This is a genomic window from Bradyrhizobium sp. CCBAU 53340 (assembly GCF_015291645.1).
Taxonomy (GTDB): Bacteria; Pseudomonadota; Alphaproteobacteria; order Rhizobiales; family Xanthobacteraceae; genus Bradyrhizobium.
On sequence record NZ_CP030055.1, the window covers coordinates 3,970,209 to 4,081,941 of the forward strand.

Below are 111,733 nucleotides of genomic sequence, written 5' to 3' on the forward strand. Positions count from 1 at the left end.
TGATGACGTCGCTCATGATGTCTCCGGTCAGCTTTTCAGCGCATCCGTCAGCATCTTGCGGATCGACCAGGCTTCGCCGTCGGAGGAGCCCTTGATGTCGTCGATCTTCCAGCTGTCGGCCTCGCGCACGAAGTCGTAACGCACGACCTGGTCTGCGGGTTTGCGGTCGTTGCGGTGGCCGGTGATGGTCACCGCGAGCGTCGCCTTGTCGGCCTCAGTCTTCTCGGCGTCAATCTTGAACGACTTCACGTCGGGTTCCTGCGAATTGGTGACAGGATCGAAATCGATCGGCCCGACGTCGCCCTTCGGCGTATGCGCATCCGCCTTGGCCCACAACGTGACCAGCGCCTTGGAGAGATATTTGGTCTTTGCCGCCTTGTTCTCGGTGACGAAGGCCGCGCCGCCGTCGCCTTTGCCTTTGGCGGCACGGGTGTAGATCGCGGTCAGGATGGCTGCGGGATCGGCCGGCGCTGGAGCCTGGGCGAGGGTGGGGCGGATTCCGGCAAGAAGGGAGATTGCGACGAAGCTGCGACGGGTGAGCATGGATCGTCCATGAGATGATGGTACCATAGGCCGGATAGCCGATCGGCGTGGTATCTAGTAGACCGCTCGAGACGCCGTTCGGTTCAATCCGCCGCCTTGGCAAGCCGCGAATCTTCCGGCTGTGGTTTGGGGCGCAGGCAGCCTTGGCAGATGACCAGCGATCGGTTGACCTTGGCGTCCTGGTCTGCGTCGATTTCGTCGGACTCGGGCCGGGCAGCGATGTGCGTTGCCCGCGATGGCTCGGCGGCACGCCGCTGATTGGGATCCTCGCCGCCGGCGCCATCCCAGGCGTATCGCGCGGGCCTGAAGGCGGGATCGGAGGCAAGACGGGCTTGCGGCGCGACGGCACATCCGGCAAGCGCGAGCGACAGCAGGAGGAAGGCGGACGCTTTGACCATGATGCGGCACTCTGTACGCGAGAACTGACGAACGTTGCGCCGATCATGTTTAAAAATCCCTGAACGATTGCGGTCGCGCCGGCGACCAAAGCGCATGCGCTATCTGATCCTCCTGTTCGCTCTGCTCGTCGTCGCCGCACATGCAGATGAGGCGAAGCCGTTTGATCCCGCCGGCTATCCGCTCGCCGTGCAGAAGGCGCTGCGCTATGCCAATGAGGAATGCGACAGCCAGGGCGGCGGTGCTGTGACGTTCGTACCCGACACGGTGCGCAAGGTCGATCTGACCGGAGACGGTCGCGACGACTACATCGTCGATTTCCGCGATACCAAGTGTGGCGAGCGCGAGGGCACCTATTGCGGAACCGGCGGTTGCGTGCTGGACATCCTGGTGACGCGGCCCGACGGCAGCGTTCGCACGGTGTTCGACGGCTATGTCCGCAGCTACAGCATCGTGGCGCCGTCGATGAAGCGTGGGGCGGCGCGCGTCATCCGGTTCGACTTGCATGGCAGCTATTGCGGCGGCTTCGGCGCGCAGGCCTGCGTCAAGGAAAGGGCGATTACGGCGACGCCTTTCACGTTCAAGCAGCCGTAGGGCAGGTGTGCGGACGGCGGTCTTGCTACGCTGTGGCCGATGGCGATAAATGGGTTGCAATGAGCGGGTGGCTTGCGTGCCGCCTGCCGCCGAAGAGGAAGCCCGATGCAGCCGCTCCGCATGTCCCGCCGCGTCATGAATCTCGCTTACATGCTGACCCAGAATGCGCGGCGGCATGGATCGCGGCGTGGTTTCGTCTGGGGCGACAAGTCCTGGACCTGGCGCCAGATCGATGCGCAGGCCTCGGCGCTCGCGGCAGCGCTCGCCGCGCGCGGGATCGCCAAGGGTGACCGCATCCTCGTCCATTCCAAGAATGGCGACGAGATGTTCCTTTCGATGTTCGCGGCGTTCCGGCTCGGGGCGGTCTGGGTGCCCACCAATTTCCGCCTGATGCCCGATGAGGTCGCCTATCTCGCCCAGGCCTCGGGCGCGAAGGCGTTCCTGTGCCACGTCGATTTCCCTGAACATGCGGCGGCCGCGAAGGGCGGCGTGCTGGAATTCACTTGGAGCATCGACGGCAAGTCCTCCTTCGGCGAGCGCTCGGTGGCCGAAGCCATTGCTTCGCATGCAGGCCAGGCGGTCGAGAACGTTGCGGTCGAGCATGACGATCCCTGCTGGTTCTTCTTCACCTCGGGCACCACGGGCCGCTCCAAGGCCGCGGTGCTGACCCACGGCCAGATGGGGTTTGTGGTCACCAACCATCTGGCCGATCTCACCCCCGGCGTGACGGAAGCGGACGCCTCGCTGGTGGTGGCGCCGCTGTCCCACGGCGCAGGCGTGCATCAGCTGGTGCAGACCGCGCGCGGCGTCTGCACCGTGCTGCTGCCGACCGAGAAATTCGATATCGACGAGGCATTCCGTCTGATCGAGACGCATCGCGTCGGCAATCTCTTCACAGTGCCGACGATCCTCAAGATGATGGTCGAGCATCCCGCCGTCGACAAATACGATCATTCCTCGCTGCGCCACGTCATCTATGCCGGCGCGCCGATGTATCGCGAGGACCAGAAGGCCGCGCTGAGGAAACTCGGCAAGGTCATCGTGCAGTATTTTGGCTTGGGCGAGGTTACCGGCAACATCACCGTGCTGCCGGCGGCATTGCATGATCCCGAGGACGGACCGCACGCCAAGATCGGCACCTGCGGCTTCGAGCGCACGGGCATGCAGGTCTCGATCCAGGACGACGAGGGCCGCGAGCTTGGGGCGAACCAGAGCGGCGAAATCTGTGTGATCGGACCGGCCGTGCTCGCGGGCTACTATGACAACCCCGATGCCAATGCGAAGGCGTTTCGCAACGGCTGGTTCCGCACCGGCGATCTCGGCCACATGGACGAGGAGGGGTTCGTCTACATCACGGGACGTGCCTCCGACATGTACATCTCCGGCGGCTCCAACATCTATCCGCGCGAGATCGAGGAGAAGATCCTGACCCATCCCACGATCGGCGAGGTCGCCGTACTCGGCGTGCCCGATGCGACCTGGGGCGAGGTCGGTGTGGCCGTCTGCGTCGCGCGCGAGGGTGAGAAGCCGGTGAGTGAAGCCGAGATGGCGGCATTCCTGTCGCCGAAGGTGCCGCGCTACAAGATGCCGAAGCGGTTCTTCTTCTGGGAGGCGCTGCCCAAATCCGGCTATGGCAAGGTGCCGAAGCGCATGGTGCGCGACGAGCTCGAGGCACGCGGCCTGCTCGATCTCGACAAGACCAAGACAAGCTGAGCGCGGGTCATGCGCAGCATCAGGCAGCCGGGCGCGCCCGTCACCGAGCGCATCCAATGGGTGGAGGCGAGGGGACGCGCTTGTGCGTTCACGCTTGAAGCGGGTCTGCCGCTGCTCGAAGCCGCGCGCCGCGGCTTTGCCGCGGAAGGTTTTGCCGGCGGCGTGCTGACTTTCGGCCAAGGCGCGCTCGGGCCGTTCGGCTATGTGATGCCGGCGCTGTCGAAGACCGGCGAGAATGCGGCGTTCTACAGCGACACCTATCGGCCCGCCGGCGTGACGCACACCAAGCTCGGCAGCATGACGTTGGGCATGCGGGATGGTGCGCCGTTCTTTCACTGCCACGGGCTGTGGACCGAAGCCGACGGCAAGACGAGCGGGGGCCACATGCTGCCGGATGAAACTGTCGTCGCCGAGCCGTTCGAGGTTCAGGCCTTCGGCATCGATGGCGCGATGTTCACGGCGGAGGCCGATCCCGAGACCAACTTCAAGCTGTTCGGGCCGGTCGCCGCGGCGAGCACCGGAGCGCGCGCGACTTGCCGCGCCTTCGCGCTGCGGCTGCGCCCCAACCAGGACTTTGCTGGCTGTCTCGAAGCCTTCTGCAAGGTGCACGGCATTGCGCGCGCAAGAATCCACGGCGGGGTCGGCTCGACCATCGGCGCGCGCTTCACCCATGGCGGCCTGACCGAGCCGTTCGCCACCGAGCTTGCAATCACCGCCGGGATGATCGCGCCTGATCCGTCCGGTGCGCTGGCAGCCGCGCTCGACGTCGCCCTGATCGACTACACCGGCGGTATCGCCGAGGGCCGCCTGGTTCGCGGCGACAATCCCGTGCTGATGACCATGGAGCTGGTGCTGGAGGTTTTGGACTAGAGCACGGCCGCGGCTTGCGTCGCCTCTTCATCCACGCTCCATGTCGTCCCGGCCAACGTTCACCAGGGATTGGCACGCATCTTGGCCATGGCGAGGTATGTCGAGTCACTGAAGCCCGATGTCCCCGAACTCGATCCCTGGAAGAGGTCGAGCACCGGCGAGTAGGTCTGACTGGCGTTCTTCACGTCATACATGGCCGAGAAGCGGCTGAGCAGTTTCGAAACTTTCGCGGGGTCGCTGAGATCCTTAAGATTGAGATATTTCTCCACGATCTTGGCTTGCTGGTCGATCTGCATCGAAGCCATCTGGTCAGGCAGATCGAACGTGGTTCGAAACACTTCCGAAAGAGCCTTGTCGGCAAGAATGTCGTAAGCCGACGTGATGTGTCCGGCCATGCGCTGGAAATACAGGGCCAGACGCACGCCGGCATTAGTATCGCCCTGCTGCTGCTCCAGGCTTTGCTGGAGATAGTCCTTCTGCGTTGCCAGGAACTGATCGCGCTTTTGCGGTCCCATCATCGGAAGACGCGCGACGTTGCCCTTGCTGTCGAAATTGAACGACGCCGCGATCTCGGCAAAGCGGGGATCGCTCTGCGTGTTTGCGAAACTCTTGGGATCGTTCAGATCGGAGGCGAAGATCTTCTTGAGATCGGCGGTGCTCACTTTCGCAGGGTCCAGGCCCCTGGCGACAAGAACGAAGTCAATCAGCTTCCTGTTCGCGAGCAAATCGGAAGCGCTCTTGATGCCGCCGATCGCCTGTTGATAGTCCGAGGCGTCCTTCTGGGCTTGAGCCTTGATTTTCGCTTGGTCGTGCGGGCTTGCAAACTTCAGCTTGCCAACGACGTAATTCCTGGCGATGTCGAGAATCTCGGCCGGCCCCTGCGCCGCCAGGGGCATCGCCAGATTGCCCTTGGCGTCAAAGTTGAACGCGCGCGCGAGCTTGACGTATCGATCGTCCTTGAGCGTATAGACGTAACTTTTGGGATCGTTGAGGTCGCTCTCGAGAACGGCCTTCACGGTGGATTGAGAAACTTGCGTGGGATCGAGGCCGACGGCTGCAAGCGCAAAATTGTAGGCGGTTGGATTGGACATCAGCGCCTGGAGCGTCGTCACGTTGGGGATGGTTTTTCTGAACTGTCCAATGACCAGGGCTTCCTGCAACGGGCTTGCCGCCGCATAGACGGCTGACTTGCTGTCGTCGAAATTCTTGTTCGTGTTTGCGAGGCTTGCAGCGGTCTGCGCCGGTGTCCCCGAGGGAAGCGACCCGTCGGCAGAAAATTCGAATGCGCCGGCCAGATCCATGAACCGGCTGGTCGTCGCGATGGCGTCATTGGTGCTGGATATGGTGCTCGTGGCCGACTGAAGGCGATATTTTTCGACCAATATCTGGACCTTCAACTGATCGACATCAGCGCCAGGCTGCGACAGCTGTGCCGTGTCGTCGGAGATATTCGCACTGGCGTCGGTTGCATCCGATTTGGCCTGGCTAAGCTGGGCGTTGAGGCCATCCAGCTTTGAAGCGAAGGTGACGTTGACATAGCTGTTCGGATCGGATGGATCGCTGGACAAGACCTGCTTGATCGTGTCGCGGGACCATTTGCCTTGATCGATCCCGAATGCCGAAGCGACATAGTTGCGAAGACGATCGTCGTTGAGAAGCTGGTCGGCACTGCTCACGTTGCCGATCTTGGCATTGTAGTATTTCGTGTCGGCGGCGATTGCGTCGACATTGCTCTTCATGGCTGCCGTGTACAGCCCGATCATGTCGTCAGTCTGGTTGTCCGATTGCGCAACCTTGGCTTCACCGCCACCGAAGGAAAAGGCCGCGGCAAAGTCCCGGTAGCGCTTGTCGATCAGCGTATTGGCAAAGCTCTTGGGATCCGAGAGGTTGCTCTGCAGCACCTTTTTCATGAAAGCCTTGGCGTAGGCCATGTCTTCCAGGCCATAAGCTTTCGTGACGTAGTGATACAGCCGGTAATCATTCATCAAATCGTCGGCGGTGTGCACCTTGCCGATATTGGCTTTGTAGTAGGCGGCTTCGCGCGATACGTCCGATTGCTGCGCCACCCGTGTCAGGGATTGTGCGAGATTGCGCGCGACGTAGCTGTAGGTGAAATAGGTGGACACCATGGGGAATTCCTGACGGCTTGGCCGGACTTCGTCGGTGGACTCCTGGACGTCCGTCAATCATTGCCGGGTCGCAAGGCAGAAGACTGGCCTCATGCCAGCAGACAGAAGCATTGTTTCAATTCATTACTGCGATTCTGAGCAACAACCTGAGGTATTTCTTGCGTCGAAGCGCCGCATCGCAAGCCCCGCGCAATAGACAGCCTCGCGCAAGCTTCGTCGCATAGTCATTTGAATTCGGGTATTTGAAATCGCGGACGCACTTTTGCGTCCTCGCGGCACATCGCGCCCGAGCTTTGCGGCAGTTGCCGCCCTCGAAAGTGCCGAGGGCGCAGGGAAGGCCGGGCGCTGGCTGGCACCCGCGGTCCACTGTGCGAAGGTTGCGCTACAAGAGGCTGCACAGCGGCATACAGGGCAGCCCAGACATCCCGGCCGTTCCCTGCGCAGTGGGTTGACGGCTTATGTCGCGATCTCCCCGGGGAGCGATGCACTATTGCCCCCGTCGCCTTGCAGATGGCCGACGCGCGGACCCGGTCGGACCACACGCGTCACCGCAAGACTTGGCGCACAGACTCCGGGCGCCAGGACCACGCGATTTTGCCGTACGCAGGCCGCACCGGTCGTTTGCGCGGGGTGTTCGCTCACGGTGTGACCCGCCCTGCAACCACCTTCGCGCCAATGCGGTCCGCGTCCACCACGTCCCATCCCGCGTGTCGTGACGATCGCGATAGCGCCCCTCGGCCGGGCTGGGATGTCGGGAATATGATGTATTTCCGAATTCGCGTAAAGCGAAATATTTGGGGCGGAAGCATTGCCCATGGTATGGCGTGTTTTGCCCGTCGAGGCTGGGCAAGAATTGGTCGTTGGCGCCCTCAGGCCGGAGCGAACCGGCCGATTGCTAGCCGTGGCTGTATATTGGCCCAGAAGGCCCCTAGAGCAACCTGGATGCCCTTCAGCAGGGCTGCGAGGGTGGATCGGCAAGGAGCGAGCGTCTTTGCCAGCGCAGCCAGAAACGCGTCGAACCCAAGGATGTTGAGCACGCGTGTGAAGTTGTAGCAGAGCGCCATCAGGCTCCACTCGCCGCGGACCTTGTCGAAACCGCGGACCAGGAAATGACGGTAGCCGGCACGGCATTTGAGCGTGCCAAACGGATGCTCGACAATCCCCGAACGACGGCGCATCAGCTCGCCTGCGCCCTGCATCCGCGCGCGGTGACGTTCAAGAACGTCTTCATGCTCCCAGCGACCGATCGTCCGGTTGGTCGCGTTCGACGCGAGGCAACAGACCTTGAGTGGGCAGGTCTTGCAGGTCGCTCCGCGCGCCGCGTAGCGGATCTCGATGCGGCCACTGGTGTTCTTCTGCCTGCTCTTCATCGGATGTAGCTGATGGCCGGCGGGACAACGGTAGGTGTCGGATGCGCCATCATAGTTGAAGTCCTTGAGGGCGAAGCGGCCTTGCTTCTCGAGCCGGGCGTTGCCCTCCGGCACCGGAACATAGGCCGTGATGCCATCGTCCTCACAGGCCTTCAGTTCGCGACTGCTGTAATAGCCCTCATCTGCCAGCGCCTGCAGGGCCTTGACCTCAAGGGACTCCTTTGCCGCTACGGCCAGTGCATGTAGCTGGCCGACATCGCTGCTGTCGTTCACCACCTCGCTGGCGACAATGAGCTTGTGCTTGTCGTCGACTGCGGTCTGCACATTGTAGCCTGCAACCCCTTGGCCGCTCTTGACCAGAAGCCGGGCATCCGGATCTGTCAGGGACAGCTGCGTCTGGTCATTCTCTTCCAACCGAACAAGATCGGCTTGGGCGCGCGAGCGCTTTGTCATCAGCGCCGCAACCTTCTCGCCGATGTCGCCACCATCTCCGTCGCCGCCATCAGCCCCATCCTTGCCCGGCTTCTTGGCTTCCGCGGCATCATTGTCCTCAAGAGACTTGCCGTAAGCCTCGATCTCCTGGTCCAGCTTTGCGATCTGATCGGCAAGCCTCTTGCGCGTAAAGATGCTGGCCTTGCTGGCGTTGCCATGGAAGAACGAGCCGTCAATCGCAACAACGCTGCCGCCGACAAGACCGAGCTCGCGCATCAGCAGCACGAAGCTGCGGTTGGCCGCCTTCAGAGCCGCCCAGTTCTCTTTGCGGAAGTTGCCGATCGTCCGATAACCCGGCTTCAGATTCTTCAGAAGCCAGATTAGTTCCAGATTGCGGCAGGCCTCCCGCTCTAACCGACGCGACGACCTGATTTGGTTGATGTAGCCGTAAAGGTAGAGCTTCAGCAGATCGGCCGGATCGTACGGCGGCTGGCCGGCCCCTTCAGCCTTGCGGCCCGCATGGCGAAAGCCGAGTTTGGCAAGGTCGAGGACATGAACGAAGCTCTCGATCGCCCGGACCGGATTGTCCGGCCCGACATAGTCCTCAATCCGAGCGGGAAGCAGACTGGGTTGCTCCCGGCTCTCTCCGGTCTTGAATGTGCGATTCGCCATAAGACGAATCCTACATCAACTCCTGAGATCCAACGTTCTTGCTCAGCCTCGACGGGCAACGCAAGGGCTTGTAGGTCGCGAGCTGCGCGGCGGCCACGCCACGGCCACGAAGCGGTCTCCCCAGTAGCCGACCATGTAACCCACGTTACGGTCTTACGATCGCTAATGCCGGGCCGCTTCTGCCTCCTGCTCCAAATTCAGGATATGGGCCCGCAGCGCGTCGAACCGCGTTTCCGTGGCATCGCTGAACAGCGGGTCCTTATGGGGAGACAAGGCGTCGGCGATTTCGGTCCAATCCCGAGGTTGCAAGGCATTTGCTGCGGCGGGGAAGAAATCGCGGTCCTCCATGGCGATGTGGCGCCGTTCATGCTCCAGGAAATCGCGGACGATCTTGTCCACGTCCTGGCGCAGCACCTCGCGGCCGGCAAGGACGCCGTCCACCGCCTGCGCCACCCGATGTAACCGCTCGGCGCCTTTCTTGTGGTCCTGTGCGAGGTCGCCGACTTTTGCGGCGGCCTTGGGATCGCGAAGCCTGAGCTTGGCGAAGACGCGGTCTTCCTGGGGATGGTGGTACATCGCCGTATAGACTTCGAAATAGGCGATGATGGCGCGGATCACCTCGTAGTCGGGTCGGTCGGCGCGATCGAAGACCTCAAGTTCGTGTTCGAGCACAGTGAGCAATCGCTCGATGTTGCGGTGCTCCCGGTTAAGCAGCTCCATGATCATGGTCGTGATCCATATGATGGGCCGTTGGAAAGATTGGGGCAAAGAACGGGCGCAGCATTGCGCTGGATCAAACCTGGAAGAAATGATGCCAGCCGATCTTCCCTTCGCGCGGCAACCCGCGACGCTGGGTTTGTGCTGCGTCGCGTCAGCGATTGCTGGCGCACAGGGCAGGGACAATGTCCCCAATTCGATCAAAGACAACATCGGGTGATTGCGCCCGCAGCGCCGCCGGTGCTGCGTAGCCCCAGCACACCGCACCGCAGGCAATCCCCACCGCACGCGCCGCCTCGATATCGCGAACCTCGTCGCCGATGGAGATGACGTTTTCCGGGCTGACGCCGGCGCGGCGGATCACGCGGCGGAATTTCGCGGGCTTGCCGAACACCGAAGCCGCGCAGTCGAAATACCGGAATAGCGCGGCCGATGCGCCGAGCTTTTGCCGCGCGTTGGCCTCGCTGTCCGACGTCACCAGTGCGAGCTGCACCCCGTTCTCAGTCAGGGTTCGCAGCATCGCGTCAGTGCCCGCAAACAGCGAAATCTCCGCTGCCGCTTCTCCTTTCAGCCGCCGTGCATGTCGCGCGATCGCCGGCAGCTTCCAGACGGGCACCTCGAGCTGCGTGAGGATCTCGCGCGTCGAGGCGTGCCGCAGCCCTTCGATATCCTCATCCCGCACGCGCCGAAAGTCGAAGCGGTCGGCGACGTCGTTGATGGTGCGCAGGAACCAGGGGAAGCTGTCGACGAGGGTGCCGTCGAGGTCGAAGATGGCGAGGGAGTAGGGCATGAGGAGGGACACTGCGGGCGACACGCTGACAGATGCTATATTGTGTTCGAAGAGGTGGCAGATGTCGGAGCTACTGGCAAGAATTACGGTTAACCCGCAACCTATGCCTGGACGCCCGCGCATTCGCGATCTGCGCATAACTAGCCATACCTGATTGGTGCTCAGCTTCCCGATCGCAGGTTGCGGACGTGGACATTGATGTCGAGATCGATGTCCTTGATGCAGGTCTGTGTCGTCCGATGCGAGCCGCCCTCGTGCCAGCGACCATCGCGCGCCCGGGCGCCACGGACGTTGGCGAGCTTCAGGCATCGCCATTGCGGCAGCGGTCCGCTACTCTCGCCGCCAAATTGCCAGGCCAGCACGGCTTCCTCACCGCCCTTGTCAGTGCCGATGATATGTGGGCAAAGCTCGCGATGTCGGCCCTCATAGACACAGGTCACATGCTGCTGGGCGAGGATGGCGTTGCGGAAGAGTTGGTAGGTTCGGCTGGGCATCGCTACCTCCAGATCGCCTCATCTGGCATTGTCGCACGCTTGAGTGTAGAGGTGCGCGACCGGAAGGAAAACCATGCCGATCAATGACACCCAGCTCAGCAAATTTCTGAGCCTAGTCCTGCGCCACCAGCCGGAAGCGATCGGGTTGGTGCTGGATTCGCAGGGATGGGCCGGTACCGACGACCTGATCGCCAAGGCAAATGCCGCTGGCACAGAGTTTGGTCGCGACGATCTGCTGCGTGTCGTCGCAGAGAGCGACAAGAAGCGTTTCTCACTGTCCGCCGATGCACATCGCATTCGCGCTGCGCAAGGCCATTCCGTCTCGGTTGAACTTGGCCTGGCGGCGCAGGAGCCGCCGTCGGTCCTGTATCACGGAACGGCAACCCGGTTCGTCGAAGCCATCCTGTCCGAGGGCCTGAAGCCGCAGGCGCGCCAGCAGGTGCATCTGTCCTCCGACGAGGCCACGGCGGAGCGTGTCGGTCAGCGCCACGGCAAGCCGCATATCTTCAAGGTTGATGCCGACGGCATGCATGCCAAGGGATTCAAGTTCTTTCGCGCGGACAATGGCGTGTGGCTGACCGACCATGTGCCGCCGGAGTTTCTGGCGTAGCTGACGTCAGGATTTCCAGATGGTCTCCTCGGTCCAGCCGAGTTCGGCGAACTCGGCGGCCCGAAGCGGGGCTTCTCCCTCGGCAAAGAACTCATCGAGCTGAGGCGGCGCGACCGAGGTTTCGGAGAGCATGGCGTGCGCTTGCCCACGATGATGGATCTGGTGCTGGAACAGATGCATCAGCAGGCGGTCGCGGCGTTCGGTCTGGACGGATGTGTCGCGGTTGATCCTGATAACGCCGGCCAGAAGCTCTGGTGTCAGCGCATCGCAGATGGCAAGCAGGCGCTTGTCCATGGCGGCCTGGGCTGCCTTCAGTTCGGCAAGCGAGGAGTACGGCACCTCGTTTGCCCAGGCCCGTGGTCCGAGCCAGCCACCCTCGAGTGCGTCGATGTAGAAATGATCGATGACGTAGACGTGGTTCAGCGTGCGCCGAATGCTCGGGAAGAAGCCGGTTCGCGGGGCTTCGAACTCGGCCTGGCTAAGGTCGGCACAGGCGGTGAGCAGGCGATGGTTCGCCCACGCATTGTTGTAGGCGAACGACCGATAGGTCTGCACGAGTCCTGAGGACACAACTATTCTCCGTGGACCGATCTGTCGGCGGACTACGGCCGCAATCTACTCCGCCGCCTCGCTCGTGCTCCTTCGCTTCGGCTTCCGCGCCTTCTTCAGCACCGGCTCCAAAAACTTGCCCGTGTAGCTCCGCTGCGCTTTCACGATGTCCTCGGGCGGGCCCCAGGCGACAATTTCGCCGCCGCCGTCGCCGCCTTCGGGGCCGAGGTCGATGACCCAGTCGGCGGTCTTGATGACTTCGAGATTGTGCTCGATGACGACGACCGTGTTGCCCTGAGCGACCAGCTCGTGCAGCACCTCCAGCAGTTTCTTGACGTCGTGGAAGTGCAGGCCGGTGGTCGGCTCGTCCAGGATGTAGAGCGTACGGCCGGTGGCGCGTTTTGACAGCTCCTTTGCCAACTTGACGCGCTGGGCTTCGCCGCCCGACAGCGTCGTCGCCTGCTGGCCGACATGGATATAGTCGAGGCCGACGCGGTGCAGGGTCTGGAACGTCTCGCGTACGCGCGGCACCGCCTTGAAGAATTCGGCGGCTTCCTCGACGGTCATGTCGAGCACGTCGGCGATGCTCTTGCCCTTGAACAGGACCTCCAGCGTCTCGCGGTTGTAGCGCTTGCCCTTGCAGACGTCGCAGGTGACGTAGACGTCGGGCAGGAAGTGCATCTCGATCTTGATGACGCCGTCGCCCTGGCACGCCTCGCAGCGACCGCCCTTGACGTTGAAGGAGAAGCGGCCCGGCTCGTAGCCGCGCGCCTTGGCTTCGGGGAGCCCTGCGAACCACTCGCGGATCGGCGTGAAGGCGCCGGTGTAGGTCGCGGGGTTCGAGCGCGGGGTGCGGCCGATCGGCGACTGGTCGATGTCGATGATCTTGTCGATATGCTCCAGGCCCTCGATGCGATCGTGCGGGGCGGCGCCTTCGCTGGCGCCGTTGAGCTTGCGTGCGATCGCCTTGTAGAGCGTATCGATCAGCAGCGTCGATTTGCCGCCGCCGGAGACGCCGGTGACGGCGGTGAACAGGCCGAGCGGGATCTCGGCGGTGACGTTCTTGAGGTTATTGCCGCGCGCGTTCACCACCTTGATGGTGCGGCGATGGTTCGGCGGACGCCGCTCCGGCACCTCGACCTCGAGTTCGCCGGTGAGGTACTTGCCGGTGAGCGATTTCGGGTTGCGCATGATCTGTTCGGGCGAGCCTTCGGCGACGATGTTGCCGCCATGCATGCCGGCGCCGGGGCCGATGTCGAGCACGTAGTCGGCGAGACGAATGGCGTCCTCGTCATGCTCGACCACGACCACGGTGTTGCCGAGGTCGCGCAGCCGCTTCAGCGTGTCGAGCAGCCGCGCATTGTCGCGCTGATGCAGGCCGATCGAGGGCTCGTCCAGCACGTAGAGCACGCCTGTCAGGCCGGAGCCGATCTGCGAAGCCAGGCGGATGCGCTGGCTCTCGCCGCCGGACAGCGTGCCGGAGGAGCGGGACAAAGTGAGGTAGTTGAGGCCGACGTCGAGCAGGAAAGTGAGGCGCTCGCGGATCTCTTTCAGAATGCGCCCGGCAATCTCGTTCTGCTGCGCGTTCAGCGCACCAGGGACGGTCTCGAACCAGGCGCCGGCACCCTTCACCGACAGCTCGGAGATCTCACCGATGTGCTTGCCACCGACCTTGACGCAGAGCGCCTCGGGCTTCAGCCGGAAGCCGTTGCAGGCGCCGCAGGGCACGTCGTGGAAGTACTTTGCGAGCTCCTCGCGCGCCCACTCGCTCTCGGTCTCGCGGTAGCGGCGGTTGATGTTGGTGATGACGCCTTCGAACGGCTTCTTGGTGTCGTAGGAGCGGACGCCGTCCTCATAGGAGAACTTGATCTCGTCCTCGCCGGAGCCGTGGAGGATCGCGTCTCTCGTCTTCTTCGGCAGATCCTTCCACTTGGTGGTCAGCGTGAACTTATAGTGCTTGCCGAGCGCCGTCAGCGTCTGCGTGTAATAGGGCGACGACGATTTGGCCCAGGGCGCGATCGCGCCCTTGCCGATGGCGAGCTCCTTGTCGGGGATGACGAGGTCCTCGTCGACATGCTGCTCGACGCCGAGGCCGCCGCAGGCCGGGCAGGCGCCATAGGGGTTGTTGAACGAGAACAGCCGCGGCTCGATCTCGGGGATCGTGAAGCCGGAGACGGGGCAGGCGAACTTTTCCGAGAACAGGATGCGCTCGGGCCCGCTCTTGTCATGGATCTTTGCGGTCTTCTTTTTCTCCTCGACCGGTGCTGCCGCCGGCGCGTCGGCGAATTCGACCACCGCGAGGCCCTCGGCGAGTTTCAGAGCGGTCTCAAAGCTTTCGGCGAGGCGCTGGCCGATGTCGGCGCGCACCACGATGCGGTCGACGACGACGTCGATGTCGTGCGGGAATTTCTTGTCGAGCGCCGGCGCTTCTGCGAGCTCATAGAAGCTGCCGTCGATCTTGACGCGCTGAAAGCCCTTCTTGAGCCATTCGGCGAGCTCCTTGCGGTACTCGCCTTTGCGGCCGCGCACGACCGGCGCCAGCAGATAGAGGCGGGTGCCCTCGGGCAGCGCCAGCACGCGGTCGACCATCTGCGAGACGGTCTGGCTCTCGATCGGCAAGCCCGTGGCCGGCGAATAGGGCACGCCGACGCGCGCCCAGAGCAGGCGCATGTAATCGTAGATCTCGGTGACCGTGCCGACGGTCGAGCGCGGGTTCTTCGAGGTCGTCTTCTGCTCGATCGAGATCGCCGGCGACAGGCCGTCGATCTGGTCGACGTCGGGCTTCTGCATCATCTCGAGGAACTGACGGGCATAGGCCGACAGCGATTCGACGTAGCGGCGCTGGCCTTCGGCGTAGATGGTGTCGAAGGCGAGCGAGGATTTGCCGGAACCGGAGAGGCCGGTGAACACCACCAGCTTGTCGCGGGGAATCTCGACGTCGATGTTCTTGAGGTTGTGCTCGCGCGCGCCACGGATCGTAATTGCGCGCAGGCTCGAGCCCGCGTTCTGCTGTTGGCGCTTCGCCTTGATCACTTCATCCATCCGAGTTGCCCTCAAGGAGTCCCAAAAGCGACGCGATCGCGCCAACGTACAGGCGCGCTTCGCCCGGAACCGGGATCGGCGCCGATGGGGTTGTGAGGCGAACGTAGGAAGAACGGAGACGGATTTCCAGTGGGACTTGCGAATCGTCAACGGATTGTTGGTGCGCTGGCGGGACTTGGCAGCAGCCAGTCACCGCGCGAAAACAAAAAGGCCGGCGCGAGGCCGGCCTTTCGTAACGCGATGGCGTTGGAGCCGAAGCTCAGTACTTATCTCAGTACTTGGCGACAACCGGGCCGTTGAAGTGATAGTTCACGCCGAGCTGCACGGTGTGGAGGTTGAGCGTGCCGGTCGGCAGGGTGCCGAAGTAGGTCTCGCCGCCAAGGCTGCGATAGAGGTATTCACCCTTGATCGACCACTGCGGAGCGATGAAGGCTTCGACGCCGGCGCCGACGGTCCAGCCGGAGTGGAACTTGCTGTCGGAGACGCTCACGCCGAGCGCGGAGAGGGTGATCTTGTTGTCGATCCAGGCGTAACCACCGGTGCCGTAGAACAGGACGTTGTTGACGGCGTAGCCGATGCGGCCGCGGACCGTGCCCAGCGCGTCGGTCTTGGAGGCGGCGGTGATGCCAGTGGTCGCGTCCGTCGCCGAGGCGCTGACGTCAGCCCAAGAGCCGTCGGCCTCGATGCCGAACACGACATTGCCGGTCTGCCAGTTGTAGCCGGCGGTGCCGCCGACGAAGCCGCCCTGCATCCGCGGGCTGCTCGAATCTTCCCAGGCGCCGCCGCCGACGAGACCGAGGTAGAAGCCGGTCCAGTTGTAGACCGAGGCCATGGCGACCGGAGCCTTGGTGTAGGGGCGCGCCGCCAGGTCGGCAGCCGAAGCGGCGCCGGTCAGAGCGATCAAAGCGGCCGAAGCCAACAAAATCTCTTTCATTTTCAACCTAATCCCAGTCCCAGTTTCTGTTTTGCCTTCCGTGCGTCGGAAGGACATCGGACGCTTTGGTCCAACTGATGTCGTCCTTACACCACTAAAGCTGTAAGTTGTGTCTCCCAAAAGTCACAACAGACGTAAAATGTAATAGTTGCTGACCTTTAGTTCCCTCAGGGAACCCGCAGCAAAAAGGCCGGCACGAGGCCGGCCTTCGATTCGTCAATGATTTCAGTGGAGTCAGTACTTCGCGATAACAGGGCCGCCCCAGCGATAGTTGAGACGGACGAGGCCCATATCGACATTCTGGCTGATCCGGTCGGTCTGGAATGGAGCGCCGGCCGGTGAGTTGAGGGTGAGGGTCCGAGTCCCCAGGAAGATGTGGTCGTACTCGACGCCAACCGACCAGTTCGGCGCGAAGCCGAATTCAAGGCCGGCTCCAACCGTGCCGCCCCAGCGGTTGTCGCTGGCCGAGGCGAGCAGGGTGCCGGCGCCAGCGAAGCCAGGCGCGGTGTAGATGTTGTACTTGTCGGCGACCACCGCGGCGCCGCCTTTCACGTAAAACAAGACGTTGTTCCAGGCATAGCCGACCTGGCCTGTGATCAGCCCGAAGGCATCGATCTTCGAGCGGTTACGCTGAGCGGGGAAGAGAACGCTGACGTTGTCGCCGGAGAAGTCGGCCCAGTTGCCCTGGCCTTCGAGCCCGAACACCCAATTGGCCGATTGCCAGCGATAACCGATCTGGCCACCGACCGTGCCGCCGGTGGCGTTGTGGCAGCCCTCGCCACCCACGAACGCGCCGCCGCCAAGGACGACGTTGTCCCAGCACTTGTGACTGGATCCGCCGCCGCCGTTGATGCCGATGTAGAAACCACTCCAGTCGTAGATGGTGGCAATCATCGGCGCCGGCGCCTTGGTGTAGGGACGTGCCGCAAGGTCTGCTGCACTGGCGGGTGCAGACAGCGCGACGATTCCGATTGTAGCGAACAGAATTTTCTTCATTGCAGTCTCCCCAGTGTTGTCCGCCCTGGAGTCCCCGAGCGGTCAATCAGGCGCGACGCCCAAATGGTCTAATTCCAAGGCAACCGTAGCCCAATCGGGAGGCAGAGTCCGTCTCTGGAATGCAACAGTCGCGGGCAATCGTCCTGCGCTTAACCTAATGAATGTTAAGCATTTTCTGGTCCCGCCGAGTTCCAATTCATCGCACCGTGCACAGCGGAATTGGGTACCGCCCCGCCCGCGAAAGGTCGGTCAATTCCGCTATGGAACAAATCTGGAACAAACGTCCGGTCGATGCTATATGTGGGGATAACCAAGGGCGTCGCGGCCCGATCGGGTCTTGTAAGCGTATAGGGTCGATCCGACAGGCAGCGCGGGCGCGCCTTTTCGAAATTCAGTGGCATTTGGAGTGGAGAGCGGCGATGGCGGGAAGCGTCAACAAGGTCATTCTGGTCGGAAATCTCGGCAAGGATCCGGAAATCCGCCGCACCCAGGACGGGCGGCCGATCGCGAATCTGAGCATCGCGACCTCCGAGACCTGGCGCGACAAGAACAGTGGCGAGCGCAAGGAAAAGACCGAGTGGCACCGCGTCGTGATCTTCAACGAGGGGCTGTGCAAGGTCGCCGAGCAGTATCTGAAGAAGGGCGCCAAGGTTTACATCGAGGGCGCGCTCCAGACCCGCAAATGGACCGATCAGAGTGGCGTGGAGAAGTACTCCACCGAGGTCGTGCTCCAGGGCTTCAACTCGACGCTGACGATGCTCGACGGCCGCGGCGGTGGCGGAGGAGGCGGCAGCTTCGGGGATGAGCCGGGAGGCGATTTCGGCTCGTCCGGCCCCGTCAGCAGCGCACCGCGCCGCCCCGTGGCCGCCGGCGGCGGTGGCCGCAACAACGACATGGACGACGACATCCCGTTCTGAGAGCGGATCGCACGTGGCGAATGCGCTGCCCGGATTGGGGCGGCGCTTCCCGCGTCATGTCAGCAAATCTGACTAATAGGTGGGGCGGGCTCGGAAATTCCGGGCCCGTTTCATGTTTCGGTTGAACTCGGCCGGCACTCGGCGAGCCGGCTGGTGGGGGCCGCGCACGATTGGGAGCCGATTTCCGGCGGCCGAATCCGGGGCCGTCCAAGGCGCTGCGCACAACGCCTTAAGTCGTTGGAAAAACAATCGGAAAAAGCGCTTCCGCCGGCCTTGCAAGGGTGGTTATCGGGGCCTCGATGCGCTATATGATTCCCAGATAAAATTTCACCGGATTTCCCCTTGGCTGACGACGACAACAAGCCCGGCGACCAGCCGGCGCAACCCTCGGACATTCGCCCCGTTTCGATCTACGAGGAGATGAAGAAGTCCTATCTCGATTACGCCATGAGCGTGATCGTGTCGCGTGCGCTGCCCGATGCGCGCGACGGGTTGAAGCCGGTTCATCGCCGCATCCTCTTCTCGATGAACGAGGAAGGCTACACGCCCGACAAGAAGCATAAGAAATCCGCCGGTATCGTCGGCGACGTGATGGGCCAATACCATCCGCATGGCGACCAGGCGATCTATGACGCGCTGGTGCGCATGGCGCAGCCGTTCTCGATGCGCGAACTGCTGGTGGACGGGCAGGGCAATTTCGGCTCGGTCGACGGCGATCCGCCGGCGGCGATGCGCTACACCGAATCCCGCCTGACCAAGATCGCGCTCAAGCTGCTCGACGACATCGACAACGAGACGGTCGATTTCCAGGACAACTATGACGGCTCGACCAAGGAGCCGGTGGTTCTGCCGGCGCGGTTCCCGAACCTGCTGGTCAACGGCGCAGGCGGCATCGCGGTCGGCATGGCCACCAACATCCCGCCGCACAATCTCGGCGAGGTCATCGACGCCTGCCTGGCGCTGGTCGACAATCCGTCGCTGACCATCGACGAGCTCAACAACATCATTCCGGGTCCGGATTTCCCGACCGGCGGCATCATCCTGGGACGTCAGGGCATCCGCAGCGCCTACCATCTCGGCCGCGGTTCCATCGTGATGCGCGGCAAGGTCGAGTTCGAGACCATCCGGAAGGAGCGCGAGGCAATCGTCATCACCGAGATCCCGTATCAGGTGAACAAGGCGACGATGGTCGAGCGCATCGCCGAACTCTACAAGGAAAAGAAGATCGAGGGCATCTCGGATCTGCGCGATGAATCCGACCGCGACGGCTACCGTGTCGTCGTCGAGCTCAAGCGCGATGCTGTGCCCGACGTGGTGTTGAACCAGCTCTACAAATTCACACCGCTGCAGACGAGCTTCGGCGTCAACGCCGTCGCGCTCGACTCGGGCCGTCCGCAGACGATGAACCTGAAGGACATGCTGACGATTTTCGTCGGCTTCCGCGAGCAGGTCATCACCCGCCGTACCAAGTACAAGCTGCGCAAGGCGCGCGAGCGCGCGCATGAGCAGGTCGGCCTTGCGATTGCCGTCGCCAACATCGACGAGATCATCAAGGTGATCCGGACCTCGCCGACGCCGGCCGTGGCGCGCGACACCCTGATGACGCGCGACTGGCCGGCGCGCGACGTCGAGGACATCATCACGCTGATCGACGATCCCCGCCATCGTATCAACGAGGACGGCACCATCCGCCTGTCGCTGGATCAGGCGAAGGCCATCCTGGAGCTGCGTCTGGCGCGCCTCACGGCACTCGGCCGCGACGAGATCGGCGACGAGCTCTCCAAGCTTGCGGGCGAGATCGGAGAGTATCTCGAGATCCTGCACTCGCGCGCCCGCATCCTCGACATCATCAAGACCGAGCTCGCCGAGGTGAAGGCCGAGTTCGCGACCCCGCGCAAGACCGTGATCATGGAGCAGGAAGGCGAGGTCGAGGACGAGGACCTGATCCAGCGCGAGGACATGGTCGTCACGGTGTCGCACGCCGGCTATGTCAAGCGCGTGCCGCTGTCGGCCTATCGCGCCCAGCGCCGCGGCGGCAAGGGCCGCTCCGGCATGCAGACCCGCGACGAGGACTTTGTCAGCCGCCTGTTCGTGGCGTCCACGCACACGCCGGTGCTGTTCTTCTCCTCGCGCGGCCAGGTCTACAAGGAAAAAGTCTGGCGGCTGCCGATGGCAGCACCCAACGCGCGCGGCAAGGCGCTGATCAACATCCTGCCGCTGGAGCAGGGCGAGCGCATCACCACCATCATGCCGCTGCCCGAGGATGAATCGACCTGGGCCCAGCTCGACGTGATGTTCGCCACCACGGGCGGCAATGTCCGCCGCAACAAGCTGTCAGACTTCGTCGACGTCCGCCGCTCCGGCATCATTGCGATGAAGCTCGACGACGGTGAGGCGATCGTCGACGTGCAGATCTGCACCGAGCATGACGACGTGCTGCTGACCGGCGCTGGCGGCCAGTGCATCCGCTTCCCGGTCCCCGACGTCCGCGTGTTCACCGGGCGCACCTCGATGGGCGTGCGCGGCATCGCGCTGGGCGAAGGCGACAAGGTGATCTCGCTGGCGATCCTGCGCCATGTCGAAACCACGTCCGACGAGCGTTCGGCGTACCTGAAGATGCGCCGCGCCGTCGCCGGCGAGGCCACGGCCGAAGAGGCTCCGGCGGATGCCGAGGCCGAGGAGACCTCCGGCAGCTTCCAGCTCGCGCAGGAGCGCTACGCCGAGATGTCGGCGGCCGAGCAGGTCGTGCTCACCGTCTCCGTCAATGGCTATGGCAAGCGGACCTCGTCCTACGAGTACCGCACCACGGGCCGTGGCGGCAAAGGCATCGTCGCCATGAGCGTCAACAACCGCAACGGCAACCTCGTCGCGTCCTTCCCCGTGGAGGATGCCGATCAGATCATGCTGGTGACCGACAAGGGCCAGTTGATCCGCTGCCCGGTCGAAGGCATCCGCATCGCGGGTCGCTCGACGCAAGGTGTCATCGTGTTCGATACCGCCGAGGACGAGCACGTCGTTTCGGTCGAGCACATCACGGAAGAGGCCGAGAGCGGCAACGGCGCGAATGGAGAGGCGAGCGGGGAGTGATGCGTCGTCCCCGTCGCCCGCGCCCACTCCAATTGTCGTCCCGGACAAGCGAAGCGCAGATCCGGGACCCATAGCCACAAGGAGACGTTTGGCGAAGAGTCGGAGCTGCCGTCTTGCGCCGCAACTGCTCCCAGTGGTTATGGATCCCCGCGTCCGCGGGGATGACACCGAAGGTGCTGCGCGGTGATCGCGCTAAATCTCCAGCTCCGTGCCGAACTCCACCACCTGCTTGGTCGGCACGCCGAAGAATGCGGCCGACCGCTCGGCGTTGCGCTGGAGGAAGGCGAACAGGCCTTCGCGCCAGACCCACATGCCCGGAATGTCCTCGCGCGGGATGATGGTCTCGCGGCCGACATAGTAGGTGATATCGGAGAGGTCGATGCCGGGCAGCTTGCCCTGGCGACAGGCGAGCGCGAGTCCCTCATAGATCGTCGGGTTCTGCATGAAGCCGTAATGCAGGATCACGCGGGTGATGCCGGGAATGATCTCGATCACCTCGGAGCGGTCCTCGTCAGCGATGTGCGGGGATTCTTCGATCAGCACTGTGACGAGGAGGATTCGTTCGTGCAGCACGCGGTTGTGTTTGACGAATTGCGTCAGCGCGAGCGGCACACCTTTCGGCGCCGAGGCCAGGTATACGGCTGTCCCGGGCAGCCTAGCCTTACACTGGTTGACCGCAGTCTCGATCAGATCTTCCTCGGGCTGGCGCAGCCTTGCCCGCGCCGCCTCGACCAGCTTCACGCCGGCGCGCCAGGTCAGCATCAGGAAGGCGACGAGGCCGGCGAGCAGCAGCGGAAACCAGCCGCCCTCGAACAGCTTGATCGAGTTGGCCGCGAAGAAGATCAGGTCGATCACGAAGAAGAAGCCGTTCACGGCCACCACGAGCCAGGGCGAGAAGCCCCATTGGATCGCGACGAGGGCGGCGAGCAGCGTGGTGATCGCCATCAAGAGCGACACAGCGATGCCATAGGCACCGGCGAGCGCGTCCGAGGTGCCGAAGCTCAGCACGGCGCCGAGGGTCGCTGCGGCGAGCAGCCAGTTCACCAGCGGCACGTAGATCTGGCCGATCGCATCGCTCGTGGTGTGGCGGATCTGCATGCGCGGCAGGAAGCCGAGCTGGATCGATTGCTGGGTCAGCGAGAACACGCCGGAGATGATCGCCTGCGATGCGATCACGGTCGCCACCGCCGAGAACGCGACCAGCAAATAGTGCAGGGCGTCAGGGCAAAGCTGGAAGAACGGATTCTCGATCATCGAGGGATCGGTGATCAAAAGCGCGGCCTGGCCGAAATAGTTCAGCACCAGCGCCGGCAGGCAGATCGCGAACCAGGCGAGCCGGATCGGCAGGCGGCCGAAATGGCCCATATCGGCATACATGGCCTCGCCGCCGGTCACTGCGAGGAAGGCGGCGCCGAGGATGGCAAAGGAGACATGGAAATCCTGGTGGATCAGGAAATCGAAGGCATAGAGCGGGCTGAGTGCAGCCAGCACTGCCGGCGCCTTCACGATACCGTGGATGCCGAGCGCGGCGAGCACGACGAACCAGCCCAGCATCACCGGGCCGAAGATGCGGCCGATGAAGCCGGTACCCTGCTTCTGCATGATGAACAGGCCGACCAGGATGGCGATGGTGATGGGCACGACCACCGGGGAGAGTGAGGGGGCGTCGACCTTGAGGCCTTCGATGGCGGAGAGCACCGAAATCGCTGGCGTGATGGCGCCGTCGCCATAGAGCAGCGCAGCGCCGACGAGGCCGACGACGAGCAATTGCGCGCGCCAGGTCCCGGGCTGGGCGTGGCGCGCGTGCAGCAGCGCCAGCAGCGCGACGATGCCGCCTTCGCCGCGATTGTCCGCGCGCAGGATCAGCATCGCATATTTCAGCGAGATGATGAGCAGCAGTGCCCAGAGGATCAGCGAGGCAACCCCCAGGACAGCCTCCGGAGTCACGGTACCGCCGTGGGCGGCTGCCTTGGCGGCTTCCTTCAGGGCATAGAGGGGGCTGGTGCCGATATCGCCATAGACCACCCCGAGGGCGCCCATGGTCATTGCAAGCGGCAGCGGATCGGGATGATGATGGCCGGAGGCGACTGCGGGCGTACTGGACAAAGGCAACCCCTCAATGGGATCGCGCCCTTCGGGCCATTCCGAAGGGCGCGAGCATCAGACAGTCTGCGACGAGACGTCGCAAATATCCATGGGGTTGTGACCGACGTTTATGACGCCAGCCTGACAGACGGCCTACGGAGTGCGGTCCGCCGTGACGAGGCGAGCGACGCGGACATCGGTCTTGGTGCCGGCGCGGCGCAGGCAGGAGGCTTCGAAGTTCGGCCACGCCTGCTGCGAGCAGTCCCTGCCGATGGCCTTGATGTCGAGCCGGTCGCCCTTGGCGAGCGGTTGCGGCACGCTGGCTTCGACGGTGGGGGCAAAGCCGGGCAAGAGGGTGAGGGCTGCAGCAACACACGCAGCAAGAGCGATCGCTGAAAGAGCCTTGATCATTGACGGTCCCCTGTGATGCGGCCGCTACGCCCAGTTCGCGGCCCGTCATTCGTTGGCCGGATTAGTAACCATGGCCAGTTTCCGGACGTCTTCGCCAATGCCGGAAATGGTTTCGTTCGCGTCCCGTTTTGTTTCGTGGACGCCCCGAGGACGAAACAGACCGGCGATTTCCGACGTGGAATGACAGGAAAAACCGGCCGGGAACCGGTCCGGCTTGCCGGCCCGGGCCGGGCGGGGTAGGAGGGGACCATGCCGCGCATTGCCTTTTACCCAGGTTCCTTCGACCCCATCACCAACGGCCATCTGGACGTGGTCCGGCATGCCGTCCCCCTGTGCGACAGGCTTGTTGTCGCGATCGGGGTCCATCCCGGCAAGAAGCCGCTGTTCACGTCCGAGGAGCGGTTGAAAATGCTGCACGACGTCTGCGGGCCGGTGGCGGCCCAGGCCGGCTGTGCACTGGAGGCCACCACCTTCGATGACCTTTCCGTGACTGCCGCCCGCAAGCACGGCGCGACGATCATGATTCGCGGTTTGCGCGACGGCACCGACCTCGACTACGAAATGCAGCTGGCCGGCATGAACGAGGCCATGGCGCCGGAGGTGCACACGGTCTTCCTGCCGGCGTCTCCCATGGTCCGCCCGATCAGGGCCACACTGGTGCGCCAGATCGCTGGCATGGGCGGCGATGTCTCGACCTTCGTGCCGCCGCTTGTTGCATCCCTGCTCAAGGCCAAATTCGCCTGAAAGCGGCGCGCGTCTTCATCTCATCTGATCCGGAGTTTTCATGAACCGTCGTTTCGCAATTCTTGCCACGATGTTGGTCGCACTCATTGGCGCAGTGCCGGTAATGGCGCAGCAGCTGCCGGCCAATCTCGACAAGGCCAATGCGCTCGTCATCGACACCACCAAGGGCCGCATCGTCATCAAGCTCCGGACCGACCTGGCGCCGCAGCACGCCGAGCGCCTCAAGCAGCTTGCGCGCGAGGGCTTCTACAACAACGTGCCGTTCCACCGCGTGATGGACGGCTTCATGGCCCAGACCGGCGACGGCCAGAACGGCAACGGCACCGGCGGCTCGAAATATCCGAACCTGAAGCAGGAGTTCTCCAAGGTTCACTTCGCCCGCGGCATCGTCGGCATGGCCCGGCGCGGCGACAGCGTCGACACCGCCAACTCGCAGTTCTTCATCATGTTCGCCGACGGTGGCGGGCTCGACGGCCAGTACACCGTGGTCGGCGAGGTCGTGCAGGGCATGGACGTGGTCGACAAGCTGAAGAAGGCGCCGGCGGGTTCGCCGAGCGGCACCGTCACCGATCCCGACAAGATGGTGAAGGTGCAGGTCGCCTCCGACATCAAGTAGCCGGGACGATGGCGCGCCGCGGCGACAGGCTCCTGTTCGCTGCAGCAGCTCTGCTGCTCGGCATCACCAGCGCGGCCGCAGAGGACGCACAGGTCAATACCATCAAGGATGTCTTCCAGCACCTGCGGAGCTGCTGGAAGCCGCCGCCACCGGCCAAGGCTCGCCCACTCGACATCACTGTCGTGGTGAGCTTTAACCGGTCTGGAAACATTCTGGGCCATCCGAGGATTACCTATGAATCCGCGGAGGCTTCCGACAATGACCGGCTGCAATACCGGATCGCTGTGATGGAGGCGTTGCAACGCTGCACGCCGATGCCATTTACCGATGCAATGGCGGGCGCTGCCGCAGGACGTCCATTCGCGATTCAGTTCCGTAACCGCAAGACGTCGCCTGACAAGACTTCACCTCCAACACAAGAGAGACGAGCATGAGCGTCACCGAAAACACATTGATCCTCGAGACCACGCAAGGCCCCGTCACCATCGAGATGCGTCCCGACCTCGCGCCCGGCCACGTCGCGCGCATCAAGGAGCTGGTTCGCGAGGGCTTCTACGACGGCATCGTATTCCATCGCGTGATCGAGGGCTTCATGGCACAGACCGGTTGCCCGCACGGCACCGGCACCGGCGGCTCCGGCAAGAAGCTGAAGGCCGAATTCAACAAGGAGCCGCATGTGCGCGGCACCGCCTCGATGGCGCGCGCTGCGAACCCCGATTCCGGCGACAGCCAGTTCTTCATCTGCTTCGACGACGCCCGCTTCCTCGACAACCAGTACACGGTGTGGGGCAAGGTCACCGAGGGCATGGAGAACGTCGACAAGATCAAGCGCGGCGAGCCGGTGCAGAACCCGGACAAGATCGTCAAGGCGCGGATGGCGATCGACAAGGAGTGAGAGCTCGACCCTCATCCTGAGGTGTGCGGAACGCGCGTCTCGAAGGATGAAGGCCCCGCTGCTGCAGCTCGGCCTTCATGGTTCGAGACGGCGCTAACGCGCCTCCTCACCATGAGGTCTGGCTGTGGCGCCAAACACCGACATGCGCACCGATCTCTTCGATTTCGATCTGCCGCCGGAGCGCATCGCGTTGCGCCCGGCGAACCCGCGCGACTCCGCCAAGATGCTGGTCGTCGAGAGCGGCGCGCTGCGCGACCAGACCATCGCCGACCTGCCGCAATGGCTGAAGCCGGGCGACCAGCTCGTCGTCAACGACACCAAGGTGATCGCCGCGCAGCTCAAAGGCCGGCGCATCGGTCGCGAGACCGAGCCGAAGATTGAGGCGACGCTGATCAAGCGCCTCGACGGCTCGCGCTGGCAGGCACTGGTGAAGCCCGCGAAGAAGCTTGTCGCCGGCGACCGCATCCGCTTCGGCAATGAAGGCAAGGTCTGCCTGCTCGGTCATCTCGACGCCGAGGTCGAAGCCAAGGGCACTGAGGGCGAGGTGACGCTGTCCTTCTCGTTCCACGGGCCCGCGCTGGACCAGGCCATCGCCGATCTCGGCGGCCCGCCGCTGCCGCCTTATATCGCGTCAAAGCGCACGCCTGACGATCAGGATCTCGCCGACTACCAGACCATGTTCGCGGCCAATGAAGGCGCGGTCGCCGCGCCCACCGCGGGGTTGCATTTCACGCCGGCGCTGGAGCAGGCGCTGCACGCACGCGGCGTCGGCATCGTCAGGGTGACGTTGCATGTCGGGGCAGGGACGTTCCTGCCGGTCAAGGTAGAGGACACCGACGGTCACAAGATGCATGCCGAGTGGGGTTCGATCTCGGCCGAGACTGCGGAGCGGCTCAACGCCGCACGAAAGAACGGCGGCCGCATCACCGCCGTCGGCACCACGTCATTGCGATTGCTGGAGAGCGCGGCCAGCGAGGACGGCACCATCCAGCCATTCGCGGCCGAGACCTCGATCTTCATCACCCCCGGCTATCGCTTCCGCGCCGTCGATATCCTGATGACAAATTTCCACCTGCCGAAGTCGACATTGTTCATGCTGGTGTCGGCCTTCGCCGGCCTGGACACGATGAAGCAGGCCTATGCGCATGCGATCGCGAGCGGGTACCGGTTCTACTCGTATGGCGATGCGTGCTTGCTTTTCCGGGCAGTGCCGTAGGGTGGGCAAAGCGAAGCGTGCCCACGTCTTTCTTGAATGGACGAGGGAAGTGGTGGGCACGGCGCTTGCGCGCCTTTGCCCACCCTACGATACCTGTTCCTACCGCATCTTCTGTTACGCCATCACCCGCTGCGGCAATAGCTCCGCGATCTGCACCGCGTTCAGCGCCGCGCCCTTGAGCAACTGATCCGCCGCCACGAACATCGAGATCGAATGGCCGGAGGGATCGCTGAGGTCCTTGCGGATGCGGCCGACCAGGACGTCGTCTTGGCCCGAGGCGTCGATCGGCATCGGGAAGTAGTTCTTCACGCGGTCGTCGACGACCTTCACGCCGGGTGCCTGCGCCATGAGGCTGCGGACCTGGTCCTCGGTGATCGGCTTCTCGCATTCGAAGGTGATGGCCTCGCAATGGGCGCGCAGCACCGGCACGCGGACGCAGGTGACGCCGATCGCGATCTTCTCGTCCTCGAAGATCTTGCGGGTCTCCTTGATGACCTTGGTCTCTTCGTCGTTGTAGCCGGTCTCGGGGTCGACGGCCGTGTTGTGGTTGAAGAGGTTGAACGCATAGGGATGCGGCATCACCTTGGGCGTATAGACCTGCCCGTTGAGATTGGCGCGGGTGGACTCGACGAGCTCGTCCATCGCCGCGGCGCCGGCGCCGGAAGCTGCCTGGTAGGTCGAGATGATCACGCGCTTGATGCGGTTCTTCTGATGGATCGGCCAGAGCGGCACCAGCGCGGTGATCGCGGCGCAGTTCGGGTTGGCAATGATGCCCTTGTGGTCCCTGATGCGGTTGCCGTTCACCTCGGGGATGACAAGCGGCACGTTCGGATCCATGCGGAATGCGGAGGAATTGTCGACGACGACGGCGCCGGCCTTGACCGCTACCGGTGCGAACTTCTTGGAGATGCCGCTGCCGGCGGAGAACAGCGCGATGTCGACGCCGTCGAACGAGCGCTCGGTCAGCTCCTCGATGACGACGTTTTGTCCGCGGAACGATACCGTCTTGCCGGCGGAGCGGGCGCTGGCCAGCGCCTTGAGCTTGCCGACGCGAAAGCCGCGCTTGTCCATGGTGGCGATGAATTCGGCGCCCACCGCACCGGTGACGCCGACAATCGCGACGACGGGATCGTTACTCACTTTGTCCTCCATTGAGATCGATTTAGACAACAAAAAAGCCCCGGACCATCTTGGGCGGGGCTTCGGTAGAGCTTGATGCGTTTAGTCGACGACTATGCGCGCACGCCTCCCCGGGCCCCGAAGGCCGTGGTGGTTTTGGTCGTGCGTTTGGTGGTCGTGAACATGGCGGCGACTTATGCGGGAGAGTTTTGTGCCCGTCAATGGCTTTTCGGCGATATTGTGGTCTCGTTACTTGCCCCGGACGCCTGGCGGCTCGAGCAGGACCTCCTTGAGGTCGTCGCCGCTGATGACGACGATCGCGAAATTGAGCCGGCCGCTTTCGCGCACCAGCCCGCCGCTGATGGCCTTGCCCGCGGCCGCCTTCTCGGCGACGCGCACCGCGTCAGCCAAGCGATGCTTGATGGTGCCGAGCGCCGCGAGGTTGCTGCGATCCTCGTTGTCCAGCTCGGTCAGGGGCAGGGCGGCTTCGCCGCCGACGACCTCGCCGGTCGCCGCGTTGATGGTGTACCGCCAGATCCGGTCATTGTGCAGGGTCTTGACCCGGTACACCGGTACGCCCGAGCCGCCGTCGAAACTGATGTCTGCGGTGGTCGCGCCCGCATGGCGGGCTTCGGCAATCGCCATGGCCTGGCTGATCGAGATCGATGAAGAGCGGAAGCGCTCGATCTCGCGGCTGACGGCTTGGCGGTCCGCCGCGGCGTCCCCATCTGTCTCGTTGTGGAGGGCGGCGGGTGTAGAGCCTGCCGAGACGGTTGCCTGCGCCGGCGCTGCGATGAGCAGCCCCGAGAAGGCGATCGCCAGCAACCCGTACATCTGTCGTCTCGTCGCGCTCATGGTCGAAACCCTCGGCCGGCAAGCTGGAATCAGCAAGTCTGCCGGATGTTCGTAAAGAAATCGCGGCCGACCTTGGGCACCGGCCGGCCGCGGAGCGTCGTAACGGGCTGTACCCGTCGCGGCGATCTAAGCGGTCCGGTCCTCTTCTGGGGCTGGTGAAAAAAGTGGCCCGCACCGCTCTATAAACAAAACCATACCGTATCGTTTTATTTTGGTCAACGCAGCGGCCCTGAACAAATCGCGGGTCTCACGGAAATGTCAGCGGGAGGGGCGGCGCCGTTGCGCGGCTTTCGGTGCGCTCTGGATGCGGTCCGCAGGACCGATCGCGCCGGCCAGGAACAGCTTGATCGCCGCGCGCATCCGCTTCTCGGCGGCCTTCAGTTCCATCGGCGTTCCAAACGTCGCCATGCGGTGGGTGTGGCCGACGACGACGTCGAGGAACACCTCGGCTGCAATGGTGGTGTCATCGACGTCGAGCGCGCCTTGCGCCACCAGATGATCGAAGAAGCGCGCCGTGGTGGCGACGGCCTTCAGCCAGCCTTCTTCCTTGCCAAGCTTCGCAATGTCCGGAAAGTTGATCGCCTGCGACGTCATCATGCGGCTGAACGCCATGGCGTCGGGTCCGCAAGTGAAGTTGAGCATCTCGCGCCCGATCTCCACCAGCCGCTGCTCGACCGAAATGTCGGACGAGCTGCCGAGCTGCGTCTCGGCTGCGGCCGACAGCGGCGCCAGCCAGCGCGCGATCTCGCGCCTCAGCACCGCCGTGAACAGTCCGCGCTTGTCGCCATAACGAGAATAGACGGTCGGCTTGCTGACGCGAGCGGCCTCGGCCACCGCGTCGAGCGAGGTCGCGTCAAAACCGCGATCGAGGAACAGGCGGGTGGCGACCTCGATCAATCGCTGATCGCGCTCGATCGCCGCCGACTTCGTCGGCCGGCCGCCGCGCGATTTCGACACCTCGCGCCGAGGTGCTGCCGTTCTTGCCCTGGTCGCAGTCGATCCCATGCCCAATGATACGCCCAATGATTCCTGCACGATCGTGCCAGTGTTCATTGCTGTATAACGTGCAGCAGCCGGGGCGTCATCGCGAATCTGGCCGGATTAGCCGTATCGTCAACGGTCTCCAACCCACGCCGTTCCGCTGTGCGGGTTTCACGGCAACCGCGAGCTCCAGGCCTGGCCGCTGGCCGCTTTCTCGTATCCGTATTGATACAGCGCCCGCATATAGGCGGTGTCGAAGCCTTCGGAAGGCGGCGCCGGATAATCGCGCTCGATATAGGAAAGATGGAAGCCGAGATTGTTGCGCTTGGCGAAATCATAGGTCGAGAAGATGATCGAGCGCGTCTGCGACTGCGTGATCGACGACAGGCTGCGTGAGGCGACGTCGATCGTGCTGTTGGCGACGAGCTCGAAGTTGCGCTCGATCTTCTTGTTGACGAGGATGTAGATGTCCATCTTCGCGTTGCCCGGCAGGCGTCCCTGGAGCAGCAAGGCCTCAGGCAAGGTCAGCACCGGGGCCGTCACGCCGCCGTCGACATGCATCTCTTGAAACCTGCGGCCCTGGCCTTCGGCCTCGATCAGGATCGGCGGAAACACCAGCGGGATGCTGGCGGAGGCCGCCATCACGTCGCGAAACAGTTTGAGCGCCTCAGGCGTGCCGACCGCGGCGATCTTGCCCATGTCCCAGATCGCGGTGCGCTGGGTGTCGAGATCGGTGGTGACCACGAGGAGCCGACGGCCCCTGGCGTTCTCGCGCGCGACCTGCGCCAGGATCTCCGGCCCGACATAGCGTGCCACCAGCTCGCGCAGCCGTGTGTTGCCGAACAGGCCCGAGCCGAACAGCACGCGGATGATGCTGGGATCGTTCAAGAGGCTCTCGGCGATGCCGCTGGTGTAGAGCTCCTTCAAGGTGTCGTCATATTGAGATCCGAGGAAGGCAAACGGTGCGATCAGGCCGCCGGTGCTCACGCCTGATACGACGGAGAAGGTCGGGCGGTTGTGGGCCGCAGTCCAGCCGTTCAGGACGCCGACGCCATAGGCGCCATCGGCGCCGCCGCCCGAGAGCGCCAGATAGGTTCGGCTCCCGGTCGCCTTGTCCTGCTCGAAGCTGAACTTGGTGACGGGCTCGTCGGCATAGCGCCTGAGACCGTCGATATCGAGGACCCGCGAGCTGCTCGCGTCGGCCGCCGTATAGGGCGTGCGGGGGAGTGAGGTGCAGGCAGTGAGCGCCAGGCTGCACACCAGCGCCAGCGACCTGATCAGGCGGGCGCCTGTCCGCTTCGTCCATCCATCCGAGGACGTGGACATCTCAGTCGAGCATGTGGGGAGGGGCATCGGTCGGTGGCTGATGATCACGCATCTGCGGCCGCCGGCAATGTTGCCGCGGCGTCTCGTCCAGCCCCCACTATGAAACTATACTGTATCGTTTTGTTCATCAAGCCGCGGAGCCGATCACGTCCACGTCAACGATGTCCCGGTCTGGGGCACCGCGCGGGTTGATCGGGCTGCCGCGACACGCAATAAGCACCGCCATGAATCTTGCTGATACCGCTCTACCCAATCATTTCGAGCTGCTCGCCACCGATGGCGCCGCGCGCACGGGTCGCCTGACCACGCCCCACGGCGTGGTACGGACCCCTGCCTTCATGCCGGTCGGAACCGCCGGCGCCATGAAGGGCATGCACTGGCGCGAAGTGCGCGATGCCGGCGCCGATATCGTGCTCGGCAACACCTATCATCTGATGCTGCGTCCCGGTGCGGAGCGCATCCACGCGCTCGGCGGATTGCAGCGGTTCACAGGCTGGAACGGGCCGATGCTGACGGATTCCGGCGGCTTCCAGGTGATGTCGCTGGCTGATTTGCGCAAGGTCAGCGAGCAGGCTGTCACCTTCCGCTCCCATATCGACGGTGCCAAGGTCGAGTTGTCGCCAGAGCGCTCGATCGAGGTGCAGCGCTTCCTCGGCTCCGACATTGCGATGCAGATGGACGAGTGTGTGCGGCTGCCGGCGGGGCGCGACGACATCGACCGTGCGATGCGCCTGTCGCTGCGCTGGGCCGAGCGAAGCAAGCGCGCCTTCGAGAGCGCGCCTGAAGGCTACATGCTGTTTGGCATCGTGCAGGGTGGCGACGTGCCGGAGCTGCGCCACGCGAGCGCGCAAGGCCTCGTCGAGATCGGCTTCCACGGCTATGCGATCGGCGGCCTTGCCGTCGGCGAGCCGCAGGCCGTCATGCTGGCGATGATCGACGAGACCGCGCCGCGGCTACCGACCGACCGGCCGCGCTATCTGATGGGCGTCGGCACACCCGACGACATTCTCGAGGCGGTGAAGCGTGGCGTCGACATGTTCGATTGCGTGATGCCCACGCGCAATGGCCGCCACGGCGTCGCCTTCACGCGTTTCGGCCAGGTCAATCTGCGCAACGCGCGCCATGCCGACGATCCGCGTCCGCTCGATGAAGAGAGTTCATGGCCGTCGGCGCGCAATTGCGCACGTGCCTATCTGCACCATCTCGTCAAGGCAGGCGAAACGCTGGGGGCGATGCTGCTGTCCGAAATCAACATCGCTTACTACCAGTTCCTGATGCAGGGCATCAGGGACGCGATTGCAGGCGGAACGTTCGATGAGTTCTATCAGCGTACGCGCGAGGACTGGGCGAGGGGCGACATCGCCCCGCGCTAGATCGATCAAGGGTCAGTTGCACACGATCCGCTGCTTGACGGCGTGCTTGGTGACGAAGCCGTAGCCGCAATTGTCGCAGGTCCAGAGATAGCTGATCATGTGGTCCGAGACATAGGCGGAGGCTTCGGCGGCGACCATGGAGTCGGCGCAGACGGGACAGGTGGGCAACTCGCTGCAACGCGGATCACGCCTTGGTGCGACGGTCGACAACACTTCAGCAACTGCTGACATCGTGGTGACCTCCCTGCTTCGAGACCTAAGTCTAACATAAGCAGAATCAGTTGACGAGGTCGCAACACAAATGCGTTGCTTTTCTGATAATTGGAGCTCACGCGATTTTGCGATGCAGCGTATTTAACATGTGCCGCATTGTTGCTTGCGTGTCGTCACAAGCTGTCCGTAACTGCGCAAGCGCTGCGATAGAAGCGCAAACTATTGCCATAGGGAGTTCATCATGGACGCATCGTCCACCACTGGTGCAGCGCACCAACCCGGCCGCGGCCGCGTCTATGACTCGATCGTCGAGGCTTTTGGCGACACGCCGATCGTGCGCCTGCGGCGGCTGCCGGGCATGCACGGCGTCAGCGCGACCATTCTGGCAAAGCTTGAATATTTCAATCCGGCCGCGAGCGTGAAGGACCGCATCGGCGCGGCCATGATCATCGCCATGGAGAAGGCGGGCATCATCAAGCCCGACACCGTGCTGATCGAGCCGACCTCAGGCAATACCGGCATTGCGCTCGCCTTCGTCGCGGCGTCGCGCGGTTACCGGTTGAAGCTGGTGATGCCGGAGTCCATGTCGATCGAGCGGCGCAAGATGCTCGCTTTTCTCGGCGCCGAACTGGTGCTGACGCCCGCCGCGCAAGGCATGAAAGGCGCGATCGCCGCGGCCGAAGAGCTCCTGAAGACGACTCCGAACTCGGTGATGCCGCAGCAGTTCAAGAACCTCGCCAATCCGGAGGTCCATCGCCGCACCACCGCAGAGGAGATCTGGAACGATACATCAGGCAAGATCGACTACTTCGTCGCGGGCGTCGGCACCGGCGGCACCATCACCGGTGTCGGTCAGGTCCTGAAGCCGCGCAAGCCGTCGTTGCGCGTGGTGGCGGTCGAGCCCGAGGAGAGCCCGGTGCTGTCGGGCGGCCAGCACACGCCGCACAAGATCCAGGGTATTGGCGCGGGATTCGTGCCCGACATCCTCGACCGCTCCGTGATCGACGAGATCGTGAAGATCAACTCGACGACAGCAATCGAAACCTCGCGGGCGCTGGCGCGGCATGAGGGTATTCCGGGCGGCATCTCCTCCGGTGCCGCGATCGCCGCCGCGCTCGAGATCGGCAAGCGGCCGGAAGCTGCGGGAAAAACCATTTTGGCTATCGTGCCGTCATTCTCAGAGCGCTATCTTTCGACGGCATTGTTTGAAGGGATCTGAGAGATGGCGGATCAACCAAGGCGGCCGCGGACATTGGGCGACGCGCGCACCGAAGCCGAGGCGGCATTCAAGAAGGTGACGGCCAAGGTGGCCGCACCGCTGCCGAAGCAGAACGTGGCACCCGGCATTAAGGAGCAGGTCACGCTGCGCATCGATCAGGACGTTCTGGAGTTCTTCCAGGAGGGCGGCCCAGGCTGGCAGGACCGCATCAACGAGGCGCTGCGGAAGGCTGCGGGGAAGTAGGTGCTTTGGTCAGATCGACCACGAAAAAGCCCGGCGTGAGCCGGGCTTTTGTATTTGCGATCGAGAGCTTCGCGGCTCAGTGGCGGAACATTCCGCCCATCATGCCGCCGACCACGCCGCCCACGAAGGCCGCGCCGGCGGCGTCGCCACCGCTGTTGCGATGCTGAACTGGTGCGCTCTGCGCCGGGGCGGGACCGGCGCGCCGGGCCGGCTTCGGGCTGTCTTCGCTTGCGGTCGTCGTCGACGCCACGATCTCCGAGAGCAGGGCGTTGTGCTGGAGCCTGTTGAGGAAGCCCGTCGATGGATAGCCGCGGGCGGCCTGCCAGCGCTTCAGCACCGAGCGGGTCTCATCGTTGAACACACCCGTAACCTTGGTGTCGAAACCGAGGCCGTTGAGGCGGCGCTGCACGTCGCGACGCTGCCCTTTGTTCAGGCCGATCTGGTCTTCGGTAAGCTGACTGGCGTCGTCGGTGAAGGTCGCGGGATCGACGCCGGCATTGAGATTGCGGGTCGTGGTCGACGGTCCGTTCTGGATCGCCGCGAGCCGTGCCAGCGCCAGCGGCTTGAACTGGCCGTTGGGATAGGCGGAGAGATAGGCGTTGAGCTCCTCCGCCTTGTTGGATTCCTTCACCGAGCGCCAGAACTCGACTTCAGCCTCGGAGCCGCCGGCCGCTGCGGCCGGCACGGCGGTTGCTGTCGGTGCTGCGTTCGCGACCTGGGTCGTCGGCGCCTGGTTGAGATAGACGGCGCCGATCAGATTGGTGTGGCCCCAGGGCAGCTGGCCCTTGTGAGTCTCCTCATTGACCTGGGCACGTACAGCCGTCATCGCCTGCTGGATCTCGACGCCGGGCTTGGCAATATTGTCGATCAGCGCGCGGGTGAATGGGCTGTTGTTGCCCTCCTGGCCGTCGAGCGCGGTCTGGCCCGGGCCGGTGGCGAAGGCAATCAGCGTGCCTTCGCCGGATTTCATCTCGGCGAGACCACTGCCGACATTGACGCTGCGGGTCGCAGAGTTCGACTTGATCTTGGCGGCGAACGGATTGTCACGACAGGCGTCGAGGAACACCAGCTTGACCTTGGCATCGCCCATGGTCTGGTCGAGTGTCAGGTCGATATTGATGGCAGCCCCGAGCTTGACGTCCATCTCCGATTTGATGTCGGCATCGACGGGCAGGAGATAGTTGGTGCCGCCGACGGCGATACCGTGGCCGGCATAGTAGAACACCGCGATGTCGGAGCCCTGCGCCTTGCGGCCGAAATCGAGTAGCTTCTCGGTCATCTGGTCGCGGGTCAGGTTGGAGCCTTCGATCACCTCAAAACCAACATTGCGCAGCGTCGATGCCATCGCCTTGGCGTCGATCGGCGGGTTCGGCAATTGCGCGACATTCTTGTAGGCGCCGTTGCCGACGACAAAAGCAACGCGTCGGTCGGCCTTCGCGGCGCTGATCGACAGCGCCATGCACATCAGCGAAACGATGATGGTGAGAGTGCGCATCTGAAACCCCAGAATCGAATTGCAGGCAGCAACAAATTGGCGACGAAGCTACACGAAGTGCCCGACTTCACGCCACCAAAACGGCAGGACGTTTCGTTCAACCCGTTGCTGTGTGGCCGAATGTGCACGCTGGGAATGCCCGCTCCAACGTGATCCAAATCACGCTCGACCACTTTGTTGTGTCGCGCCAGACCGTGTCCGGGTTCACTGCGCGCGGGCGGGAACCGGCGCGACCGGCTTTAAATTCAGGAGATTGCCGAACAGGATCAAGGCCGCGCCCAGGACGGTCCAGCTATCGAGTCGCTCGGAATAGAGCAGCCAGCCGGCCGTCGCGGTGAGAGGAACCCGCAGGAAGTCCATGGGGACCACGATCGTGGCATCCGCGTAGCGCAGCGCGCTGGCGAGGCAATAGTGCGAGAAAGTGCCGCACACTCCGATCACGAAGAGCCAGCCCCAGAGGACGCTTGACGGCCAGCTCCAGACGTAGAGCGTCGGCAGCAGGCCGACGACCATCTGCACCACGATCATCCAGAACAGGATCGACAATGCGCTTTCGGTCCGGGTCAGCGATTTTGCCAAAGCCATGGAGATGCTGAAGCCGATCGCGGCCCCGAGCGCGATCAACTGGCCCGGATTGATCTCGCCCGTGGCGGGCCGCACGATCATGACGACGCCGACAATGCCGAGCACGATGGCGGCGATCTTCCAGCCGGTCATGCGCTCGGAGAGGAAGGTTGCGGCGAGCAGCGCCGTCCAGATCGGCATCGTGAATTCGATCGCGACGACCTGACCGATCCCGATCAGCGTCAATGCATAGAACCAGCCGAGCTGCGCGAAATAGTGCACGCCGTTGCGCGCGAGGTGCTGGGGCAGGCGTTTGGTCGCCACCGCCTTGAAGCCGCCAGCCCGGTAGATGATCGGTAGCAGCAGCGTGAATCCGATCAGCGAGCGGACCTCCATGATCTGAAAGACGCTCAGATCGCGCGTGGTCTCGCGCCCCGCGACCGCCATGACAAGCATCAGCGACAGCCATCCGGCCATCCATAGCGCGGCCATCGTTTTGGACGGTGTTGTGCTCATCGGCGCGGGACAGGAGATTGAAGCTGAGGGGACGCCGGTATCGGCGACATCGTCCGCGTTTGCAACGGCCAAATCTGCGGATGCACCGATGCGTAGCGGCGCGTTAAGGCAGTGCAGCGCGAAGATGAGGCCGCAGGCGCCGCCATTGGTGTGGTCTGGAAGGCGACGCTCGGGCGCAAATTCCCGAGCTGCCAAGGTCGCGATCGAAGTCGCGGCATTCGTGCCTGCCGCATAAAAAAATCGATCCGGCGAGGTCGCCGGATCGATTGTCGCGTCAGTAACGGCCTACTTCGACATCGAGATGTTGGCGCCGCGGAACTGGCTGTCCGCGCGCATCGTCACGGTCTGCTTGTTGCCGCTCGTCCTCAGCGCGATGTTGGCGTTGAAGCCGGCGGCCGAGGCGACCACCTCGAAGTTTCCACCGCCGCCGCGGCCCTGGAGCGAGCCGGAGATGTTGCGGCTGGACTCGCTCCAGCTTCCCGTAATGGTATTACCCGCCGACTGAACGTTCGCGGAGAGGATGAATTTATAGGCGTCGCTGGCGCAAGTCAGCGTCATTTCCATCGTAGGGCCGATCGGGGCGTATTTGGCCCGGCAACGGATCCGCTCCGTCGATCCGTCCTCGAGGCTGACGGTGCCGCCGCCGCTCCAGCTCCCCGCCATCGGAGCGAACGGGCCCGATTGGGCCTTGCTTTCAGTGGTGGCAATTCCTGCCGTAAACAAAACGACGGCCGCGATCAGCAGCCGCCGGTTCCAGGCGCGAGCCGAGTTTGATTTATTGGCGCGATGCTTCCCACCGCCCGCTGCACGGTATGCCTGCAGATGCTCCATTCCACTTCCCCGATCCGGCGTTGCCGTTGAGTTGACCGTTGGCATATGCACCATTGATCGAAACTTTCACAAGTCCCCCGCTGCCGATGGTGCCGGAAACGTTAGCGCCGGGCGCGGTGATCTTGCCGTCGGCAACCGTCAGCATGGAGCTTGCAGTCGGCTCGCAGGAACCGGTCTTGGTCACGATGGTGACCTGCCAATTGCCGTCATAGGGGGTCTGGGCGATGGCGGGGGCGGCGAGGGTGGCGATAAAAACTGATGCGGCACAGAACGCCGCGATGCGAGCAAAACGCATGAATTCCGTCCTTGAATCTGTCTGATATGCTGACGCTTATTCGGAAGAAATGTGACGGAAATTTGGTGCAATGCAAAGTCGAAAATTGTTCCTGTGGAAACAATGGTTTATTTGCGTTTTTGACTCCGATTTTCGAAGTGAAATCAACGCCCCTTTGCGTTAACGCGACAGGAGACTCAAAGGGGACAGGGCTCACGAGAGGCTTGGGGCCGAGGTCGCGAATTGCTCGTCCTGGGCCTTGGCCGGCAGCGCCTTGTGGACCTTGGCGTAGTCGATCACGTCAGCCAGCAGCTTGAGGCCGAGCGGCGCCAACGCACGCTCCCAGAGTTCGCGGGCGGTCTCGCCCTTCCTGACGAAGCACCAGTCCTGGGCGGCGATCGCGCCGGCGTCCATGCGATCGGCGAGATGATAGATCGTGCCGCCGGCGATGGGATCGCCTTCCTTGATGGTCCATTCCACGGCGGCCTTGCCGCGATGGCGTGGCAGCAGCGAGGGGTGATAGCCGATCCCGCCGAGCTTGCTGGCTGCGAGCGCGTCCTTGCCGATCCGGGCATGACTGTGGGCGGTGATGATCAGGTCGGTGTCCGGGGCAATCTCGGAGGCCACCACGAGCTTGGGATTGGCCTGCACCACCACCTCGATGCCGGCGGCCTTGGCGGCCGCAGCCAGGCGGTCCTCTGCATCGGCCACCACGACCCGCACGATCCCCACGCCGTGCTCGCGGAGCATGTTCAGGGTGGTCACGCCGAAATGGCGGGAGCCGACGAGGGTAATGCGCATGGGTGTCCAATCCGTCTCGCAGCTGCGTTATCCCCCGATAACACGTCCGGCCGTCCTGTCACCACCCGCGCGGCATTTGCGCCGGTTATCAACAATGCGAAGGGCGTGGCGGCAATGAACTCGGCGATTGCGTTGGCGGCTGATCCGGTGCTTCCATGCGTGCATTGCGACCTGCCGGGAGCGAGCAGATGCGTCACGCGTGGATTGTCCCTCTCGCTGTCCTGATTGCGGCCGCTCCGGCCCATGCCGGCGGACCGTACCCGGCGGTCCCGCCCGAGATCGGTGTGGCGCCCTTCATCGGCCCGACATGGGATGCCTATCGCTGCGCTGACGGTATTCCTTACAATTTCTACCACGGCGCCTATTACGGCGAGGAGCCGCCGGCGATCTATCGCGGCTATGCCTACAGGCCGCACTATCGCTACAGCGCCTACCGCAGGCCGCCGCGGACGTATTTTTGCGTCGTCGACTAGAGCGTGATGGCATTAAGTTCGATAGCCTGAATTTTTCAGGTAGTTGGCGCATTCCTCAGGTGTGAAGGCGTCGAGTGCGTGGCCGATTGCGGCGCAGACCGCGTCGACGGTTCGCGCGGCCGCTTTGCGGAGCAGGTGCTTGAGCTTGGCAAAGACTTGTTCGATCGGGTTCAGGTCGGGCGAGTATTTTGGCAGGAAGAAGAGTCTGGCTCCGACCGAACGGATGAGCTGGCGAACTGCTTTGCTCCTGTGGCTGCCGAGGTTGTCCAAGACAACGATATCGCCGGGTCGAAGGACGGGCAGAAGAACCTTCTCGACATAGGTGCGAAAGCTCACGCCATCGATCGGCCCCTCGATGAACCATGGCGCATCGATCCGGTCGTGGCGCAGGGCCGCCAGGAAGGTCATGGTCTTCCAGCGGCCGTGGGGAACCTTGGCGGGAAGTCTGTGCCCGCGCGGCGCCCATCCCCGCAAGGGGGCCATATCGGTCCGCGTCCAGGTCTCGTCGATGAAGACCAGCCGCTCAGCTTCGACGCGACCTTGATACTTTGCCCACTGGGCTCGCCGCCGCGCCACCTCGGGACGATCGCGTTCGCCAGCCGCCACGCTTTTTTTTGAAGCTGAGCTTCTCGGCATGCACGAAGTCCCAGACCGAGTGGTAGTCGACCTTCAGGCCGCGTCCAGCAAGCTCGGCAACGAGCCCGCGTATGGTGAAATCACCGTCCTTGATCCGCTGCGACAGCCAGACCGCATGCTCTCCCGAGACTGCCTTCGGCTTGTGGCCGCCCATCTGGCCAGGCTCAACACTGCCGGTCTCCTCGACCCGCTGCATCCAGCCGATGGCCGTGCTGATCGCCACTCCAAACTGCCTGGCAGCTTGATTACGGGACATCCCGCCCTCGATCGCAGCCACGACGCGCTTTCGAAGATCCAAAGAGTAAGGCTTGCCCATCCATGCTGGCCTCCTGCCCAGCCAGCATGGTGAATCAGGAATACGCTGATTTGGGAATCTTGAGGGTTCTGTGAGGTCGCGGGGCAGACTTAAGCCGCGCGCGCAGTCGTAGCGTGCGACCTCATAGAAGCTGGATTGAACGAAGCCGCGGAGTTGCGGGCACTATGGCGATAGTGCAGCCGGTGCAGTTGCGGAGAAGGTGCGCCTGTGGTCGCCGCGCGTCGGCGAGACATTGAGCAGGTGTGAGCGGCCCGATTGATCGGGCAGTGGGCGCGATGCCGCGAGGGATTTGTTGCGCTGGGATGCGCGGCCGAACGATTGGCGGGGTGAGCGGTGACGAGCGCGGCCACGGCGACTTCGGACGTTGCCACCGCGAAGGTGATCACGGAAGGGGTGGATAGTGCAGGCGCTGGTCATGACGTATCACAACGAAACGGATGGTCGCGGGCGCAGGCTCGTGGGACGACATCGACGCGCCGCATGGTGCCGCCACAATGCGGGCAGACGGGGATCTCACATTTGGTGAGGGGATCGTCGCCGGCTTCTTGATCAGTCGGAGCGTTGCGGACAGCAAGGAGTTGACGGCAGAGGGCGATTTTATCGTTGCGTCCGCCATTGGCGAGGAAGCCATAGTGGCGGATGCGGTGGAAGCCGTCCGGCAGGGTGTGGAGGAGAAAGCGACGAATGAACTCATCGGCATTAAGCGTCATCACTTTGGCTTGACGATTCTGCCGATAGTCCTTCCAGGAAAAGCTCACCTTGCCGTCGGCAAGCGAGATCAGCCTACTGTTGGCGATGGCGACGCGATGCGTGTAGCGGCCGAGATAAGCCAGCACCTGTTCGGGCCCGCCGAATGGCGGCTTGGCATAGACGACCCAGTCGGTCCGTCGAAGTTGAGCGAGGCGTTCGGCGAATGCGGCGGGATCGGCGAGATGGACGAGATCGCCAAAGAAGCCCAACTGGCCAGCCGCGAAGGCAGCTTGGAGCTCTAGCAGAAACAGACGGCGGAACAGCCGGGAGAGGACGCGCACCGGCAGGAAGAAGCCGGGCCGGCAAGCGACCCAGTGTGTGCCGTCGAGTGAAGGTCCACCACCAGGCACGACGCAGTGGATATGCGGATGGTGTTGCAGCGTCTGGCCCCAGGTATGGAGGACGGCGGTCACACCGAGCTGAGCGCCGAGATGCTTGGGGTCGGCCGCGATGGTGGCGAGCGTCTCGGCCGCGCAGCGGAACAGGATGGCATAGACGATGGCCTTGTTCTGAAAGGCTATCTCTCCGGCGGGGGCCGGCATGGTGAAGACGACGTGGAAATACGGCACGGGAAGGAGTTCGGCCTGTCGTTCGGCGAGCCATTGCACGCGCGCCGAGCCCTGGCACTTCGGGCAATGCCGATTGCGGCAGGAGTTGTAGGCAATCCGTGTGGCGCCGCAGTCATCGCACTGCTCGACGTGGCCGCCGAGCACAGCCGTCCGGCATGCCGTGATCGCGCCCATGACGCGCCGCTCGACGCGGCCCAAATGCTCGGCACGGGCTTGCCGAAACGCTTCGCCGTGGCGGCAGAAGATATCCGCCACTTCCAGAACCGGAGCCATCAGGTCCGCTCAGCCGGGCGGCACGACCTCCAGGCGGAGTCGGTCAAGCGGACTTGGCGTATTGCTGATGGTCTTTGTGGCGACTTGGGTATAGCGCGCCGTGCTGGCCAGACTGGCATGGCCGAGCAGCACCTGGATGATGCGCACGTCGGCCCCGTTCTCCAGGAGATGGGTCGCGAATGTGTGCCGCAGCGTATGCACTGTCACCGACTTGCTCAAGCCAGCCGCAGCACAGGCTGAACGACAGGCGGCGTGCAGCACGTTCGGGACGAGCGGACGCTCGTCGTCGCGGCCGGGAAATAGCCATCGTTTTGGCCGAGTGAGCCGCCAATACGTCCGCAGAATCCTCAAAAGCTGCGGCGAGAGCATAACGTAACGGTCCTTGCCGCCCTTGCCGTGCTCGACCCGGATCAACATCCGTTGGCTATCAATGTCGACAACCTTCAAGAGGACCACTTCCGATACGCGCAAGCCTGCGGCATAGACGGTGGTCAACGCGGTACGGCTCTTGAGGCTTGGGATCGCTTCCAGGAAGCGCACGACCTCGTCGGCGCTCAGCACGACCGGCAGTTTGCGCGGTTTACGCGCATAGGCGATGCGCTCCGGAACGGTGTCATGACCAAGCGTCACACCGTAGAAGAACCGCAGTGCGCAGACGATCTGGTTCAGCGCCGGCCAGGACATCCCCGTCGCAACCAGATGAACCTGGAAGGCACGGATATCCTCCAGGTCGAGGCGGTCGGGAGAACGACCGAAATATCGGCTCAACTTCGCTACGGCGTTGAGGTAGGATTGCTGCGTCGCCGGTGACAGATTGCGGACCGTCATGTCCTCGATCATGCGGCGGCGAAGTGGGCTGATCTCAGCCATCGGAAAACCTCCTGTCTAAAGGGTTGGGCTGCGAAAACCCGCAATCCTCTCAGACAGGAGGCAATCCTTGCTATGACTCCCTACATGCCGCGCCAGCGGCTTCGTTCAATCCCAAATCGATTCAACCTAACCCCATCCCGCTTTAGCGTTGCCGTGCGGCAACGGTCGGCCACAAATGATCAAGGTGCCGGTTCCTGTGTTTCGTTTCCGACAGACGGAATCCGTTGTGCGGCGTTAGAACGTGAGCTTACCGGGGCTGGCTAAATTTCATTCCGGATCCGTTTTCGAACCCGGCTTGGGCCGCTGGCGTGATTGCCAGCGGCTTTTTAATTCCGGCGATCACGAAATCATCAAACGGTAACCCGTTCTCAACTTGCTTGTCGTATCGACGAATCCGTCGCGGATTTGTATTGCGTACCGCGACACAAAAATGTCCCGCCGTCGCGCGGGCATTTTTGCGGGGACCGATGTCATGGCGAACGCAATTGAGCAGATCGTGGACGCCTACGTGAGGCTGAAGAACCGCCGTGGCCTCGACGAGCTGATGATGCACAGGCAGCGGCTCGCTGTCGATCTGAAGAGCAAGTCAGGCGGTTACGATTTCAGCCTACCGATCGACAAGATCGACGAGGAGATTGCGATCATCGAGAAAGGTCTCAGCCGGCTGAAGGCTGAATCCAGCGATTCCGGCACGGCGCCTCCGACCTGACGCGCTTAGTCGCGCCGGCCGCCGTCGATGACGGTGAATAGCGGCCGCGCCGGCGTCGGCTCGACCAGCAGCTCTTCCACCAGCGCGGTCGCCGCATCGACATATTTGCGCGTCGGCTTGTCGAGCTCGCGTTTGGCCTCGTCGTCCAGTGCGACTTTTGCAGCCTCGACCAGCTTGCGCATGCGCGCGGCGTGATCGTCGCCCGCCGTCAGCGTCGCGCGCGCCAGCGAGCGCAGCACGAACAGTTCGCCTTCGAGGCGGAGCAGGCGGTCGTTGAGCCTGGTGAGGACGGCGTTGAGGTCGGCCATGGCACATGTTCGTTGCGGAAGATCCTGCCCGATCTAGCGACGATCGGTGAACGGAGTCCAAACGCGACATGCGCAATTCGGCCGATTTCCTGTCACGCCTTGTTCCGCGCCAGATAGTCGCGTGCGAAGGCGAGATACCAGTCGAGGCAGGCCGGATTGGCCATCGCCTCCTTGTTGATGACCTTCTCGACGGGCTGGCCGAGCAGGAGCTTCTTGATCGGCAGCTCCTGCTTCTTGCCCGACAATGTGCGCGGAATCTCGGCGACCGCAAAGATCTCGTTGGGCAGGAAGCGGCGTGACAAGCCGGCCTCGATCGCCTTGTTGATCTTGGTCCGCATCGCGTCGTCGAAGGCAACACCTTCGCGCAGCACCACGAACAGCGGCATGTAGCTGTCACGGCCGAGATATTCGAGGTCGACGACGAGGCTGTCGAGCACCTCCGGCAGCGCCTCGATCGCGGAATAGAGCTCGCTGGTGCCCATGCGCAGGCCGTGCCGGTTGATCGTCGCATCGCTGCGGCCGTAGATCACGCAGGAGCCATCTAGGTTGACCTTGAGCCAGTCGCCATGCCGCCACACCGGTCCGCGGCCGCTGCCGTCGAAATTATCCGGATAGGTCTCGAAATAGCTCGAGAGATAGCGCGCGTTGCCCTTGTCGTTCCAGAAATACAGCGGCATCGACGGCATCGGCTCGGTGCAGACGAGCTCGCCGACCTCGTCGATCACGGCGCGCCCCTGTTCGCTGAAGGCTTCGACGGCAGCGCCGAGCAGGCGGCACTGCATGGCGCCCGGCGTTTGCGGCAATTCCCTGTGGCCGCCGATGAAGGCGCCGGCGAAGTCGGTGCCGCCGGAAATGTTCGCCCACCAGATGTCGGCCTGCGCCTTGCTGCCGTTGGTCTTCGACAGCGCGGCGAAGCGCGCGTTGAACCGGGCTTGGGTGTCGGCGCTGAGCGGCGAGCCGGTCGAGCCGAGGCAACGCAGTCGCGACAGGTCGCCGACAGTCGCGAGATCGATCTCGGCCTTGGCGCAACTGGCGAAGAACGCTGCACCCGCGCCGAAGAAGGTCGCTTTCGATTGCGCCACGAAACGCCACAGCGTGGACCAGTCCGGCTTGTCCTTGGTGCCGCCGGGACTGCCGTCGAAAATGCAGCAGGTGGTGCCGCTCAGCAGGCCTCCGACCTGGCTGTTCCACATGATCCAGCCGGTCGACGAGTACCAGTGATAGCGCTCGCCAAATGAGTTTGGATGATAGGAGCAGCCGATGTCATTGTGCAGGCCGAGCAGCGCCAGCACGACGATGACGATGCCGCCATGGCCGTGCACGATCGGTTTCGGCAGGCCGGTGGTGCCGCTGGAATAGACGATCCAGAGCGGATGATCGAACGGCAGCCAGATCGGCTCGAAGGTGTCGATCGCGGCATTCGTCCTTGCGGTGATGTCCGAGAGCAGGGCGTCGGGCGCGTCCGGCCCGCCGGCGTCGCTGTGCAGAATGACGTGTTCGAGGCTCGGCAGCGACCGCCTGAGCTCGGCGACGACATCTTTGCGGTCATGCTTGCGGCCGGCGTAGGTGACGACGTCGCAGGCGATCAGCACTTTTGGCTCGATCTGCTTGAAGCGGTCGATCACGGCAGGCGCGGCCATATCGGGCGCGCAGAGGCTCCAGACGGCGCCGATGCTGGCGGTCGCGAGAAACGCGATGATGGTCTCGGGGATGTTGGGCAGATAGGCCGCAACACGGTCGCCGGGCTGGACGCCCTGGTCCTTCAGATGCAGCGCCAGCGCGGCCGCCTTGCGCTTGAGCTCCGGCCAGCTGGTCTCTGTCAGCCTGCCGTCCTCGCCGCTGGAGACGATCGCAGGCAGGCCGGCGCCGTGCGCGGCGTCGACATGCCGTAATACCTGCCGCGCATAGTTCACCTGGGCGCCGGGAAACCACACCGCGCCGGGCATCTTGCGCTCGGCGATGACGGCCGCAAACGGCGTCGGCGACTGCAAATCGTAATAGTCCCAGATGCTGCGCCAGAAGGCATCGAGATCGCGCACCGACCATTGCCGCATCTCCTCGTAGTCAGCGAAGGTGAGGCCGCGCTGCGCGGCGAGCCAGCTGCGATAGAGGGCGATCTGCGGGACGAAGGGAGCGGTCATTGGATATCGGATTCGGGGGCGGGGAGGGGAATGTAGCCGGTGTCGCGGCTTGGCAGAAGCGTCAGTTCCTCATCCCTCGTGCCATGGCAAAGCGTTCGCTGCCGGACCAGTCTGATCGCACGCGGCCGGCTCGAAAGTGCTGCCGTTCGGACGCCCTCAAAGCAAAAGCTGAAAACAACCCCATGCACAGTAGCGGGAGATATCTCGCCGGCGCGACGCATCGCCCCGGCCGGATTTGACACGTCGGGCAAAACACTGGCAGAGTGACATCATCGGAAATTCGTAATACCCGCGCGGAGGAATCCGCCGCGAGTTTTTTCATGTCGCAGCAATTGCCATGATCAAAGGATCGCTATCGTCCTCTGCAACGAGCAATTCTGGTTCGTTCAGCCGCGCAACCCTACCACTCCACGCCGGCCCAGCGCCGGCCGAACACCGGGGGCCTGGTCTTCACCGCCGACCAGCCGAAGAAATGATGCTTCCCCGACCATGAGTGCACCTCGCCGCTGCAAATGCTGCATTTGAAGCTGCCGGCATGCGGCTCGGCATGCTCCTCCCTTGTCGCGGTGTAGTTCATGCCGCAACCGGAGCAGGTGAATTCTTCGATCGTCCAGATGCTGTTTGCCATTGCGCCGCAAGTGTTTTGGGGACCTGCGGCGAAGCCTAGGTGCGAGCCTTTGCATCGGCGTAAACCGACCAAAGGAAATCCGGTTAACCGCCGTTAGGAATCTCCTGCCTCATGCCGCGAAGACGTTCATCACGCTGTTCGCCGTGACGGCGACCATCGCGGCATCAATTGCAGCACCTGCCCATGCACGGCCGATCCCTCTGCGGCCGGCCGTCGGCCCACATTTCGGGACGGGAGCTGCAACGACATCGAGTGGAGGCTTGGCAATCGGACCGCATTTCGGCAGCAGCAATGCCGGGATCTCATCGGTCAGCCGGCCGACAATCGGACCGCATTTTGGCAATGGCGGTGCGTCGATGTCGACAAGCGTCCGTCCCTCGGTCGGTCCGCATTTTGGCGATGGCGCTGCGGCCAGCGGGGTCGGGACGGGAGCGCGGCCCGGCTCTGCCGGTCGCGGTCCATGGGCGGCATGGTTGCGGCTGCGGCCGTAACCGCGCCGCCCATGACGGCCTTGTGGCAAGGCGGCCGGATTCGCCGGTCGTCTTGACGCCCGGCTCGGGGCTGGCAATAACGCTAGCCCGCGCAAGCGCCGGAACCCGCGTTGATGCCGCAAGGAAAGCCGTGCCTGTGAAAAGTCTGCGTCAGCTCCTGACGGGCGAGGACGTCATTCAGCTCGTGATCCGGCTCGGCCTGCTGGCGCTGCTGATCCTGTGGACGCTCTACATCATCCGGCCGTTCATCCCGATCCTGACCTGGAGCGCGGTGCTGGCGGTCGCGTTCTATCCGGCGTTCAGCTGGGTCGCCAAGATCCTCGGGGGCCGGCCCAAGACTGCGGCTGCGATCCTCACCCTGGTCACCCTCGGCATCGTGCTCGGCCCGGCAACATGGCTCGGGGTGAGCGCCGTGGACGGGGGCAGGGAGCTGGCGCACCAGCTCGGGACCGGCGACCTCGCGCTTCAGGCGGCGCCCGAGTCGATCAAGTCGTGGCCGGTGATCGGCCCGACGCTGTATGAACTCTGGGACCAGGCCTACACCAATATCCGCGCCGTGCTGCGCGAGGTCGCACCCTACCTCCAGCCGCTCGCCGGACCGCTTTTGGTGCTCGCGGGCGATGCCAGCCTCGGCACGCTGCAATTCCTGGTCTCGGTGTTTGTGGCGGGCTTCCTGTTTCCGCATGGACCGCGACTGGTTGCGGCCGGGCGCGGTTTCCTGTCCCGTATCGTGCCCGAGCAGAGCGAGCATTTTCTCGAGCTCGGCGGCGCCACCATCCGCGCCGTGGCGCAGGGCGTGATCGGCGTTGCCATCGTGCAGGCGCTGCTCGCCGGAATCGGCTTCAAGCTCGCGGCCGTACCCAGCGCGGGCCTGCTCGCCTTCATCGTTCTGCTGCTGTCGATCGTGCAGATCGGCGCGTTCCTGGTGCTGCTGCCGGTCATCATCTGGATCTGGACCGCCAAGGACGTCACCACGGCGCTGGTGCTGACCGTGTTCTTCGTCGTCGTCGGCTTCATCGACACCATGTTGAAGCCGCTGGTGATGGGACGCGGGCTCAACACGCCGACCATCGTGATCTTCGTCGGGGTGATCGGCGGCACGCTCGCCCACGGCATCGTCGGCCTGTTCATCGGGCCGATCATCCTGTCGGTGGCCTGGGAGATGGCGGCGGCGTGGATCGGAAGCGAGATCCGGAAGCCGAAAGCGACGCCACTTGCAGAGGACGAGGTCACCTAGCCGGGTCGCGCCTTGCGGGATGTGGACAATTGCGGATGGCGGTGGCAACCGGATTGGCCATCAAACTTGTCTAATGGAATAGACAAGTTACGATAGCGCCAGATTCTTTTTTCGGTTTGCGACAGGAATGGCGAAGTCTTCCAAGCTGGTGGCCGCCAGGCGCGGCAAGGTTCTGTTGGTCAGGCGACGGTCGGACGGTCTGTGGATGTTCCCCGGCGGCCGCAAGCGCGCGCGAGAAACCGAGAAGGCCTGCCTGCGGCGCGAGATCAAGGAAGAGTTGCCGAAGCTGAAACTCGGCCGGCTCAGCCTCTGGAAAGAGGTGAAGGCGAAGAACAAGCGTTCGGGGCGCAAGATGAGCGATGCGATCTTCATCGCCAAGAGCGCCAAGGGCCGGCTCGCCATCGGCGACAAGAAGGAGCTCGACCGCGCCGCGTGGCAGAAGCCGCGCGGGGTGCGCCTGACCGCCACCTCGCGCTACATCCGCGATCGGCTGTTTCCGCGGAAGTCGCGGCGGCGGTAGCTGCCCGGGCGGGTGTGACAAATCGTCCTGCAGGCCGGTTCGATTGATCTCGGCTCTGACGCCGTGCTGGCGGCTATGCTCGGCTGCGGCTTCATGCGCCGATCTGACGGTCATGCTGTCAGCAACCGGAACGGCTTTTTCCCGGGACGCCGTGATCATGTGTGAACCAGTTCACAAGGCGCCGCTGCGAGCGATGCTATAAAGGCGTCATTGCTTTACCAATTCATTGTCGTTGAAACGCCCCAGTGACTCCAAGCACTGGGGCTTTTCATGTTGGGGGGCAACGTGGCCTGCAGTCGCCGCATTTGCTCCTGTTACGGAACAGCGGAACGCATGCCGGCTCTCCCTTAGCTGCCGTCGCAAGCAACGGAATGTCAGCCTTCTGGCGAGAAGCGGACCATGGATGGACCGCGCGGGGACGCCCTGTTGTGACCCTGAGCGGTCAGTAGTTGGAGATAGGATGGAACTTATTACTGCCGGGCTTTACCCCACTTCCAAGAATGGCAGGCATGGGGACCTGGAAGCCGTCCCCCTTTCGGAATAGCTGATCCATTCCTTCAGCGACGGCGATGTTGATTGCCGAGAGAGCAGCGCTGTCTTGTGCAAGAAGAAGGGCCCTTATCCGTACTCCCCCCTGCAACGGCAGATTGATCAATCCGGTCGCCGTTTTCAGCAGCAGCGTCTGAACCACAGTAGTTGCGGTGACATCGGAGAAGTCCGCTTGCGCAAGCGCGGCCTTCATATCCTCCGGTTCGCCGAACTGGAAGAAATCGGGCCCGTGCGGCAGGGAAACGTCAACACGCCCGTGAGCTTTCACCATCCCCAAGAGGAGACCGAAGCCGTTGGCTGGTGAGGGTCGTTCCCAAACGCTAATCGCCACGCGGCCTCCGGGACGAAGAACCCGACGCATTTCCGCCAAAGCGCGGTCCGGTTCGGGCACATGGAGTATGCCGTAGCCGCAAACGACGGCATCGAACGTATTATCGGGATATGGCAGATCTTGCGCGTCCCCTTGGCGACAATCCATCGACGGAACGTTCCGACGGGCAGCGGCAACCATGGCCTCCGAGAAGTCGATAGCGGATACCTTCGCGCCGCGCTCGGTAGCAGCCAGGGCCAGCACGCCGTGTCCCGTGCAGACATCGAGCACGTCACATCCACCAATGACTCCAGCTGCATCGAGCGTGACATCAACCGACTGCGCGGTCAGCGGACCAAAGACAGCTTCGTAACCCTCGGACACCGCGTTCCATCCGCTTCGCTCAAAGTCCCGAAAAGCGTCCGGTTGGTTCGACACCTGAATTGCCATATCCTGCCCCCCGGGGGTTCATTGTCGCGGTGAGAAAGAGCAGCGGCAGTTGAAGATATTGCCCGGCGAAACGTAGCAAACGGAAGCTGGCCCTCACAAGGACCAATGACCGCTTGTGGCCCGGGGCTGACTTCCTCCCTTGGCCTCGTACGGTCCGCTTCCAAGGGCTGAGCCGAAAGCCATCGTGGAGCCGCCGATGGCAGCCTTTGACCCACAAGAGACATGGCCCAAATACGACGCCCCTTTCGGATGATTGTTTGAGCCGATAGGATATTGGCTCGGCCGGGGGCGGACATGAAACGACGACAGTTCATTGCGGCAATCGGTGGCGGGACGGCTTGGCCGTTTGTTGCGCGTGCACAGCAGTCCACGAGGGTCTATCGTATCGCCCTTGCTCCTCCATCCGCTCCTCTATCTGAATTGAGTGAAACCGGCGGCAATCCGTTCTATCGAGTGATCTTCGAAGAATTGCGTCGTCTGGGCTATGTCGAAGGGCGTAATCTTTCCGTGGCGCGCTACAGCGGCGGAGGCCAAACCGAGCACTACGCGCAACTTGCCCGAGAAGTGGTTCGCGCCGCGCCGGAGGTGATCGTGACGTTCGGCTCACTCATGGTGCAGAGTTTTCGATCAGTTTCGAACACGATCCCTATCGTCGCAGTCGTGGGCGATCCGGTCGCCCAGGGCTTTGCAGCCAGCTTGGCCCGCCCCGGAGGCTCCATTACAGGAGCCACTCCAGATTTTGGATCGCAATACCTTGCGAAACACCTCGAGGTATTGAAAGAGGCCATCCCAACACTTTCGACAGTCGGCTACATTATAGAACCCGCCTTTTGGGACAACTCATTTGGCTTGGCAATACGAGACGCAGCTTTGCGTCTGGGCATCCAACTCCTTCCGGCCTTTCTCGAAAGCCACGAAGAGGTTAACTATCGCAGGGCATTCGCGACGGTGGCTCAGAGGCATGTAGGTGCCGTTATCTTCAATGACCATGCGGAAAATTTCACGCGTCGGCGGCTTATCGTCGAATTGGCAGAAACGTACAGACTTCCCGTAATGCTCCCGTGGGTTGAGATTGTCGAGATCGGCGGTTTTATCGCCTACGCGCCGGATCGCCTTGAGCACTACCGATACCTTGCCTCTTGTGTTGACAAGGTGCTGCGCGGAACCAAACCCGGCGACATTCCGATTTATCAGTCGATCAAGTTCAAGCTCGCTATCAATCTCAAGACTGCCAAAGCGCTGGGCCTCGCAATCCCGGAGCCTCTGCTCTCCCGCGCCGACTTGGTGATCGAATAGGTGCGCCAGCCGCAAAGCTGGCGCGATCCGGCCGGAAAGTCCGGTTCAAGTAGGGAGTAGCGTCCGTTTGGTAGCGAGTGTTGCGCGACCAATGGCGACTGTGGTTGCGAAGTGTACCAGCGATTGCATCGGGTGAGGATTGAGCCACGAAAGATTAGATATCGCAGGGGCCGAGAGTTTGTTTCTATCCACTCGAAGCCAACATGTGCGGCACCGCGAGGTGCTGACGCTCTGCCGGGGTCTAAGGCCTTAATCCCGATGAGCAATCGCGACCAGAATTTTCCAATCGGTTCCTGCGCGAACTAGATTGCAAGAGCGACGGAAGCGTCGGTACAAGGTTCCGTCCTTTCGAAACTGCTCCCATGTCAATGATGCGAGCACAGAGGCCGATCCGATCGGCGTCTTGAGTAAGTCGCTCCGATGCGAATGACCGTGATCACGCTCCGCGTACTTGGCTCCTAATACCTCGAAGAAAGCACGGATATCGTCGTGAAGTACGAAGGCATTCAATGCGCCCGTCAGCGTGGACCTTGATACAGGGCGCGATGTGCATCGACGCCAACGCCTCAGCATCCATGGCCTCGGCCGCGCTCGCATATTTTTGGAAAAACTCTTCGGTGGTGTCGCTGGTCATAAGATTCTGAAAAGATGGCCGCCGAAATATGGCCAACACTCTAGCCCAGTTTCGCTACGGTCGCATAGGCCCCGACTGATTGTCAGCTTCTGGGCCCATCTGCGACCTTAGCAAAGGTCCGCATCTTGGCCGTTGTCCGTGGGTGACCGGACATCAGTCAACTGGTCACCCAACAAGTGTTCCCCGGCGTGTGGCCTGCTCAGCCCTGCCGCCGCAAAAATCCCGTGATCGTCACCTTCTCCCAGATGCCGGCCGCGGCGAACGGATCGGCGCGGTTGAAGGCTTCGACCTCGGCGCGGCCGGGCGCTTCGATCAGGAACAGGCTGCCGATCATGGTGGCGCCGTCGTCGGAGACCAGCGGTCCCGACATCACGATCTTGACGCCGAAGCGCGAGGTGTCGCCAAGGAAGGTCTTGTGGGCATCGTAGTTGGCCAGCCGCGTCGGCAGTGCGCCGGCGCGGTCGATGGCATGGATGGCAAACAGCATGATGTCTCCGTGATTTCTGCAGGGCAATCGCATATGGCATTTTGCGTGACCTGAGCGGGCGCCTCGTCCTTCGAGACGACCGCTTCGCGGTCTCCTCAGGATGAGGCTAAGCGGCATCGGCGCCCGAAAAAAAGAGCTGCCGCACACTCAGGGCCTCATCCTGAGGGCCCGCCAACGGCGGGCGTCTCGAAGGATGGCCACAATCGCTCTCATATGCGTCGCCCCGGGGATGTTCGAGGGACGGCTGTGTCATCAGCCGTCCCGGTGTTTGATCCGAACAGGCTTCGGTCCTTTGTCTTCGGTTATTTGGCGCCGAGCTTGCTGGCCTCTTCGAAGGTCGGGCAGGTGCGCTGCTCGAGCGGCTGGTCGAAGGGCTGGTAATTGTCCTTGGTGATGACGGTCGGCTTCAGCACGACCTCGGCGATCACGGGCTGTTCGCGCAGTGCGCGGATCGCCATCATGGTGCCGAGGCAGCCCTGGTAAAAGCCGTTGTAGTCGCCGCTGGCGAGCAGCTTGCCTGATTTGATGGCGTCGATTGCCTCCTTGGTGCCGTTGATGCCGATCACTTGGGCCTTGCGGTTGGCGCCGTCGAGCGCCTCGATCGCGCCGACCGCCATGGCGTCGTTGGCGGCGAGCACGCCGTCGATCTGCGAATTCGATTGCATCAGGTTTTCCATCACCTGGAGCGCCTGGAGCCGCTGGTAGTTGCCGGGCTGCGAGGCCAGCAGCTTGGCGCCCGGGTTCTCCTTCAGCGCATCGTTGAAGCCGCGGACGCGATCGACGTTGGTGAGCGAGCCCTTGACGCCTTCGATGATGACGATGTTGCCCTTGCCGCCGAGCGTCTTGAGCAGGAAACGCGCGGTTTCGAGCCCGAGGCTGTAATCGTCGGCACCGATGAAGGAGAGGAACTTGCCACCGGCGGAACGGTCGGTGATGTTGACGACGGGAATCTTGGCGTCGTTGATCTTTTCCACGCCCGGTACCATCGCCTTGTAGTCAACAGGCGTGAAGACAATCGCGCTCGGCTTCTTCACAACGACGTCCTCGATCTGGCTGAGCTGCTCGGGGATCGAGTCCGGCTTGGTCGGAATGTACTGCAGCGTCTTGGCGTTCAGCGTCTTCGCCATGGCGTCGGCGCCGACCCGCACCGTCTGGAAGAACGGGTTGGTCTGGTTCTTGGTGAACACCGCGATGGTCTCGCCGTCGGCGCGCGCCTGCGTCGTGAATGCGGCTGCCATCATGAGCGGCAGTGCGAGATAGCCCAGTCTCCGTTTCATATCGTCTCCATCCCCATTTTGGTTTGTTGGCTTGCTTGAGAACTCATTGCGCGCGGCGGCGGGTCTTCATGTCGAGCCAGACCGCCAGGATCACGATGATGCCGGTGACGAGCGGCTGCCAATTGGCGCTGACGGACAAGAGGTTCATGCCGTTCAGCACCAGCGTCAGGATCAGAGCGCCGATGAAGGTGCCGAACACGGTGCCGACGCCGCCGAACAGCGAGGTGCCGCCGATCAGCACGGCTGCGATCGCCGGCAAGGTCAGGCTCTCGCCGATGTCAGCCTCGGCGGAATTGAGGCGGGACAGAAAGATGATCGAGGCGAGCCCCGCCATCGTGCCTGATACCGCGTAGACCAGCAGAAGGCGCCGCGCGACCGGAATGCCGGAGAGGCGGGCGGCGACCGGATTGGCGCCGATCGCATAGATTTCCTGGCCCCAGATCGTGCGCTGGGCAAACAGCGTGCCGATGCCGAGAAACACCAGCAGCAGATAGATTGGGATCGGCAGGCCGAACAAATAGCCGCTGCCGATCTGGCGGAAGCCGGCCGGGAAGCCGTGCAGCGTCTCGCCCGCCATGTACCAGTAGGTCAGGCCGTTCAGCACCCAGAGCATGCCGTAGGTGGCGATGAAGGAGGGGATGCGGAGCGCCGTCACCATGATGCCGTTGAGCAGGCCGACGATGCCGCCACAGGCAAGGCCCGTGAGGATGCCGAGCACTGAGGATCCCGTGGTGTGGATCACGGTCCCGGCGATGCAGGCGGAGAGCGCGACATTGGCGCCGACCGACAGATCGAGGCCGGCGGTCAGCACGACCAGGGTCAGGCCCGAAGCGATGAAGAAGGTGAGGCTCGCCTGGCGCAGCACGTTGAGGATATTGCCGAGGCTGAGGAAGGACTCGTTCAGAACCGCCAGCACGGCGCAGATCAGCAGCACGGCGAGCAGGCGGTAGAACAGCTGGATCGCGTCCTGGGACAGAAAGGAACGTGGCGGCGACAACGCCTCCTTGGTGATGTCGATCATGCCCGGCTCCTGAGACCGTCTAGGAACAGCGCGACGATGACGAGGACGCCGACGCTTGCGACCTGCACCGAGGAGGGCAGCGAGATCAGGTTCAGCCCGTTGCGCAGCACGCCGACGGCGATGACGCCGAGCAGGGTGCCGAGCAACCAGCCATTGCCGCGCTCGAACGAGGTGCCGCCGACCGCGACTGCCGCGATTGCATCGAACTCGAGCCCGAGGCCTGCGGTCGGATGGCCCGAATTCATCCGCGCGGTCATCAAGAGGCCGGCGACGCCGGCCATGGTGCCGCCGAGCGCGTAGACCGCGATCAATAGCTTGTTGGGCGAGAGTCCGGCATAGCGCAGCGCCTCCCTGTTGCCGCCGAGCGCGAACACATAGCTGCCGAAGCGGGTGTGATAGAGCAGGCCGTGAAAGACGGCATAGGTGACGAGCGCCAGCACGATCGGCACGGGAATGCCTGCCAGCGTCGCCGAATAGATATCGCGGACGCTGTGGGGGATGCCGACCACGCTCTGGCCGTCGGAGACGATCAGCGACAGGCCCTGCGCCATGCCAAGGGTGCCGAGCGTCGCCACGAAAGGCGGGATGCCCAGAATTGCGACCAGCCAGCCGTTGACGGTGCCGAAGGCCGCACCGACCAGGACGCCGGCGCCAAGGCCCAGCAGCATCGACTTGGTCGCGAGCGAGACGACGGCAACGCAGAGCGAGGTGAGCGTCAGCACCGCGCCCATCGAGAGGTCGAGCCCCTCGGTCATGATGATCAGCGTCATCGGCAGCGCCAGCATGGTCAGGATGGTCGACTGCACCAGCACGTTGGACAGGTTGGCCGGGGTGAGGAAGCCGGGCGCAATGGCACCGAACAAAACGATGAGCGCGCCGAGCACGATGGCGACGCCGGGAATGCGCTGCAGCGGATGGAGCTGAGCTACGACCGCGGCCTCACGCATGATGCATCCCCAATCGCACGATGTTCTCCTCGGTGAGTTCGTTGCGCGCCAGATGCCCGGCGACGCGGCCCTCGCGCATCACATAGGCGCGGTCGCAGACATGACAGATCTCGACCTGTTCGGAGGAGATCATCAGGGCCGCCGCGCCTTCGGCGACCAGCCGGTCGATCAGCGCGAAGATCTCGGACTTGGCGCCGACGTCGATGCCGCGGGTCGGCTCGTCGAAGATGAAGAGTTTTGCCCCGGCCGCCAGCCATTTGCCGATCACGACCTTCTGCTGGTTACCGCCGGACAGCAGGCCGACGATCTGGCGTGCGCTCGGCGTCGCGATACGAAGCTGCCGGATCAGGCCATCGGCGGTGCGCTGGCTCCTGCGCGGATCGAACAGTCCGCTCGGGAATAGCTTTCGCAGCGCCGAGACCACGAGATTGTCGCCGACTGAACGCAGCAGCGCGAGGCCCTCGCTCTTGCGGCTCTCCGGGATCAGCGCGATGCCGCGGCGGGCCGCGATATCAGGCTCGCCGGAGATCGGCTTGCCATCGAACACGATCTCGCCCGAGGCGACCGGATCGGCGCCGAAGATCGCGCGTGCGACTTCAGAGCGGCCGGATCCGACCAGGCCGCAAAGGCCGACGATCTCGCCGCGGCGCACCTCGATATTGATGTCGGAGATGCCGTTCGGCGCGGTGAGGTTCTTGACCTGAAGCAGCACCTCGCCGGGCTTGTCGGCAAAATTGCGCGGATAGGTCATGTCGACGGTGCGGCCGACCATCATCCGGACCAGCTGGTCGGGCGTGACGTCGGCCGGCTTGACGCCGTCGATGCGGCGGCCATCGCGCAGGACCGTGATGCGGTCGCCGAGCGCGAACACCTCGGCCATGCGGTGCGAGATGTAGACGATGGAGACGCCGTCGGCCTTCAGCCGCGCGATCAGCGCGAACAAGAGTTCGGTCTCGCGGTCGGAGAGCGCGGCAGTCGGCTCGTCCATGACCAGGATGCGGGCGTTCTGGCTGATGGCCTTGGCGATCTCCACCATCTGCTGCTGGGCGACGCCAAGTGTGTTGACGATGACGGAGGGATCGATGTCGAAACCGATCGTGTCGAGCAGGCGCTTGGCATCGGCCAGGATCTTGCGGCGGTCGATGGTGCCGGGGATGCGGCCCTTCGGCTCGCGTCCGAGGAAGATGTTCTGGGCGATATCGAGATAGGGGACGAGCGAGAACTCCTGGAAGATCACGGCAATGCCGAGCTTTTGCGCGTCCGCCGTCGAGGAAATCGTGACTTTCTCGCCCTCAAAGAAGAACTCACCGGCATCGGCGCTGTAGGCGCCGCACAGCACCTTCATCAGGCTCGATTTGCCCGCGCCGTTCTCCCCGAGCAGCATGTGCACTTCGCCGGGATAGAGCGCGAAGGAGACGTCGTCCAGCGCCTTGACGCCGGGAAATTCCTTGCTGATGCCGCGCAGCTGCAACAGCGGCGTCGCATTGTCCTCATGGCTTGCCGCCTTGTGCGACGCAGTGCTCATGCGTGCGCTCCCGCAAAGATCTTGCCGGGATTCATCAAGCCATCAGGATCGAGCGCGGTCTTGATCGACCGCATGATGTCGACGGCCGCGCCGAGCTCATCGGCGAGATAGTCGATCTTGCCCAGCCCAATGCCGTGCTCGCCGGTGCAGGTGCCGTCCATCGCAATGGCCCGGGCGACCATGCGGGCCTGCAGCGCCTTGGCGCGGTCGATCTCTTCCGGCTTGTTGGGATCGACCAGGATCAGCATGTGGAAATTGCCGTCGCCGACATGGCCGACGATGGGCGCGGTGAAGCCGTGTTCGTCAGCATCCCGCCGCGTCTCGGTCAGGCATTCGGCGAGGCGCGAGATCGGCACGCAGACGTCGGTGATGACGGCGCGCGCGCCGGGTCGGAGGCCAAGGCCGGCATAGAGCGTATTGTCGCGGGCGTGCCAGAGCCGGCTGCGGTCCTCCGCCGCCTTGGCCCATTCGAAACCACGGCCGCCGTGCTCGGCGGCGATCGCCTGCGCGAGCTCGGCCTGTTCGGCCACCGCGCTTTCCGAACCATGGAATTCGAAGAACAGCGTCGGCGCCTCGCGATAGCCGAGCTTGGCGTAGGCATTGATGCCGCGCATCATGACATCGTCGAGCAGCTCGATGCGGGCGACGGGAATGGCCGCCTGGATGATGCCGATCGCGGTATCGACCGCATTGTGCAGGGTATCGAAGCTGCATACCGCGGCCGAGATCGCCTGCGGCAGCGGATGCAGTTTCAGCGTGATTTCGGTGATGATTCCGAGCGTGCCTTCGGCGCCGACGAACAGCCGCGTCAGGTCGTAGCCGGCCGCGGATTTGCGGGCGCGCCTGCTGGTGCGGATCACCCGGCCATCGGCCAGCACGACTTCGAGCGCCATGACGTTGTCCTTCATGGTGCCGTAGCGCACCGCCATGGTGCCGGAGGCGCGCGTCGAGGTCATGCCGCCGATCGAGGCATCCGCGCCGGGATCGATCGGAAAGAACAGCCCGGTGCCGCGCAGCTCGGCATTAAGCTGCTTGCGGGTGATGCCTGGCTGGACCACGACATTCATGTCGCTGTCGTGGACGGCGAGCACCTTGTTCATGCGCGCGAAGTCGATGCAGACGCCGCCGGCGACCGCCGACGCATTGCCTTCGAGCGAGGTGCCGGCGCCGAACGGCACGATCGGCATGTTCGCACCGGCGCAGAGCTTGACGATCTCGACGACCTCCGCCGTCGTCTCCGGGAACACGACGATATCGGGGGGCAGGGCGCGATAATACGACTCGCTCTGGCCATGCTGCTCGAGCACGCCGCGCGCGATGCTCGCGCGTGGACCGACCACGCCTGCGAGGCGCTCAGCCAATGCGGCACTATCGACCCGCGGTCCCATCGTCTCTCCCCGTATCAGTCCTTGTCGCGGACTGTTGTCAGTCCGTCGATTCGACGTCTGGCCTACGCCGCTTGCGCGTTGCTCGCGGCCCGCTTCAGGCCGAAATCGTAATTGAGGTGATAATAGGCCGAGGCCACCGTGCGACCATCGGGCGCACGGCCGGGCGGGCAGTGCACGAAGTCGTGGATCAGGCTGTCCTTGACGCCGAACACCACGTCGCTGTCCAGATATTTGTCGCCGGCGACGAACACATGCGTCACCAATTGCTCGAAGCCCGGCGCTGCGATCACGAAATGCACATGCGCCGGACGCCAGGGATGGCGGCCCTGCGCCTCCAGCATCTCGCCGACCGGGCCGTCGTGCGGGATGGGATAGGCGGCGGGCTTGATCGACCAGAAATGGAAGCGGCCATTGGCGTCGGCGTGGAATCGGGCGCGCATCGCGAGATCGCCGATCTCATCCAACTGCTGCACGTCGTAATAGCCGTCATTGTCGGAATGCCAGACATCGACCACGGCGCCGGCGAGCGGCCTTCCGTCGACGGTCGAGACCGAGCCGGTGACGATCATGGGATCGCCTTCCATGTGACCTGCGATGTCGTCGCCGTTCTGCTTCTCGGGTGCGGCCTGGACGAAGAACGGACCCAATACGGTGGTCTCGGTCGCGCCTTCCGGCACCGGATGGTTGATCGCATCGACCAGCATGGAGACGCCGAGCGTGTCCGACAGCAGGATGAACTCCTGGCGCTTGTCGTCGCACATGTGGCCAGTGCGGGTCAGGAAGTCGATGCCGTATTCCCATTCCTTTTGCGTCGGCCGGATTTCGCGCACGAAGGCGTGGAGGTGGCGCACCAGGGCTTCGCTGACCTCTTTGATGCGGGGATCGGCCGCGCCGGCGATGCGCTCCAGCACGGCGTCGGTGATGTTGGTCTCGCTGAAATTACGCAAATTCGCCTCCGTCGATCAGAGTTTGGGTTCGCCCAGGCCAGACAACCGTTCGAGATGCTTCACGGTCGCGATGAAGTCGGTCTCGCCGTCGCCCTGCGCGACCAGGCCGCCATAGGTCTCGCGCACCTGCGCGGCGAGTTGCAGCGGCACGCCGACGGCATGGCCGGCGCCGAGGATGAGGTCGAGGTCCTTGGCCATCTGCCTACAGGAGAAGGTGGACTCGAAATCGCGGGTCCTGAGCGGGGCGGTTTTGTACTTCACCATGGGCGAGGCGACCGCGCTCTCGTCCAGCACCTTCAGGATGTCCTGCCAGCCGATGCCGCCCTTGCGCGCCAGCGCCAGGCTCTCGGCCATCATCGCGGCCGAGACCGCGATCATGAGATTGACCGCGAGCTTGGCGTAGCGCGCTTCCTCGCCCGGGCCGAGATAGGTCTGCGCGCGGGTAAAACTCGAAAACAACGGCCTCGCACTCTCGAAGGCGTGCTTCGGGCCCGACACGAAGCAGCTCAGCGCGCCGGTGTGGACGATGCTCGCATTGCCGGAGACCGGCGCGCGCAGATAGGAAATGCCGCGTGCCTGTGCCGCGACATCGACCTCGCTTGAGGCTTCTGCGCTGACCGTGCTGGTTTCGATCAGGACCGACTTCGGTGCCATCGCGCCGATCAGGCCTGATGGGCCGAGCATCACGGCGCGCAGGGCAGCATCTTCGGGCAGGGAGGTGATGACGACCGCACATCCATTGACGGCGTCGGCGAGAGAGCCCGCAACGGCGATGCCGTGTCCGCGCGCCTCGTTGAGCCGCGCCGCGCTTTGATCGAAGGCGGTGACGCCATAGCCGGCCTTGGCGACGAGTTGGGACATCGGCAGGCCCATCTTGCCGATTCCGATGAAGGCGATTGTCTTGGTCGTGTCAGTCATTTTTCTTGTCCGTTGGCCGCTATCTCGCGGCGTGCCCTTGTCGTTCGATGTCCCGCACCAGCCGCTGGCCGGATTGCGCGAGCAACTCCTTCTTCCGCGCCAGCCCGTCGACCAGCAGCTTTCCGTTCCGCTTTTTCCAGCGGCCTTCGATCATCACGGCCTCGATATTGGCAAGGCTCGTCTGCATCACCACAGTGGCAACGGCGTCGTGCACCGGGAAGAGGTTGAGATCATCAGTGTTGATGATGACGAGATCGGCGAGCTTCCCTGGCGCGAGCGAGCCGATCTCGCTCTCGCGTCCGAGCATGCGCGCGCCCTCGGTCGTGACCCACGCCAGCGCCTCGCGCGCCGGGATCGTGGTCGTCGCCGGAATCGTGCCCTCGCTCTCGCGCATCTCTGCATTGTCAAGCGCGCGCTGCATCGACAGCGCGACGCGCGCCGCGGAGAAGAGATCGCCCGCGAGCACGGACTCCAGGTCGATGCCGATGGTGGGACGGACGCCGCGCCTCAATAGCCGTCCCGTGATCGGAAAGCCGTGACCCTGGATCATCTCGTTCTCGGGCGTCACCGAGAAGGTGACGCCGAGATCGATCAGCCTTTGCAGGAGAACATCGGGTAGATCGTTGCCATGGACGATGTTGACGTGGGGACCGACAAGGCCGGCCTCGATCAGCTTTTCCCAACCGCCCGGCGTCTTCGCGGGACCACCGCCCTGATGCATCGATGCGATCAGGCCGAGCTCTCGCGCCAGACGAAAATCGTGCAGGGACACGTCGAGCGTCGAATAGTGCGGACCGAGAATGGCAAGTCCGAGTGTGACCAAGCCATTACGGTCGGCGAGGGGGCCGGCCAGCAGCCGTTCGACCTCGCGGCGCGGATGCGGCACCTCCGAGAAATGCGGCTCGCCCGGCTTCGGCTCCGGTTTCGGCGAGCCGTGGAAGAAGGCGGCGCGGATGCCGCTCTCGATCAGGGCGCGTACGGCAGCGTCGGTATGGGCTGGCGTCGGGTTGTTGTGGCACCAGTCGACCAGCGTGGTGGCGCCGCAATTGATCTGGTTCAGCGCGCCGACGAGCGTTGCAATGTAGATGTCATCTGGCGTGAACAGGGTCGCGAGCCCCGCATGCATGCGGCGGAAATATTCGAGCAGCGTCCAGTTCGCGGCAAAGCCGCGCAACGCCGTCTGCCAGGTGTGCATGTGGGCGTTGATCAGGCCGGGGATGACGATGCGGCCGCGGCCGTCGACGATCTCGGCGTCTCCAGCGTCAATTCCGGGGCGGACCTCGGCAATCCGCCCGTTCTCCACCAGCACGTCACCCTCGCGGAGATCGCCGATGCGAGCATCCATGCTGATGACGGTGGCTGACTGGATGAGGGCACGCTTCATCTCGGTCAAGCCGCCGCTTTCGTGGTGACCGGCGGCTCACCGGCCCAGGCGCGCGCAATCAGGTCGCGGATGGCGTCCCGCTCGAGTGGACGCGGATTCCAATAAGCATTGGTCACCGCGAGATCGGCGGCTTTGTCGATGCCACTCTCGGGCATGCCGATGTCGCGCAGTGCGAGCTTGGCACCCAATCGCCTGGCGAGATCGAACAGCCCGTGCGATGCGTCCGAAGCACCGATCGCACGCGCAATCCGCGCCATCGCGTCAGGTACGGCGGGCGCGTTGTAGGCCAGCGCATGCGGCAATACGATGGTGTGCGTCTCGGCATGCGGCAGATCGAACGTGCCGCCGAGGGTGTGGCAGAGCTTGTGATGCAAGGCCATGCCGACAGTGCCGAGGCAGACGCCGCATAGCCAGGCGCCGTAAAGCGCATCGCTACGCGCGGCGCGATCGTCGGGCTTGGCGGCAATGGCGGGCAAGGCACGCGCCAGCGCGCGGATGCCTTCTTCCGCCATCAGCGAGGTCACGGGATTTGTGTCGCGGGCATAGAGCGCCTCAACGGCGTGGGCGATGGCGTTGATGCCTGATGTCGCGGCGAGGCCGACAGGCAGTGTCATGGTCAGGTCGACGTCGTAGATCACGGTCTCCGGCAGCACCGCCAGATCGCGCACCGTGGTCTTTAGCCCGTTCTCGGTCTGGCCGACGATCGGGGTCATTTCGGAGCCGGCATAGGTCGTGGGAATGCAGAGCTGGTTGACGCCGGTGCGCAAGGCGAGTGCCTTGCCGAGGCCGGTCGTCGAGCCACCGCCGAGCGCGACCACGCAATCGGCTTCGCAAGCCTTCATCGCCGCGATGGCGCGCTCGGTCACCTCGACCGGCGTGTGCATCGTGGCGCCGGCGAAGAGGCCGGCATAGAGCGGGCCGAGGGCGGCGCCGAGCGCCTTGCCTTGCGCCTCCTGCTGGGGCGTCGTCAGCACCAGCGCGCGCTTGCCGCCGAGCCGTTCGACCTCGGCCTTGGCCGCGGCAAGCGTTCCGCTGCCGAAGACGACGCGGCAGGGCAGATTTTCAAAGGTGAACGAACCGATCATGCGCCGGTCTCTTTGACGGGATAATCGACCTGGAAGCGTCCGATCCGCAAGTCGCCGAGCTCCTCCCTGACACGCAGATGTTCCGGATGGGTGGCGTAGGCCTTCAGAGCGGCGGTGTCGGTAAACTCGGAGACGAGGACAACGTCGCAGGCATAATCGACATCGCTGACGTCCTCGCCGACCTCGATATGGGTGAGGCCGTCGATCCGGCCCTTGAGGCCTTCGAACAGGGTCTTGACCTTGGTCCTGGCCGCCGAGCGCTCTGCTGTCGTCTCCCCGCGCAGGCGCCACATCACGATGTGCTTGATCGGACCCGACATTTCCCAGATTTCCTCGCCTGACGTCTTGCTTGTTGGGGGCATTTTGCCTTGCAGAAATCGGAAATAAAGGTCAAAATTCGTAAGTCTCTTTTCCGATATGAGAAAGAATGGATCGGCTTCTCCAGCTCGAGGTGTTCGCCAAGACGGCCGAGCTCGGCAGCCTCTCGAAGGCCGCCGAGACCTTGCGGATGTCGAACGCGGCGGCGAGCCGGCATCTGAGCGCGCTGGAGGAGCGGCTTGCGGTCCGGCTGATCGAGCGCAACACCCGCCGTCAATGGCTGACCGAAGCCGGGCAGGAGCTGTTGCAGCGCTGCGGCACGCTGCTGAACGAGCTCGCCGAAGCCGAGGATGCCGTCAGCGATCGCGCGCTGTCGCCCAAGGGCATGCTGCGTGTCACCAGTTCGTTGTCCTTTGCGATGATCTACATGGCGCCGATGCTGCCGGCGTTCCGCAAGCTCTATCCAAAGCTCGACGTCCAGATCATCGCCGCCAACCGCTATCCTGACTTCATCGAGGCCGGTATCGACGTCGCGATCCGGACAAGGGAGCAGGAGCCTGACTCCAACATCATCATCCGCCGCATAGGACAGATGCGCCGCGTGCTGGCGGCCGCACCGTCCTATCTCGCGGCGCGTGGTACCCCTGAGCATCCCGCCGATCTCGCGCGCCACGACATGCTGGTCTACAACCTCGCCAACGATCCTTATTCGCTGCGCTTGAGCAAGGGCAGCACGACGCAGACCGTCCGTATCGCACCGACGCTCGACAGCAATGACGGTCAGATCATCTGCGGCGCTGCGCGTGCAGGGCTCGGCATCCTGATCCAGCCGCTTTATATCGTGCAGAGCGACATCGCGGCCGGCAAGCTCGTGCCTGTCTTGACCGACTGGGAGCTGCCGTTGCTGACGATGAACGTCGCCTATCAGAACCGCCTGCGGCTGCCGGCGAAGATCAGGGTGTTCTCGGATTTTCTGGTCGATCACATCCGCGCGCATTCGGATGCCGGGATCTGGATCGAGACGCCCTGAACGGCTGACGGCGTATTACTCGGATCGACCTTGCACCCGCGTCCGTCCGGTGGACGATCGCGATCGGGGGGCCACACGCGGTTCCGGCGGGGTCGAGAGCCTGACCGCCTCGGCCTCGCGCAGCTCCTTGCACATCTGCCGCGCGCTTCGCATGGCGCGCTTGATGAAAGGATGTTGCGAGTCGTCGGCGAAGAACAGCACCACCTCGCAACAGGGACATTGCCTGGAGTAGCCGTCCTGCAACCGTCCCGCGCGATCGCGAAACATCGTCTTGCAACGGATGCACTGGATCTGGACGGAGCTCATTGCGCCAACAAACAAGGATGATTGGAAATCGGAGCTACGGTGATCCGAACCTCTGAAGAAAGCCTGAACGCCTCTCGCGAGGGGATCGCACGCGTTGCGTGCACCGGCCGTGAATCGCTATTGTTTGGCGGCCATGGCCTCCAGGCAGTGGTTCAGATAGGCGGTCCGATCGCGCGGAAGCACCTTTTCCAGATCGGCCTTCAAGGCACATTCGCGCTGACGGATCTGCTCGGCGCGGCGTTTCTCCGCCGCCTCACGGTATTCGGGTGCAACTTTGCTGGGATCGACAAGAGCCTGGGATCGGGCAGGCGCCGTGGCAAGCAGCGCAACGGCTGCAATGAAAATGACCTGTTTCAAATGAGCCTCCGTAGAAAGACTCATCCTAGCGCCCGGTGACGGGCGGCTCAACGGTGCATGCGATTGGGGTGGGTGAGGCGGCCGCTAGGCAGCCTGCTCTTCGAAGGAGGTGTAGACCCGGCCATCGGGATCGACGATCTGAACGTCGCGGCACCCGTCCTGGATCAGCTCCCTGGCCTTCTTCAGGGCGGCAGCGAGGGACTCCCGCTTGAGGTTGACGACGCCTGCCGTGTCGAAACCGGTGATTTCAAACATGCCGTTCCTCCTGTTTCATCGAATCCTACACCTTTCCAGCGGGCTGTCTCCGGCTTTTTTGGCGGGCCGAGGGAACGGATATTACCTCCTGCATTCCAATTCCATCGCACAGTTCCGTATTCGGCCGGTGTGACCGGGCCGTCCGGCAGTCACGTCGCTAACGTGGAATTAATCCAAAATGCTCACAATTTTAGGCAGTTGTGTAAGTGAGTGCTGCGTAAAGGAGGCGTCGCGAGGACGTTCCGGCGACGGCCTCCTTTTGCTCGCTCATGAGGTCAATGCAGATGACCACGACGTCCGACACGCTGTGCTTTGCCGAGCATCTCGACGCCGCAGCACTTGCCGCCGCAGCATCCGAACCCCACCCCGAGTCGGAAGTGCCGGATGCCCCGGCACCGGGCAAGCGGTCCAGCCGGAAATCGATTCTGGCATTCTCGGTGTGTGCCCTGGCCATCAACGGCGCGGCGGCCATCTATACATCGCCGTTTGATCTTCCCACGCCCAACATCGGCAGCTTGGCAGCGCTGTTTCCCCGCCAGGAACAGGCCGCACCAAAACCGGATCCGGTCATGACGGCCTTGAAGGAGCTCCAGTCGGCCCAGCAGCAGCAGGCGGCCGCGCTCCAGGAGATCAACTCCTCCTTGCAGCAAAATACGGCGCTGCGGCAGCAGGATTCGACGGTTCTCGGGTCCCTCCGCCAGAGCATTACGGACGAGCGGAGCGACGTGAGGAGGATATCGCCGCAGCTGTCTTCGCTGATCGCGAAGATCGACACGCTGCAAAATACAATGATGTCGGACGTCACGGCCTCCATCCGAAAGGCACATGCCCGTTACGGACTGCCCGCAGCGTTACGCAAGCGGATGATGCGGGAGTCGAAATCCCTCGGACCCGTTTCGGTCGGCGGAGCTCCGCTGGGCGCACCGGCGACGATGCCGGCTCCGGAAAGCTGAAGGCAGGTCGACAAATCACACGTCACGGCGGGGCGGATCGTTGTCGATCCCTCCGCCGCGCATCGGGGAATACAACTGGCGTCAGCAGCGTGTCGGTGTTCGACGCGCTAAGCCAGGATGAAATTCGAATCGTGCAGCGTTCCGGTGTAGTTGGTCAGGTGGATCTCGATGTCGTGTGAATCCATCACGCCGTCTCCGTTGACGTCGATCTGAAGGGTCGCATTTCCGCTGGCGTTGTCGACCCGGGCCTCGGATTGCAGGGCGCCCGCGGTTCCGTCGAAAGTTGCCGTCCCGACGAAATGGATCGCCCCGGTGAAGCCGTTCGGACCGGTCATGGTCGTGAACGTGAAGGTGTCGCTGCTGGCATCGAAATTGACCACGGTGTCGCCATTGCCGACCTGCGAGTCGCCGACGGCGTTGAAGTTGAAGTTCACGGGCGACGACCCGACCGTGATCATGTCGGCGCCGGCGCCGCCGGTCACCGTGGTGGCAGCCGCACCGGTGCCGATGGTGATGAAGTCGTTGCCTGCGCTGCCATTGACGGTCTCAGTATTGACGACCGTAAGGTTATTGGCGGCCGACTGGAAGTTGATGGTGTCGTTTCCACCGCCCATGTCGAACACGGTTCCGAACGCCTGCTGCGTCACCGTCAGCGTGTCGTCCGAAGCCGTTCCGTTCAGCTGCGCGATGCCAAACAGGTTGTCGAGCGAGTTGACGCCGGCGGCCAGATTCAGCGTGTTGACCCCATCGCCAAGATTTACGGTCAGTCCGCTGACGTCGTTGAGCAGGGTCACCGTGTCGTCGCTCGGGTTGATCCCGCCGGTGAAATCGCTCCCGTTGAGGTTCTCGACGTTGACGAGGCTCAGCGAATTGGTGCCGTTGGCGAGATTGAGCGTGTCGTTGCCGGCGCCAAGATCGACCGCGAGGCCCGAGACATCATTGTGTAGAGTGAAGTAGTTGTCCAGGCTGCTGCCGTTGAGGTGCTGCGTATTGAGCAGCGTCATGCTTTCGAACTGAGAGCCGATGTTGAGCGTGTTGTTGCCGGCGCCGAGATCGACGGTCGGATTGTTGTCGGGCGTCCAGATCGTATCGGTCACCGTTAGCACGTCGTCGGACGACGTCCCGTTGACGTGCTGGACGTTGGAGATGTCGACCAGCGAGTTGGCGCCTGCGGCGAGGTTCAGCGTGTTGCTGCCATTGGCGAGATTGACCGAGACGCCGGTGACGTCGTTCAGCAGCGTCAGTGTATCATCGGAGCTTCCGGTAAAATCGCTGCCATTGACGTTCTCGACGTTGTGAACAACGATCGAGTTGACGCCGTTGGCGAGGCCGACGAAGTCGTTGCCGGTGCCGCCATCGATCGACAATCCATTGGCATTGTTGGCGAGGCCGATGAAGTCGTCACCGCTGCTGCCGACGACATTCTCGACATTGACAAGCGTGAGGGTGACGCCTGCGGCCAGCGCGACGGTGTCGTTGCCGGCGCCCAAATCGATCGGATGGCCAAAGGCGCTGCCGCCGACCATAAGGTAGTCGTCGCCCGTCGTTCCATGGACTGCGTTGCCGTTGGGTCCGAGGCCCATGGTTGAGATGTCGATCGGGCTGGCCGCGGTTCCAGAGGCGAGCAGCGTCGTGACGTCGCTGAATTGCAGCACCTCGACATTGGTGAGGACGTCGGTGCCATCCCGCGTGGGGGTGGAATCGGCGACCTGGATCTGCCCACCGGCGAGAGTCGTGATGGTGTAGGCCGAGGAGGGACCGGTGTAGATCGCCATGTCGGTGCCGGCGCCGCCGTCGATCGTGTCGTTACCGGCCTGGCCGGTGATCTGGTCGTTACCGCCGCCGGCACTGATTGTGTCGTCACCGGCACCGCCAAAAAACAATTCATTCCCGGCGCCGCCGGTCAAGGTATCGTTGAAGTTCGACCCCTGGACGGAATTGACACCGCCGATGATGGTGTCGGTCCCGACATTGGCGACATCGCCGCCCGCCGTGCCGTGTGCAGTTCCGAGCGACAGGTCGACCGTTACTGCGGCCGCCGCCTGCGAGTAGGCGATGCGGGTGTTGCCGTTGCCAGTGATCGTGTCGTTACCGCCAAGGCCTTCAAACAGGTTGAAGGTGCCGCTGTTGAAGGTGCCGCTGTCGGTGAAGCCGGTCGCGTCGTAGGTGTCGGCGAACTGGCTGCCGGTCGCGCTGTTGACGCCGGAGAAGGTGTCATGACCAACCGACGCGTCGCCGTCGGCGGTACCGGCGGCCATGTGGATGGTCACGCCTCCGGTGGCGCTGGAGTAGATCATCCTGGTGTTGCCGTTGCCGACCACCGTGTCGTTGCCGCCGAGACCTTCGAACTGGTTGAAGGCGCCGTTGCTACCGATATTGAGCGCGGTCCCGGTGCCGAACGTGCTTGCGTTGTATGAGTCGTTGAAATTGGTCCCCTGGATTCCTTCGATCGAACGCAGTGTGTCGGATCCGATCGACGCATCTCCCGTGGCGGTGCCGGCGCCCATGTTCACGGTCACGGCGCCAGTCGTGAAGTATATGTTGTTGTAGCTCGAGATATCGAAGCCGCTGCCGCCGTCGATGAAGTCGTTGCCGGCAAGACCGGTGAAGGTCTCGGCGCTGGTCGTGTTGCCGCTGCCGACGATGGTATCGTCGAACATCGATCCCATGATCGCGTTGACGCCGGTGAAGGTGTCGTGACCGACCGACGCATCGCCGCTGGCCGTTCCGTTCGCGATGTTGACCGTCACTGCCGCGGTTGCGTTGGTGAAGCTCAGTCGTGTGTTGCCATTGCCGGTGATGCTGTCGTCGCCGCCATTGCCGGTGAACTCGTTGAAGGTGCCGTTCGAGCCCGCATTGGTGCTGGCGCCGTTGAAGCCGGTCGCGACATAGGTGTCCGCGAAATTGGTGCCGCGAACGGCCTCCACCGAGCGTAGCGTATCCGATCCGATCGTGCTGTCGCCGACGACCGTACCGTTCGCCATGTTCACGGTGATGCCGGTGGTGGTTGCGGGATCGTTGTTGTAGTCGGCCCGGTCGAAGCCACCGCGACCGTTGATGAAATCGTTTCCGGCGCGGCCGTCGAACACCTCGACGGTTCCGGACGGATTGATGCTGCCGAGCAAGGTGTCGTCGAACGCCGAGCCGAAAACGTTCGAGAAGCTTCCGACGAGGGTATCGGTGCCGACCGATGCATCGCCGGTCGCGGTGTGGGCCTGGAGGTCGACCGTCACCGCCGCCGTAGCGCTGACATAGGAGATCCGCGTCAGCAGCGCGCCCTGGCTGTTGACCAAGCCGATGATGGTATCGTTGCCGCCGCGTCCTTCGAACTCGTTCAGACCGTCCGGAGCGCCCGGCACGCCGCTGGACCCGGTAAATCCGGTCGGATCGTAAGTATCGGCAAAGTCGGTACCGACGATGCCTTCGACCGAGATGAGCGTGTCGGTTCCGACGCCGGCTGCCGACCCGTTGACCGTCCCGGAAGCAAGATTGAAGGTCAGCCCGACGGTTGCATCGGAATATATGGCGCGGTCGAACCCGACGCCGCCGTCGAGCGTGTCGTTGCCGCCCAGGCCCTGCAGCCGGTCGTTGCCGGCGAGCCCTTGGATGGTGTCGTCGCCGGACGTGCCGACAAGCGTATCCGGACCGGCCGTGCCGACGACAAGAGCGCCGGAGTTGACGGTGATCGTGATCGTCTTGTCGAAGGTCAGCCCGCCGGAATCCGTGTCGCGCACGATCACCTGCTGGGGACCTGCGGAGAGCGCGCCGGCAACCACCAGGCTGCTCCCGCTGACGGCGAACTGGCCGCCAGCATTGTCGACCAGCGAGAACGTTGCGGTATCGCCGGCGTCCGGGTCGACCGCCGACAGGGTCCCGACGACGGTGCCATTGGCCGTGCCCTGGGGAATGGTAGCGTTGGACAACGAAATGTCGGTTGGCGCCTCGTTGACGTTGGTGGTCGCGATGGTGAACGTCGTGTCGTGGGACAGTCCGCCTGAATCGGTGGCGCGGATCGTGACCTGGTGAGAGGCCGCCTGTTCGAAATCGAGGGGGGCGGTGGTGACGAGATTGCCATTCGAGATCGCGAACAGGCCGCCGGCATTGTCCGTGAGCGTGAAGGTGGCGCTGTCGCCCGCATCCGGATCGACCGCCGACAGGGCTCCGACGACGGTGCCCGCCGCGCTGTTCTCCGCAACCGAGGCGTTGGACAGCAGTACGGCGGTCGGCGCTTCGTTGACGTTGATGGTCGCGATGGTGAACGTCTTGTCGTACGACAATCCACCCGCGTCGGTGGCGCGAACCGTGACCTGGTGGGAAGCCGCCTGCTCGAAATCGAGCGGAGCGGTAGTGACCAGATTGCCGTTCGAGATTGCGAACAGACCGCCGGAATTGTCGGTGAGCGTGAAGGTGGCGCTGTCGCCTGCGTCCGGATCGATCGCGCCGAGCGTGCCGACGACGGTGCCAGCAGCCGCGTTCTCCAGGACAGAGGCGTTCGACAGGGTGACGTCGGTCGGTGCCTCGTTCACATTGGTGACGCCGATCTGAAGCGTCTTGCTGAAGGTCGCTCCTGCGGTATCGGCGACCTGCACGACGACCTGATAGGAGGCGGCCTGCTCGAAGTCGAGAGGAGCCGTGGTGACGAGGGCGCCGTTGGCGATGGCGAACAGGCCGCCGGCATCATTCGTCAGCGTGAAGGTGGCGCCGTCGCCAGCGTCGGGGTCCGTGTCGGACAGCGTCCCGACAACGGTGCCGGCCGGGCTGTTCTCGGCGACGGTCGCGTTGGAGATCGCGATGTCGGTCGGCGCGTGGTTCGGCGCGATCACCGCGAAGTTGGCATCGCTCAAGGTGCCGGCGAGACCGTTCATGACAATGACGATGTCGTTGGCGTCGATCGTGCCGTTGCCGTCGACGTCGATCTGGAGTTGGGTCTGGCCGCCCACATTGGCGAGGATGGCCTCGGTATGCGGCGTCGCGGGCGAGCCGTCGAGCACGCCCGATGCCATGAAGTGCACGGAGCCGGCGAGACCTGCGACGCCGTCCAGCAGGATCTGATCCTGCGTAGCATCGAAATTGTTGATCGTATCCTCGCCGGTCGCCATCGAGGATTCGGATGCGTCGGTGTAGCGGAAGACGTCGGTCGCGGCGCTTGCCGTGATGAAGTCATTGCCGCCGCCGCCGGTCACCGTCGTGGTGCCCAATGTGTTGGCGATGGTGATGAAGTCGGTCTGGTTGCTGCCGTTGACGTGCTCGACATTGATGACGGTGACGCCGCCGTTGAACCCGGTGAGGTTCAGCGTGTCGTTGCCGGCGCCCAGATCGATGGTGTCGCCGCCGGCGTCGTTGAGCATGGTCAACGCGTCGTCGGACGCGGTGCCGTTGATATGCTGGACGTTGTAGGCGGTGATCGAATTGGTTCCCGCCGCAAGGTCCAGCGTGTTGTTGCCCTGCTGCAGGTTGACGGTCAGCCCGGAGACGTCGTTCAGCAGCGTGAGCGTGTCGTCGGAGACGGCACTGCCGCCAGCAAAGTCGCCGGTTCCGACATTCTGCACGCCGGTCAGCGCGAGGCTGTTGCTTCCAGCCGCGATCTGCAGGCCGGAATTGCCCCCGCCGAAGTCGATGGCGAGGCCGCTCTGGTCGTTGGTCAGGGTGTAGTAGGAATTAGCTGAGGTGACGACGAAATGTTCGACATTTTGGAGGGCGAAGGTCCCAAACTGCGAACCTATGGTCAGCGTGTCGTTGCCGCTGCCCAGATCTATCGAGAGGTCGTTGTTCGGCGAGTAAGGGCTGTTAACGATCGAGAGCGCATCATCGGATGCCGTGCCGTTGATGGCGTCGACATTGAAGATGCTGGTGAAGGCGTTGGCCCCTGCGGCAAGGTTCAGCGTGTTGAAGCCGTTGTTGAGGTTGACCGACAGGCCGCTCACGTCGTTCAGCAGCGTCAGCGTGTCGTCGGAGGCGGCGCTGCCGCCGACATAGTCGCCGGTGTTGACGTTCTGCAGGCCGGTCAGCGCGAGGCTGTTGCTTCCAGCCGCGATTTGCAGGCCTGAATTGCCGCCGCCGAAGTCGACGGCGAGGCCGCTCTGGTCGTTGGTCAGGGTGTAGAAGGCATCGACGGCGGTGATGGCCAGATGTTCGACGTTATGAAGCGCGAAGTTTCCAAACTGCGAGGCGACCGTCAGCGTGTCGTTTCCGGCGCCGAGGTCGATCGAGACGTCGTTGTTCGGCGAGTAAAGGCTGTTGGCGACCGAGAGCGTATCGTCCGAGCCGGTGCCGTTGATGGCATCGACATTGAAGATGTTGGTAAAGGCGTTGGCGCCCGCCGCGAGGTTCAGCGTGTTGACGCCGTTGGCAAGGTTGACAGACAGGCCGCTCACATCATTGAGCAGCGTCAGCGTGTCGTTGGAGACGTTGCCGGCTGCGAAGTCGCTCCCGGTCAAGATCTCGACATTGGTCACGCTGACGGAGTTCGCGCCGTTGGCGAGATTGACGCTGTCGTTGCCGCCGCCCATGTCGATGGTCAGGCCGTTGATGTTGGAGGCAAAGCCGACGAAATCGTTGCCTGCAGTGCCGACCAGGTGCTCGACATTGGCGAGGTTGAGGTTGTAGCCGCCGGTGATGCCGAGGATCACGGTATCGTTTGCGCCGGCGCCGAGGTCGATGAGGTGACCCGAGAGGCCCTGGTTGATCTTGACGTAATCGTCGGCAGATCCGGTCGCCGTCGTGAACGGGTTGGCCTGGGCGGTGAAGAACAGCCTGGGGTCGGACAGGTCGACCGGGTTCGCTGCGCTTCCCGAGGTGATCAGGACGGTGCCGTTGGTGAATTGCACTGCTTCGACGTTGGTCAGCGTATCCGTGCCGTCACGTCCGGCGACGTTGTCGGTCACGGTCGCGTGGCTGGCTCCATCGGTCGTAATCGAATACTGAGCCTTGGTTCCGGAGTAGATGGCGATGTCGCCGCCGGCGCCGCCGTTGATCTGGTCGTTGCCGCCATTGCCGATGAACACGTCGCTGCCGGCGCTGCCGATCAGCGTGTCGCCGAAGGCCGAGCCGGTCACGCTGAAGACGCCGGTGAAACTGTCGGTTCCGATCGCCGCGACGTCGCCTGCCGCCGTGCCATGGGCGGTCCCGAGCGACAGGTCCACCGTGACGGCAGCAGCCGCATTGGCGTAGATCAGGCGGGTATTGCCGTTGCCGGTGATGACGTCGTCGCCGCCGAGGCCCTCGAACTGGTTGAAGGTGCCGTTGTTGCCGACGTTGAGGGCGCCGGCCGCGCCGTATCCGGTCGCATCGTAGGTGTCGGCGTTCACCGTGCCCTGGATGCCTTCGATCGAGCGCAGCGTATCGGTGCCAACAGAGGAATCGCCGGTGACGATGCCCGCCGCCATGTTGACGGTGATGCTGCCGGTCGCCAGATAGATGTTGTTGTAGCTGGCGATATCGAAGCCGCCGCGGCCGTCGATATAATCGTTGCCGCCATTGCCGGTGAAGGTTTCGGCCACGGCCGTGTTGTTGCTGCCGTAGATGACATCGTCGAACATCGACCCTTGCACGGCATTGACACCGCTGAAGGTGTCGGTGCCGACGGACGCATCGCCGGTGGCAGTGCCCGTGCCCGGCGTCGCGCCGGTCTGCAGGTCGACCGTCACGCCTGATGTGGCGTTGTTGAAGCTGATGCGGGTGTTGCCGTTGCCGATGATGGTGTCGTTGCCGCCACCGCCGGTAAACTCGTTGAAGGTTCCGAACGAACCGGCGTTGATGCTGCTGCCGGAAAATCCCGTTGCATCGTAGGTGTCGGCGAAATTGGTGCCGCGCACCGCCTCGACCGACACCAGGGTGTCGGTGCCGACGGATGCGTCGCCGGTCACGGTGCCGGCGGCGAGGTGAACGGTGATACCGGAAGTCGTGGTCGGATCCTGGTTGTAGTCGACGCGGTCGAAGCCGCCACGGCCGTCGATCGTGTCGTTGCCGGCAAAGCCTGCGAACACCTCGACGGTGCCGAAGCCGTTATTGCTGCCGCGCAGGATGTCGTCGTGGCTCGAGCCCCAGACCGACTGTATGCCGCCGAGGAAGGTGTCGTGTCCGACAGACGCGTCGCCGTCGGCAGTGCCGGCCGCGAGATCCACGGTCACGCCGGCGGTCGCGCTCACATAGGACACGCGCGTCAGGAAGGCGCCTTGCGTATTGACGGTGCCGATGATGGTATCGTTGCCGGCGCCGCCCTCGAATTCGTTGTAGCCGATCGGGGAGCCCGGGATGCCGGAAACGCCGGTGAATCCTGTCGCGTCGTAGGTGTCGTCGAATGCGCTGCCGACGATGGCTTCGACGTTGACGAGCGTGTCGTTGTCGACGCCCGCCCCGGAGGCGGTGCCGGCCGCCATGTTGAAGGTGACGCCGCCGGTTGCATCGGTGTAGAGCGCACGATCGAAACCGGCGCCGCCATCGATATGGTCGTTGCCGGCGTTGCCGGCGATGCGGTCATTGCCGGCTCCGCCGAACAGCAGGTCGGCCCCGTCGCCGCCCGAGATCTGATCGTTGCCTTCGAGGCCGTCGATGGTGTCGATTGCTGCCGTGCCGGTCAGGACGTCGTTGCCCGACGTGCCGAGGATGGGGCCGGTCGGGCTGGCGACGACCGCCTCCTTGACTTGGGTCGACAGATCGGTGACGTAGGTCTGGGTCACCACGGAGGTCTGATTGGAGTCCGTGAAGTCGGTGATCGACGCGAGCGAGGTCGCCGCGTCGCCCTGGGCGACCTGTGCCGCCTGCGCGATGGTGGTGACGTTCTGAGCATCCTGGATGCTGGTGTTAGCCGCCTGCACGACGGCCGTCACCGTTGCGATCGCATCGGCGCTGACTTTGGAATCCGTGGCGATGGCGGTGACGGTATCGCCCGAGGCGAGGTCGATAGTGCCGGCCGTTGAAATCGTCTTGGCGATGGCGTCGACAACGGCCGTCGATGATGCGCCCACCGCCGCCATCTGGACGACGGTGCTCTGGACCTGGACACCGGCGGCGAGCACCGCGGTGGCCTCTGCATTGCCGCCTACGGCGGCGGGTACCGGGTCAAAGGTGGTGATGTCGACCTTGGTCGGATCGATGCCGAATGCGCTGGCGATTTGAGTGGCCGCGTCCGCCGCCGAGATGACGACGTTGTTCGCCGCAGCTGCGGCGACGACGGAGGCGATGAGCGTTGTCAGCGGCGTGACGACGGTCGAGCCTTCCGGTGCCGTGAGCGTGCCCGTGAAGGCGAGGCCGGTGGAGATGTCGGTTCCGCCCGACATGATCAGGGCGCCGTGAGGGTCGTGCAGGGTGAAGCTGCCGTCGGCATTGGTCGTGGCGGACGCCTCGCCCGCATCGTAGATGCCGTTGCCATTGGCGTCGGCGAACACGAACGCGCCGGCGACGTAGCCGTCGACCGCGCGGGCGCTGGCATCGCTCAGGGCCGCCGCGACGTTGACCGTCATCGTGGTCGAGGTGAAGGCCTGCTGACCGTTTTCGATCGAGGCGACCGAGACGTTGAGCAGCAGCGTGTCCTGATGGGCGTCGGCGCCGGGAATCAGTGCAAGCGTGGAGAGCGTGGCAGCGTCGGATGGCACTTCCCAATGGCCGTCGCCGTCGAAATAGGTGCCGTGGTTGAGCGTATAGCCTGATGGAATGCCGGTGATGACGATCGGCCCCAGCGTGCCGCTGTCGTCGACCAGATGGGCCGCGATGGAGAGCGGAATCGCGGCGTCGTCGGTGCCCGACGCGGTTGCGACCTGGAGGGCAGGGGCGTCCTGGCTGCCGTGGATGGTGAACGTAACAGGCTTTTGCGTCCCGTCGATCGAGGAGACGGTGAAGGTCTCGTTCCGGACTTCGCCTGCAGCGAGGCTCTGCACCGCAGCGTTGTCGACGCTGTAGGTGTAATGGCCGTCGGCAGAGATCGTCAGCTGGCCGAGATTACCCGGGGCGGACACCACATTGGTGGAGAAGCCGGACTGATCATGATCGGCATCGATCACCGTCATCTGGCCCGACACCGACAATGTCGGCGTCGTCGCGTCCTCGGTGACGTCATACGCCGGCGGATCGCCAATGACGGCCGGATCGTTGATGCCGTGAACGTCGAACGAGATCACCTTGGCGGTGCCGTCGGACGAGTGGACGGTGAAAGTGTCGACGTGGGTGTCGCCAAGGGCGAGCGATTGGGTCGCTGCGTTGGCGACCGAATAGGTGTAGGTGCCATCGGCCGCGAGCGTCAGGGTGCCGAGATTGCCGGCGCCCGTGATGGTGCCGGGCTGGAACGAGGACTGGTTCTGGTCCGGATCGACCACCGACAGCTGGCCTGACGCGACGAGGTCGCCGGAAGGCTGAACGGCGGTGTCTTCCGTGACGTCGTGGTTGACCGGATCGCCGATCGCGGCGCCATCGTTCACGCCATAGATCGTAAACGAGACGACCTTCGATGTGCCGTCGACCGATGTGACGGTGAAGGTGTCGACCTTGGTGTCGCTGGCGCCGAGATACTGCACGGCGCTATCGGCGACCGAATAGGTATAGCTGCCGTCGCTCTGCAGCGAGAGCGTACCGAGATTGCCGGCGCCCGCCGCAACATTGGTCTGGAACGCGGCCTGGCCGGCGTCGGGATCGCTGATCGAAATGGTGCCGGATGCCGTCAGCGTGGCGCCGCCGACGTCCTCGGTCACGCTGGCGTTGGTGGGATCCCCGATCGTTGCCGGGGTGTTCGCCGGCGCACCGCCGTGAATGGTGAAGGAGACCTGTTTGCTGGTGCCGTCGAGCGAGGTCACCGTGAATGTGTCGACCTTCGAATTGCCGCTGCCGAGCTGCGCCGCCACGCTTTCGGCGACAGAGTAGGTGTAGCTGCCGTCGGATGCGAGCGTCAGGTGTCCCGAATTTCCGGCCGCCGAAACCACCGCCGTCTTGAACGCCGCCTCGCCCTGGTCGGCGTCCGAGATCGAGATCGACCCGGTGGCGGTCAGTGTGGTCGTGCTCGGATCGGAGTAGACGTCGTGCACCGTGGGAGTGCCGATGACGGCTGCGTCGTTGACGCCGTGGATGGTGAAGGTCACCTGCTTCTGGGTGCCGTCGAAGGCGGTCACCGTGAAGGTCTCGGTCTTGGTCTGCCCGGCGCCGAGATACTGCACCTTGGAATCGTCAACCGAATAGGTGTAGGCGCCGTTGGTCGCGATCGAGAGCGTGCCGAGAGTACCCGCTGCCGCCGTCACGGTGGTCTTGAACGTGGATTGGTTCTGGTCGACGTCGGAGATCGAAATGGTGCCGGAGGCGGTCAGTGTGGTCGGATTGGCATCCTCGGTCACGTCGTGCACGGTCGGCGTGCCGATCACGGCGGCGTCGTTGACGCCGTGGATGGTGAAGGAGACTTGCTTGGTGGTGCCGTCGAGCGCCGTCAGGGTGAAGGTATCGACCTTGGTGTCTCCGGCGCCGAGATACTGCACGGCGCTGTCGAGGACGGCGTAGATGTAGGCGCCGTTGCTGCCGATGATCAGCGCGCCGAGATTGCCGCTGCCGGCCAGCAACGCCGGCTGGAATGCAGCCTGACCCTGGTCGGCGTCGGTGATCGAGACGGTGCCGATCGCATAGAGGATCGGCTTGGTGGCGTCCTCGGTGACATCGTGCACGGTCGGCGTGCCGATCACGGCGGCGTCGTTGACGCCGTGGATGGTGAACGACACCTTCTTGGTGGTGCCGTCGAGCGAGGTGACCGTGAAGGTGTCGACCTTGGTCTCGCCCGCGCCGAGATACTGCACGGCGCTGTCGGCCACGGAGTAGGTGTAGGTGCCGTTGGCGGCAAGGACGAGGTTGCCGAGCGTGCCTGGGGCCGCCGTGACCGTCGTCTTGAATGCGGCCTGGCCCTGATCCGCATCCGAGATCGAGATCGACCCTGATACCGACAGGGTGGGCTGGCTGGCATCTTCGTAGACGTCGTGCTGGGTCGGCGTTCCGATCACGGCAGCATCGTTGGTGCCGTGGATGGTGAAGGAGATCTGCTTCGTGGTGCCGTCGAGCGCGGTCACCGTGAAGACGTCCGTCTTGACCTGGTCCGCCCCGAGATACTGCACGGCGCTGTCGGCGACCGAATAGGTGTAGCTGCCGTTGCTCTGCAGGACCAGATTGCCGAGGTTGCCTGCCGCGGAGATCACGGCCGTCTTGAACGCGGCTTGCCCCTGGTCGGCATCCGAAATCGAGATCGTGCCGGTCGCCTTGAGGGTGGGGCTGGTGGCATCTTCGGTCACGTCTGCCACGGTGGGTGAGCCGATGACGGCGGCGTCGTTAACGCCGTAGATGGTGAACGACACCTGCTTCTGGGTGCCGTCGAGCGAGGTGACCGTGAAGGTGTCGACCCTGGTGTCGCCCGCGCCGAGGTACTGCACCTTGCTGTCGGCGACCGAATAGACGTAGGCGCCGTTGGCCGCGATGGTGAGGGTGCCGAGATCGCCCGCGGCGGCGATGACCGTGGTCCTGAAGGCCGCCTGTCCCGGATTGGCATCCGAAATCGAAATCAAACCCGCCGCAACCAGCGTCTGCGGATTGCTATCCTCGGTCACCGTCGAATTGGCGGGTGTACCGATGATCGCGGCTGAATTTGACATAGCTGTGCCCCCTCCCCAAAATTCATTGGTTAGCTGTCGAAACGCGATTGGCATTGTCAGTGTCGGCGCGAAAATGTTGCGCCAGTCGGATGCGAATAAAATCCTTCTCTAAAATTAGGCGGAATGTTTCCGAGAACGCGAAGTGCGTCAAGTAGGAAACAAAGATTAGGGAAAACTACGGACTCAAGCTTAACGGGATCGCGCACCGTCCCGTCGCGGTTGCATCGGGCGAGCCTGAGTTTTGCCCTTGTTTTGCAGGCAGAAGCGGCGTGCGAGAGCAGATCATATTAATGTAAAGTTGAATTCGCATCGCAAAACAGCTTTAGTTGGCGGGACTGGCGCGCCAAGGAAGAGGCGGCATGAGCTGGCGCATCGCTTCGTTCAAAAGTGAACACATCGGCGCGCCGGGGCGGGCCATCCGAACCCTGTCCGTGAAGCCGAGAGCACCAACCAACAGGAGCCGAGCGGCAAAACGGGGTTATCGCAAATTCGTTAGTTACAAACGATCGTGCCGCCGTACCCGCCAGTGTTGATGCAATTGCGATGGCGGCACGCTTCTCGGGCTGCGTCCCATGCCGCGTCCTCGGCAGCATCAGCCTGTCTTCGGGCACCTTCGAACTGAGCACGGCAATTGACGTAGGCGTCCGTGCCCTTTTTCGCACCATAGGACAAGCACTGCTGGTCGTCCTTGGCGTCGTTGGCTGCCACGCGCGATCGCGCGTCGCCAAGCCCGTTCCCGTGCGTACGACAAGCGAGTTGGCCGTTGGCTCTCCAACGCTCGTAGCACCGGCAAATTGACTAGCTTGCGTCAGCCACCCACGTAGGCTTACTCGCGCCCTTCTTCATGATCCCTATGAAATAGAAGACGCTCTCGCTTGTCAGCTTGTCGTGGTCGCCGTGCGTGAAAACGATCTCGACGCCCGCGTCCTCGATCATCTCTCGAAATGTATCGACGGTGGAGCCCCGATTGTTCTCCTGAAGAACGATCACGCCATCGTCGGCCAGGTGGGGCTGTATGGTGCCGAAGAACTCCCGGTGGATGGCCCAGTCAGGGTCGTGCGCGCGAATGTCGCCCTGATATTGATCGATGAAGTGGGGCGGGTTGCTGACCACCAGGTTCCAGCGCTCGGCTTCCGGGATGCCCCGTAGATTGTTGGATTCATAGACCGAGACTCGATCCTCCAAATGGTTCAGTCGGACGGTGTTTCGGCAGCTCGCGACCGCGGCGGGGTTAATGTCGGCCAGGCACAAGGTTTCGCAAAGACCGTGTCCCAACATCGAGAAGCCGATAAATGCCGGTCCAGCACACCACTCAAAGAGGCGGGCCTGTTTTGGCATCCGGCGAGAACGCAGAAATGGAATGAAGTCCTGGCCGAACTCGATGCCGCCTCCATCGAGCTCGCTCTTGTATTCGACTGTAATCCCGCCGAGGACGACACGCTTGGCCGGCCTCAACCGGCGCAATGCGGGCCGAACGAAGCCATGCTCGAGCTGATGCAGGATCCTCATGACTTCGCCGTTTCATTTGATTGCTGTACCTCACGGCAATGTTGCCGCCCGCAACCACGGCTTGTCAAACCGGCTCGTAACGCTTGGTTTTGCGACCTCAGCGGAGTCTGATCTTCGGGGTGGGGCAGGATCAGCACGACATCGACGAGCTCATCCGCATGGAGCGCAGCTGCCGCGATCTGGCAAGGCGGCTTGCCTCTGCTTGGTGCAACCGACGCCAAGCACGTCCAGCAGCGGCCCCGGCCACATCCATCAAGAGCCCCCACCGGCCGGGGCCGACCCCTACGTCGAATCGTTAGCAACCATTCGCTTTCCAGCATCGCCGGCCAACGCTCTGCCCGTAGGCGTCGGTGGCTGAGAAACCAAACAAGAAGGCCGTCCATGCGGGCGGCCTTTCATTCCGAGGACTATATCGTCAGCGTTGGAGCGGCGGCCTTTCGCTGCCTTAGCCAGGCGGAAGGTAACCGCCCTTCGGCAGCTGCTTCACCATTTCAAGATTCTTATCGATCGCCGCAAATAGCTTATCGAACGTACCCGCAGGAACAGTGAGGTTCGGAGAACCTCCCGAAACCGCTTCCAGCTCGGCGGCTGACAGTTCACGAGCGCTTATCGTCTTCATCTGCGTTCTCCCTGTTCTGTGTATGGCTTGATTGCCATCGGATGCAGGATGTACGCGCTCCCAGCGATGGTCGCTGTGACGCGCGTCACGTTGCCACCGTGTTCCGATATCCAGCGCAGACTGCACAAGGGCGGGGACCGTCAAAGACTGATGACGCACCGCCGGCGCGGTTGAAGCGCTGAACGATTTGGCCCGCCGGTTCACGCTGGCGGGCCTCAGGGCCCCCAGGTTTAGTACAACCCTAGATTCCTGGTCGCGCCCCGAGGAGCATGCCAAGCTGAACGTATATTCCGCGTTTCGGAAGGGGAAGCCGATGCGCCTTTTATTGCCCTATCTCGGAATTGGTTTGTGTGCGTCGCTGGCCGCCTGGTTGTCCATGTTGTTACTTTACTAGTGGGCCCTTGCCTGAACGCAGGAACGCGGGGCAATTCTGCTGCGTTACACATCGCTCGCCGTGACAGCGGCGTGGCCCGAAAGACCACTGGCCAATAGGTTGCGACGCCCATGGCCAGCGGGTCTGAGGGCCCGCTAAAATTCCAGCGGAGGCTAGCCGAGCTTGCCGCATCTAAGTGCCGGCAGCTTGCGTCCCTTCGTCGCGCACCATCCGTTTCACAAAGGTGCCGTTTTCATGCAGATCAAGCCAGCCCTTGTCGACAGCTTATCGAACGCCAGCTCCGAACTCGGCGCCCGTCGCCTTGCAGGGGCCTTCGACAGGAATGGTTCGTTGATCTTCTGAGGCGGCCTCAGAAAAGACTCATCGCCAAACCAGCGAGAAAGATCACGAAGCCAACCGCTGCGATGCCAAGGCAAACGCGCGCGTGGAATGAGTAGGTCTCGACTTGGGGGTCGTGGATCATGACGTCTACTTCGGCGCCTGTAGCCCGGACGATTGCGCCCAATCATCCAAATGGGTAGCTACTTCAGCTTGCCGCGCCTTCTTAATCATGGCGTCTCTCTCTGGCCCAGGGCTGCGGGCCAGGTTCGCGAGCCTCGATAGCCTTGCGCAGATCATCGGCCACTGAGAGGAGAGCTTCTCTTTCGATTGCCCAAGTCGAGACCGACGCGGACTCGCGGCACACGCGCTCCAGCCTGCGGAATTCTTTCAACTCCCGGTTCAACGGCAGTTCCCCAGCCTGAGGCGACCCGTCCAAATATCAGTATCAACCTACCCGATTGCCTAGTTTTCCCGCATTAACAAATATCAACCGCCGCGCGCAACGTCGCTTAAGTGCGAGTTCCGGTTTTGGAACTATCCGGCCTCCACCTATCGATCACGCCGTGCATAATTCGCGCGAACATCGTTGCCCAATCCAGCGCTTGCTGTCGGATCATCTGCTCCGGCCGCAGCCGACGCGACGGCAGGTCGTCGAAATAGAAATAGACGCTCCGGCGACCGTCAGCGAAGCGCACCTCGAAGCTGCCGGTGTCCGGCACGGCTTCGTGCTTGATGAGGCGGACGGTCATGCCGGCATCGAAGCACGGCGCCGGCGAGAGTCAAATTGTCGATTACTGTGGCTCGGACCACGTGCGAGCTACCGCGCGTTGTAGATGTGGAAAAGTCGTCGTCGACGACTATTCGTCGTCCTCTCCTGCAAGGAAGCGATCAGTGGCCCGATCAACTTCAGCCCGGTCGGCGGAGGACGCACCTGCAGCTACTTCTGGAGCAGAAGCCCCTTCGCTCGTGCCATACGTCTCACTGAGCCGGCATGGCGGCCTAACTCGGCCGCGATCTTCGCTACGCCAGCCCCCCTCCGGGCCAGTCTAACCAATGCTTTGACTTCCGAGTCGGTCCACTCTTTCGGCTTCGGTGCCTTCATCGTGCAGCAATCCGCGTTCAACTGAAACACAAAGCAGTCAATCGGGATTCGTAACTTCGGGAACTTGGGAAATTTACGGGTGGTCAGCGGCTGATAGACGCCGATGCAGCCAGCCTGATTGCGCCTCTTGCTCTTTCCGTTCGGGGCCAAGCCGATCAGTGCCGGTTCGCTCGCGCCATCCAGGTTAATGGCGGCCGGAGCTTTGCGGCCGAAGCCCAGCTAGGCTATTGCTCATCGGCTGGCCATCGCCGCTGCTTAGGGGCAGGGCAATTTCAAGTGACTGGCAGGAGCCGCTGGTGATTGTGCGGACGCTGGCGGCTCCACGACGGGAGGCAAAGCTTTCAGTGCGGCCTTTGATCCAGTGATTTGAGCAGCGCGTGCAGAAAGGCACTGGCATGATCATAATTCGAATTGCCGTCTGCCACTGCGTGAGCGCGTAGCCCCAGTTCGTGCCCTAAGGTTTCAGAGCCAATCGCATCGGCGCGGTCTGCCCAGTAATCGAGGAGGTCATCAGAGATGCTTTGGCTCGATATGAACAGGTGCAACAACCGAGCTGCACCATCGTGGTTCTCGCTGTGCTCCGCTGCGAATGCATACAGCGCGAACAAGCCTCGGAAATGATCACGGGATACCGATCGCCGGGACATGAGGTATTCTCCGCCCTGAAAATTAAATGCTCAGCAAATCAGGTTAACACTACAGCATTCGAGCGCCGGGAAAAAGTGGCATGCGCGGGCCCTCGGGGCTTGGTGGTGGGCGCGTGCTGACCACAACATCACGCAAGCCAATCAGCGGGCCAAGGCAAGGCCGTCACTTTGGTGAGGCAAGCGCCCTTGATGATGCGCGTCACGCGGAGGTGACTTTAACGGATTAGAATGACGCCATGGCTTAGGTGGGCTGGGGCCGCCCATTCGACGACCCGATCAAGCTCGATGACGGCAGGATGCTGCGTACCTTGCGCGACGCGGGCGCGTACATCGCTGCGCTCCCTGAGCCGTGCACGATCAGCCGGCATGGCAAGCAGCACTGGAGGCGCTGCTGCTGGTGGTCGAGCGCGGTGGGCCAGTTCATGCTCGACGAAATCGGGATCAGGCGGGCGATCAATGCCGGCAGGCCAGCGCCGGGGCCGAGAAGGAAACAGGCGAGAGTATAACCGAGTGGTCAGGTGAGGGCTGCTACTCAGGTGCTACACGAGTTATGTAGCAATCGAGGAGCAGATCGGATTTTACGGATATCTAGTTGTATTTTCTAGTGTATTTGGTGAGCGCGCTGGGGCTCGAACCCAGGACCCCGTGATTAAAAGTCCTGTTTCCCCGAATTTGGTGGCTACCCACGCCGCTCATGTCTTGCTTCATCGCCTGTGTTTTAAGGCTTTTCGTTTCAACGGCACATGATTACTGTGGCTCCAGTGGACGCCGAAAGACAAGATTTCGCTACCCAGGCGCTACCCACGGAAGGCGGGGACCATGAAGTTTACCAAGGACAGCCTGAACAAGCTGAAGGCAGAGCGCGAGAAGGCGGGCAATCCCGAGCGCGTTTATTGGGATGATGAGACGCCGGGCTTCGGCCTGCGCTTCCGTGCCGGCTCGACCTCCGGCTCGTTCATCGCCCATTTCCGCATTGGCGATAAGCAGCGCAAGATGACCATCGACAAGCAGGGCAAGATTTCGGTCGATGACGCCCGCGAGCGCGCGCGCGAATACTTCCAGCAGGCCAAAAAGAATATCGATCCGGCCGTCCAGCTCCGGAAGGACAAGAAGCGGGCCTCCAAGGCCCTTGAGCCGCTGATCCAGCCGTTCCTCGATTACCTTGAGCACGACCGGAAGCGCTCGCCGTCCTACGTCGGTGAGAACAAGCGCTCGCTGGAGCGCTATTTCGCCGCCCTGCACACCTTCGCCCCCGACGACATCGACCGGGAAATGGTCTCGACCGAATTGCGCAACATCAAGACCGGCCACGGCCCCATCGCGATGAACCGCAGCCGGGCGCACCTGTCGAAGTTCTTCAACTGGATGATTGCCGAGGGCGCGGCCAGCCACAATCCGGTCACCGGCACCAACAAGACGGACGAGCACGAGCGCGACCGCGTCCTGACCTTCGCCGAGCTGGCAAACATCTGGAACGCCTGCGACGGCGGCGAGCAGTCGGACAAGATCATCCGCCTGTTGATGCTAACCGCGATGCGCCGCGACCAGATCACCAAGCTGCGCTGGAGCGAGGTCAATTTCGAGGAGGAGCGCATCGAGCTGCCCGCCAAGCAGGGCCGCACCAAGAACAAGGAAAAGTTCCTGATGCCGTTGTCGAAGCCGGCGTTGGCGATCCTGAAGACGATGAAGGCGCGCGAGAACATCCCGTTCGTGTTCGGCGAGGGCGAGAAGGGCTTCTCTGGCCATAGCAACGCCAAGGAGCGCGTGGACGCGATCATGAAAGAGCGCGGCACCACGGTGCCAAATTGGACCTATCACGACTTCCGCACCGCCTTCCAGACGCATGCGCAGGACGCGCTGAAGGTGCCGTTCCACGTCGCCGATCTGCTGTTGAGCCACAAGGGCAGCGCGGTGCGCAAGGGTGCCGCGAAGCACTACAATTTTGCGCAGTATCTCGACGAGAAGGTCGATGCGATGAGCAAGTGGGGCCGCTTCATCGAGAGCCTGTCGAAGTCGCCGAAGCCCGACTTGCGGCTCGTCGCCTAGACCGGCTCTTGCCGGTATCACTCCCGAGCGCGCCGGCATCAGTCGAGCGTGCTCTTATTTTGCTTGCGACCCATTCATCGACTTCGGCGGCGACCCAGCCGACGCGCCATTCCGAGATCAGCACGCGCCGGGGAAACTTCCCATTCGCCTCCAACCGATCCAGTTGGCGGCGGCTCAGAAGGACGCCGTGGTCCTTCAACTCATCGAACGTCAACAACAACGCCATGTTCATGATGCCGGGTTAAGCGATCAGCCAGATGTTTGTCCGGCGAAGTCTGGCCTCGCGTAGACTTATAGCGCCGGGTTTGTGCGCGTGAAGACGTGCGGAAAAATGTGATCGTAAAAAACAGGATTTGATGATCGCGTGCATCGCGCAGCATTTTTGTTGTTGACGCCGCAAAAGTCCGCCTTAGCTTGATGGTTGTCGTCCCGCAGGGCGACCGGATCTGAACCGCGCCCCGCAAGGTCAGGCGGCCAGCTCTCGCAACGAACGCGGATCATACGCGCTGGACTGTAGCGCCATCGATGATGCCGCAGGAAAAGGCCCTTCAGGGCCTCCGCGTTGTGATGGAGCTGTGCGATGGACATCAAGAAACTCACCGAGCAGGAACTACGGCGGCGCATTTTGGCGCTGCTGAACGAGAGCAGCGGCGTGATCGACTACGCCGACGTGCGCGCCAAGCTCAAAATCCGATCCCGAACGCTGCTCAACTACCACGCCGACCGGCTGGAGGAGGCCGGGCTCGTTCGCGTCGAGCGGAAATTCTGCGGGCGTATGCCCGTCACGACGCTGCGGCTCGCGCGACCGGATGCGCGGCGCGGCACCAACCCCGAGCCTGAGGAGGTGCATGTATGAAAAGACCCCCGCCGAAGGCATCGGCGAGGGCCTCGATCACAGAGCAACTTTATCCCGACAACAGAGCAAGCTTAACTGATCGAGCCGCTCCCGCCAACAAGGAAACGCACAATAGCGATGCCGTGGACACTTTGCGCGCTGGCATCCATCTCGCCGCGCTGTGGCGCGGGCCGAGGGACAGGTCGCGAGCAATTCAATTCACGTTGCGTGAGTTCAACGGCGTCGAGTTCCTCGACATCCGGCAATTCGTCTCGTCGTCGGGCTTTATGATCCCGACCCGAAGGGGCGTGACAATCAGCGTGCAACAACTCGGCCGTTTTGCCGAGGCGGCCGGTACGGCGTACCGCAAGGCGGTCGCAATGGGCCTCGTTACTGCGAGGTCGTCATGAGCGCGCGCAGGCGTAACCAGATCGACGGCCAGTTCAACGCGCGGCTCATCGAGATGATGGAGAGCCCGGCCTATCGCGTGCTTAGTGTCTCGGCTCATCGCGTGCTTGACCGGATCTGTATCGAGCTTGCGCGTCACGGCGGCAACGACAACGGCAAGCTGCCCGTGACCTATGACGACTTCCTGCAATACGGCCTCCATCGCCACGCCATTGCGCCCGCGATCCGCGAGCTGTGCGCGCTTGGCTTCCTGAAGATCACGAAGCAAGGCCACGCGGGCGCGGGCGAGTTCCGCTGCCCGAACCTGTTCTTGGTGCCGTGGCTTCACTGCAAGAGCACGCCGCAGGTGACCAACGACTGGCGGCGGATCAAAACGCTTGAGGAAGCCACGTTGATCGCCCAGGCCGCGCGCAAGGCCAGCGAGAGGCCGCCACGGCGGCGGCGCAGGCCTCGCCTGAAGACTATTCAGACCATCCAATGAGGCCCGCTGACCGATGCCGCAAGCATTGCTTGGGCGTTGCTACAAGCATTGCTCAAAAGCAGTTTTCCAGTGCCGGAAACCATCACCGGTACCAGTGCCGGAAACCATCACCGGAGACGCGATTTCCCAGTGCCGGAAACCGTCACTACATGCCCAGTGCCGGAAACCATCACTACTATCTATATCTCGGATGTGTTGCTCTAGCCGAGCGCAGCGAGGTCTTGACCTTCAAGCAAACCCGCGAGCGCAAGCGAGCACATCCTCTCCCGAGCACGATGCGAGCGCGTAATGGTAGCGCTCCAGCGCGAACGTCACGCGCGTGATGGTATTATGCCGCCTATCGATTGACTTCCGTTGCATTTGTAACTTCGGCTCCGGTATCTCGTTCTGGGTAGCCCCAGCGCAATAACGCCCGCTTCAGGATTTGATCCCATGCGGCTTTCGGCCTCAGGTCTGCACTTAGGTTTTTACGCAGTGACGTTTGTCCCATAAAGTTGCTTCGAGGAAGACGTACCGGCTGGCGACAAGTTGCCATAGTGATTGCTCAAGGCCGACCTGACGCAATTCTTGATCGATAAACGTACGGTGAGGGTGCGTATCATGACCTTCTGGACTTACCGAGATATTCCTTATTCGCTGGAACGAGTGGCTGGCAGCAGCACAGATTGGAGATGGACGGTAAACGGTGGCGAGGGGGTTTACTTCGCCGGGGTCTCATCATCCAAGGAGACGGCTCTCGAGCGCGCGTTTCAAACGATTGATTTGTTGCCGGGAATGCCAAGCCTTGAAGAGCCTCGCTGGTATCGCGTCGATTGGCCATTGCCGACCCACGGCGCAATCAGCCTGAGCAACAGTTTTCGGACGTAAAGCGGACACCCGCGACGATCTTTGCGGTGAGCGTCAGCAGGCGTATCATCGCGCGCCATGTCTGGTCCGCTGAAGAACGCGCGCCGTGAACGCTTCTGCCAAGAGATCACCTCCGGCGCGAGCGCAGCCGAAGCCTATCGCCGCGCTTATGGCAGCAACGGCGACACCGCCAAGGTGAACGGGTCGAGGCTGCTAACCTTTGCTGACGTGAACGGGCGTTTAAGCGAGCTTCGGGCGCCTGTGGCGCGTCAAGCGCGCGTCACGGTCCAGTCGCTGCTCGATGAGCTGCGCCTCACCATCGAGGCCGCGCGCAAGGCCGAGCAGCATGGCGTGGTGGTCTCCAGCCTCACCCTGGCAGCAAAATTGACAGGGCTTCTCACCGAACGATTGGAGGTTTCGGCGCGCGGGCCGTTACAGCATCTCACGACCGAGGCCGAAGTTCTTGAGGATTTGGTCACGCAACACGGCGGCGATGCTGCGGGGATCGCCCGAGAGCTGCGCGAGCTGGCGGATCGGGTCGAGCGCTACCGCAAGCCGATCCTGATCGAGGTGACGCCGAACATCTGGAAATGGCCGCGTACATGAATAGTAATCACATGGTCCGACGCCAAACCCGCGTTGATCGGACTCCGCTTTTCCCTCTATGCGCCTCAGCGCGCGCGTTCTGGGTAGCGCCGGGGTAGCAAAAGCGCGTGTTTGGGATCTCCGCGCTGTCCTCGCGCATGATCGCCGCAGTATCTCGCGAGCTGGCGCGCGCCCCTCGACCTCGAGATCGCCGAGGAGGGGCCCAAGCCCACCCGGCCCGCCTTCCATCGGGGTGCGGTCGATTTGGTTTCGGAGATCCCTGCCGTTCCTTTGCCGCCGCGACGAGCGGCTCGATGATCGGCTATATCAGCAGTGCCTATGCCGACTTAACCGACGCGCCGCGCTGGTGCCGTTGGGAACAAATCGTAAAATCCTGCGCTTTACGGCAACGTGCATCGGAACAGCAGTTTCGACTCGCAATTGCATGCGCGGAGAGTCATCTTCGCGCGCATCGCCGCCACGGGCGGCAACTCTCGACATCGACATCGGCCACGACGCGCGTTTACGCGCGCGTGATGCTGCGCGAGTTTCAGCAGAGGGAGCATCATGGCGATCACGTCACTCGGCCGCAACGTCCTCTCGATGCAGCTCTGGAAGAGGGACGCAGACAGGGGCGTGGCTTGGCCGCCGGAGAGCTGGGCGTGCATCGATTGCGGCGTGAACACCGCGCCCGGTCTGTTGAACCGGCGGCAGCTACAGCAGGCGTTGGCGCGCGACTGGGCGGATCAAGGCGTCGAGCAGTATCTTGACGAGTTCTCCGAGGTCTACATCGTCAAGAACAGGGTCTGGCGAGCGGCGGGCATGTCGCCGTTCAACGGCTGTCTGTGCATCGGCTGTCTTGAGCGGCGGCTTGGCCGGACTCTCACGCCTGAAGACTTCCCGCTCAAACATGCGCTCAACTGCGGCCCCGGCACCAAGCGGCTGCTGGAGCGGCGCGGGCATAACCAGAAGGAGCAACAGTCATGACCGACTACAAGATCACCGACGTCGTCACCGCGCTTCGCAAGATCACCGCGCGCAACGTGCCATTTGATCCTCGTGAGGTCCAACGCGAGCTTGCAGAAAAGTTCCCCCAGATCAGTCGCGATCAAATTCGGCACGCCGCTCGGAAACTGGCAGACAAATTGTCCGAGGAGTCGCGCGAACTGGAGGCCGAGATAAAGCAGACCGAGGAGTTGATGCGGATTGAGCAGATGATCATGAGGCAGAACGCTATACGCGCCAAGGGAGAGCCGCGATGACGGAGGACGACGAGGAGATCGCCGGCGACGTCGAAATTGGAAACCGCATTATGTGGTTGATCGCGCACATGCCGCTCGATGAACGGCAACACTTCGCCGAACTCTCGGGCCTCACGCTCGAAGAACTCGAAGCGATGATCGCAAATTGGAAGGCCACGCTTTCCTGATCGAGAAGGAGTGCCACCCATGACCGGCTACAAGACCGCCGACATTGTCGAGGCCATCATCAAAATGCAGGGCATCAAGGCCGAGCAGATCGGGGCGCAACTCGGCAAGCAGTTTCCGGGAGCAAGCGACAAACAGATCACGCAGGCGCTCAACCTTGCGGCCTTGGAGCTGCGCGAGATGGCAAGGCGCGATTTTGCGGAGGCGCGCGAGCTGTACGCGATAGTGCGGCGCAGGCACCCGGCGAATGATCGCTAACACCCCCGCCGAGCCGCAGCGCGAGTCACTGGTGAGTCCGCGCCGGTCGGCCGGTCCAAGACACCGGGCCGAGGTCGGACGCATGGGTGGGCTTCCTACGGGCTCGCACGCATCCCGATCTCGGCCGCGACCTCGCGCGGCCGAGCGTTGCTCCGGGGTTTGTCGAGCAGCTCGACTATGTCGGCATCGGATCTGATCGCGGCTTCCAGACAGGCGCGGGCGAGCACGAAGAGATCCCGCGACATGCTCTTGCGCATCGCGTCGGCACCGCGCCTGATCATGTCTTGCGACCACCACACCGGCCGAGGCTTCTCTGGCGCCGCGCGGGGCTTCGTCGCCGTTGGCATCTGCTGGCTGCGGCGGAAATGCAGCCAGATGCTTTGCGGGCAATTGAACGCGCGCCGCTGCGCGTCATCGAGGCCTGCGCGCCATCGTTCGATGGCGGGCAACTCGTCCATCACGCGAAACAGCCAGCCGCGTTCTGCCTTGCTGATCTGATCCAGCCCGCTCTGCGATAGCCACAGGCCCATGGCCGCCGTGTATTTCCGCCCGAACGGCCTGTTGGTACCTGCGAGTTTCAGCGCTTGCGCGCGGCCCTGGACGAGCGCGTGGCCGACCAGAACCCAGTCGTTAAACTGCGTCGAACCACGCCGACAGATGCGGCCCCATGCTTCGCGAGCGGCGGCGATCTGATCATCCATGAGGTGTAAACTCAGCTTACTGTTTTACCGAAACGCAAAGCAGGTATATCATGCCGGGCTCAATTGTTTGAGACCCTGCCGATGAGCGCCGGAGTCGAATACGCCAACCGGCTCCGGAAGCATCGGCAGCGCCGTGAGGTTCTTCGCAGGGGCTGTCACGGCATCGCCCACCGCCGCCGCATGCTTGTGGTGCGGCGGCGGCCTTCTCCAGAAGGAGATGCACGATGCATCGTACGAGAGCTGACGCTGCCATCGAAGCCATCGAACAGGCGCGCGCCGCCTGCGCCAAGGCACAGGCTTCGGGTAATACCGAGCAAATCCTGCGCGCGGACAAGGCGCTGCTGCGCGCGACTGATCGATACCAGGAAATCTCGGGCGGCCGGCCGCCTGATCGGCGCGGCGAGTGAACGTCACTTGTCGGGGACAGTCACCTTCAGTGGGACACGGTCAGCATGTCGAAATTGCCGAGGTTCAGTACCCGAATTGATTGCTGGATGAGCCCACGATATGCGGCCCTCATCGAGGAGATTGCTGCGGCTCGCGAGTTGACGTCGTCCGCGATCATCAGGGAAGCCATTGGCCATTACCTCCGCACGATAGGCGCGCTGCCGGTTTCGCCAAACGGCCAGCACAATCCGGCGGGAGATAATCGCGCGTCGCTTGAATGATAGGAGCACCAACATGGCATTGAGTTACGAGCAGGTCATGGCGCTGCAGGCCGAGCGGATCGAAGCAGCGCACGTTGAAGCGGTGGCGGATATGGAAGCCGGACGTGTGGCCAATGATGCCGACCGGGTGGCTGACGCCGCCGACCGCATCCTCGTCCTGGACGCGACCCGGCAGGCTCTGGCGACGAGGGCCAATCGCTATTTTGCGGATCTACAGCAGCAGCCGAAAGGCAGCCAGTTTGGTTTGTCTCAGGACGAGGTCGAGATCGCTAACGCATCCGGCCTCAGCGAGCAGGAATATGCCGAGAACCGCGACCGCTTGCGCATGATGCGCGCGACCGGCCGGTATCGGGACCAATTCACGCGGTGATGCCATGGTGCTCACTTTCCGCAGCTCGACCCCCGAGACCTTCCAGCTCATCGGCACCGACGCCGATGGGCGCAGGCGCACGGTAACGGCGGTGAAGGACAGCGGCTCGCGATATTGGGACATCACTCTGCGCCATCCCAGCGGCGAGACGTGGCCGGCACGTTATAGCGGCGACGCGGGCATCCTCGACGCCATGGCCGAGCTGCTCAACAGCAAGGACGTGCAATTCAAGCAGGACCGGGGGCGCGGTGACCGGCCGCCGCCGCAGCCGTATGACCACAGCCGCAGTCTGGGCGACGCCGATGGCGTTCCGCCCGTCGTTCCGTTCAAGAGGTATTTCACATGAAGAAGTACAACACATCCTACAAGCCCGACGAAACCAACGGCTCGTCGCGAAACTTGAACTACTGGTCGAAGCGCGCCGAGGGCAACAGTGCCATCGCCCCACATGCAAAGGGCGGTGCGCAGCGTCTGCCCGACACCGGCGGCTGCGTGAAGCTCCACAGCACATCCGCCCCGCCACGCCGTGACAAGGCCGTCGATGGGCGTGTCATCGATGGTGCGCGCCATTCGACGCGCGGCTTCCTCCGGGGCTGAACGATGGCGCTCCAGCACGGCGGCTTCGATCTGATGTACATAGCCAAGCTGCTCGACGTCATCGACCGGTCGAAAGATCGCTGGCCCTACATCCATCGCAAGGCCGCCGACGAGCTGGCCAACATCGAACGCAATCTGGCGAGACCCGCAGATGGCTTCACAAAGAAAGTACAAGGTTCCTGAACCGGCCCCTGCCGAGGCAGCGGCGGTCCCGGATGCTGTGATCGCGGACGTACCGACACAGCCGCCGGTCGGCGATGACGCACTCCAGCGGGCCATTGCGGCCCAGCGGCGCGCCGAGGAGATGTCGCGCCAGCCGCCGCAGCAGCCATCGGTCGAGCAGTACGTCGATGCGATCCCCGGCATGAGCGCGCACTGGCGCGGCTTCTTCAAAGCTCATCCCGATCTGCTGTTCGGCGAACAGGCGCAGATCGTCGGGCAGGCCCACGCTATCGCCATCGACTCCGGCATGCGCGACGAGAGCCCCGAGATCGAACGCTTCCTGCTCTCGACAGTGGCAACAGAAATGGATGCGCGCCGGGAACGGCTCGCCAGCGCGGCCAGAGCAGTAACTGGCGCATCTGCCGCACCGATCACGCCCGAGCCGATTGTGAGAACGCCGCGCGTCCCGACCGCTGCGCCGGTCTCGCGAGATGTCCCCTCGGCATCGGGCGGTCGCCTCTCGGCACAAGGCCAGATCACCCTCAGTGTGGAGGAGAGGGAGGTCGCGCGCCGCTCGCGCTTGGATCTTCCGGCCGCCGAGGCCGAGAGGCTTTACGCAGCCAACAAGGCGCGCCTCGCTCGCATGAGACTTGATGGCACCTATCCACGATCAGGTGAGGGATAGGGAATGCGCTGGTCCGACGACACCGTGATCAACCGCTATGTCTGGCACTTGCTCTGCCGCCGCATCTGGCGGCGCTCGCCGTACGGCAGCTATCGCAGCAATCTCACCCGCGACGAGGTCATTGACGGGGTGCGAGACAGGTTCGGTGAGAAGGCCGCCGCCCAGATCGTGCTGTCGGTGCATTGAGATGCCGATCCCGACCCAAGCCGACCACAACATTGCCGCGATCCAGGACTTGGGCTCGGCCGTCGTGATGCGGCTGCAGATCATGCGCCGTGCAGGGCCGGGGCGCGGCCGAGCGGCCAAGAGCGCCATTGAGGCGCTGGCTGAGTTTGTCGTGGCGGTGAAGGCTTTCATCGATGCCGACGAATAGGAGCAGTGAGGTCTATTATCCGGGCCAACAGCAGACCCGCGACCGCAAGGAGCGGTTCAAGGAGCTGAATGACTTCGTCATGGCCAAGGGCGGCTGGATCACCAGCATCCCTGGCGCGGCGGAGGTCACGATGGAGTGCTTGCCGGGCTCGACGCTGCCGCATTCTCTTCAGGGTCTCGGCTACGACGTCGTCGAGATCGGTGAAGGCGTGCGCATCCTCACGAATGCCATCGTTGAGCACTTCGTGGTGGTTGTTGGCGCTGCGCTGGAGCCGCTCACCGCTGGGAGCACGAGGCCGGTGGCGCTTACCGTAACGCATGCGGGGGTCGCCAAGGTGCGGCGGTATGGGTTAAATCTCTACAGGGGTTCTTGAAGTTCTTGTTTACATTCCTTCCTCAGGAATGTGAAACTTAAGCGCGAACCCCCGCGACTGGAGAACCTCGTTGAACGCCAGCTCTGAGATTGCAGCCATTCACAATATCCAAGCAGCGTTTATGCAATTCGACCGGCGTGCCGAGAAAGTCTCGCAGGACATCCTCGCGAGAACATTCGTTGATGCTGAGCCGCTGTTCATCCAATTGTCGAGTCGCAATCACCAGGTTTTTTACGGCCGACGCGGAACTGGTAAGACCCATGCTCTAAAGTTCTTGGCCGAGTCGATCCGAGAAAAGGGGGAGAAGGCCATCTATATCGACCTTCGGTCGGTGGGCTCGAACGGCTCTATCTACTCGGATGGGAAGCGAAGTCTTTCGGAAAGAGCCGCGCGACTGGTCGTGGACGTGCTCGAGGCCATCGAACAGGAATTGATGGCGATTGCCGTCGAGCAGATTGACGGTGCACCTGATCCTACTCAGATCACCTTGCGGCTCGACGACCTCTCGGCGGCCATCCGTTCCGTCGAGGTTCGTGGAACCATCGAGCATGAGAACACGACGGCGACTGGTCAAGAGTCAGGGAAGTCGGGGTCCGCAAGATTGACCCCGCAGTCTGTGACCTTGGAAGTTGGGCTCAGCGACAAGGAGACTGCCAGTCGCTCGACACGGGTCAAGACGTCGGGTAGCGCCGAAATCAGCATTGACTTCGGCCCGTTACAAGGAGCCATGTCGGGGCTAATCGACGTACTGGGATCACCGACTGTCTGGCTGCTTATTGACGAATGGAGCGAAATTCCAATCGACCTTCAGCCTCATCTCGCGGACCTGATACGACGTACGGTGCTTCCTCAGCCTAAAATGGTGGCGAAGATCGCGGCCATTGAACATCGCTCGAAGTTTGCTGAACTCGGAGAAGGAGGATCGTACGTTGGCATCGAGATCGGAGCTGACGTAACCGCAGATATCAATCTCGACGACTTCGTAGTTTATGATGTTGACCAGCGGCGAGCGACGGAGTTCTTCAGAAATCTGCTGTTCAAACATTATGTCGTTAGCGAGAAAGCCGATCCCGCGTTGGACACGGCTGAGAAATTAATTTCAGCAGTTTTCACCCAGATCACCGCATTTCAGGAGTACGTCAGGGCCATTGAAGGCGTTCCCCGTGACGCCCTCAATTTGGCGGCGGCAATGGCCCGCATTGCCTATGGACGTCAGATCGCTGTAACCGACGTGCGAAAAGCGGCACGCGAATGGTATCAACAAGACAAGATGTCGGTGACGAAAAGTGCGCCACGTTTGGCTGACGTCCTCAATCATGTGATCACCGAAGTCATCGAAAACAGACGGACCCGCGCGTTCTTATTTCCAACCACCGCCCACTCTCCAGAGATCGACCGGTTATACGATGCTCGACTGCTGCACCTGCTAAAAAAGAGCATCTCATCGAATGATGAGCCGGGTAAACGATACGATGTGTACAAGATCGACTATGGTTGCTACGTCGATCTCATTTCGACTTCGCGAGCGCCAATGGGTCTGCTTGCCGGTGAGGAAGACGGAGCATTCGTGGACGTTCCGCCTGATGACTATCGTTCCATAAGACGTGCCATCCTTCGGCCGGAAGATATTGCCCCGGCACAATGATCCTGATCCGGGACATCGCTCTTGGGCCTCCGAACCGCTCCGCAAACGCCAATCTGGAGCATTCGTTCACCTTTGTTCCACGCATCCTGCGCTTCTACGGAACACAGGGCGAACTTCCTTTATGATGAGGATCTTAGGGAGCGATTTCCCAGTCACTTTGGGCCGAAAATGGATCGTTCGCTGAGGTTGTGCCCCCAGTGGCCGCAACAACCTTGGCGGATGGGCAAGGCAGAGCCAGAACGGCGCCTCCTGCGGGTTTGCGGGTTACAGCTCCCGAACCATCGCCGGATGGCTCCGGTTCTTCACCTTGACCCAGTGCTTCTGGCGCCCGCCCCGGTACGGCCGGTCTCGGTGCTTGGAGACGAGCCCCTCTAGTCCCATCCGGCAGGCAGCCCCGAAGAGATCGCTGCCGATGTCGCCGACCTCGAATGGCGCGACGAAAATGCCGTCCGGCCGACGCGCAAGCAGCCGTTCCAGATTGGTCTTGCGCAGGTGAAGCGGCAGCGGCCGGAGGTCGTCGCCATCCATCGCGAGGACGTCGAAGGCGTAGAGCTGGACCTCGTGGTCGTGCTTCCGGGAGTGCAGGGCGTTGAAGTCGGACACGCCATCGACCCCGAGCACGACGGCCTCGCCGTCGATGGCGAACTGCTTGGTCCGGTTCTTCAGTGCCGCTTCCACGATCCACGGGAACCGCTTGGTCCAGTCGTTGCCGCCGCGCGTGATCAGGCGCACGCGATCATTGTCGCGGATGACCAACAACCTGTAGCCGTCGTATTTGACCTCGTGGAGATAATCCGGGCCGGTCGGCACCGTCTTGGCCACGGTGGGCAGGCATAGCTCGAACGTGCTGCGCATGGACCGGAGATAGGCATCGCCGGGCCGCATCGGGAGTCAGGAACAAGTGGCAGGGTAGCGGGTTTTCGGGAGGCTCCGGCGTTCCCCCCGACACGGCCGGAGCACGTTAGACCCCACCGGCCCTGGCGCTCCCCCCGCGCTGGGGCCGCTTTTTGGGAAGCCGTCCGGCCGCGCTTGCTCAGGAACCAATGTTCACTTTGGTACTTAGATGCATCGCGACCAAAGGAGCAGGCACATGATAGACCATGAAGCTGTCGCAAAGCGGTATCGGGACCAAGCTGAGGAGTTCCGGGTCAAGTCTGAAATGATGAGGGACGAAAGCGCGCGCCGCCAGTACCTGAAAATAGCCGACGCTTTCGATGGCTTGGCCGACAATGAAGACATGCTCGCGCTGAAGAACAAGTACCCCTCCATTGGCAGCCAAATTCATTCAGGTGAATGCGGCGCGCCCTCTAGCCGCCCAACAAATCCGAGCCCGCCTGCGTCATCCGGATGAAGGCCCGGACTCGTGCAGTTCGATCCAGCCGCGCTTCCCTTGCGGCGCAATGCGGGCGCGGCAGTCAAAGTTGTATGGCCACCTTGCGGCAGATCAATTGTAGAATTGAAAACTGGCAGAGAGTTTGGTCTCCCATTCACGACTCTTGGTCGCCGATGCTGAACAACAGCGAAATGATGAGGTTGGCCAAGAAAATGCATGGCCGCTATGGCCATCTTGCCGAACAGGTCATGAACCAACGCGCCACCGAAAATCGCTCGGCTGGCGACGTGGAGGCCGCCGACCTCTGGACTCGGGTTGCTGCATTCATTCGCGCGATCAAGACCACGAACCAGCATCGCGAGCTGGCGAAGTCGTTTCGGCCAGCCTTTCAGGTCGCCCCCCATCCATACCTTCTGGTGTCACCCAACCTGGTCATCGCCGGTGCCAATGACGCCTACGTGGCGGGAACAGGGGCACGGCATTCCGATCTGATCGGCTGCGAGCTGTTCGATGCGTTTCCCGATAATCCCGCCGACCCGAACGCCAATGGCGTAAAGAACCTCAAGACGTCGCTGACGCGAGTACTCGATGCCGGTCTCCCGGACGTCATGGAGCGCCAACGCTACGACATCCCTCGGAGGGATGGCCTCTTTGAAGAACGTTGGTGGATGGTACAAAATCTTCCGGTCTTCGATGACGGGGGACGTCTCATATTTGTGCTCCATCATGTTCAAGACGTCACCGCGTCCATCAAGTCCACGCCGTTGTAAGGGAGCTTTTGCAGCGCACCGACCGGGTACTGCAGAAACAGGAGTAGCTTGGCACCTCCGCCGTGCGACTTACCGTCGCGACGTGGAGATTGAAACCGAAATGACTTCTGTCTAAATAGTCGCCATTACCTAATACCCGCCTTTGCTCAATCCGGTGCGGGTTAAACTCGCAAGCGGAATGACACCTTAGCGTGTTGCTGTTGCTTGTGGTGGCTAACTGCGCGCTTCTCTGTCGCGCCGGATGGTGCCGTACTCCTCGAAAAGGCCGCCAGCTTTGCGGCTCCTCTTTCATTCCGAAATCCAGCCTCGCATTGCGCATCGTAGTTGATCCGCATTGCGCGAGTACCCTCATCATGTCACCTACGACAAGCAAGATCGCACTGTTCATCGACGGTGCAAATCTCTACGCGGCGTCGAAGGCCCTTGGGTTCGACATAGACTACAAGCGGCTTTTGCAGGAGTTCGTGCGGCATGGGACGCTTCTCCGCGCGTTTTATTACACTGCGGTCATCGAGGACGAGGAGTTCTCTTCAATCCGCCCTTTGACCGATTGGCTGGACTACAACGGCTACACCGTTGTCACTAAGGCGATCAAATCATTCATCGACTCGGGTGGACGCCGCAAAATCAAGGGCAATATGGATATTGAACTTGCCGTTGATGCCCTGGAGCTTGCTCCTCACATCGACCGAATGGTCCTCTTCTCAGGCGATGGAGATTTCCGTTCACTCGTGGCTGCGATGCAGCGACGTGGGGTGCACGTTACTGTCGTTTCAACGATGAACAGCCAGCCACCGATGATTGCAGATGAACTTCGCCGACAGGCCGATGTTTTTACCGACATTGCAGATTTACGGCCCGGCATCAGCCGCGATATCCCCAACAGGGGGAGGCCCTCTGACGCGGACAGGCTATAGGGGCCGGTTGCTCACCTTGCGGCGCATCTGATGACAGTAGCTCTCCACGAACTGGGCGAGCGACTCGAAATTGACAAGCACTCGTTCGGCCTGCACCCAGTCGTCGGAGTCCGGATTAAACGAGTCCATCAAGCGTCGTTGGCGATCTGCGCGCGCCCGGCATGTTGCGGCTCTGCTTTCCACGAACTCAAGTTGCTCGTAGTCGTGGCCCAGCTTGTCCTCTTCCTCGATCAACAGCGTGGTGATCGTTGATCTGGTTGGGCTGGGAACGTCGCCGTCCTTCAACAGCTCCAGATAGTGATCGATATTCGCGCGCGCGATGAACCTCTCCATAGAGGCAATCCTCCCCCTTTGGGCGCTGGCAGGTTCCATCCTGCGCCGGGATCGCGACAAATACGAGTCAGTCGGTTGGCTTGGATATCCCAGACCGGTGCTACCCGGGTGCTACCCACGAAGGAGATTTGGGTAGCAGTAATTCCGTCATTCTGAACTATCTATTGATTTTGCTAGGTTTTTTGGTGAGCGCGCTGGGGCTCGAACCCAGGACCCCGTGATTAAAAGTCACGTGCTCTACCGGCTGAGCTACGCGCTCCCATGGCCGCTGATGGCTTGAACTCGATCGCCATCGTCTTCGGACATTCGAGAAGCATGTCTTGCCGCTACGCTGAAGGCTTGCGCTGCGGGGAAAACCGGCTGTTTCCGGATCATGCTTTCGGCCCGCGCTGTGTAGGGGGATGGGACGCCGAGGTCAATAGCGGGCACGGTTGCTGAAGATCGCGCCAGGGGTAGGGATTTGCCCGACGTATCCGCTGCTTAGATCGGGATTTTAAACCGGATTGGCCGCGGTCCATCCACGCCGAAGAGTGGAGGGCTCGTTGGAAATGCTGATCCCCGGGGGGCGTTGGGCGAGGAGGCCCAGCGCCCGGCAGGATCAGTTCGCCTCCCGCCGCACCTCGCTCGGCACCGGCTGGGCGGTGCCGCCGGGCGCCGGCAGGGCGACGGGCCGCAGGCCGATCAGCTCGGCGGTACGGATCGCGCTGTCGCGCCAGAACTGGAACGAGTTGATGCGGCTAAGCTCGAGGATCGCGATCGCGACCGCAGCGAGGAACGGCAGGCTCTGCAGCACCAGGACGCCGGCGAAGATGTAGATCTCGGTGATCTGGCGGAAAGAGTTGGAGGCGATCAGCACGCCGGCGCCGATCAGGAGCAGGGTGCCGATCACGGCCTCCCAGAACGCCTGGAATTCGATCGACATCCTGCTCAGGCCGCCCTTGGAGGTGCGCGCGAAGGCGATGTGCTCGGTGATCAGGCCCTGCGCGACCGCGCGCGACACCGTCCATTGCACGCTCATCGCGGCGATCATGGCGCCCAGCATCTGGCCGGGCTTGATCGCGACGCGGGCGCGGTACATCGACAGGAAGTGCGCGAGCGAGACGACGAAGGCGCCGATGATCGGCAGCGTCAGGATCTTGTCGGGGATGGCGATGTCGGCAAACGCGACGATCGGCACCCACACGAGATTGAGCAGCGCCACGACCACACCGAGGCTTTCGGCGCCCAGCCAGTTCAGCCAGCCGAGGCCGTATTCGCGCTTCTGGTCGGGCGTCAGCCGGCTCTTGCCGGGCAGGAACTGCCGCCAGTGCTTCTTGACGATCTGCAGGCCGCCATAGGCCCAGCGGTGACGCTGCTTCTTGAAGGCCTCGTAGGTGTCGGGCAGCAGCCCCTTGCCGTAACGGTGATTGGTGTAATGCGTGGTCCAGCCGAGCTCCTGGATCGCAAGGCCGAGATCGGAGTCCTCGCAGATCGTGTCGCTCGACCAGCCGCCGGCCATGTCCATCGCGGCACGGCGGATCAGGCACATCGTGCCGTGCACGATGACGGCGTTGAGCTCGTTGCGCTGGACCATGCCGATGTCGAAGAAGCCGGCATATTCGCCGTTCATGATGTAGTGCATGATCGACAGGTCGCCGTCGCGATGCTCCTGCGGCGCCTGCACCAGGCCAACGCGCGGATCGGCGAAAGCCGGCACGAGGTCCTTCAGCCAGTCCGGCTCGACCACATAGTCGGCATCAAGGATGCCGATGATCTCGGCATCGACGGCGGTGCGGTCCATCGCGATCCGGAGAGCGCCGGCCTTGAAACCCTGCACCTTCTCGGCGTTGATGAACTTGAAGCGTTCACCGAGCGCGCGGCAGTGATCCTGGATCGGCTGCCAGAACGCGGGATCCGGCGTGTTGTTGATGATGACCACGCATTCGTAGTTGGGATAGTCGAGCCGCGACAGCGCATCGAGCGTCTGCTTCAGCATCTCGACCGGCTCGAAATACGCCGGAATGTGGATCGAGACCTTGGGGTAGTAATTCTCGGGCACGCCGGCGATCGCCTTGCCCTTGGACAGCAGCCGTTGCGGTGGCCGGCCGAAGGCAACAGCCGCGATCTCGTCGATGCGGGCCATCGCGATCAACACCAGCGGCACAAGCAGGATCATGCCGAGCGTCAGAGCAAAGGCCGAGCCGAAGATGAAATAGTGCCCGTTCCAGAACGCGAACACGGTCGCGGCCCAGGCGCCGACGCCGTTGGCGGCGGCCGACAGCACGAACGCCTGTTTCGCGGTCGGCTGCTCCAGCCGCAGGATCGGCAGCGACAGCAGAATGCCGACCAGGAGCGCGATCGTCATCAGCTTCCAGTAATCGGGGTTCTCGACCGGGCCGGTCCAGGCGAATTTCGGCTCGCGGCTGGCGTTGAGGATGCCCCAGTACGGACCGACGCCGCCTTCAAAATACTTCCAGGGCTGATCGATCGCCTCGACGATGTTGTATTCCATGCCGATCGCTTCGGCGCGGCTGACGAAATTGCGCAAGGTCAGCGCCTGCTGGAACGGACCGGGGTCGGCATTGCGTAGATTGTAGCCCGCGCTCGGCCAGCCGAACTCGGCGATCACGATGCGCTTGCCCGGGAACTGATTGCGCAACAGGTTGTAGCGGTCGACAGCCTGGTCGACGGCTTGGTCGGAGCGGAAATTTTCCCAATAGGGCAGGACGTGGGCGGCGATGAAATCGACGTTGGAGCCGAGGTCGGGATTATCGCGCCAGATGTTCCAGATCTCGCCGGTGGTGACGGGCACGCGCACCGCGCTCTTCACCTTCTTGATCATCTCGATGAGGTCTTCGACCTTCTGCTCGCCGCGGTAGATCACCTCGTTGCCGACGACGACGCCGTTGACGTTGCTGTTCTTGCGGGCGAGCTCGATCGCGGCCTTGATCTCGCGCTCGTTGCGGTCAGGGTCCTTGTCGATCCAGGCGCCGACAGTGACCTTGAGGCCGAACTCGGCAGCGATCGGCGGCACCAGTTCCACGCCGCCCGTCGACGAATAGAGGCGGATCGCGCGCGTCATCGTCGACAGCGTCTTCAGGTCAGAGCGGATTTTCTCGATGGTCGGGATGTTGTCGATATCAGGGTGGGCCGAGCCTTCGAACGGCGCATAGGAAACGCTGGGCAACAGGCCCTTGAAATCAGGCGCGGGTTCCCGGTCGCGCAGCACTCCCCAGATTCCGGCGTGGAGGACGGACACGAGCAACAGAACGGCGGCGACAACGCGCATCGCGGCTAAACCAAAAGGGGCTGAGGGGGCAGGGAAGCGGATCCGACCCCGAGATCCGACCAAGTCCGCGGCAAATGGAGCATACCTCCGCCGCGCGGTTTCTCAACTGTCATGCCCTCATGTCCTTATGAGGGCACGGCCTTTTTGGAGAACGCGGCAGTGCCAACCCCAGCTATCGCCGATCGTTCCTGAACGACAGGTGAAACGACCCGCGGCTATTTCTGGGGCGCGGGCGAGGGGCTTGCCGCAGGCGCCGGGCTCGCGGCCGGCTGAGGGCCCGGCGCTGCGCCACTGGTCTGGGCCGCCGGCTGCGAGGCTGCTGCCGCCGCCTGTTGCGGCTGGGCGGCCGGATTGATCCAGCAGGCATGGACGCGGCTGTCCAGGGTCTCGGCGACCTTCGGATCGATCTGCGCGCCGAAGCGGGTTAGGCAGCGGAACGCAGCCTGGATGTGGCCGCCGGGGCAGCCGAAGCGGTCATAAAGGTCGAGATGGCGGAACGCGGTATCGAGGTCATCCCGCCACATCAGCCGCACCACACGCCGCCCGAGCCAGACGCATTCGGGATTGCCGGCCGGGCCATTGATGGCCTGGGCGGCCTCGGCGAATTCGTCGGTGCGGCGCTGGTTCTGAGCGGTGGCTTCCTTGGCGGCGTCGGCGGGCTGGGCGGCGGTCTTGCCCTGGTCGGGGGCGGGCGTGCCGCTCTGGGCGGAAGTACCACTGAAGCTGGCCAGGAGGACAAGGGAGGAGACGGCCAAGGTGGCGGCGAACTGCCGCAGGACCGTATTTCTTAACTCGAACACCCGTCGCCGCATGAATTCCCCAATTTCTTAATGACCGCCCGCGGAGAGGGACCTCGCGGACGCGTCGGTGATGGCGTCCAAATGGGTCTCCAATGCGGCGGAAAAGCCCTGGGGAATGCCATGACCTGTATTTGGATTTTTGTCCAGCAAAGTCACGATCCTATGGGATGGTCGAACGGCCGCAGGTTAATTCGCAAGGGGGAGATGGCGCGGCGAGCGCCGCGCCCCCCTTGGCAGATGGCGTGCGAGCAGGTAATCGACGGACCCTTCGCGGAGGACGGAACCGATTTCTCTTCGTACGCCACTGGCGCTCCTGCTCGTGTCCCTGGGTGTAATTGCTGCCGTGTGGTGGTGGCTGGCCACGCCAATCACGCTTGCACGCGCGCCCATCGATCCCAATGACAAGGTTCAATGCGTCTCCTACGCGCCGTTCCGCGGCGAGCAGACGCCGCTGAACGAATGGACTCACATCGAGGCCGACCAGATCGAGCGGGACCTGCGCCAGCTCAAAGAGATCACCGACTGCGTCCGCACCTACTCCATTGAAAATGGTCTCGACCAGGTGCCTTCGGTCGCGACCAAGGTCGGCGGACTGAAGGTGATCCAGGGCATCTGGCTCGGCAGCAACCGCGCCAAGAATTTCGCGCAAGTTGCGACCGCAATCCGCCTCACCAAGGAGTTCCCCGAAACCATCTCCGCCCTTGTCGTCGGCAACGAGGTGCTGCTGCGCGGGGAGATGACGACACAGGATCTCATCGCGATCATCCGTTCGGTGAAGGCGCAGGTCACCGTGCCCATAACCTATGCCGACGTCTGGGAGTACTGGCTGAAGAACCGCGAGGTCTATGACGCCGTCGACTTCGTCACCATTCACATCCTGCCCTATTGGGAGGACATGCCGGTGAAGGCGAAATTCGCCTCGTCCCATGTCGAGGCGATCCGCGAGCGGATGGCGGTGGCGTTTCCCGGCAAGGAGATCCTGATCGGCGAGACCGGCTGGCCGAGCGAAGGTCGCATGCGCGAGGGCGCGCTGCCGTCCCGCACCAACCAGGCGCGCGTGGTCTCGGAGATTCTGGCGCTCGCGAAGGCGCAGAAATTTCGCGTCAACCTGATCGAGGCCTATGACCAGCCGTGGAAGCGGCGGCTCGAAGGCACCGTCGGCGGCTATTGGGGCCTGCTCGATTCCGTGCGGCGTCAGCTGAAATATCCGCCCGGCGAGCCGATCAGCAATTTCCCGTTCTGGAAATGGTACATGGGCGCGGGCATGGGCCTCAGCGTGCTGGTGTTCGCGGTCGCCCTCATCACCCTGCGCCGCCGGCCCTGGACGCCGCGCTTCTCGGCCTGGCTCGCTGTCGGCATCTCCGCGACGTCGGCGGGCATCCTGCTCGGGATTGGCGCCGACAAGATGTATTACGAGAGCTACGGCTGGGGTGGCTGGCTGCAATGGGGCGTGCTGCTGCTCGCCGGCATCCTCTCGCCGATCTTCTGCGCGCAGGCGCTCGTCATCGGCCGCAGCCTGCCGACTTTCCTCGACCTGCTCGGCCCGCGCGAGGGCCGGAAATGGTCAAAGCTCTCCGCCGTGCTTTGCCTGACCCTGGCGGCGACGGCGGTGATCGCGGCCGAGACCGCGCTCGGCTTCGTGTTCGATCCGCGCTACCGCGACTTCCCCTATGCCTCGCTGACGATGGCGGTGGTGCCGTTCGCGCTGCTCATGCTGAACCGGCCGCAGATCGGCGTGCGGCCGATCGCGGAAGCGGTGTTCGCAGGGCTGCTGGCTGTATCGGCGGTCTACGTGATCCTGAACGAAGGCCGCGACAATTGGCAGGCGATGTGGACCTGCGCGATCTATCTCTTGTTCGCGCTCACGCTGTGGCGGGCGCGGGCCGAGCAAAGCCAAGGATGAGCAGGCCGATCGCAAGGCCCGCCAGCACGATGTTGTAGAGCACGATGCCGAGGCCCGCTGCGACCACGCCGAGCGTGAGCAGCACGATCGAGGGCCGCATCAGGTTCAGCGTCGCGATCACAAGCGCGACGATGCCGAACACCGAATTCTTGAACAGCGACGTCGACACCGAGCGCGCCTTGCAGATCATGGTCTGCAGGCCGGCATCGCAGGCCAGCGCCACCTGCGAGAATTCGATCCCGAGATAGCGCACATAGAGCGCCCAGCCGACGGTGACGAAACCGACGACGATGAGAAACTGCACCTGATAGGGCGAGAGACGGAAAGGCTTCTTTGTCATGCGGCGCAATATGGTCGGGATGGCGGAAGGGAGCAACAGGGGCAGGGCGATTTTCTGGCCCAACACCCAGCCGGCAATTGGCTCTTCAGCCGGCCCTACCGCCGGAAGAACGAAGATATCGTCGAACTCGCCGACGCCGTCTCGGGCTTGGGGGCGGTCGCCGCGGGCTGGGCCGCAGGCGGCGGCGCGGGCTCCTCGCGCTTCGACGAGCGCTTGGACGAGTAGCCGCGGCGTCGCTGCGGCCTCTCGGGCTTTGCGCTCGGCGCGGGCGCGGTTTCGGCTTGCGGTGCCGCGTCCTGATTCTTCTCCGTGTTCTTGTCCTGAACACGGTCCTGAGACTTCTCTTGTGTCTTCTCCGAGCCGCCGCGCATCGACAGACGCTGGCCGTCGAACACGGTGGTCTCGCAGTGGCGCTTGTTCTCGGCGAGGCCCGCGCAGAGTTTGGCGGCGGCCGCAGCGTTGATGAGCGGGCCCGCGCCCAGGCGGAGCTGCATCCCGAGGCCCGTGTTGCCTTCCTTGATCATGATGATCGGCCGGAGTGTGGCGATCTCCGGGTTGGATTTGGTCAGGCCGCGCCACAGCGCACGCAGGCCGTCGACCGAATTCGCGCCGCCGAGGTCGATGGCAAAGTGCGTCTGCTGGACGGAAATCGCAGGCGCCTCGGCGTCGGTGGCGTCCGCCGGCTTGACCGGCGCGGTGGCGACTTCGACCGGAGCGGGCGCCGGCTCGGGCGCCTTCTCGGTGGCCTTGTCGGTCGGCTCGGGCTGAATCAGTTTCGCCGCGGCGGGATCGGGCGGCGCCATGATCGACTTCGAGGGCACCAGCGGAAGGATCGGCAGGGCCGAGGTCGTCACGGGCGACTGCGGGACGAGCGAGGCGGCAGAAGCCGTCTGCGGCGGCGGGCTGGGCTGATCCTTCGCAGCCTCTTTCGAACTGTCCTTCGAGGTTTCCTTGCCGGAGCCTGTGCGTGGCCGGTCGACCAGCGACGCCGCAGTCGAGGCGACCGGCGCGACGTCAGGTGCCGGGGCCGCAGGCGGTGCGGCGGCGACGGGCGTGTCCTGCGGCTTCGGCGCGGGCGCCTGTGACGATGCCGCGTTCTGCTTGGCGATGGCGCCGGTGACGGAATCAAGCCCCTGCTCGAGCACGGTGACGCGCTCATAGAGCCGGTCGCGATCGGTGTTCAGCGTCTCGATGGCGGAGGTCAGGCGGCGGGCTTCGAGCTGGCTTTCCTTGGTCAGCACCTGGAGCCGCTCGGACTGGCGGGCGAGATCAGCAGAGGCGACCTGGTCGCGGCGCCAGCCGAGCTGGGCCTGGTTGGCCATCACGGCGACCACGACGGCGCCGACCGCGGCGACGCCCCATGAGCCCAGCCGCCATAGCAGGCGACGATCGAACGTGCCTTCCTCGGCCAAAAGTCCGGAGAACAGTCCGCCGGTCTCCTTGTCGCCGAAGGCATCCGCCAGTGGGTCGGAATCCTTTGCCATGAACGTTTGGTGCCCAGCCCTGTCCGGCTTCCCCGAATCAATCAGGGAACATTAACAGGAAAACCCACGCGCACTTGAATTCCGGGCGTTTGCGGGGGTAGCAAGACGACAGGTTCAGGCGATACCGGTTCGCCGCTCTCGGCTGATGGTCGATTCGGCCGTATTTGACAGGATTGCGATGACCGCCCGCTCAAGCCTCACGATCGTTCTCGCCGCCGGCGAGGGCACGCGCATGCGATCGAGCCTGCCGAAAGTGCTGCATCCGGTCGCTTCCCAGACATTGCTTGCCCATGTGCTCGGCGCCGCGCCGCAGGGAACCGGCACCGCGCTCGCGGTGGTGATCGGTCCCGATCACCAGGCCGTCGCCGACGAGGCAAGGCGGATCCGCCCCGATGCACTCATCTTCGTGCAGGGCCAGCGCCTCGGCACCGCGCATGCGGTGCTGGCAGCGCGCGAGGCGATCGCGCGGGGCGTGGATGACGTCCTGATCGCCTTCGGAGATACGCCGTTGATCTCGGCCGAGACGTTTGCACGGCTGCGCGCGCCGCTCGCCGGGGGCGCGGCGATTGCCGCGCTCGGTTTTCGCGCGGCGGATCCCACCGGGTACGGCCGCTTCATCGTCGAGGGCGATCGCCTGGTCGCGATCCGCGAGCATGCCGACGCCAGCGCGGACGAGCGCAAAATTGATCTATGCAATGCCGGCGTGATGGCGATCGACGGGCGCCGTGCGCTCGCGATCCTGGACAGGATCGGCAATGCGAATTCCAAGGGCGAATATTATCTGACCGATGCGGTCGGCATCGTCCGCGAACAGGGATGGGAGTCCGTCGTGATCGAAACCAGCGAGGACGAAGTGCGCGGCATCAACACCAAGGCGCAACTCGCAGAGGCGGAAGCCGTGATGCAGGCACGGCTGCGCAAGGCTGCGATGGAGGCCGGCGTCACGCTGATCGCGCCTGAAACCGTCTATCTCGCGGCCGACACCGTGTTCGGCAAGGACGTCACCATCGAGCCCTTCGTGGTGATTGGCCCCGGCGTGACGATCGCCGACGGCACCGTGATCCACTCCTTCTCGCATATCGTGCAGACCACGCTCGGCAAGAACGTCTCGATCGGCCCCTATGCGCGTCTGCGTCCAGGCACCTCGCTCGGCGACGGCGCGCGGATCGGCAATTTCGTGGAGACCAAGGCTGCGACGCTGGAGGCCGGCGTCAAGGTCAACCATCTCTCCTACATTGGCGATGCCACGGTCGGTGCCAATTCCAACATCGGCGCCGGCACCATCACCTGCAACTACGATGGCTTCAAGAAGCACAAGACGGTGATCGGGCAGGGCGCCTTCGTCGGCACCAACTCCTCGCTGGTCGCGCCGGTCAGAATCGGCAACGGCGCCTACATCGGCTCGGGTTCTGTGATCACGCGCGACGTGCCTGATGATGCGATGGCGCTGGAGCGCAACCAGCAGACCATCCGCGAAGGCGGCGCTGCGCGTTATCGCGAGATGAAGACGGGCGGCAAGAAGCCGGAGAAATGAGCGGCCGGGTGCCGATCCCCGATCGGTGTTGTTTGGGATTGCGCGCGTATGGACGACAAGTTCATCAGCGATATGGTCACGTTCCTCGCCGAGAACGTCATCACGCCGCCGGGACGATGGGTGCTGGAACAGTTCGGCGTTCGCCACCCGCGTGAGCACGAGATCGCATCGCTATTCACCGGAATAGCGTTCTGGGTGCTCGTCGTTGTCCCCGTCTGTACCCTGGTGCTGGGATGGTGAGGCTCGCCGCTATTCATCGTCGGCGAATTCGGAGAAGATCGCGCGGGTCAGGCGCCAGCCGCGCGGCTTGGCGCGCTTCACCGGTTCGCCTTCCGGATGCTTGATGAAGACCGGCTTGTTTTCCTTGCCGCGCTGGGGCGGGGGCCAATGCGCAAGGTGCGTGCCGGAGGTCTCGCTCGCGCTCAGATATCGCGAAAACAGACCTTTGCGGTCGGACGTAGCTTTCATGGCCCATGATCTCCTGGGCGCGAATCGTTGGCCAAACTTGTTGACAACGAGTTAATGCGCACGGTTAAACCCGGCCATGACGATGCGGGCAACGGATTGCCGTCATCGGACACTGTCGCAATCCGTTATAATTATTGAGTATCTGGTTCGCGGGGAACTTCGCTAAAAATCGAGCGCGTCGTTTAGGCGATTTTTCGACGATTTGGGGGATATTGGTCCGCATGTGCGGGATTGTCGGCATTCTCGGGCGCGAACCGGTTGCGGAGCAATTGGTGGATTCGCTCAAACGTCTCGAATATCGCGGCTACGATTCCGCGGGCGTCGCCACGCTTGAAGGCAAGCATCTCGAGCGCCGCCGCGCCGAGGGCAAGCTGAAGAATCTGGAGAAGCGGCTGCAAGCCGAGCCGCTCAAGGGCACCACCGGCATCGGCCATACCCGCTGGGCCACCCACGGCAAGCCGACCGTCAACAACGCCCATCCGCACGCAACCGAACGGCTCGCTGTCGTCCACAACGGCATCATCGAGAATTTCCGCGAGCTGCGCGAGGAGCTCGAGGGGAAGGGCACGGTGTTCCACACCGAGACCGACACCGAGATCGTGCTGCATCTCGTCGATGATCTCCTGACGCGCGGCAACAAGCCGGTCGAAGCGGTGAAGCTGACGCTGGCGCGCTTGCGCGGTGCGTTCGCGCTCGGCTTCATCTTCGCCGGCGACGACGACCTCATGATCGGCGCCCGCAACGGCCCGCCGCTCGCGATCGGCTACGGCGATGGCGAGATGTATCTCGGCTCGGACGCGATCGCGCTCGGGCCGTTCACCGACACGATCAGCTATCTCGAGGATGGCGACTGGGTCGTGCTGACGCGCAAGAGCGCGACGATCTTCGACAAGGACGGTCGGGCCGTCGCGCGCGACAGGATCAAGCTCGCTGCCTCGACCTCGCTGGTCGACAAGGCGAACTACCGCCACTTCATGGCGAAGGAAATCCACGAGCAGCCGGAAGTGGTCGGCCACACGCTGGCGCGCTATGTCGACATGGCGACCGAGCGCGTCTCGCTGCCGGTCAAGCTGCCGTTCGACTTCAAGGACATTCAGCGCATCAACATCACGGCCTGCGGCACCGCGAGCTATGCCGGCATCGTCGCAAAATACTGGTTCGAGCGCTTTGCGCGCCTTCCGGTCGAGGTCGATGTCGCCTCCGAATTCCGCTACCGCGAAGCACCGCTGCGCAAGGGCGATCTCGCCATTTTCATCTCGCAGTCCGGCGAGACCGCCGACACGCTGGCCGCACTGCGCTACGCCAAGGCCGAGGGCGCGCACACGATTGCCGTGGTCAACGTGCCGACCTCGACGATCGCGCGCGAGAGCGAGACCGTGCTGCAGACGCTGGCCGGCCCCGAGATCGGTGTCGCCTCGACCAAGGCTTTCACCTGCCAGCTCATGGTGCTGGCGAATCTGGCGATCGCGGCCGGCAAGGCGAGAGGCGAATTGTCCGACGACGACGAGACCAAGCTGGTTCACGGTCTCGTCGAGATCCCCCGCCTGATGTCGGACGCGCTCACCACCGAGCTTCAGATCGAGAAACTCGCGCAGAGGATCGCAAAATCCCGCGACGTGCTCTACCTCGGACGTGGCACCAGTTTCCCGCTGGCGCTCGAAGGCGCGCTGAAGCTCAAGGAAATCTCCTACATCCATGCCGAGGGCTATGCGGCCGGCGAGCTCAAGCACGGTCCGATCGCGCTGATCGACGAGACCATGCCTGTTGTCGTGATCGCGCCGCACGACCGCGTGTTCGAGAAGACCGTCTCGAACATGCAGGAGGTCGCCGCCCGCGGCGGCAACATCATCCTGATGACCGATGCGAAGGGCGCGGCCGAGGCGACCGTGGATTCGCTCGTCACCATCGTCATGCCCGACATGGCCGCCGCCTTCACGCCGATGGTCTACGCCGTCCCGGTGCAGCTGCTCGCCTATCATACGGCGGTGGTGATGGGCACTGACGTCGACCAGCCGCGCAATCTCGCCAAGTCGGTGACCGTGGAATAGGCATCAGGGATTCCGGTCGGATTGCTTCGTGGTCTTCCAAAACCTGCTAGAAGACCCTAGCTTGCTTGAAGCGACCGACTGGAACCCGAATGACCGCCCGCGACGACGCGCCTGCGCCTCTTGATCCCGCCCCGGAACCGCATACCGGCCTGATCGGCCGTTTCCGCAATTATTTCCTGACGGGGCTGATCGTCACCGGTCCGATCGCGATCACGCTGTACCTGGTCTGGTGGTTCGTGACCTGGGTCGACGGGGTGGTGCGGCCATTTGTGCCGCTGGCTTACCGGCCCGAGACCTATCTGCCGTACGGCGTTCCCGGATGGGGACTGATTGTCGCATTCTTCACCCTGACGTTGGTCGGCTTCCTCGCCGCGAACCTGATCGGCCGCACGCTGGTCGACGTCGGTGAAACCTTCCTCGGCCGGATCCCGGCGGTACGCGCGATCTATCGCGGCCTGAAGCAGGTGTTCGAGACGCTGTTCTCGGGCAAGGGCTCGAGCTTCCGGAAAGTGGGCCTGGTCGAGTTTCCATCGCCCGGCATGTGGTCGATCGTGCTGATCTCGCAATCGCCGAGCGAGGACATCGCGCGCAGCCTGCCGGGGCAGGAGGAACATGTCTCGGTATTTCTGCCGTGTTCGCCGAACCCGACCACCGGCTTCTTCTTTTACGTGCCCAGGAGCAAGATCATCGAGGTCGACCTCAGCGCCGAGGATGCCGCAACGCTGATCATGTCCGCCGGCGTGGTGCAGCCTGGCTCCGCGCCGGACCCGAAGAAGGCCGCCGCGCTCGCGGGGATGGCCAATGCCGCGCGGATCGCCAATGCCTCTGCGCTCAGGCCCGAGCCTGCGAAGGTGGAGTAGGGCCATTCCGCGACGGGATGGCCGC

Annotated in this window: 108 protein-coding genes and 1 tRNA gene (1 of these 109 running past the window's edge); 49 read left to right on the forward strand and 60 right to left on the reverse strand. The window is 63.2% G+C overall.

What is annotated here, in order from left to right; genetic code table 11:
• The 3 genes from XH89_RS18870 to XH89_RS18880 all read right to left on the reverse strand — a co-directional run.
• Positions 1-16, reverse strand: the start of a protein-coding gene (locus XH89_RS18870; protein WP_194461971.1) for a GNAT family N-acetyltransferase. The gene continues 260 nt to the left of window position 1, outside the view; the window shows 16 of its 276 coding nt (coding positions 1-16); the start codon lies at positions 14-16; its stop codon lies off the left edge, out of view.
• 11 nt (positions 17-27) lie between these two features.
• Positions 28-543 carry a DUF3828 domain-containing protein gene (locus tag XH89_RS18875; RefSeq protein ID WP_194461972.1) on the reverse strand — a complete coding sequence of 172 codons (516 nt, stop codon included), beginning with the start codon at positions 541-543 and terminating at the stop codon, positions 28-30.
• An 83-nt stretch (positions 544-626) separates the two neighbouring features.
• Positions 627-941: a hypothetical protein gene (locus XH89_RS18880; protein ID WP_194468542.1), complete on the reverse strand. Its 315-nt coding sequence runs from the start codon at positions 939-941 to the stop codon at positions 627-629.
• A 94-nt stretch (positions 942-1,035) separates the two neighbouring features.
• On the opposite strand from XH89_RS18880, the gene XH89_RS18885 reads away from it, so the two are divergent.
• The 3 genes from XH89_RS18885 to XH89_RS18895 all read left to right on the forward strand — a co-directional run bounded on the left by XH89_RS18885 (position 1,036) and on the right by XH89_RS18895 (position 4,116).
• Entirely contained in the window at positions 1,036-1,533 is a 498-nt protein-coding gene (locus tag XH89_RS18885) for a hypothetical protein (RefSeq protein WP_194461973.1), read from the forward strand.
• 105 nt (positions 1,534-1,638) lie between these two features.
• Entirely contained in the window at positions 1,639-3,246 is a 1,608-nt protein-coding gene (locus XH89_RS18890; RefSeq protein ID WP_194461974.1) for an acyl-CoA synthetase, read from the forward strand.
• Between the two features lie 9 nt (positions 3,247-3,255).
• Entirely contained in the window at positions 3,256-4,116 is an 861-nt protein-coding gene (locus XH89_RS18895; protein WP_194461975.1) for a PCC domain-containing protein, read from the forward strand.
• A gap of 59 nt (positions 4,117-4,175) precedes the next feature.
• Here XH89_RS18895 and XH89_RS18900 read toward each other — a convergent pair whose 3' ends face one another.
• The 5 genes from XH89_RS18900 to XH89_RS18920 all read right to left on the reverse strand — a co-directional run bounded on the left by XH89_RS18900 (position 4,176) and on the right by XH89_RS18920 (position 10,720).
• A complete protein-coding gene (locus tag XH89_RS18900; RefSeq protein WP_194461976.1) occupies positions 4,176-6,245 on the reverse strand; it encodes a DUF1217 domain-containing protein in 2,070 nt (689 codons plus the stop codon).
• Positions 6,246-7,114: 869 nt separating this feature from the next.
• Positions 7,115-8,719, reverse strand: coding sequence for an IS1182 family transposase (locus tag XH89_RS18905; RefSeq protein ID WP_194461977.1), 1,605 nt, complete (start codon positions 8,717-8,719; stop codon positions 7,115-7,117).
• A gap of 162 nt (positions 8,720-8,881) precedes the next feature.
• Positions 8,882-9,445 carry a hemerythrin domain-containing protein gene (locus XH89_RS18910; RefSeq protein ID WP_194461978.1) on the reverse strand — a complete coding sequence of 188 codons (564 nt, stop codon included), beginning with the start codon at positions 9,443-9,445 and terminating at the stop codon, positions 8,882-8,884.
• A 145-nt stretch (positions 9,446-9,590) separates the two neighbouring features.
• A complete protein-coding gene (locus XH89_RS18915) occupies positions 9,591-10,226 on the reverse strand; it encodes an HAD-IA family hydrolase (RefSeq protein WP_194468543.1) in 636 nt (211 codons plus the stop codon).
• A 161-nt stretch (positions 10,227-10,387) separates the two neighbouring features.
• Positions 10,388-10,720, reverse strand: coding sequence for a hypothetical protein (locus XH89_RS18920; protein WP_194461979.1), 333 nt, complete (start codon positions 10,718-10,720; stop codon positions 10,388-10,390).
• A gap of 73 nt (positions 10,721-10,793) precedes the next feature.
• Between XH89_RS18920 and XH89_RS18925 the strand changes: the two genes are divergently transcribed.
• Positions 10,794-11,330 (forward strand): RNA 2'-phosphotransferase, encoded by a 537-nt coding sequence (locus tag XH89_RS18925; protein ID WP_194461980.1) that lies wholly within the window; start codon positions 10,794-10,796, stop codon positions 11,328-11,330.
• Positions 11,331-11,336: 6 nt separating this feature from the next.
• Here XH89_RS18925 and XH89_RS18930 read toward each other — a convergent pair whose 3' ends face one another.
• From XH89_RS18930 to XH89_RS18945, 4 genes are all read right to left on the reverse strand, one after another.
• Positions 11,337-11,900: a DinB family protein gene (locus XH89_RS18930; protein ID WP_194461981.1), complete on the reverse strand. Its 564-nt coding sequence runs from the start codon at positions 11,898-11,900 to the stop codon at positions 11,337-11,339.
• A 45-nt stretch (positions 11,901-11,945) separates the two neighbouring features.
• Positions 11,946-14,921 carry an excinuclease ABC subunit UvrA gene (uvrA, locus tag XH89_RS18935; protein WP_194461982.1) on the reverse strand — a complete coding sequence of 992 codons (2,976 nt, stop codon included), beginning with the start codon at positions 14,919-14,921 and terminating at the stop codon, positions 11,946-11,948.
• Positions 14,922-15,192: 271 nt separating this feature from the next.
• Complete coding sequence (locus XH89_RS18940; protein ID WP_194461983.1) at positions 15,193-15,855, reverse strand: outer membrane protein; 663 nt, start codon at positions 15,853-15,855, stop codon at positions 15,193-15,195.
• 234 nt (positions 15,856-16,089) lie between these two features.
• Positions 16,090-16,851, reverse strand: coding sequence for an outer membrane protein (locus XH89_RS18945; protein ID WP_194461984.1), 762 nt, complete (start codon positions 16,849-16,851; stop codon positions 16,090-16,092).
• Positions 16,852-17,270: 419 nt separating this feature from the next.
• Between XH89_RS18945 and XH89_RS18950 the strand changes: the two genes are divergently transcribed.
• Together XH89_RS18950 and gyrA are read left to right on the forward strand one after the other, a co-directional pair.
• A complete protein-coding gene (locus XH89_RS18950) occupies positions 17,271-17,768 on the forward strand; it encodes a single-stranded DNA-binding protein (RefSeq protein WP_092234768.1) in 498 nt (165 codons plus the stop codon).
• A gap of 342 nt (positions 17,769-18,110) precedes the next feature.
• Positions 18,111-20,855: a DNA gyrase subunit A gene (gene gyrA / locus XH89_RS18955; protein ID WP_194461985.1), complete on the forward strand. Its 2,745-nt coding sequence runs from the start codon at positions 18,111-18,113 to the stop codon at positions 20,853-20,855.
• A gap of 192 nt (positions 20,856-21,047) precedes the next feature.
• Here gyrA and XH89_RS18960 read toward each other — a convergent pair whose 3' ends face one another.
• The gene (locus XH89_RS18960) at positions 21,048-22,901 is read right to left on the reverse strand and encodes a potassium transporter Kup (protein WP_194468544.1); all 1,854 of its coding nucleotides are present in this window, start codon (positions 22,899-22,901) and stop codon (positions 21,048-21,050) included.
• A gap of 192 nt (positions 22,902-23,093) precedes the next feature.
• Positions 23,094-23,351: a hypothetical protein gene (locus XH89_RS18965; protein ID WP_194461986.1), complete on the reverse strand. Its 258-nt coding sequence runs from the start codon at positions 23,349-23,351 to the stop codon at positions 23,094-23,096.
• A gap of 249 nt (positions 23,352-23,600) precedes the next feature.
• On the opposite strand from XH89_RS18965, the gene coaD reads away from it, so the two are divergent.
• The 5 genes from coaD (at position 23,601) to queA (ending at position 26,822) form a co-directional block, all read left to right on the forward strand.
• Positions 23,601-24,095, forward strand: a complete 495-nt coding sequence (coaD, locus tag XH89_RS18970; protein WP_194461987.1) for a pantetheine-phosphate adenylyltransferase — start codon at positions 23,601-23,603, stop codon at positions 24,093-24,095.
• 40 nt (positions 24,096-24,135) lie between these two features.
• Complete coding sequence (locus XH89_RS18975) at positions 24,136-24,711, forward strand: peptidylprolyl isomerase (RefSeq protein WP_194461988.1); 576 nt, start codon at positions 24,136-24,138, stop codon at positions 24,709-24,711.
• 8 nt (positions 24,712-24,719) lie between these two features.
• Positions 24,720-25,145 (forward strand): hypothetical protein, encoded by a 426-nt coding sequence (locus XH89_RS18980; protein ID WP_194461989.1) that lies wholly within the window; start codon positions 24,720-24,722, stop codon positions 25,143-25,145.
• The gene (locus tag XH89_RS18985) at positions 25,142-25,606 is read left to right on the forward strand and encodes a peptidylprolyl isomerase (RefSeq protein ID WP_194461990.1); all 465 of its coding nucleotides are present in this window, start codon (positions 25,142-25,144) and stop codon (positions 25,604-25,606) included. The genes XH89_RS18980 and XH89_RS18985 overlap by 4 nt, the downstream gene beginning before the upstream one ends.
• A 142-nt stretch (positions 25,607-25,748) precedes the next feature.
• Entirely contained in the window at positions 25,749-26,822 is a 1,074-nt protein-coding gene (queA, locus tag XH89_RS18990) for a tRNA preQ1(34) S-adenosylmethionine ribosyltransferase-isomerase QueA (RefSeq protein WP_194468545.1), read from the forward strand.
• Positions 26,823-26,936: 114 nt separating this feature from the next.
• Here the strand turns inward: queA and XH89_RS18995 are convergent, their stop codons facing one another.
• From XH89_RS18995 to XH89_RS19010, 4 genes are all read right to left on the reverse strand, one after another.
• Positions 26,937-27,974: an aspartate-semialdehyde dehydrogenase gene (locus tag XH89_RS18995; protein WP_194461991.1), complete on the reverse strand. Its 1,038-nt coding sequence runs from the start codon at positions 27,972-27,974 to the stop codon at positions 26,937-26,939.
• Positions 27,975-28,190: 216 nt separating this feature from the next.
• Positions 28,191-28,775, reverse strand: a complete 585-nt coding sequence (locus XH89_RS19000; RefSeq protein WP_246767559.1) for a PepSY domain-containing protein — start codon at positions 28,773-28,775, stop codon at positions 28,191-28,193.
• A gap of 279 nt (positions 28,776-29,054) precedes the next feature.
• Positions 29,055-29,801, reverse strand: coding sequence for a TetR/AcrR family transcriptional regulator (locus XH89_RS19005; RefSeq protein ID WP_194461993.1), 747 nt, complete (start codon positions 29,799-29,801; stop codon positions 29,055-29,057).
• Positions 29,802-29,948: 147 nt separating this feature from the next.
• The gene (locus XH89_RS19010) at positions 29,949-31,103 is read right to left on the reverse strand and encodes a patatin-like phospholipase family protein (RefSeq protein ID WP_194461994.1); all 1,155 of its coding nucleotides are present in this window, start codon (positions 31,101-31,103) and stop codon (positions 29,949-29,951) included.
• 224 nt (positions 31,104-31,327) lie between these two features.
• Between XH89_RS19010 and tgt the strand changes: the two genes are divergently transcribed.
• Positions 31,328-32,476 (forward strand): tRNA guanosine(34) transglycosylase Tgt, encoded by a 1,149-nt coding sequence (tgt, locus tag XH89_RS19015; RefSeq protein WP_194461995.1) that lies wholly within the window; start codon positions 31,328-31,330, stop codon positions 32,474-32,476.
• Between the two features lie 12 nt (positions 32,477-32,488).
• Here tgt and XH89_RS19020 read toward each other — a convergent pair whose 3' ends face one another.
• Entirely contained in the window at positions 32,489-32,707 is a 219-nt protein-coding gene (locus tag XH89_RS19020) for a hypothetical protein (RefSeq protein ID WP_128951697.1), read from the reverse strand.
• A 223-nt stretch (positions 32,708-32,930) separates the two neighbouring features.
• Between XH89_RS19020 and cysK the strand changes: the two genes are divergently transcribed.
• Both cysK and XH89_RS19030 read left to right on the forward strand, forming a co-directional pair.
• Entirely contained in the window at positions 32,931-33,908 is a 978-nt protein-coding gene (gene cysK / locus XH89_RS19025; protein ID WP_194461996.1) for a cysteine synthase A, read from the forward strand.
• A 3-nt stretch (positions 33,909-33,911) separates the two neighbouring features.
• Entirely contained in the window at positions 33,912-34,151 is a 240-nt protein-coding gene (locus XH89_RS19030) for a BrnA antitoxin family protein (RefSeq protein WP_194461997.1), read from the forward strand.
• Between the two features lie 76 nt (positions 34,152-34,227).
• Here the strand turns inward: XH89_RS19030 and XH89_RS19035 are convergent, their stop codons facing one another.
• The 5 genes from XH89_RS19035 to XH89_RS19055 all read right to left on the reverse strand — a co-directional run bounded on the left by XH89_RS19035 (position 34,228) and on the right by XH89_RS19055 (position 38,632).
• On the reverse strand, positions 34,228-35,646 hold the full coding sequence (locus XH89_RS19035; RefSeq protein WP_194461998.1) for a caspase family protein: 1,419 nt from the start codon (positions 35,644-35,646) through the stop codon (positions 34,228-34,230).
• Positions 35,647-35,850: 204 nt separating this feature from the next.
• On the reverse strand, positions 35,851-36,726 hold the full coding sequence (locus XH89_RS19040; protein ID WP_194468546.1) for a DMT family transporter: 876 nt from the start codon (positions 36,724-36,726) through the stop codon (positions 35,851-35,853).
• 285 nt (positions 36,727-37,011) lie between these two features.
• Entirely contained in the window at positions 37,012-37,557 is a 546-nt protein-coding gene (locus XH89_RS19045; protein WP_194461999.1) for a hypothetical protein, read from the reverse strand.
• Positions 37,502-37,852, reverse strand: a complete 351-nt coding sequence (locus XH89_RS19050; RefSeq protein ID WP_194462000.1) for a hypothetical protein — start codon at positions 37,850-37,852, stop codon at positions 37,502-37,504. Before XH89_RS19050 ends, XH89_RS19045 begins: the two co-directional genes overlap by 56 nt.
• A 192-nt stretch (positions 37,853-38,044) precedes the next feature.
• Positions 38,045-38,632, reverse strand: coding sequence for a formyltransferase family protein (locus XH89_RS19055; RefSeq protein WP_194462001.1), 588 nt, complete (start codon positions 38,630-38,632; stop codon positions 38,045-38,047).
• Between the two features lie 188 nt (positions 38,633-38,820).
• On the opposite strand from XH89_RS19055, the gene XH89_RS19060 reads away from it, so the two are divergent.
• A complete protein-coding gene (locus tag XH89_RS19060) occupies positions 38,821-39,105 on the forward strand; it encodes a hypothetical protein (protein WP_194462002.1) in 285 nt (94 codons plus the stop codon).
• A gap of 12 nt (positions 39,106-39,117) precedes the next feature.
• Here the strand turns inward: XH89_RS19060 and XH89_RS19065 are convergent.
• The 3 genes from XH89_RS19065 to XH89_RS19075 form a co-directional block, all read right to left on the reverse strand.
• Positions 39,118-40,057, reverse strand: a protein-coding gene (locus XH89_RS19065; protein WP_371825163.1) for an IS630 family transposase whose coding sequence is annotated in 2 segments (ribosomal slippage) — positions 39,118-39,720 and positions 39,722-40,057 — 939 coding nt in all. Because the reading frame shifts where the segments join, the coding sequence is not laid out codon by codon here.
• A gap of 413 nt (positions 40,058-40,470) precedes the next feature.
• Positions 40,471-41,649 (reverse strand): IS91 family transposase, encoded by a 1,179-nt coding sequence (locus XH89_RS19070; protein ID WP_194462004.1) that lies wholly within the window; start codon positions 41,647-41,649, stop codon positions 40,471-40,473.
• 9 nt (positions 41,650-41,658) lie between these two features.
• Entirely contained in the window at positions 41,659-42,519 is an 861-nt protein-coding gene (locus tag XH89_RS19075; protein WP_128943944.1) for a site-specific integrase, read from the reverse strand.
• A gap of 472 nt (positions 42,520-42,991) precedes the next feature.
• On the opposite strand from XH89_RS19075, the gene XH89_RS19080 reads away from it, so the two are divergent.
• Positions 42,992-43,228, forward strand: a complete 237-nt coding sequence (locus tag XH89_RS19080; RefSeq protein WP_194462005.1) for a hypothetical protein — start codon at positions 42,992-42,994, stop codon at positions 43,226-43,228.
• Between the two features lie 5 nt (positions 43,229-43,233).
• Here XH89_RS19080 and XH89_RS19085 read toward each other — a convergent pair whose 3' ends face one another.
• The 3 genes from XH89_RS19085 to XH89_RS19095 all read right to left on the reverse strand — a co-directional run bounded on the left by XH89_RS19085 (position 43,234) and on the right by XH89_RS19095 (position 46,305).
• Entirely contained in the window at positions 43,234-43,536 is a 303-nt protein-coding gene (locus tag XH89_RS19085) for a hypothetical protein (protein ID WP_011087444.1), read from the reverse strand.
• Between the two features lie 92 nt (positions 43,537-43,628).
• Positions 43,629-45,677 carry an acetoacetate--CoA ligase gene (locus tag XH89_RS19090; RefSeq protein ID WP_194462006.1) on the reverse strand — a complete coding sequence of 683 codons (2,049 nt, stop codon included), beginning with the start codon at positions 45,675-45,677 and terminating at the stop codon, positions 43,629-43,631.
• Between the two features lie 400 nt (positions 45,678-46,077).
• On the reverse strand, positions 46,078-46,305 hold the full coding sequence (locus tag XH89_RS19095) for a hypothetical protein (protein ID WP_194462007.1): 228 nt from the start codon (positions 46,303-46,305) through the stop codon (positions 46,078-46,080).
• Between the two features lie 621 nt (positions 46,306-46,926).
• On the opposite strand from XH89_RS19095, the gene XH89_RS19100 reads away from it, so the two are divergent.
• Positions 46,927-48,033, forward strand: a complete 1,107-nt coding sequence (locus tag XH89_RS19100; protein ID WP_194462008.1) for an AI-2E family transporter — start codon at positions 46,927-46,929, stop codon at positions 48,031-48,033.
• A 127-nt stretch (positions 48,034-48,160) separates the two neighbouring features.
• Positions 48,161-48,553 carry an NUDIX hydrolase gene (locus XH89_RS19105; RefSeq protein WP_194462009.1) on the forward strand — a complete coding sequence of 131 codons (393 nt, stop codon included), beginning with the start codon at positions 48,161-48,163 and terminating at the stop codon, positions 48,551-48,553.
• A 442-nt stretch (positions 48,554-48,995) separates the two neighbouring features.
• Here the strand turns inward: XH89_RS19105 and XH89_RS19110 are convergent, their stop codons facing one another.
• Complete coding sequence (locus XH89_RS19110) at positions 48,996-49,862, reverse strand: class I SAM-dependent methyltransferase (RefSeq protein ID WP_194462010.1); 867 nt, start codon at positions 49,860-49,862, stop codon at positions 48,996-48,998.
• 294 nt (positions 49,863-50,156) lie between these two features.
• On the opposite strand from XH89_RS19110, the gene XH89_RS19115 reads away from it, so the two are divergent.
• The gene (locus XH89_RS19115) at positions 50,157-51,158 is read left to right on the forward strand and encodes an ABC transporter substrate-binding protein (protein WP_194462011.1); all 1,002 of its coding nucleotides are present in this window, start codon (positions 50,157-50,159) and stop codon (positions 51,156-51,158) included.
• 833 nt (positions 51,159-51,991) lie between these two features.
• On the opposite strand, the gene XH89_RS19120 is transcribed toward XH89_RS19115, so the two are convergent.
• The 11 genes from XH89_RS19120 to XH89_RS19170 form a co-directional block, all read right to left on the reverse strand.
• On the reverse strand, positions 51,992-52,279 hold the full coding sequence (locus tag XH89_RS19120; protein ID WP_194462012.1) for a YciI family protein: 288 nt from the start codon (positions 52,277-52,279) through the stop codon (positions 51,992-51,994).
• A gap of 302 nt (positions 52,280-52,581) precedes the next feature.
• Entirely contained in the window at positions 52,582-53,556 is a 975-nt protein-coding gene (locus XH89_RS19125) for a sugar ABC transporter substrate-binding protein (protein ID WP_194462013.1), read from the reverse strand.
• A gap of 43 nt (positions 53,557-53,599) precedes the next feature.
• Entirely contained in the window at positions 53,600-54,577 is a 978-nt protein-coding gene (locus XH89_RS19130; RefSeq protein WP_194462014.1) for an ABC transporter permease, read from the reverse strand.
• On the reverse strand, positions 54,574-55,524 hold the full coding sequence (locus XH89_RS19135; protein WP_194462015.1) for an ABC transporter permease: 951 nt from the start codon (positions 55,522-55,524) through the stop codon (positions 54,574-54,576). The genes XH89_RS19130 and XH89_RS19135 overlap by 4 nt, the downstream gene beginning before the upstream one ends.
• Positions 55,517-57,049 carry a sugar ABC transporter ATP-binding protein gene (locus tag XH89_RS19140; RefSeq protein ID WP_194462016.1) on the reverse strand — a complete coding sequence of 511 codons (1,533 nt, stop codon included), beginning with the start codon at positions 57,047-57,049 and terminating at the stop codon, positions 55,517-55,519. Before XH89_RS19140 ends, XH89_RS19135 begins: the two co-directional genes overlap by 8 nt.
• Entirely contained in the window at positions 57,046-58,437 is a 1,392-nt protein-coding gene (locus XH89_RS19145; protein ID WP_194462017.1) for an FAD-linked oxidase C-terminal domain-containing protein, read from the reverse strand. Before XH89_RS19145 ends, XH89_RS19140 begins: the two co-directional genes overlap by 4 nt.
• A 62-nt stretch (positions 58,438-58,499) precedes the next feature.
• Positions 58,500-59,384, reverse strand: a complete 885-nt coding sequence (locus tag XH89_RS19150; RefSeq protein ID WP_194462018.1) for an intradiol ring-cleavage dioxygenase — start codon at positions 59,382-59,384, stop codon at positions 58,500-58,502.
• A gap of 15 nt (positions 59,385-59,399) precedes the next feature.
• Complete coding sequence (locus tag XH89_RS19155) at positions 59,400-60,302, reverse strand: NAD(P)-dependent oxidoreductase (protein WP_194462019.1); 903 nt, start codon at positions 60,300-60,302, stop codon at positions 59,400-59,402.
• Between the two features lie 19 nt (positions 60,303-60,321).
• Entirely contained in the window at positions 60,322-61,686 is a 1,365-nt protein-coding gene (locus tag XH89_RS19160; RefSeq protein WP_194462020.1) for an amidohydrolase family protein, read from the reverse strand.
• A gap of 5 nt (positions 61,687-61,691) precedes the next feature.
• Positions 61,692-62,771: a maleylacetate reductase gene (locus tag XH89_RS19165; RefSeq protein WP_194462021.1), complete on the reverse strand. Its 1,080-nt coding sequence runs from the start codon at positions 62,769-62,771 to the stop codon at positions 61,692-61,694.
• A complete protein-coding gene (locus XH89_RS19170) occupies positions 62,768-63,091 on the reverse strand; it encodes a Dabb family protein (RefSeq protein ID WP_194462022.1) in 324 nt (107 codons plus the stop codon). Before XH89_RS19170 ends, XH89_RS19165 begins: the two co-directional genes overlap by 4 nt.
• A gap of 107 nt (positions 63,092-63,198) precedes the next feature.
• Here XH89_RS19170 and XH89_RS19175 point away from each other — a divergent pair, with 107 nt between their 5' ends.
• The gene (locus tag XH89_RS19175; RefSeq protein WP_194462023.1) at positions 63,199-64,119 is read left to right on the forward strand and encodes a LysR family transcriptional regulator; all 921 of its coding nucleotides are present in this window, start codon (positions 63,199-63,201) and stop codon (positions 64,117-64,119) included.
• Between the two features lie 423 nt (positions 64,120-64,542).
• Here the strand turns inward: XH89_RS19175 and XH89_RS19180 are convergent, their stop codons facing one another.
• Together XH89_RS19180 and XH89_RS19185 are read right to left on the reverse strand one after the other, a co-directional pair.
• A complete protein-coding gene (locus XH89_RS19180; RefSeq protein WP_194462024.1) occupies positions 64,543-64,782 on the reverse strand; it encodes a hypothetical protein in 240 nt (79 codons plus the stop codon).
• Between the two features lie 84 nt (positions 64,783-64,866).
• Positions 64,867-65,037, reverse strand: a complete 171-nt coding sequence (locus tag XH89_RS19185; protein WP_194462025.1) for a hypothetical protein — start codon at positions 65,035-65,037, stop codon at positions 64,867-64,869.
• A gap of 278 nt (positions 65,038-65,315) precedes the next feature.
• Between XH89_RS19185 and XH89_RS19190 the strand changes: the two genes are divergently transcribed.
• A complete protein-coding gene (locus XH89_RS19190; RefSeq protein WP_194462026.1) occupies positions 65,316-65,990 on the forward strand; it encodes a hypothetical protein in 675 nt (224 codons plus the stop codon).
• Positions 65,991-66,097: 107 nt separating this feature from the next.
• On the opposite strand, the gene XH89_RS19195 is transcribed toward XH89_RS19190, so the two are convergent.
• From XH89_RS19195 to XH89_RS19215, 5 genes are all read right to left on the reverse strand, one after another.
• A complete protein-coding gene (locus XH89_RS19195; RefSeq protein ID WP_194462027.1) occupies positions 66,098-78,598 on the reverse strand; it encodes a VCBS domain-containing protein in 12,501 nt (4,166 codons plus the stop codon).
• Positions 78,599-79,396: 798 nt separating this feature from the next.
• A complete protein-coding gene (locus tag XH89_RS19200; RefSeq protein WP_194462028.1) occupies positions 79,397-80,107 on the reverse strand; it encodes a methyltransferase in 711 nt (236 codons plus the stop codon).
• 445 nt (positions 80,108-80,552) lie between these two features.
• Positions 80,553-80,726 (reverse strand): hypothetical protein, encoded by a 174-nt coding sequence (locus XH89_RS19205; protein ID WP_194462029.1) that lies wholly within the window; start codon positions 80,724-80,726, stop codon positions 80,553-80,555.
• A 1,224-nt stretch (positions 80,727-81,950) separates the two neighbouring features.
• On the reverse strand, positions 81,951-82,190 hold the full coding sequence (locus XH89_RS19210; RefSeq protein WP_194462030.1) for a hypothetical protein: 240 nt from the start codon (positions 82,188-82,190) through the stop codon (positions 81,951-81,953).
• Positions 82,191-82,884: 694 nt separating this feature from the next.
• On the reverse strand, positions 82,885-83,190 hold the full coding sequence (locus tag XH89_RS19215; protein WP_194462031.1) for a hypothetical protein: 306 nt from the start codon (positions 83,188-83,190) through the stop codon (positions 82,885-82,887).
• Between the two features lie 819 nt (positions 83,191-84,009).
• Between XH89_RS19215 and XH89_RS19220 the strand changes: the two genes are divergently transcribed.
• Positions 84,010-85,236: a site-specific integrase gene (locus XH89_RS19220; RefSeq protein ID WP_194462032.1), complete on the forward strand. Its 1,227-nt coding sequence runs from the start codon at positions 84,010-84,012 to the stop codon at positions 85,234-85,236.
• On the opposite strand, the gene XH89_RS42105 is transcribed toward XH89_RS19220, so the two are convergent.
• Entirely contained in the window at positions 85,184-85,468 is a 285-nt protein-coding gene (locus XH89_RS42105) for an AlpA family transcriptional regulator (RefSeq protein WP_194462033.1), read from the reverse strand. The genes XH89_RS19220 and XH89_RS42105 overlap by 53 nt on opposite strands.
• A gap of 348 nt (positions 85,469-85,816) precedes the next feature.
• Here XH89_RS42105 and XH89_RS19230 point away from each other — a divergent pair, with 348 nt between their 5' ends.
• The 9 genes from XH89_RS19230 to XH89_RS19270 all read left to right on the forward strand — a co-directional run bounded on the left by XH89_RS19230 (position 85,817) and on the right by XH89_RS19270 (position 90,076).
• On the forward strand, positions 85,817-86,092 hold the full coding sequence (locus XH89_RS19230; protein WP_194462034.1) for a transcriptional regulator: 276 nt from the start codon (positions 85,817-85,819) through the stop codon (positions 86,090-86,092).
• Positions 86,089-86,481, forward strand: a complete 393-nt coding sequence (locus XH89_RS19235) for a transcriptional coactivator p15/PC4 family protein (RefSeq protein ID WP_194462035.1) — start codon at positions 86,089-86,091, stop codon at positions 86,479-86,481. The genes XH89_RS19230 and XH89_RS19235 overlap by 4 nt, the downstream gene beginning before the upstream one ends.
• Positions 86,478-86,960 carry a hypothetical protein gene (locus XH89_RS19240; protein WP_194462036.1) on the forward strand — a complete coding sequence of 161 codons (483 nt, stop codon included), beginning with the start codon at positions 86,478-86,480 and terminating at the stop codon, positions 86,958-86,960. Before XH89_RS19235 ends, XH89_RS19240 begins: the two co-directional genes overlap by 4 nt.
• 600 nt (positions 86,961-87,560) lie before the next feature.
• Positions 87,561-87,827 (forward strand): hypothetical protein, encoded by a 267-nt coding sequence (locus XH89_RS19245; RefSeq protein ID WP_194462037.1) that lies wholly within the window; start codon positions 87,561-87,563, stop codon positions 87,825-87,827.
• A gap of 57 nt (positions 87,828-87,884) precedes the next feature.
• On the forward strand, positions 87,885-88,412 hold the full coding sequence (locus tag XH89_RS19250; RefSeq protein WP_194462038.1) for a terminase small subunit: 528 nt from the start codon (positions 87,885-87,887) through the stop codon (positions 88,410-88,412).
• A gap of 546 nt (positions 88,413-88,958) precedes the next feature.
• On the forward strand, positions 88,959-89,378 hold the full coding sequence (locus XH89_RS19255) for a hypothetical protein (protein WP_194462039.1): 420 nt from the start codon (positions 88,959-88,961) through the stop codon (positions 89,376-89,378).
• Positions 89,375-89,653 (forward strand): hypothetical protein, encoded by a 279-nt coding sequence (locus XH89_RS19260; RefSeq protein ID WP_194462040.1) that lies wholly within the window; start codon positions 89,375-89,377, stop codon positions 89,651-89,653. Before XH89_RS19255 ends, XH89_RS19260 begins: the two co-directional genes overlap by 4 nt.
• Complete coding sequence (locus tag XH89_RS19265) at positions 89,650-89,820, forward strand: hypothetical protein (RefSeq protein ID WP_194462041.1); 171 nt, start codon at positions 89,650-89,652, stop codon at positions 89,818-89,820. The genes XH89_RS19260 and XH89_RS19265 overlap by 4 nt, the downstream gene beginning before the upstream one ends.
• Positions 89,821-89,839: 19 nt before the next feature.
• Positions 89,840-90,076, forward strand: a complete 237-nt coding sequence (locus tag XH89_RS19270; protein WP_194462042.1) for a hypothetical protein — start codon at positions 89,840-89,842, stop codon at positions 90,074-90,076.
• 95 nt (positions 90,077-90,171) lie between these two features.
• On the opposite strand, the gene XH89_RS19275 is transcribed toward XH89_RS19270, so the two are convergent.
• Positions 90,172-90,777 (reverse strand): hypothetical protein, encoded by a 606-nt coding sequence (locus XH89_RS19275; protein WP_194462043.1) that lies wholly within the window; start codon positions 90,775-90,777, stop codon positions 90,172-90,174.
• 224 nt (positions 90,778-91,001) lie between these two features.
• On the opposite strand from XH89_RS19275, the gene XH89_RS19280 reads away from it, so the two are divergent.
• The 11 genes from XH89_RS19280 (at position 91,002) to XH89_RS19330 (ending at position 95,650) form a co-directional block, all read left to right on the forward strand.
• On the forward strand, positions 91,002-91,184 hold the full coding sequence (locus XH89_RS19280) for a hypothetical protein (RefSeq protein ID WP_194462044.1): 183 nt from the start codon (positions 91,002-91,004) through the stop codon (positions 91,182-91,184).
• Between the two features lie 45 nt (positions 91,185-91,229).
• Positions 91,230-91,445, forward strand: a complete 216-nt coding sequence (locus XH89_RS19285; protein WP_194462045.1) for a ribbon-helix-helix protein, CopG family — start codon at positions 91,230-91,232, stop codon at positions 91,443-91,445.
• 13 nt (positions 91,446-91,458) lie between these two features.
• Positions 91,459-91,815, forward strand: coding sequence for a hypothetical protein (locus XH89_RS19290; protein ID WP_194462046.1), 357 nt, complete (start codon positions 91,459-91,461; stop codon positions 91,813-91,815).
• A gap of 4 nt (positions 91,816-91,819) precedes the next feature.
• A complete protein-coding gene (locus tag XH89_RS19295) occupies positions 91,820-92,161 on the forward strand; it encodes a hypothetical protein (protein ID WP_194462047.1) in 342 nt (113 codons plus the stop codon).
• Positions 92,158-92,412: a hypothetical protein gene (locus tag XH89_RS19300; RefSeq protein ID WP_194462048.1), complete on the forward strand. Its 255-nt coding sequence runs from the start codon at positions 92,158-92,160 to the stop codon at positions 92,410-92,412. Before XH89_RS19295 ends, XH89_RS19300 begins: the two co-directional genes overlap by 4 nt.
• Positions 92,413-92,415: 3 nt before the next feature.
• A complete protein-coding gene (locus XH89_RS19305) occupies positions 92,416-92,595 on the forward strand; it encodes a hypothetical protein (RefSeq protein ID WP_194462049.1) in 180 nt (59 codons plus the stop codon).
• On the forward strand, positions 92,564-93,259 hold the full coding sequence (locus XH89_RS19310) for a hypothetical protein (RefSeq protein WP_194462050.1): 696 nt from the start codon (positions 92,564-92,566) through the stop codon (positions 93,257-93,259). The genes XH89_RS19305 and XH89_RS19310 overlap by 32 nt, the downstream gene beginning before the upstream one ends.
• 3 nt (positions 93,260-93,262) lie before the next feature.
• A complete protein-coding gene (locus tag XH89_RS19315; RefSeq protein ID WP_194462051.1) occupies positions 93,263-93,445 on the forward strand; it encodes a hypothetical protein in 183 nt (60 codons plus the stop codon).
• A 1-nt stretch (position 93,446) separates the two neighbouring features.
• Positions 93,447-93,632 (forward strand): hypothetical protein, encoded by a 186-nt coding sequence (locus XH89_RS19320; RefSeq protein WP_194462052.1) that lies wholly within the window; start codon positions 93,447-93,449, stop codon positions 93,630-93,632.
• The gene (locus tag XH89_RS19325) at positions 93,619-94,005 is read left to right on the forward strand and encodes a hypothetical protein (protein WP_194462053.1); all 387 of its coding nucleotides are present in this window, start codon (positions 93,619-93,621) and stop codon (positions 94,003-94,005) included. Before XH89_RS19320 ends, XH89_RS19325 begins: the two co-directional genes overlap by 14 nt.
• 70 nt (positions 94,006-94,075) lie before the next feature.
• A complete protein-coding gene (locus XH89_RS19330; protein WP_246767560.1) occupies positions 94,076-95,650 on the forward strand; it encodes an ATP-binding protein in 1,575 nt (524 codons plus the stop codon).
• 264 nt (positions 95,651-95,914) lie between these two features.
• Here the strand turns inward: XH89_RS19330 and XH89_RS19335 are convergent, their stop codons facing one another.
• Entirely contained in the window at positions 95,915-96,505 is a 591-nt protein-coding gene (locus XH89_RS19335; protein ID WP_194462054.1) for an RNA ligase family protein, read from the reverse strand.
• A gap of 178 nt (positions 96,506-96,683) precedes the next feature.
• The gene (locus tag XH89_RS19340; protein WP_194462055.1) at positions 96,684-96,935 is read right to left on the reverse strand and encodes a hypothetical protein; all 252 of its coding nucleotides are present in this window, start codon (positions 96,933-96,935) and stop codon (positions 96,684-96,686) included.
• A gap of 221 nt (positions 96,936-97,156) precedes the next feature.
• Here XH89_RS19340 and XH89_RS19345 point away from each other — a divergent pair, with 221 nt between their 5' ends.
• Together XH89_RS19345 and XH89_RS19350 are read left to right on the forward strand one after the other, a co-directional pair.
• A complete protein-coding gene (locus XH89_RS19345; RefSeq protein WP_194462056.1) occupies positions 97,157-97,753 on the forward strand; it encodes a PAS domain-containing protein in 597 nt (198 codons plus the stop codon).
• Between the two features lie 353 nt (positions 97,754-98,106).
• Entirely contained in the window at positions 98,107-98,670 is a 564-nt protein-coding gene (locus XH89_RS19350; protein ID WP_194468548.1) for an NYN domain-containing protein, read from the forward strand.
• Here XH89_RS19350 and XH89_RS19355 read toward each other — a convergent pair.
• The 4 genes from XH89_RS19355 to XH89_RS19370 all read right to left on the reverse strand — a co-directional run bounded on the left by XH89_RS19355 (position 98,665) and on the right by XH89_RS19370 (position 103,083).
• Positions 98,665-99,003 carry a hypothetical protein gene (locus XH89_RS19355; protein WP_194462057.1) on the reverse strand — a complete coding sequence of 113 codons (339 nt, stop codon included), beginning with the start codon at positions 99,001-99,003 and terminating at the stop codon, positions 98,665-98,667. The genes XH89_RS19350 and XH89_RS19355 overlap by 6 nt on opposite strands.
• Before the next feature lie 183 nt (positions 99,004-99,186).
• A tRNA-Lys gene (locus XH89_RS19360) sits at positions 99,187-99,262 on the reverse strand.
• Between the two features lie 339 nt (positions 99,263-99,601).
• Positions 99,602-102,271 carry a glycosyltransferase gene (locus tag XH89_RS19365; RefSeq protein ID WP_194462058.1) on the reverse strand — a complete coding sequence of 890 codons (2,670 nt, stop codon included), beginning with the start codon at positions 102,269-102,271 and terminating at the stop codon, positions 99,602-99,604.
• A gap of 215 nt (positions 102,272-102,486) precedes the next feature.
• Positions 102,487-103,083: a beta-1-3, beta-1-6-glucan biosynthesis protein gene (locus tag XH89_RS19370; RefSeq protein WP_194462059.1), complete on the reverse strand. Its 597-nt coding sequence runs from the start codon at positions 103,081-103,083 to the stop codon at positions 102,487-102,489.
• A 313-nt stretch (positions 103,084-103,396) separates the two neighbouring features.
• On the opposite strand from XH89_RS19370, the gene XH89_RS19375 reads away from it, so the two are divergent.
• On the forward strand, positions 103,397-104,974 hold the full coding sequence (locus tag XH89_RS19375) for a beta-(1-6) glucans synthase (protein WP_246767894.1): 1,578 nt from the start codon (positions 103,397-103,399) through the stop codon (positions 104,972-104,974).
• Here the strand turns inward: XH89_RS19375 and XH89_RS19380 are convergent.
• Together XH89_RS19380 and XH89_RS19385 are read right to left on the reverse strand one after the other, a co-directional pair.
• Positions 104,934-105,314 carry a hypothetical protein gene (locus tag XH89_RS19380; protein ID WP_194462060.1) on the reverse strand — a complete coding sequence of 127 codons (381 nt, stop codon included), beginning with the start codon at positions 105,312-105,314 and terminating at the stop codon, positions 104,934-104,936. The two genes, XH89_RS19375 and XH89_RS19380, sit on opposite strands and share 41 nt — an antisense overlap.
• Before the next feature lie 95 nt (positions 105,315-105,409).
• On the reverse strand, positions 105,410-106,798 hold the full coding sequence (locus XH89_RS19385; RefSeq protein ID WP_194462061.1) for a hypothetical protein: 1,389 nt from the start codon (positions 106,796-106,798) through the stop codon (positions 105,410-105,412).
• 178 nt (positions 106,799-106,976) lie between these two features.
• On the opposite strand from XH89_RS19385, the gene glmU reads away from it, so the two are divergent.
• The gene (gene glmU, locus XH89_RS19390) at positions 106,977-108,332 is read left to right on the forward strand and encodes a bifunctional UDP-N-acetylglucosamine diphosphorylase/glucosamine-1-phosphate N-acetyltransferase GlmU (RefSeq protein ID WP_194462062.1); all 1,356 of its coding nucleotides are present in this window, start codon (positions 106,977-106,979) and stop codon (positions 108,330-108,332) included.
• Between the two features lie 48 nt (positions 108,333-108,380).
• The gene (locus XH89_RS19395) at positions 108,381-108,572 is read left to right on the forward strand and encodes a hypothetical protein (RefSeq protein WP_194462063.1); all 192 of its coding nucleotides are present in this window, start codon (positions 108,381-108,383) and stop codon (positions 108,570-108,572) included.
• Between the two features lie 9 nt (positions 108,573-108,581).
• On the opposite strand, the gene XH89_RS19400 is transcribed toward XH89_RS19395, so the two are convergent.
• Entirely contained in the window at positions 108,582-108,800 is a 219-nt protein-coding gene (locus XH89_RS19400) for a hypothetical protein (protein ID WP_194462064.1), read from the reverse strand.
• 221 nt (positions 108,801-109,021) lie between these two features.
• Here XH89_RS19400 and glmS point away from each other — a divergent pair, with 221 nt between their 5' ends.
• Together glmS and XH89_RS19410 are read left to right on the forward strand one after the other, a co-directional pair.
• Positions 109,022-110,848, forward strand: a complete 1,827-nt coding sequence (glmS, locus tag XH89_RS19405; protein WP_194462065.1) for a glutamine--fructose-6-phosphate transaminase (isomerizing) — start codon at positions 109,022-109,024, stop codon at positions 110,846-110,848.
• A gap of 89 nt (positions 110,849-110,937) precedes the next feature.
• Positions 110,938-111,708, forward strand: coding sequence for a DUF502 domain-containing protein (locus XH89_RS19410; protein WP_194462066.1), 771 nt, complete (start codon positions 110,938-110,940; stop codon positions 111,706-111,708).
• The last annotated feature ends 25 nt before the right edge of the window (positions 111,709-111,733 follow it).

Excerpts from the sequence above, each read along its gene's own strand:
- XH89_RS19340 (WP_194462055.1), bottom strand. The coding sequence starts at position 96,935 with ATGAATTTGGCTGCCAATGGAGGGGTACTTGTTCTTCAGCGCGAGCAT.
- XH89_RS19045 (WP_194461999.1), bottom strand. The coding sequence starts at position 37,557 with ATGGAGCATCTGCAGGCATACCGTGCAGCGGGCGGTGGGAAGCATCGC.
- XH89_RS19060 (WP_194462002.1), top strand. The coding sequence starts at position 38,821 with ATGCGTCACGCGTGGATTGTCCCTCTCGCTGTCCTGATTGCGGCCGCT.
- XH89_RS18915 (WP_194468543.1), bottom strand. The coding sequence starts at position 10,226 with ATGCCCTACTCCCTCGCCATCTTCGACCTCGACGGCACCCTCGTCGAC.
- coaD (WP_194461987.1), top strand. The coding sequence starts at position 23,601 with ATGCCGCGCATTGCCTTTTACCCAGGTTCCTTCGACCCCATCACCAAC.
- XH89_RS19410 (WP_194462066.1), top strand. The coding sequence starts at position 110,938 with ATGACCGCCCGCGACGACGCGCCTGCGCCTCTTGATCCCGCCCCGGAA.
- XH89_RS19200 (WP_194462028.1), bottom strand. The coding sequence starts at position 80,107 with ATGAGGATCCTGCATCAGCTCGAGCATGGCTTCGTTCGGCCCGCATTG.
- XH89_RS19080 (WP_194462005.1), top strand. The coding sequence starts at position 42,992 with ATGGCGAACGCAATTGAGCAGATCGTGGACGCCTACGTGAGGCTGAAG.
- uvrA (WP_194461982.1), bottom strand. The coding sequence starts at position 14,921 with ATGGATGAAGTGATCAAGGCGAAGCGCCAACAGCAGAACGCGGGCTCG.
- XH89_RS19000 (WP_246767559.1), bottom strand. The coding sequence starts at position 28,775 with ATGTACGGGTTGCTGGCGATCGCCTTCTCGGGGCTGCTCATCGCAGCG.
- XH89_RS18905 (WP_194461977.1), bottom strand. The coding sequence starts at position 8,719 with ATGGCGAATCGCACATTCAAGACCGGAGAGAGCCGGGAGCAACCCAGT.
- XH89_RS19295 (WP_194462047.1), top strand. The coding sequence starts at position 91,820 with ATGGTGCTCACTTTCCGCAGCTCGACCCCCGAGACCTTCCAGCTCATC.
- XH89_RS19240 (WP_194462036.1), top strand. The coding sequence starts at position 86,478 with ATGAGCGCGCGCAGGCGTAACCAGATCGACGGCCAGTTCAACGCGCGG.
- XH89_RS18980 (WP_194461989.1), top strand. The coding sequence starts at position 24,720 with ATGGCGCGCCGCGGCGACAGGCTCCTGTTCGCTGCAGCAGCTCTGCTG.
- XH89_RS19035 (WP_194461998.1), bottom strand. The coding sequence starts at position 35,646 with ATGCGCACTCTCACCATCATCGTTTCGCTGATGTGCATGGCGCTGTCG.
- XH89_RS19250 (WP_194462038.1), top strand. The coding sequence starts at position 87,885 with ATGTCTGGTCCGCTGAAGAACGCGCGCCGTGAACGCTTCTGCCAAGAG.
- XH89_RS19165 (WP_194462021.1), bottom strand. The coding sequence starts at position 62,771 with ATGATCGGTTCGTTCACCTTTGAAAATCTGCCCTGCCGCGTCGTCTTC.
- XH89_RS19055 (WP_194462001.1), bottom strand. The coding sequence starts at position 38,632 with ATGCGCATTACCCTCGTCGGCTCCCGCCATTTCGGCGTGACCACCCTG.
- XH89_RS19380 (WP_194462060.1), bottom strand. The coding sequence starts at position 105,314 with ATGACAAAGAAGCCTTTCCGTCTCTCGCCCTATCAGGTGCAGTTTCTC.
- XH89_RS19230 (WP_194462034.1), top strand. The coding sequence starts at position 85,817 with ATGGACATCAAGAAACTCACCGAGCAGGAACTACGGCGGCGCATTTTG.
- cysK (WP_194461996.1), top strand. The coding sequence starts at position 32,931 with ATGGACGCATCGTCCACCACTGGTGCAGCGCACCAACCCGGCCGCGGC.
- XH89_RS19400 (WP_194462064.1), bottom strand. The coding sequence starts at position 108,800 with ATGAAAGCTACGTCCGACCGCAAAGGTCTGTTTTCGCGATATCTGAGC.
- XH89_RS18975 (WP_194461988.1), top strand. The coding sequence starts at position 24,136 with ATGAACCGTCGTTTCGCAATTCTTGCCACGATGTTGGTCGCACTCATT.
- XH89_RS19285 (WP_194462045.1), top strand. The coding sequence starts at position 91,230 with ATGTCGAAATTGCCGAGGTTCAGTACCCGAATTGATTGCTGGATGAGC.
- XH89_RS19265 (WP_194462041.1), top strand. The coding sequence starts at position 89,650 with ATGACGGAGGACGACGAGGAGATCGCCGGCGACGTCGAAATTGGAAAC.
- XH89_RS19370 (WP_194462059.1), bottom strand. The coding sequence starts at position 103,083 with ATGCGGCGACGGGTGTTCGAGTTAAGAAATACGGTCCTGCGGCAGTTC.
- XH89_RS19095 (WP_194462007.1), bottom strand. The coding sequence starts at position 46,305 with ATGGCAAACAGCATCTGGACGATCGAAGAATTCACCTGCTCCGGTTGC.
- XH89_RS19050 (WP_194462000.1), bottom strand. The coding sequence starts at position 37,852 with ATGCGTTTTGCTCGCATCGCGGCGTTCTGTGCCGCATCAGTTTTTATC.
- XH89_RS19075 (WP_128943944.1), bottom strand. The coding sequence starts at position 42,519 with ATGGCTGAGATCAGCCCACTTCGCCGCCGCATGATCGAGGACATGACG.
- XH89_RS19280 (WP_194462044.1), top strand. The coding sequence starts at position 91,002 with ATGCATCGTACGAGAGCTGACGCTGCCATCGAAGCCATCGAACAGGCG.
- XH89_RS18920 (WP_194461979.1), bottom strand. The coding sequence starts at position 10,720 with ATGCCCAGCCGAACCTACCAACTCTTCCGCAACGCCATCCTCGCCCAG.
- XH89_RS19110 (WP_194462010.1), bottom strand. The coding sequence starts at position 49,862 with ATGGCAATTCAGGTGTCGAACCAACCGGACGCTTTTCGGGACTTTGAG.
- XH89_RS19395 (WP_194462063.1), top strand. The coding sequence starts at position 108,381 with ATGGACGACAAGTTCATCAGCGATATGGTCACGTTCCTCGCCGAGAAC.
- XH89_RS19125 (WP_194462013.1), bottom strand. The coding sequence starts at position 53,556 with ATGAAACGGAGACTGGGCTATCTCGCACTGCCGCTCATGATGGCAGCC.
- XH89_RS19140 (WP_194462016.1), bottom strand. The coding sequence starts at position 57,049 with ATGAGCACTGCGTCGCACAAGGCGGCAAGCCATGAGGACAATGCGACG.
- XH89_RS42105 (WP_194462033.1), bottom strand. The coding sequence starts at position 85,468 with ATGAACATGGCGTTGTTGTTGACGTTCGATGAGTTGAAGGACCACGGC.
- XH89_RS19120 (WP_194462012.1), bottom strand. The coding sequence starts at position 52,279 with ATGCTGTTTGCCATCCATGCCATCGACCGCGCCGGCGCACTGCCGACG.
- XH89_RS19085 (WP_011087444.1), bottom strand. The coding sequence starts at position 43,536 with ATGGCCGACCTCAACGCCGTCCTCACCAGGCTCAACGACCGCCTGCTC.
- XH89_RS19005 (WP_194461993.1), bottom strand. The coding sequence starts at position 29,801 with ATGGGATCGACTGCGACCAGGGCAAGAACGGCAGCACCTCGGCGCGAG.
- XH89_RS19135 (WP_194462015.1), bottom strand. The coding sequence starts at position 55,524 with ATGCGTGAGGCCGCGGTCGTAGCTCAGCTCCATCCGCTGCAGCGCATT.
- XH89_RS19205 (WP_194462029.1), bottom strand. The coding sequence starts at position 80,726 with ATGAAGACGATAAGCGCTCGTGAACTGTCAGCCGCCGAGCTGGAAGCG.
- XH89_RS19105 (WP_194462009.1), top strand. The coding sequence starts at position 48,161 with ATGGCGAAGTCTTCCAAGCTGGTGGCCGCCAGGCGCGGCAAGGTTCTG.
- XH89_RS18950 (WP_092234768.1), top strand. The coding sequence starts at position 17,271 with ATGGCGGGAAGCGTCAACAAGGTCATTCTGGTCGGAAATCTCGGCAAG.
- XH89_RS19130 (WP_194462014.1), bottom strand. The coding sequence starts at position 54,577 with ATGATCGACATCACCAAGGAGGCGTTGTCGCCGCCACGTTCCTTTCTG.
- XH89_RS19170 (WP_194462022.1), bottom strand. The coding sequence starts at position 63,091 with ATGTCGGGTCCGATCAAGCACATCGTGATGTGGCGCCTGCGCGGGGAG.
- XH89_RS19235 (WP_194462035.1), top strand. The coding sequence starts at position 86,089 with ATGAAAAGACCCCCGCCGAAGGCATCGGCGAGGGCCTCGATCACAGAG.
- XH89_RS19145 (WP_194462017.1), bottom strand. The coding sequence starts at position 58,437 with ATGGGACCGCGGGTCGATAGTGCCGCATTGGCTGAGCGCCTCGCAGGC.
- XH89_RS19040 (WP_194468546.1), bottom strand. The coding sequence starts at position 36,726 with ATGAGCACAACACCGTCCAAAACGATGGCCGCGCTATGGATGGCCGGA.
- XH89_RS19350 (WP_194468548.1), top strand. The coding sequence starts at position 98,107 with ATGTCACCTACGACAAGCAAGATCGCACTGTTCATCGACGGTGCAAAT.
- XH89_RS18895 (WP_194461975.1), top strand. The coding sequence starts at position 3,256 with ATGCGCAGCATCAGGCAGCCGGGCGCGCCCGTCACCGAGCGCATCCAA.
- XH89_RS19210 (WP_194462030.1), bottom strand. The coding sequence starts at position 82,190 with ATGACCGTCCGCCTCATCAAGCACGAAGCCGTGCCGGACACCGGCAGC.
- XH89_RS18995 (WP_194461991.1), bottom strand. The coding sequence starts at position 27,974 with ATGGAGGACAAAGTGAGTAACGATCCCGTCGTCGCGATTGTCGGCGTC.
- XH89_RS19310 (WP_194462050.1), top strand. The coding sequence starts at position 92,564 with ATGGCTTCACAAAGAAAGTACAAGGTTCCTGAACCGGCCCCTGCCGAG.
- XH89_RS18890 (WP_194461974.1), top strand. The coding sequence starts at position 1,639 with ATGCAGCCGCTCCGCATGTCCCGCCGCGTCATGAATCTCGCTTACATG.
- XH89_RS18945 (WP_194461984.1), bottom strand. The coding sequence starts at position 16,851 with ATGAAGAAAATTCTGTTCGCTACAATCGGAATCGTCGCGCTGTCTGCA.
- XH89_RS19195 (WP_194462027.1), bottom strand. The coding sequence starts at position 78,598 with ATGTCAAATTCAGCCGCGATCATCGGTACACCCGCCAATTCGACGGTG.
- XH89_RS19355 (WP_194462057.1), bottom strand. The coding sequence starts at position 99,003 with ATGGAGAGGTTCATCGCGCGCGCGAATATCGATCACTATCTGGAGCTG.
- XH89_RS19290 (WP_194462046.1), top strand. The coding sequence starts at position 91,459 with ATGGCATTGAGTTACGAGCAGGTCATGGCGCTGCAGGCCGAGCGGATC.
- XH89_RS18965 (WP_194461986.1), bottom strand. The coding sequence starts at position 23,351 with ATGATCAAGGCTCTTTCAGCGATCGCTCTTGCTGCGTGTGTTGCTGCA.
- XH89_RS19255 (WP_194462039.1), top strand. The coding sequence starts at position 88,959 with ATGGCGATCACGTCACTCGGCCGCAACGTCCTCTCGATGCAGCTCTGG.
- XH89_RS19215 (WP_194462031.1), bottom strand. The coding sequence starts at position 83,190 with ATGTCCCGGCGATCGGTATCCCGTGATCATTTCCGAGGCTTGTTCGCG.
- XH89_RS19275 (WP_194462043.1), bottom strand. The coding sequence starts at position 90,777 with ATGGATGATCAGATCGCCGCCGCTCGCGAAGCATGGGGCCGCATCTGT.
- XH89_RS19190 (WP_194462026.1), top strand. The coding sequence starts at position 65,316 with ATGCAGATGACCACGACGTCCGACACGCTGTGCTTTGCCGAGCATCTC.
- glmS (WP_194462065.1), top strand. The coding sequence starts at position 109,022 with ATGTGCGGGATTGTCGGCATTCTCGGGCGCGAACCGGTTGCGGAGCAA.
- XH89_RS19365 (WP_194462058.1), bottom strand. The coding sequence starts at position 102,271 with ATGCGCGTTGTCGCCGCCGTTCTGTTGCTCGTGTCCGTCCTCCACGCC.
- XH89_RS19185 (WP_194462025.1), bottom strand. The coding sequence starts at position 65,037 with ATGTTTGAAATCACCGGTTTCGACACGGCAGGCGTCGTCAACCTCAAG.
- XH89_RS19175 (WP_194462023.1), top strand. The coding sequence starts at position 63,199 with ATGGATCGGCTTCTCCAGCTCGAGGTGTTCGCCAAGACGGCCGAGCTC.
- XH89_RS19115 (WP_194462011.1), top strand. The coding sequence starts at position 50,157 with ATGAAACGACGACAGTTCATTGCGGCAATCGGTGGCGGGACGGCTTGG.
- XH89_RS19220 (WP_194462032.1), top strand. The coding sequence starts at position 84,010 with ATGAAGTTTACCAAGGACAGCCTGAACAAGCTGAAGGCAGAGCGCGAG.
- XH89_RS19155 (WP_194462019.1), bottom strand. The coding sequence starts at position 60,302 with ATGACTGACACGACCAAGACAATCGCCTTCATCGGAATCGGCAAGATG.
- XH89_RS19325 (WP_194462053.1), top strand. The coding sequence starts at position 93,619 with ATGCCGACGAATAGGAGCAGTGAGGTCTATTATCCGGGCCAACAGCAG.
- XH89_RS18985 (WP_194461990.1), top strand. The coding sequence starts at position 25,142 with ATGAGCGTCACCGAAAACACATTGATCCTCGAGACCACGCAAGGCCCC.
- XH89_RS18885 (WP_194461973.1), top strand. The coding sequence starts at position 1,036 with ATGCGCTATCTGATCCTCCTGTTCGCTCTGCTCGTCGTCGCCGCACAT.
- XH89_RS19030 (WP_194461997.1), top strand. The coding sequence starts at position 33,912 with ATGGCGGATCAACCAAGGCGGCCGCGGACATTGGGCGACGCGCGCACC.
- XH89_RS19020 (WP_128951697.1), bottom strand. The coding sequence starts at position 32,707 with ATGTCAGCAGTTGCTGAAGTGTTGTCGACCGTCGCACCAAGGCGTGAT.
- XH89_RS18925 (WP_194461980.1), top strand. The coding sequence starts at position 10,794 with ATGCCGATCAATGACACCCAGCTCAGCAAATTTCTGAGCCTAGTCCTG.
- XH89_RS19245 (WP_194462037.1), top strand. The coding sequence starts at position 87,561 with ATGACCTTCTGGACTTACCGAGATATTCCTTATTCGCTGGAACGAGTG.
- XH89_RS18910 (WP_194461978.1), bottom strand. The coding sequence starts at position 9,445 with ATGATCATGGAGCTGCTTAACCGGGAGCACCGCAACATCGAGCGATTG.
- XH89_RS19345 (WP_194462056.1), top strand. The coding sequence starts at position 97,157 with ATGCTGAACAACAGCGAAATGATGAGGTTGGCCAAGAAAATGCATGGC.
- XH89_RS18900 (WP_194461976.1), bottom strand. The coding sequence starts at position 6,245 with ATGGTGTCCACCTATTTCACCTACAGCTACGTCGCGCGCAATCTCGCA.
- glmU (WP_194462062.1), top strand. The coding sequence starts at position 106,977 with ATGACCGCCCGCTCAAGCCTCACGATCGTTCTCGCCGCCGGCGAGGGC.
- XH89_RS19300 (WP_194462048.1), top strand. The coding sequence starts at position 92,158 with ATGAAGAAGTACAACACATCCTACAAGCCCGACGAAACCAACGGCTCG.
- XH89_RS19315 (WP_194462051.1), top strand. The coding sequence starts at position 93,263 with ATGCGCTGGTCCGACGACACCGTGATCAACCGCTATGTCTGGCACTTG.
- XH89_RS19270 (WP_194462042.1), top strand. The coding sequence starts at position 89,840 with ATGACCGGCTACAAGACCGCCGACATTGTCGAGGCCATCATCAAAATG.
- XH89_RS19160 (WP_194462020.1), bottom strand. The coding sequence starts at position 61,686 with ATGAAGCGTGCCCTCATCCAGTCAGCCACCGTCATCAGCATGGATGCT.
- XH89_RS19385 (WP_194462061.1), bottom strand. The coding sequence starts at position 106,798 with ATGGCAAAGGATTCCGACCCACTGGCGGATGCCTTCGGCGACAAGGAG.
- queA (WP_194468545.1), top strand. The coding sequence starts at position 25,749 with ATGCGCACCGATCTCTTCGATTTCGATCTGCCGCCGGAGCGCATCGCG.
- tgt (WP_194461995.1), top strand. The coding sequence starts at position 31,328 with ATGAATCTTGCTGATACCGCTCTACCCAATCATTTCGAGCTGCTCGCC.
- XH89_RS19010 (WP_194461994.1), bottom strand. The coding sequence starts at position 31,103 with ATGTCCACGTCCTCGGATGGATGGACGAAGCGGACAGGCGCCCGCCTG.
- XH89_RS19320 (WP_194462052.1), top strand. The coding sequence starts at position 93,447 with ATGCCGATCCCGACCCAAGCCGACCACAACATTGCCGCGATCCAGGAC.
- XH89_RS18960 (WP_194468544.1), bottom strand. The coding sequence starts at position 22,901 with ATGACCATGGGCGCCCTCGGGGTGGTCTATGGCGATATCGGCACCAGC.
- XH89_RS19305 (WP_194462049.1), top strand. The coding sequence starts at position 92,416 with ATGGCGCTCCAGCACGGCGGCTTCGATCTGATGTACATAGCCAAGCTG.
- XH89_RS19335 (WP_194462054.1), bottom strand. The coding sequence starts at position 96,505 with ATGCGCAGCACGTTCGAGCTATGCCTGCCCACCGTGGCCAAGACGGTG.
- XH89_RS18940 (WP_194461983.1), bottom strand. The coding sequence starts at position 15,855 with ATGAAAGAGATTTTGTTGGCTTCGGCCGCTTTGATCGCTCTGACCGGC.
- XH89_RS18880 (WP_194468542.1), bottom strand. The coding sequence starts at position 941 with ATGGTCAAAGCGTCCGCCTTCCTCCTGCTGTCGCTCGCGCTTGCCGGA.
- XH89_RS19260 (WP_194462040.1), top strand. The coding sequence starts at position 89,375 with ATGACCGACTACAAGATCACCGACGTCGTCACCGCGCTTCGCAAGATC.
- XH89_RS18875 (WP_194461972.1), bottom strand. The coding sequence starts at position 543 with ATGCTCACCCGTCGCAGCTTCGTCGCAATCTCCCTTCTTGCCGGAATC.
- XH89_RS19070 (WP_194462004.1), bottom strand. The coding sequence starts at position 41,649 with ATGGCTCCGGTTCTGGAAGTGGCGGATATCTTCTGCCGCCACGGCGAA.
- XH89_RS19090 (WP_194462006.1), bottom strand. The coding sequence starts at position 45,677 with ATGACCGCTCCCTTCGTCCCGCAGATCGCCCTCTATCGCAGCTGGCTC.